The 114,481-nt window shown below is 59.9% G+C and carries 105 protein-coding genes and 2 tRNA genes (2 of these 107 only partly in view); 25 read left to right on the forward strand and 82 right to left on the reverse strand.

Going from position 1 to position 114,481, the window contains the following annotated elements:
• The 15 genes from ACJ8MK_RS10050 to ACJ8MK_RS10120 all read right to left on the reverse strand — a co-directional run.
• Positions 1-761 carry the 5' end (the start) of a host specificity protein J gene (locus tag ACJ8MK_RS10050; protein WP_442517717.1) on the reverse strand. The gene continues 2,356 nt to the left of window position 1, outside the view, so only the first 761 of its 3,117 coding nucleotides appear in the window; it begins with the start codon at positions 759-761; its stop codon lies beyond the left edge, outside the window.
• Positions 762-814: 53 nt separating this feature from the next.
• Positions 815-1,441 carry a tail assembly protein gene (locus ACJ8MK_RS10055; RefSeq protein WP_041036003.1) on the reverse strand — a complete coding sequence of 209 codons (627 nt, stop codon included), beginning with the start codon at positions 1,439-1,441 and terminating at the stop codon, positions 815-817.
• A gap of 42 nt (positions 1,442-1,483) precedes the next feature.
• On the reverse strand, positions 1,484-1,834 hold the full coding sequence (locus ACJ8MK_RS10060; RefSeq protein ID WP_442517718.1) for a hypothetical protein: 351 nt from the start codon (positions 1,832-1,834) through the stop codon (positions 1,484-1,486).
• A 37-nt stretch (positions 1,835-1,871) separates the two neighbouring features.
• Positions 1,872-2,576 (reverse strand): C40 family peptidase, encoded by a 705-nt coding sequence (locus ACJ8MK_RS10065; protein ID WP_442517719.1) that lies wholly within the window; start codon positions 2,574-2,576, stop codon positions 1,872-1,874.
• 9 nt (positions 2,577-2,585) lie between these two features.
• A complete protein-coding gene (locus ACJ8MK_RS10070) occupies positions 2,586-3,338 on the reverse strand; it encodes a phage minor tail protein L (protein WP_170929876.1) in 753 nt (250 codons plus the stop codon).
• A gap of 9 nt (positions 3,339-3,347) precedes the next feature.
• A complete protein-coding gene (locus tag ACJ8MK_RS10075; RefSeq protein WP_033639815.1) occupies positions 3,348-3,686 on the reverse strand; it encodes a phage tail protein in 339 nt (112 codons plus the stop codon).
• Positions 3,686-5,977: a phage tail tape measure protein gene (locus ACJ8MK_RS10080; RefSeq protein WP_442517720.1), complete on the reverse strand. Its 2,292-nt coding sequence runs from the start codon at positions 5,975-5,977 to the stop codon at positions 3,686-3,688. The genes ACJ8MK_RS10075 and ACJ8MK_RS10080 overlap by 1 nt, the downstream gene beginning before the upstream one ends.
• Complete coding sequence (locus ACJ8MK_RS10085) at positions 5,970-6,191, reverse strand: hypothetical protein (protein ID WP_004935830.1); 222 nt, start codon at positions 6,189-6,191, stop codon at positions 5,970-5,972. The genes ACJ8MK_RS10080 and ACJ8MK_RS10085 overlap by 8 nt, the downstream gene beginning before the upstream one ends.
• A 17-nt stretch (positions 6,192-6,208) precedes the next feature.
• A complete protein-coding gene (locus tag ACJ8MK_RS10090) occupies positions 6,209-6,574 on the reverse strand; it encodes a phage tail protein (protein ID WP_049195166.1) in 366 nt (121 codons plus the stop codon).
• A gap of 126 nt (positions 6,575-6,700) precedes the next feature.
• Positions 6,701-7,156, reverse strand: a complete 456-nt coding sequence (locus ACJ8MK_RS10095; RefSeq protein WP_033652513.1) for a major tail shaft subunit — start codon at positions 7,154-7,156, stop codon at positions 6,701-6,703.
• 40 nt (positions 7,157-7,196) lie between these two features.
• Positions 7,197-7,589 carry an HK97-gp10 family putative phage morphogenesis protein gene (locus tag ACJ8MK_RS10100; RefSeq protein WP_041036013.1) on the reverse strand — a complete coding sequence of 131 codons (393 nt, stop codon included), beginning with the start codon at positions 7,587-7,589 and terminating at the stop codon, positions 7,197-7,199.
• Entirely contained in the window at positions 7,586-7,975 is a 390-nt protein-coding gene (locus ACJ8MK_RS10105) for a hypothetical protein (RefSeq protein ID WP_049234585.1), read from the reverse strand. The genes ACJ8MK_RS10100 and ACJ8MK_RS10105 overlap by 4 nt, the downstream gene beginning before the upstream one ends.
• 57 nt (positions 7,976-8,032) lie before the next feature.
• A complete protein-coding gene (locus ACJ8MK_RS10110) occupies positions 8,033-8,473 on the reverse strand; it encodes a lysozyme (RefSeq protein WP_079656663.1) in 441 nt (146 codons plus the stop codon).
• Entirely contained in the window at positions 8,460-8,780 is a 321-nt protein-coding gene (locus ACJ8MK_RS10115) for a phage holin family protein (protein WP_041036019.1), read from the reverse strand. Before ACJ8MK_RS10115 ends, ACJ8MK_RS10110 begins: the two co-directional genes overlap by 14 nt.
• Positions 8,781-9,574: 794 nt before the next feature.
• Positions 9,575-9,937: an antiterminator Q family protein gene (locus ACJ8MK_RS10120; RefSeq protein WP_019453679.1), complete on the reverse strand. Its 363-nt coding sequence runs from the start codon at positions 9,935-9,937 to the stop codon at positions 9,575-9,577.
• A 209-nt stretch (positions 9,938-10,146) separates the two neighbouring features.
• Here ACJ8MK_RS10120 and ACJ8MK_RS10125 point away from each other — a divergent pair, with 209 nt between their 5' ends.
• Positions 10,147-10,824 (forward strand): LexA family protein, encoded by a 678-nt coding sequence (locus ACJ8MK_RS10125; protein ID WP_103829991.1) that lies wholly within the window; start codon positions 10,147-10,149, stop codon positions 10,822-10,824.
• 87 nt (positions 10,825-10,911) lie between these two features.
• On the opposite strand, the gene ACJ8MK_RS10130 is transcribed toward ACJ8MK_RS10125, so the two are convergent.
• From ACJ8MK_RS10130 to ACJ8MK_RS10145, 4 genes are all read right to left on the reverse strand, one after another.
• Positions 10,912-10,987 (reverse strand) — tRNA-Thr (locus tag ACJ8MK_RS10130).
• A gap of 6 nt (positions 10,988-10,993) precedes the next feature.
• A tRNA-Ser gene (locus ACJ8MK_RS10135) sits at positions 10,994-11,081 on the reverse strand.
• Positions 11,082-11,238: 157 nt separating this feature from the next.
• On the reverse strand, positions 11,239-11,568 hold the full coding sequence (osmE, locus tag ACJ8MK_RS10140; RefSeq protein ID WP_033635291.1) for an osmotically-inducible lipoprotein OsmE: 330 nt from the start codon (positions 11,566-11,568) through the stop codon (positions 11,239-11,241).
• A 127-nt stretch (positions 11,569-11,695) separates the two neighbouring features.
• Positions 11,696-12,163, reverse strand: coding sequence for a nuclear transport factor 2 family protein (locus ACJ8MK_RS10145; protein ID WP_025303631.1), 468 nt, complete (start codon positions 12,161-12,163; stop codon positions 11,696-11,698).
• Positions 12,164-12,270: 107 nt separating this feature from the next.
• Between ACJ8MK_RS10145 and ACJ8MK_RS10150 the strand changes: the two genes are divergently transcribed.
• The gene (locus ACJ8MK_RS10150) at positions 12,271-12,849 is read left to right on the forward strand and encodes a TetR/AcrR family transcriptional regulator (protein WP_060419148.1); all 579 of its coding nucleotides are present in this window, start codon (positions 12,271-12,273) and stop codon (positions 12,847-12,849) included.
• Here ACJ8MK_RS10150 and ACJ8MK_RS10155 read toward each other — a convergent pair.
• From ACJ8MK_RS10155 to ACJ8MK_RS10165, 3 genes are all read right to left on the reverse strand, one after another.
• Entirely contained in the window at positions 12,843-13,259 is a 417-nt protein-coding gene (locus tag ACJ8MK_RS10155) for a VOC family protein (protein WP_033635296.1), read from the reverse strand. The genes ACJ8MK_RS10150 and ACJ8MK_RS10155 overlap by 7 nt on opposite strands.
• Before the next feature lie 151 nt (positions 13,260-13,410).
• Positions 13,411-14,541: a porin OmpC gene (gene ompC, locus ACJ8MK_RS10160; protein ID WP_033635297.1), complete on the reverse strand. Its 1,131-nt coding sequence runs from the start codon at positions 14,539-14,541 to the stop codon at positions 13,411-13,413.
• A 272-nt stretch (positions 14,542-14,813) separates the two neighbouring features.
• Entirely contained in the window at positions 14,814-14,999 is a 186-nt protein-coding gene (locus tag ACJ8MK_RS10165; protein WP_140367559.1) for a hypothetical protein, read from the reverse strand.
• Between the two features lie 238 nt (positions 15,000-15,237).
• Between ACJ8MK_RS10165 and ACJ8MK_RS10170 the strand changes: the two genes are divergently transcribed.
• From ACJ8MK_RS10170 to rcsB, 4 genes are read left to right on the forward strand one after another with little or no spacing between them, the layout of a single operon-like run.
• The gene (locus tag ACJ8MK_RS10170) at positions 15,238-15,639 is read left to right on the forward strand and encodes a DUF4186 domain-containing protein (RefSeq protein WP_103772899.1); all 402 of its coding nucleotides are present in this window, start codon (positions 15,238-15,240) and stop codon (positions 15,637-15,639) included.
• A 60-nt stretch (positions 15,640-15,699) separates the two neighbouring features.
• Positions 15,700-16,854, forward strand: a complete 1,155-nt coding sequence (locus tag ACJ8MK_RS10175) for an MFS transporter (protein ID WP_442517721.1) — start codon at positions 15,700-15,702, stop codon at positions 16,852-16,854.
• A 20-nt stretch (positions 16,855-16,874) separates the two neighbouring features.
• The gene (gene rcsD / locus ACJ8MK_RS10180; protein WP_033653782.1) at positions 16,875-19,577 is read left to right on the forward strand and encodes a phosphotransferase RcsD; all 2,703 of its coding nucleotides are present in this window, start codon (positions 16,875-16,877) and stop codon (positions 19,575-19,577) included.
• Positions 19,570-20,220, forward strand: a complete 651-nt coding sequence (gene rcsB, locus ACJ8MK_RS10185; protein WP_004935900.1) for a response regulator transcription factor RcsB — start codon at positions 19,570-19,572, stop codon at positions 20,218-20,220. The genes rcsD and rcsB overlap by 8 nt, the downstream gene beginning before the upstream one ends.
• Before the next feature lie 61 nt (positions 20,221-20,281).
• On the opposite strand, the gene rcsC is transcribed toward rcsB, so the two are convergent.
• Together rcsC and gyrA are read right to left on the reverse strand one after the other, a co-directional pair.
• Complete coding sequence (rcsC, locus tag ACJ8MK_RS10190) at positions 20,282-23,143, reverse strand: two-component system sensor histidine kinase RcsC (protein ID WP_442517722.1); 2,862 nt, start codon at positions 23,141-23,143, stop codon at positions 20,282-20,284.
• 163 nt (positions 23,144-23,306) lie between these two features.
• Positions 23,307-25,949, reverse strand: coding sequence for a DNA topoisomerase (ATP-hydrolyzing) subunit A (gyrA, locus tag ACJ8MK_RS10195; protein WP_004935906.1), 2,643 nt, complete (start codon positions 25,947-25,949; stop codon positions 23,307-23,309).
• Between the two features lie 212 nt (positions 25,950-26,161).
• On the opposite strand from gyrA, the gene ubiG reads away from it, so the two are divergent.
• The 4 genes from ubiG to yfaE all read left to right on the forward strand — a co-directional run bounded on the left by ubiG (position 26,162) and on the right by yfaE (position 31,076).
• Positions 26,162-26,887 (forward strand): bifunctional 2-polyprenyl-6-hydroxyphenol methylase/3-demethylubiquinol 3-O-methyltransferase UbiG, encoded by a 726-nt coding sequence (gene ubiG, locus ACJ8MK_RS10200; protein ID WP_004935909.1) that lies wholly within the window; start codon positions 26,162-26,164, stop codon positions 26,885-26,887.
• Positions 26,888-27,325: 438 nt separating this feature from the next.
• On the forward strand, positions 27,326-29,614 hold the full coding sequence (gene nrdA, locus ACJ8MK_RS10205; protein ID WP_033635301.1) for a class 1a ribonucleoside-diphosphate reductase subunit alpha: 2,289 nt from the start codon (positions 27,326-27,328) through the stop codon (positions 29,612-29,614).
• A gap of 67 nt (positions 29,615-29,681) precedes the next feature.
• On the forward strand, positions 29,682-30,812 hold the full coding sequence (nrdB, locus tag ACJ8MK_RS10210; RefSeq protein ID WP_019453694.1) for a class Ia ribonucleoside-diphosphate reductase subunit beta: 1,131 nt from the start codon (positions 29,682-29,684) through the stop codon (positions 30,810-30,812).
• A gap of 3 nt (positions 30,813-30,815) precedes the next feature.
• Entirely contained in the window at positions 30,816-31,076 is a 261-nt protein-coding gene (gene yfaE / locus ACJ8MK_RS10215) for a class I ribonucleotide reductase maintenance protein YfaE (RefSeq protein WP_033635302.1), read from the forward strand.
• A 59-nt stretch (positions 31,077-31,135) separates the two neighbouring features.
• Here the strand turns inward: yfaE and ACJ8MK_RS10220 are convergent, their stop codons facing one another.
• Entirely contained in the window at positions 31,136-31,288 is a 153-nt protein-coding gene (locus ACJ8MK_RS10220; RefSeq protein WP_004935921.1) for a Hok/Gef family protein, read from the reverse strand.
• A gap of 490 nt (positions 31,289-31,778) precedes the next feature.
• Positions 31,779-32,975, reverse strand: coding sequence for a nicotinamide mononucleotide deamidase-related protein YfaY (locus ACJ8MK_RS10225; protein WP_060388058.1), 1,197 nt, complete (start codon positions 32,973-32,975; stop codon positions 31,779-31,781).
• A 245-nt stretch (positions 32,976-33,220) separates the two neighbouring features.
• Between ACJ8MK_RS10225 and tyrP the strand changes: the two genes are divergently transcribed.
• Positions 33,221-34,429: a tyrosine transporter TyrP gene (tyrP, locus tag ACJ8MK_RS10230; RefSeq protein ID WP_033653776.1), complete on the forward strand. Its 1,209-nt coding sequence runs from the start codon at positions 33,221-33,223 to the stop codon at positions 34,427-34,429.
• A gap of 47 nt (positions 34,430-34,476) precedes the next feature.
• Here the strand turns inward: tyrP and ACJ8MK_RS10235 are convergent, their stop codons facing one another.
• Positions 34,477-35,016, reverse strand: a complete 540-nt coding sequence (locus ACJ8MK_RS10235) for a YfaZ family outer membrane protein (RefSeq protein WP_004935943.1) — start codon at positions 35,014-35,016, stop codon at positions 34,477-34,479.
• A 338-nt stretch (positions 35,017-35,354) separates the two neighbouring features.
• Between ACJ8MK_RS10235 and katA the strand changes: the two genes are divergently transcribed.
• Positions 35,355-36,791 (forward strand): catalase KatA, encoded by a 1,437-nt coding sequence (gene katA / locus ACJ8MK_RS10240; RefSeq protein ID WP_033653775.1) that lies wholly within the window; start codon positions 35,355-35,357, stop codon positions 36,789-36,791.
• A gap of 43 nt (positions 36,792-36,834) precedes the next feature.
• On the opposite strand, the gene menE is transcribed toward katA, so the two are convergent.
• Genes menE through menD form a run of 5 tightly spaced genes read right to left on the reverse strand, consistent with a single transcriptional unit; the run spans position 36,835 to position 42,503 of the window.
• On the reverse strand, positions 36,835-38,220 hold the full coding sequence (gene menE / locus ACJ8MK_RS10245) for an o-succinylbenzoate--CoA ligase (RefSeq protein ID WP_172905209.1): 1,386 nt from the start codon (positions 38,218-38,220) through the stop codon (positions 36,835-36,837).
• Positions 38,208-39,191, reverse strand: coding sequence for an o-succinylbenzoate synthase (gene menC, locus ACJ8MK_RS10250; protein ID WP_172905210.1), 984 nt, complete (start codon positions 39,189-39,191; stop codon positions 38,208-38,210). The genes menE and menC overlap by 13 nt, the downstream gene beginning before the upstream one ends.
• Positions 39,191-40,048 (reverse strand): 1,4-dihydroxy-2-naphthoyl-CoA synthase, encoded by an 858-nt coding sequence (gene menB, locus ACJ8MK_RS10255; RefSeq protein ID WP_033635308.1) that lies wholly within the window; start codon positions 40,046-40,048, stop codon positions 39,191-39,193. The genes menC and menB overlap by 1 nt, the downstream gene beginning before the upstream one ends.
• Positions 40,049-40,059: 11 nt before the next feature.
• Positions 40,060-40,830, reverse strand: coding sequence for a 2-succinyl-6-hydroxy-2,4-cyclohexadiene-1-carboxylate synthase (gene menH, locus ACJ8MK_RS10260; RefSeq protein ID WP_033643848.1), 771 nt, complete (start codon positions 40,828-40,830; stop codon positions 40,060-40,062).
• Positions 40,827-42,503, reverse strand: coding sequence for a 2-succinyl-5-enolpyruvyl-6-hydroxy-3-cyclohexene-1-carboxylic-acid synthase (gene menD, locus ACJ8MK_RS10265; RefSeq protein ID WP_442517723.1), 1,677 nt, complete (start codon positions 42,501-42,503; stop codon positions 40,827-40,829). The genes menH and menD overlap by 4 nt, the downstream gene beginning before the upstream one ends.
• Positions 42,504-43,044: 541 nt before the next feature.
• Between menD and ACJ8MK_RS10270 the strand changes: the two genes are divergently transcribed.
• On the forward strand, positions 43,045-51,699 hold the full coding sequence (locus tag ACJ8MK_RS10270) for a GH36-type glycosyl hydrolase domain-containing protein (protein WP_442517724.1): 8,655 nt from the start codon (positions 43,045-43,047) through the stop codon (positions 51,697-51,699).
• 36 nt (positions 51,700-51,735) lie between these two features.
• Here ACJ8MK_RS10270 and elaB read toward each other — a convergent pair whose 3' ends face one another.
• The 3 genes from elaB to idnO form a co-directional block, all read right to left on the reverse strand.
• Positions 51,736-52,047 (reverse strand): stress response protein ElaB, encoded by a 312-nt coding sequence (gene elaB, locus ACJ8MK_RS10275; RefSeq protein WP_025303653.1) that lies wholly within the window; start codon positions 52,045-52,047, stop codon positions 51,736-51,738.
• An 81-nt stretch (positions 52,048-52,128) separates the two neighbouring features.
• On the reverse strand, positions 52,129-53,160 hold the full coding sequence (gene idnD, locus ACJ8MK_RS10280) for an L-idonate 5-dehydrogenase (RefSeq protein ID WP_442517725.1): 1,032 nt from the start codon (positions 53,158-53,160) through the stop codon (positions 52,129-52,131).
• 22 nt (positions 53,161-53,182) lie between these two features.
• On the reverse strand, positions 53,183-53,947 hold the full coding sequence (idnO, locus tag ACJ8MK_RS10285; RefSeq protein WP_103829981.1) for a gluconate 5-dehydrogenase: 765 nt from the start codon (positions 53,945-53,947) through the stop codon (positions 53,183-53,185).
• Positions 53,948-54,215: 268 nt separating this feature from the next.
• Between idnO and ACJ8MK_RS10290 the strand changes: the two genes are divergently transcribed.
• Complete coding sequence (locus tag ACJ8MK_RS10290; RefSeq protein WP_101427174.1) at positions 54,216-55,199, forward strand: LacI family DNA-binding transcriptional regulator; 984 nt, start codon at positions 54,216-54,218, stop codon at positions 55,197-55,199.
• Here ACJ8MK_RS10290 and ACJ8MK_RS10295 read toward each other — a convergent pair.
• Together ACJ8MK_RS10295 and ACJ8MK_RS10300 are read right to left on the reverse strand one after the other, a co-directional pair.
• On the reverse strand, positions 55,179-55,688 hold the full coding sequence (locus ACJ8MK_RS10295) for a DUF1097 domain-containing protein (protein ID WP_033648040.1): 510 nt from the start codon (positions 55,686-55,688) through the stop codon (positions 55,179-55,181). The two genes, ACJ8MK_RS10290 and ACJ8MK_RS10295, sit on opposite strands and share 21 nt — an antisense overlap.
• 130 nt (positions 55,689-55,818) lie before the next feature.
• Positions 55,819-57,054, reverse strand: a complete 1,236-nt coding sequence (locus ACJ8MK_RS10300) for an MFS transporter (protein ID WP_074026728.1) — start codon at positions 57,052-57,054, stop codon at positions 55,819-55,821.
• A gap of 288 nt (positions 57,055-57,342) precedes the next feature.
• Here ACJ8MK_RS10300 and ACJ8MK_RS10305 point away from each other — a divergent pair, with 288 nt between their 5' ends.
• Positions 57,343-58,218 (forward strand): LysR family transcriptional regulator, encoded by an 876-nt coding sequence (locus tag ACJ8MK_RS10305; RefSeq protein WP_342136143.1) that lies wholly within the window; start codon positions 57,343-57,345, stop codon positions 58,216-58,218.
• 59 nt (positions 58,219-58,277) lie between these two features.
• Here the strand turns inward: ACJ8MK_RS10305 and nuoN are convergent, their stop codons facing one another.
• The 14 genes from nuoN to lrhA all read right to left on the reverse strand — a co-directional run bounded on the left by nuoN (position 58,278) and on the right by lrhA (position 74,996).
• Positions 58,278-59,735: an NADH-quinone oxidoreductase subunit NuoN gene (nuoN, locus tag ACJ8MK_RS10310; RefSeq protein WP_033635324.1), complete on the reverse strand. Its 1,458-nt coding sequence runs from the start codon at positions 59,733-59,735 to the stop codon at positions 58,278-58,280.
• 6 nt (positions 59,736-59,741) lie between these two features.
• Entirely contained in the window at positions 59,742-61,271 is a 1,530-nt protein-coding gene (gene nuoM, locus ACJ8MK_RS10315; RefSeq protein WP_033648043.1) for an NADH-quinone oxidoreductase subunit M, read from the reverse strand.
• 95 nt (positions 61,272-61,366) lie between these two features.
• Positions 61,367-63,214, reverse strand: coding sequence for an NADH-quinone oxidoreductase subunit L (nuoL, locus tag ACJ8MK_RS10320; RefSeq protein ID WP_015378577.1), 1,848 nt, complete (start codon positions 63,212-63,214; stop codon positions 61,367-61,369).
• Positions 63,211-63,513, reverse strand: a complete 303-nt coding sequence (gene nuoK, locus ACJ8MK_RS10325) for an NADH-quinone oxidoreductase subunit NuoK (protein WP_004936014.1) — start codon at positions 63,511-63,513, stop codon at positions 63,211-63,213. The genes nuoL and nuoK overlap by 4 nt, the downstream gene beginning before the upstream one ends.
• Positions 63,510-64,067 carry an NADH-quinone oxidoreductase subunit J gene (gene nuoJ / locus ACJ8MK_RS10330; RefSeq protein ID WP_019453717.1) on the reverse strand — a complete coding sequence of 186 codons (558 nt, stop codon included), beginning with the start codon at positions 64,065-64,067 and terminating at the stop codon, positions 63,510-63,512. Before nuoJ ends, nuoK begins: the two co-directional genes overlap by 4 nt.
• 13 nt (positions 64,068-64,080) lie before the next feature.
• Positions 64,081-64,623: an NADH-quinone oxidoreductase subunit NuoI gene (gene nuoI / locus ACJ8MK_RS10335; protein WP_025160170.1), complete on the reverse strand. Its 543-nt coding sequence runs from the start codon at positions 64,621-64,623 to the stop codon at positions 64,081-64,083.
• 14 nt (positions 64,624-64,637) lie between these two features.
• Positions 64,638-65,615: an NADH-quinone oxidoreductase subunit NuoH gene (gene nuoH / locus ACJ8MK_RS10340; protein ID WP_004936022.1), complete on the reverse strand. Its 978-nt coding sequence runs from the start codon at positions 65,613-65,615 to the stop codon at positions 64,638-64,640.
• Positions 65,612-68,350, reverse strand: coding sequence for an NADH-quinone oxidoreductase subunit NuoG (gene nuoG, locus ACJ8MK_RS10345; protein WP_049234003.1), 2,739 nt, complete (start codon positions 68,348-68,350; stop codon positions 65,612-65,614). Before nuoG ends, nuoH begins: the two co-directional genes overlap by 4 nt.
• A 76-nt stretch (positions 68,351-68,426) precedes the next feature.
• Positions 68,427-69,773, reverse strand: coding sequence for an NADH-quinone oxidoreductase subunit NuoF (nuoF, locus tag ACJ8MK_RS10350; protein WP_033648045.1), 1,347 nt, complete (start codon positions 69,771-69,773; stop codon positions 68,427-68,429).
• On the reverse strand, positions 69,770-70,321 hold the full coding sequence (gene nuoE, locus ACJ8MK_RS10355) for an NADH-quinone oxidoreductase subunit NuoE (RefSeq protein ID WP_033635327.1): 552 nt from the start codon (positions 70,319-70,321) through the stop codon (positions 69,770-69,772). Before nuoE ends, nuoF begins: the two co-directional genes overlap by 4 nt.
• A 2-nt stretch (positions 70,322-70,323) precedes the next feature.
• Positions 70,324-72,120 (reverse strand): NADH-quinone oxidoreductase subunit C/D, encoded by a 1,797-nt coding sequence (nuoC, locus tag ACJ8MK_RS10360; protein ID WP_004936036.1) that lies wholly within the window; start codon positions 72,118-72,120, stop codon positions 70,324-70,326.
• A 96-nt stretch (positions 72,121-72,216) separates the two neighbouring features.
• Positions 72,217-72,891, reverse strand: a complete 675-nt coding sequence (locus tag ACJ8MK_RS10365) for a NuoB/complex I 20 kDa subunit family protein (RefSeq protein WP_004936039.1) — start codon at positions 72,889-72,891, stop codon at positions 72,217-72,219.
• A gap of 15 nt (positions 72,892-72,906) precedes the next feature.
• A complete protein-coding gene (gene nuoA, locus ACJ8MK_RS10370) occupies positions 72,907-73,344 on the reverse strand; it encodes an NADH-quinone oxidoreductase subunit NuoA (protein WP_025303663.1) in 438 nt (145 codons plus the stop codon).
• Positions 73,345-74,051: 707 nt separating this feature from the next.
• Positions 74,052-74,996: a transcriptional regulator LrhA gene (gene lrhA, locus ACJ8MK_RS10375; RefSeq protein WP_033653761.1), complete on the reverse strand. Its 945-nt coding sequence runs from the start codon at positions 74,994-74,996 to the stop codon at positions 74,052-74,054.
• Between the two features lie 855 nt (positions 74,997-75,851).
• On the opposite strand from lrhA, the gene ACJ8MK_RS10380 reads away from it, so the two are divergent.
• Complete coding sequence (locus tag ACJ8MK_RS10380; protein ID WP_004936047.1) at positions 75,852-77,066, forward strand: pyridoxal phosphate-dependent aminotransferase; 1,215 nt, start codon at positions 75,852-75,854, stop codon at positions 77,064-77,066.
• A 107-nt stretch (positions 77,067-77,173) separates the two neighbouring features.
• On the forward strand, positions 77,174-77,773 hold the full coding sequence (gene yfbR / locus ACJ8MK_RS10385; RefSeq protein WP_025303666.1) for a 5'-deoxynucleotidase: 600 nt from the start codon (positions 77,174-77,176) through the stop codon (positions 77,771-77,773).
• Between the two features lie 27 nt (positions 77,774-77,800).
• On the opposite strand, the gene ACJ8MK_RS10390 is transcribed toward yfbR, so the two are convergent.
• From ACJ8MK_RS10390 to yfbV, 4 genes are all read right to left on the reverse strand, one after another.
• Positions 77,801-79,651 carry an SLC13 family permease gene (locus ACJ8MK_RS10390; RefSeq protein ID WP_074026934.1) on the reverse strand — a complete coding sequence of 617 codons (1,851 nt, stop codon included), beginning with the start codon at positions 79,649-79,651 and terminating at the stop codon, positions 77,801-77,803.
• 79 nt (positions 79,652-79,730) lie between these two features.
• Positions 79,731-80,387, reverse strand: coding sequence for a sugar phosphatase (locus ACJ8MK_RS10395; protein ID WP_033653760.1), 657 nt, complete (start codon positions 80,385-80,387; stop codon positions 79,731-79,733).
• 17 nt (positions 80,388-80,404) lie between these two features.
• Positions 80,405-80,899 carry a YfbU family protein gene (locus ACJ8MK_RS10400; protein ID WP_016926898.1) on the reverse strand — a complete coding sequence of 165 codons (495 nt, stop codon included), beginning with the start codon at positions 80,897-80,899 and terminating at the stop codon, positions 80,405-80,407.
• A gap of 141 nt (positions 80,900-81,040) precedes the next feature.
• Positions 81,041-81,496: a terminus macrodomain insulation protein YfbV gene (gene yfbV, locus ACJ8MK_RS10405; RefSeq protein ID WP_004936061.1), complete on the reverse strand. Its 456-nt coding sequence runs from the start codon at positions 81,494-81,496 to the stop codon at positions 81,041-81,043.
• Between the two features lie 358 nt (positions 81,497-81,854).
• On the opposite strand from yfbV, the gene ackA reads away from it, so the two are divergent.
• Positions 81,855-83,057 carry an acetate kinase gene (gene ackA / locus ACJ8MK_RS10410; protein ID WP_025303669.1) on the forward strand — a complete coding sequence of 401 codons (1,203 nt, stop codon included), beginning with the start codon at positions 81,855-81,857 and terminating at the stop codon, positions 83,055-83,057.
• Between the two features lie 74 nt (positions 83,058-83,131).
• Positions 83,132-85,291, forward strand: coding sequence for a phosphate acetyltransferase (gene pta, locus ACJ8MK_RS10415; RefSeq protein ID WP_033653759.1), 2,160 nt, complete (start codon positions 83,132-83,134; stop codon positions 85,289-85,291).
• A 70-nt stretch (positions 85,292-85,361) separates the two neighbouring features.
• Here pta and ACJ8MK_RS10420 read toward each other — a convergent pair whose 3' ends face one another.
• From ACJ8MK_RS10420 to ACJ8MK_RS10450, 7 genes are all read right to left on the reverse strand, one after another.
• Complete coding sequence (locus tag ACJ8MK_RS10420) at positions 85,362-85,784, reverse strand: putative T6SS immunity periplasmic lipoprotein (RefSeq protein WP_041036067.1); 423 nt, start codon at positions 85,782-85,784, stop codon at positions 85,362-85,364.
• Positions 85,781-86,320 carry a hypothetical protein gene (locus tag ACJ8MK_RS10425; RefSeq protein ID WP_442517726.1) on the reverse strand — a complete coding sequence of 180 codons (540 nt, stop codon included), beginning with the start codon at positions 86,318-86,320 and terminating at the stop codon, positions 85,781-85,783. The genes ACJ8MK_RS10420 and ACJ8MK_RS10425 overlap by 4 nt, the downstream gene beginning before the upstream one ends.
• Before the next feature lie 223 nt (positions 86,321-86,543).
• Positions 86,544-87,503 carry a transketolase family protein gene (locus ACJ8MK_RS10430; protein WP_308333552.1) on the reverse strand — a complete coding sequence of 320 codons (960 nt, stop codon included), beginning with the start codon at positions 87,501-87,503 and terminating at the stop codon, positions 86,544-86,546.
• Positions 87,496-88,347 carry a transketolase gene (locus tag ACJ8MK_RS10435; protein ID WP_049233922.1) on the reverse strand — a complete coding sequence of 284 codons (852 nt, stop codon included), beginning with the start codon at positions 88,345-88,347 and terminating at the stop codon, positions 87,496-87,498. The genes ACJ8MK_RS10430 and ACJ8MK_RS10435 overlap by 8 nt, the downstream gene beginning before the upstream one ends.
• Before the next feature lie 13 nt (positions 88,348-88,360).
• Positions 88,361-89,740 carry a PTS ascorbate transporter subunit IIC gene (locus ACJ8MK_RS10440; RefSeq protein WP_440481705.1) on the reverse strand — a complete coding sequence of 460 codons (1,380 nt, stop codon included), beginning with the start codon at positions 89,738-89,740 and terminating at the stop codon, positions 88,361-88,363.
• Positions 89,741-89,763: 23 nt separating this feature from the next.
• Complete coding sequence (locus ACJ8MK_RS10445; RefSeq protein WP_025303676.1) at positions 89,764-90,045, reverse strand: PTS sugar transporter subunit IIB; 282 nt, start codon at positions 90,043-90,045, stop codon at positions 89,764-89,766.
• Positions 90,046-90,137: 92 nt separating this feature from the next.
• Positions 90,138-90,581 carry a PTS sugar transporter subunit IIA gene (locus ACJ8MK_RS10450; RefSeq protein WP_033653756.1) on the reverse strand — a complete coding sequence of 148 codons (444 nt, stop codon included), beginning with the start codon at positions 90,579-90,581 and terminating at the stop codon, positions 90,138-90,140.
• Between the two features lie 310 nt (positions 90,582-90,891).
• On the opposite strand from ACJ8MK_RS10450, the gene ACJ8MK_RS10455 reads away from it, so the two are divergent.
• Positions 90,892-91,911: a LacI family DNA-binding transcriptional regulator gene (locus ACJ8MK_RS10455; protein WP_004936083.1), complete on the forward strand. Its 1,020-nt coding sequence runs from the start codon at positions 90,892-90,894 to the stop codon at positions 91,909-91,911.
• 54 nt (positions 91,912-91,965) lie between these two features.
• On the opposite strand, the gene yfcD is transcribed toward ACJ8MK_RS10455, so the two are convergent.
• Both yfcD and yfcE read right to left on the reverse strand, forming a co-directional pair.
• Complete coding sequence (gene yfcD, locus ACJ8MK_RS10460; protein WP_004936086.1) at positions 91,966-92,511, reverse strand: NUDIX hydrolase YfcD; 546 nt, start codon at positions 92,509-92,511, stop codon at positions 91,966-91,968.
• Between the two features lie 101 nt (positions 92,512-92,612).
• Positions 92,613-93,164, reverse strand: a complete 552-nt coding sequence (gene yfcE / locus ACJ8MK_RS10465) for a phosphodiesterase (protein WP_043147754.1) — start codon at positions 93,162-93,164, stop codon at positions 92,613-92,615.
• Positions 93,165-93,397: 233 nt separating this feature from the next.
• Between yfcE and yfcG the strand changes: the two genes are divergently transcribed.
• From yfcG to ACJ8MK_RS10480, 3 genes are all read left to right on the forward strand, one after another.
• Entirely contained in the window at positions 93,398-94,027 is a 630-nt protein-coding gene (gene yfcG, locus ACJ8MK_RS10470) for a GSH-dependent disulfide bond oxidoreductase (protein ID WP_033653754.1), read from the forward strand.
• A 110-nt stretch (positions 94,028-94,137) separates the two neighbouring features.
• Entirely contained in the window at positions 94,138-94,509 is a 372-nt protein-coding gene (folX, locus tag ACJ8MK_RS10475; RefSeq protein WP_033635340.1) for a dihydroneopterin triphosphate 2'-epimerase, read from the forward strand.
• Positions 94,510-94,525: 16 nt separating this feature from the next.
• Positions 94,526-95,440, forward strand: a complete 915-nt coding sequence (locus ACJ8MK_RS10480; RefSeq protein WP_442517727.1) for a TIGR01777 family oxidoreductase — start codon at positions 94,526-94,528, stop codon at positions 95,438-95,440.
• Positions 95,441-95,447: 7 nt separating this feature from the next.
• Here ACJ8MK_RS10480 and hisP read toward each other — a convergent pair whose 3' ends face one another.
• From hisP to ACJ8MK_RS10555, 15 genes are all read right to left on the reverse strand, one after another.
• Positions 95,448-96,221: a histidine ABC transporter ATP-binding protein HisP gene (gene hisP / locus ACJ8MK_RS10485; RefSeq protein ID WP_004936098.1), complete on the reverse strand. Its 774-nt coding sequence runs from the start codon at positions 96,219-96,221 to the stop codon at positions 95,448-95,450.
• A 21-nt stretch (positions 96,222-96,242) separates the two neighbouring features.
• Positions 96,243-96,947, reverse strand: coding sequence for an ABC transporter permease (locus tag ACJ8MK_RS10490; protein WP_033635343.1), 705 nt, complete (start codon positions 96,945-96,947; stop codon positions 96,243-96,245).
• Positions 96,944-97,630 carry a histidine ABC transporter permease HisQ gene (locus ACJ8MK_RS10495; protein ID WP_033635345.1) on the reverse strand — a complete coding sequence of 229 codons (687 nt, stop codon included), beginning with the start codon at positions 97,628-97,630 and terminating at the stop codon, positions 96,944-96,946. The genes ACJ8MK_RS10490 and ACJ8MK_RS10495 overlap by 4 nt, the downstream gene beginning before the upstream one ends.
• Before the next feature lie 82 nt (positions 97,631-97,712).
• Positions 97,713-98,495: a histidine ABC transporter substrate-binding protein HisJ gene (gene hisJ / locus ACJ8MK_RS10500; protein WP_033635346.1), complete on the reverse strand. Its 783-nt coding sequence runs from the start codon at positions 98,493-98,495 to the stop codon at positions 97,713-97,715.
• Positions 98,496-98,799: 304 nt separating this feature from the next.
• On the reverse strand, positions 98,800-99,372 hold the full coding sequence (locus tag ACJ8MK_RS10505; RefSeq protein WP_033635347.1) for a UbiX family flavin prenyltransferase: 573 nt from the start codon (positions 99,370-99,372) through the stop codon (positions 98,800-98,802).
• Positions 99,373-99,503: 131 nt separating this feature from the next.
• Positions 99,504-101,021 (reverse strand): amidophosphoribosyltransferase, encoded by a 1,518-nt coding sequence (gene purF, locus ACJ8MK_RS10510; RefSeq protein WP_019453742.1) that lies wholly within the window; start codon positions 101,019-101,021, stop codon positions 99,504-99,506.
• 21 nt (positions 101,022-101,042) lie between these two features.
• Positions 101,043-101,543, reverse strand: coding sequence for a colicin V production protein (gene cvpA, locus ACJ8MK_RS10515; RefSeq protein ID WP_004936119.1), 501 nt, complete (start codon positions 101,541-101,543; stop codon positions 101,043-101,045).
• Between the two features lie 234 nt (positions 101,544-101,777).
• On the reverse strand, positions 101,778-102,515 hold the full coding sequence (gene dedD, locus ACJ8MK_RS10520; protein WP_033648058.1) for a cell division protein DedD: 738 nt from the start codon (positions 102,513-102,515) through the stop codon (positions 101,778-101,780).
• Positions 102,516-103,781 carry a bifunctional tetrahydrofolate synthase/dihydrofolate synthase gene (gene folC, locus ACJ8MK_RS10525; RefSeq protein ID WP_041036076.1) on the reverse strand — a complete coding sequence of 422 codons (1,266 nt, stop codon included), beginning with the start codon at positions 103,779-103,781 and terminating at the stop codon, positions 102,516-102,518.
• A gap of 191 nt (positions 103,782-103,972) precedes the next feature.
• Positions 103,973-104,881: an acetyl-CoA carboxylase, carboxyltransferase subunit beta gene (gene accD / locus ACJ8MK_RS10530; protein ID WP_025303691.1), complete on the reverse strand. Its 909-nt coding sequence runs from the start codon at positions 104,879-104,881 to the stop codon at positions 103,973-103,975.
• Between the two features lie 232 nt (positions 104,882-105,113).
• Positions 105,114-105,776 (reverse strand): DedA family protein, encoded by a 663-nt coding sequence (locus ACJ8MK_RS10535; RefSeq protein ID WP_442517728.1) that lies wholly within the window; start codon positions 105,774-105,776, stop codon positions 105,114-105,116.
• 78 nt (positions 105,777-105,854) lie between these two features.
• Positions 105,855-106,676: a tRNA pseudouridine(38-40) synthase TruA gene (gene truA / locus ACJ8MK_RS10540; protein WP_161726366.1), complete on the reverse strand. Its 822-nt coding sequence runs from the start codon at positions 106,674-106,676 to the stop codon at positions 105,855-105,857.
• On the reverse strand, positions 106,676-107,686 hold the full coding sequence (locus ACJ8MK_RS10545; RefSeq protein ID WP_033648060.1) for an aspartate-semialdehyde dehydrogenase: 1,011 nt from the start codon (positions 107,684-107,686) through the stop codon (positions 106,676-106,678). Before ACJ8MK_RS10545 ends, truA begins: the two co-directional genes overlap by 1 nt.
• Before the next feature lie 110 nt (positions 107,687-107,796).
• Positions 107,797-108,918, reverse strand: coding sequence for a 4-phosphoerythronate dehydrogenase PdxB (pdxB, locus tag ACJ8MK_RS10550; RefSeq protein WP_103772913.1), 1,122 nt, complete (start codon positions 108,916-108,918; stop codon positions 107,797-107,799).
• Between the two features lie 53 nt (positions 108,919-108,971).
• On the reverse strand, positions 108,972-109,745 hold the full coding sequence (locus tag ACJ8MK_RS10555) for an AraC family transcriptional regulator (RefSeq protein ID WP_033635354.1): 774 nt from the start codon (positions 109,743-109,745) through the stop codon (positions 108,972-108,974).
• Between the two features lie 117 nt (positions 109,746-109,862).
• On the opposite strand from ACJ8MK_RS10555, the gene ACJ8MK_RS10560 reads away from it, so the two are divergent.
• Complete coding sequence (locus ACJ8MK_RS10560; RefSeq protein WP_033648062.1) at positions 109,863-110,783, forward strand: DMT family transporter; 921 nt, start codon at positions 109,863-109,865, stop codon at positions 110,781-110,783.
• Here the strand turns inward: ACJ8MK_RS10560 and ACJ8MK_RS10565 are convergent.
• From ACJ8MK_RS10565 to ACJ8MK_RS10575, 3 genes are all read right to left on the reverse strand, one after another.
• On the reverse strand, positions 110,780-112,198 hold the full coding sequence (locus ACJ8MK_RS10565; RefSeq protein ID WP_033648063.1) for a sensor histidine kinase: 1,419 nt from the start codon (positions 112,196-112,198) through the stop codon (positions 110,780-110,782). The genes ACJ8MK_RS10560 and ACJ8MK_RS10565 overlap by 4 nt on opposite strands.
• Entirely contained in the window at positions 112,185-112,859 is a 675-nt protein-coding gene (gene tctD, locus ACJ8MK_RS10570; RefSeq protein WP_442517729.1) for a transcriptional regulator TctD, read from the reverse strand. The genes ACJ8MK_RS10565 and tctD overlap by 14 nt, the downstream gene beginning before the upstream one ends.
• Before the next feature lie 167 nt (positions 112,860-113,026).
• The gene (locus tag ACJ8MK_RS10575; RefSeq protein ID WP_223307145.1) at positions 113,027-113,272 is read right to left on the reverse strand and encodes a hypothetical protein; all 246 of its coding nucleotides are present in this window, start codon (positions 113,270-113,272) and stop codon (positions 113,027-113,029) included.
• Positions 113,273-113,632: 360 nt separating this feature from the next.
• Here ACJ8MK_RS10575 and ACJ8MK_RS10580 point away from each other — a divergent pair, with 360 nt between their 5' ends.
• Positions 113,633-114,481: the 5' portion of a Bug family tripartite tricarboxylate transporter substrate binding protein gene (locus ACJ8MK_RS10580; protein WP_033635359.1), read on the forward strand. Its footprint extends 132 nt past the window's final position; only the first 849 of its 981 coding nucleotides appear in the window; its start codon is at positions 113,633-113,635; its stop codon lies beyond the right edge, outside the window.

Genomic DNA, 114,481 nt, shown 5'->3' on the forward strand with positions numbered 1-114,481 from the left:
GGTACGCGGATCAGGCGGCCGCGCGGTTTGCAGCTGATCTTCGGGATGTTGGGAAACTGCTTCGAGTCGAACTCCACGTAAAGCAGCGCAGTGTTCGGATAGCGCAGCTTAGCATCGATGATTTCGGTCAGCGCCTCGATGTTCATGCGGTCGGCGATCCGGACGCTGTTGGCGTTAGGCGTCAACCGGCGCACGCGCAGCTGCCAGCCCGTGGTGGCCTTCGGCAAGTTGATGCGGTGCGAGCGTTCATACAGCGAGGTGGTTTTATCGTCGATCGCCGCCGTTAACACCTCCTGGTAACTGCCGCCGTCGGTCGCCACGTCGATGGCGTACTCGATGCGATAGCCGTTGACGTCGCCGTTGTCCGCCTGCTTTTGCAGCATGGGCCACCCCAGGCGCAGTCGAACGGCGGAAAGTTGCAGGTTAGAGACGGAGCGCACCCACGGCGCGCCGCTTTTCAGTTCGCTGCCGACCGAGATCTCATTCTCAACGGCGGGAATGCCCTGGATATATTCCTGCGCCTGCGAACCAGGGCGGAATTCCCAGCGGAAACCGGGAAAGTTTTCCGTTCCGTCGCTGCTCAGTACCGGCGTACCATCAACAAAAATGTTCGTGCCATCCAGCCCGCCGGCAAACTCCCCTTCGCCCAATGCGAATAGCATCTTCGCTCTGGCGATCGACTGAATGCTGTCCGGCGATTCTACCGGCGTGTGGCCGCCACCGCCGCCGCCTTTTCGCCCACGGATCATGTTCTGTGCCATATTTCGCCCATAAAAAAAGCCGCTATTGCGGCTGTCTGTTCAAACGGATGTCGTTATTGCTGGTCTTCGGTATAAATACCTGCGGAGATAATCGCCCCGCCAATTTCACGCGTGCCGTACAGCACGCCGACGGGATTGCCCTGCGCCGTGGTGTTGACCGGCCCGCCAAAGGCATAGCTCGGCTTATTTTCCGGGCCTTGCCGCATGCGCAGCCCGCCCATTTGCGGGGAGAGCATTTGGAGAATGCCGCCGAGGGCCATGGAAGCACCGGCCATCGCCGCCATGCCGGTTCCCCCACCCGCCGTAAATGCCCCCATGGCACCAGCCGCAGTCCCAGCAGAAACATACATAGCCACGGCGACCAGCGCCACGCCCAGCACGGTCTGGAATAAGCCCGCACGCTTACTGCCAATCACGACGGGAACAAGGTGAATATCTTCCGTTCCTTTAGTGAGCGCCAGCTCATCCTGCCCGACATTGCGTTTACCGACGAAAATAGAAAATGTCAGGCCGCGTTTGTGCGCCTCAAGCATGTAGCGTTCAAAGCCTGGAAGCAGATTTTTCATCGCATCGATCGCTTTTGGCACCGTTGGCGCCCGATATTTAAATTCGCGGCCGAAAACCTTAATCATGGAACCATGAAAACGAATGGTTCTGAGAGGAATATCAATAAAATCCATACAGCCTCCAATAAAAAGCCCCACTAAAATGGGGCTGTAAATTTACTTGCGGGCGCTATTTATTATTATTTTACATTCGCGCTTATTAAGTTCAATACCACCTAGTGCTGTGGTTCCATTTTTACAGTCTGTTGAAAGTTTTCTAATACTCAACGCACCATATCTATCACCTTTCGCATCAAGTAGTTCGTTAATTTTTTTTGAGTCTGACGTATTATATTTTTGCTGAGCATCCATTAATGCCATAAACCAAGCCCACTTCCTTACATACTCACCAAGAATTGGATCTTCGTCTATTTCTTTATGATTACTAAGATATGCATCCAGCGTAGTTGCATTAGCAAAAAAAGAAGTCATAAAACACAAAGCCAGCGCAGAGATTATTTTCTTCATTACCCTTTTCCTTAAGCTGAAAAGTGGAATGATAGCATCACATCAGGGCTTTGTGCCGCAACACCTTCACCGTTCGCTCTTTCCAATACCCGCCGTAAGGCACCCGCTGGCTGAGCATACCGTACATATGGTGCAGCAACAGACCATCTGCCAGCAAAATGCCGGCGTGGTTGGCCACCGGCGCCGCAACCTGCATGATCGCCATATCCCCCGGCTGCGGCGGGCCATCGAACTCGCGAAAGCCGCAGGCATGCCAGTTATCCAGATAGCGGTTTTCACCCCGCTCCCACCACGGATAATCAACGCGGTAATCCTGGAGCGTTATGCCGTGCTCCTGCCGGAAGTAGCTCATGACCAACCCCCAACAGTCGGTATGCCCCAGCACGAACTGGCGACCCACCAACGGCAGTTCGCCGCGCGGCAAGAGGATACGTAAATCCCCCTCCGGCCAGCTGGCTATCGCCCAGGGCAACTCCATCGCGTCGCACTGCGCCTTGTCCAGCTCACTCGGCTGCGTGGTGGCGTCTGGGTGGCTGTGCACAATGAGAGTGATGGTGCCCCATTCGGCGGCGGCCACGTAGTCTTCCGGCGCCAGATGAAACTGCTCGGTGGGGTTGTCCGCCAGGTTACGGCACGGGAAATAGCGCCCCACGCGGGATTTTTGCGCCACTACGCCACAGCATTCGCGCGGATACTCGGCCCTGGCGTGCGCCATAATGGCCGCCACGGTTTTTTCTTTCATGTTCGCCCCCTACTGCCGGATCAACGCCGCGCCGGGGAAGCCGCCGAACGGCAGCGGCTCGTGCTCGCCAAAGCGTTTTTGGCAGTCGCTCAGCAGCCCGCCGCAGCGATCCTGGCTCGGGTCATCCACCGGGTTGCCCTTGTCGTCAAAGTAACGGCTACCGGCGTAATCGCAGCCCTTGCCGGTGCGATAGCCACCGCGCGAGCACCAGGTACACAGGCTGTGGATTTGCCGGGTCGGAATGCGCAATCCCCGCAGGTCTGCCGGGCTGGAGAGCTCGAATTCCACCGCCTCGTCGCTTTCCGTCGCCTTGCGATCGATGTAGAACACCTGCAGCTTTTCCTGCAGCGGATCGGCCGCGGGATTCCCCTGCGGGAAGTTGCGGGCATCAAGGTAGTGCACCAGCGTGTCGTGGATCCGCACCTTGGCCTGCGCCATGTCCTCAAACTGCAGGCAGAGCGCGCTGATCAGGCCATTGATATTGGCGACCGACAGCTTCGGCGCGTTGCCTTGGCTGTCGGCGGAGATCTCCAGCCCTTCAACGCTAAACGGCCACGGGCCGTACTCCTGTCCCTGCCACCAAACCGATTTCGCCGGCAATTTGGTTTCATCACCGCCGGCGGCGGCCAGCTCTTGCGGCGTAAAAGGCAGGGTATCGCAATGAAAGCGCAGAATATCGGCGCCAAATCGGGTGCCGTCTACCTCAATCAGGCGGATGCGGTTGCCCGGCTCCAGCTTTTGCAAATCTGAATTCAGCATCATCTCCCCCGGTTAAACGTGGAAGGCCTCAGTAAACGTGGCCGTCAGTGAATAGTTGTCCCCGCCCATGGCGACCGGCTTATAACCCTCGCAGCGGTACAGGCCGGGAACCTGAGTTGGTGGCGTCCATTGGAAGGACTTCACCCCGTGATGGTTTTCCAGAAAGACGATGATCGGCGTGATGTAGTCATACTTGCCGACAAAGGTCAGATCCCAGGAGCGCACGATCGGGTTAATGCCGTCGCCGGAGACCTGCGCATAGCCGTCGCCGAACTGCGCCTTTCTGACGCGAAAGCGCGTATCGCCGGCGGCATTGACGCGCGCCGGAAATTCAAATGTCTGAATGCCCATTACATCCCCTTGATTGCTTTCCAAATCGGCTGGCCCGGCATCAGGTTGCGGTTGATCACCTTTTGGCTTTCCTGCGCGGCGATATTCCCCATCCGTTTACCGAACTCGCCCCATCCCGGATCGGCCTGCGAACTGACGTTGCCGCCGTTCTCGATGGTAATGTAGACATTCGGCGCCGCCGCAGACTGCTGGCCGCCGCCGATCGCCCGCACGCCGAGCGAACCGTCCGCGCCGCGCTTGAGCGGCATGATGGCCTCCGGCCCGGCTTCGCCCATCAAACCGGCGCCTCTGGCGAACGCGAATAACGTGGGATTGCTGACGATCTCACCGCTGAATGCGCTCAGCGAAGGCGAGGCGTATACGCCGCCCTTGGCGTTGGGGACATAGCCTTGCCAACCGGTCGGCATGCCCATCGCGCCTGAGCCGGCCGCGCCCGCGCCGGCGCTTGCAGCGCCGCCCAGCAAACCGCCGCCTATGCTCATAAAGGTAGAGAGAAAGGTTCTGGTCAACAGCGCCTGCATCGCCAGATCGATCAGTTGCTGAACGATGGACTGCGTCATGGAGGTCATCAAACCGAGCATGCTTTGCTTAAAGTTTTGCGTCCCGGTCAGCAGATCGAACATCATGCCGGAGGTCCGTTCCCGCGTCATGTCCACCAGCCCCAGCGCCATCTTGTGCACGCGGCTCTGCCCGCCGAACAGACTCAGCGCCTGCTGATACTGAGCGTCCGACGATTCTTGCGTCGCCGCCTGCATCAGCTGTTCATAGCGCTGTTTATCCAGCAAGCCTTGCTGGTAGTAGGCCTGGTATTGCGCCTGCTGCTGCACCAATTGGTTGTTAAGCCGAGCGGCAGGATCCACATCACCGGCAATGTTCATGCGCGGCGCAGCGAGCGCGTCGGTTTCGGCCTTCAGCCGTTGGCGCGCCGTTTCTTGCTGCTGCATCCGGCTGGCGGTCTGGTACTCGCGTTCGGTCAGCAGCCGCCCGTCATATAGCGCCTTCAGCTCCTTGCCGACCTCCTGCTCTTTACGCACCGCCGCCTGCCCCGGCGCGTATTGTTCAGCCAGCTGTTGCCGCTGCCGCTGGTACTTCTCGGCGTTCAGCGCCATCGTACGCTGCACATCGGCTTGCCCGGCACCGGCCGCCTTGGCCGCTGACGCCAGCTTGGCCTGTGAGCTTTGTTCATCCTGGGTGATTTTGTCGAGGCTGCTCAGATGCGCCTGCTCGATTTCCTGCCGCAGCAGTTGGTACTTATCAAGAGCCAGCTGCTTGCCGTTATCGTTGAAAATACGACCGAGAGGAAGGGCACTTGTTTGATGGCCCTTAGGCTTAACAGGTTTGGCCTCAACATGGCTGTCGTTGCCATTTTGTGCATTAACGGCATTGCTTCGCCGAAGCCGGATCGCTTTCTCGCCCTTAATGACATCTTCCAACTGTGCTTGCAAGGCGTTCCGCTCTTTCTTCACCTCTTTGGGATCAGAATAGAGGAATCCCAACAACCCTTTGCTTCGGCGCTCTAAGCCAGCAATTCGGATATCGCTCCTACGCGCCAGTTGGTTTTCGATCTTGGCTTTTTCCTCACTGAGCGTCCTTAACTGATCGTCGAAGGTATCAATTTTGACGGCGAGCTTTGCCCTGGAGAGTTTGCTGAGATCTTCGGCCGTCTCGACTGCCGCATCTTTCAATGCCAAAGCCGATTGACGAGCTAATTGGTTTTGCTCATGGAAGTACAACAGCGCCAATCCCGCCTGGATGGCGACACCGATCGGGCCGCCCAGCGCCCCCAGCGCAACGTTGGCGACACGAGACGCCGCGCCGACGCCCGATGTCGCCTGAGCCGCCCCGCGCGCCGCCGCAGCCTGATCGCGCCAGGCCGCCGCGCTGTCATTCAGGCCGCCGGCCAGTTTCAGCATCTCCTCCGCCCGACTGCCGCCTTCGCCGGAAGCGCTGCTCGCCTGGCGGGCCGCGTCGTCCAACTGCCTCATCTGCGCCGTCGCGGCAACGGTGATGGACGCAAGTTCGGTAAGTGCCTGCCCATACTGGCGCGAGGTGGCGGCGAGGCCCTGCAGCGACAGCTCAACGCCGGCCAGCCCCGCCAGTTTCCCCGCCAGGCCGCCAAGCGTGCCGCCGATGCGTTGATACGACTCGTCGGTCTTCTTCGCGTCCTGCTGAGCCTGGCGGTTAAATTTGGCGGATTGTTCCCCGGCAGTACGGTAAGCCGCCGTCAGTTTGTTTTTAAAGTTGGTGTCATTCAGTTGCAACCCGACGACCAACAGTGCGGTATCAGCCATTTCCCAGCACTCGCATAACGTCAGCACACTGCATATCAATACTGCTTTGCGCGGGCTGACCGGATTGATGAACGGGGGCACTCTCCGCCGCATCGGCCGTCATGCCTTGCAGTTTGAAGTATGCCCGCCAGTGATTCAGGATGTGCGCCGGCATCGCGGCGATCTTGCGTGGATCCGACTCACCCCAGCGATCGGCCAGTTGGAACACCAACATCAGCCAGGGCGAGTCAGTCAGTTTTTTTCCGCTTCCTCCAGGCTGCCGACCGCATGGCGCTTGACGGCACCGATGGCTTCGACCAGCGTTGGGTTATCGTGCGCCGCCAGCAGATCGTCAACGCTCGGCAAGGCGCCGGCCGGGATACGTTTGCCGTCCGGCGTCATCAGGCATGACAGCAGCAGTTGCACGTTAAGCTGCGCGGCTTTGTTCATGTCACCGCTGTCGATGGCGGCCTTCATGCCGTCTTCATTTTCCTGCAGTTCCGCCGCTTTCAGGCGTCGGATAAAGGCTTTGGTGCCAAAGATCTGCGTTTCAATCACGTGATCGTCGGATTTCAGCAGCGCCGCTTTCAGCGCTTTCAGATCGTATTTCTCTGTCATCAGTTTTTCCTTGTTCAATTCGGTTTACTCTGTACATAAGCGAGTTGCCGCAGGCCACATGGCCCGCGGCGGAAGCGTTCGCGCCGAACGCCCTCAGACGTTAAGCCAGCGCGAATCGTCGGTTTGTCACACTTTTGGGGTGACCGTGCCCCAGGTGTTGCTGTTTTGCTTGCCCTGGACGGTAATCTGAATGACTTCGCTCGCCGGGGCGGTGATCTCATTCATTTTCCAGCCGGACAGCGACAAGATGGAGGTGGAGGTGCGGCCGTTCGGCAGCTCGACGTAGAACTGCACCGTTTCGCGCTTGTCCGCCGCATTCAGCAGCGCCGCAAAATCGGCGTTGGACGGATCGTCGATGAAACCGATGGATTTCTCCGCACCTTCCGGCAGGTCGGAAATAAACTGCTTGGCGGTATCCAGCAGCGTGGTGCAATCGACAAAACCGCCGGTTTGCCCCATTTCACCTACCGCTTTACAGTTGGTCAGCGCCTTCATGGCCGTGGTTGCAGCTCCGACGGTGCCCCATTTGACGATAGTGCCGGCAGGCAGCATGGCGTATTCTGGCGAAGTTTTATCAGCCATAGTTTTTCTCTCTCTTTTTGATGAAGGATGGTAGCGGTCGCTACCGGTTTTCGATGCCATAGCGGACGTGAGCCGCCAGGATGCGTAACACTTGGTGCTTGTGGTGATCCAGCGCAGGGCGAATAAACGGGGCGGCGGCTTGCGTTGCCGTGCCGTACTCCTGCTCCAGGGCTCTGCGGTAATGCTGTTTACTGGGGCCGACGCGCAATGTCACCGCGTTCCATGCGGTAACGGCCGGGCGTATCGCGATGCCGGCGCTCAGCGAGGGTTCGCTGTTTGGCGCCCCTCGTTCGGCGCACTGCCGCATGGTGCCAAGAACCGGGGCCAACGCGGCGTGGCCGGCCTCCGGCAGAATGTGACTGGCGACCTCGCGCCGAATCGCTTCCAAACGGCGAGTCAATTCCGCCATGCCGGAAACGTTTATGGCGATCACGCCGCCACCTCGGAATGGGTGATGAGGTAATCGCGCGCCATCCGATACTGAACGCGGTTATCCGCCAGCGACGTAGCGCTCTGCAAAAGAGTGCTGCGCGTGACCGCCTGTACCGGCCATTGGCCGATATGGCCATGCCGAACCCCTTCCCAGGCATTCAAAACCGCCTTATCCAGAGCGATCAGCCGGGAGTAATCGTCGATCACGTACAGCACAATCTGAAAACGGCTCTGCACCAGCGAGCTGTCGACCAGACCGGTGTTCACTTTCAGATCGCTGATCTTCTGATAGGTCACGCCTTCTTGCTGCGGATCCGGCAAGATCAGCGGATGAACCGCCAGATGGGTTAGCGCGGCCAGCGAGCGTTGGATTTCATCTTCAATCATTTGGGCAAAGTCTCCGTCGTTTTGAGGGGGGAATCGTTCTGCAGACGATTTCGGGTATCAGGAAAGGAACAGCGCACGTTCCGCCGCGCGCCGGGCAACCAGCCCATCGAGCCGCACGCCGCCCGCATTCACCCATCGACCGAACTCGTCGGCCGCTCCCTGCCGATCGCCGGCGTTCAGGCGGCGCAGCAGCGTCGAGTTCTCCAGCGCGCGCAGGCCCAGGTTATAGGCAAAGCTCACCAGCGCATCGAACTGCCCCTGCGTGATCGGCACCGTCACCCGCCGTTCGACGCCCTGTTCGAATTGGCCGACGCCGCACACCAGCAAACGCTCGGCCGTTGTGGCATCGATCGCCATGCCGGCCCCTATTTTTCGTCCCGCTACCGGCTGGGTCCACCCGTAGCCGATGGTCCAAACGCCGACCGAATCCTGATAAGCCTGCAACCGCAGGCCTTCGAAACGCTTAATCAGCGCCATGCCATCGTCACTTATCTTCATGGTTTCCTCCTGACGCTTTATTGAGAAATCGACGTTCCAATGCCTTGATCAGAGATGCTCCCGACCACCCCGCCATGCCGCATACGCCGCCCATCACCTCCGAAGGCCAGTCGTAATGCAGGGCAATCATCACCATGGTCAAACCGGCGAAAATAGAGACGAACAGCTGCAAAAACAGCGTCCTCCAGCTAAAGGTTTCGCCGTTCAAAACCTTGAAGGAATAGCTGGCGACCGCCCCCAGCAGCGTCATACCGAAAGCAAGCAGCATTGAAAGGATGTTTGGTTCATTTTTCCAAGGCATAGTCATCACCCTCCCCTTACCGGGGCATAGCCCGATCGTCGGGAGTCATGGAAAAGAGCGGCGAAATGCGGCCCCTATCCGTCATTCCTGTTCCATTTAAAAAGCGGCCATTTACGCTGTCGAAAATGGCTTATCCGTTCTGCTCAACCTGAGCAGATAAATAAGGATTGCGCCGTTTTATAAAGGAGAAGGATTAGCCGCCCGTCGTGGCTATTCAACGACAGTCATTATTCAGTGAGTGATTGACCGTTTTGACAAAGAGGCTAAAAATGAAAAACCCCGCCGAAGCGAGGTTTATTTGTCATGCGGCGATGCCGGCAACGACTCAGTTTTATCAGATTACTCGCTTATTTGCGTACGCGTGAGTCTTTTATGATAAAAAAACAAAACCCCGCCGGAGCGGGGTTTATCTATCGTGCGGCGGCGCCGGCAACGACTCAGTTTTATCAGATTACTCGCTTATTTGCGTACGCGTGAGTCTTTTATGATAAAAAAACAAAACCCCGCCGGAGCGGGATTTATCTATCGTGCGGCGGCGCCGGCAACGATTCAGTTTTATCAGATTACTCGCTTATTTGCGTACGCGTGAGTCTTTTATGATAAAAAAAACAAAACCCCGCCGAAGCGGGGTTTATCTATCGTGCGGCGGCGCCGGCAACGACTCAGTTTTATCAGATTACTCGCTTATTTGCGTACGCGTGAGCTCTTTTTAAATTATTAAATATCCTACTCACCATGATTATTCCTGATGTCATTATGTTACAAGAAATAAACCATCTTCAATTTCAACGGCAGCCGTTTCAGCGATCCATGCTCAGCTTTATATCCAGCATCGCCAGGCATCCACCAATAAATCCCTCCGCCGTTTGCATCTCTTTACGTATCGTACCGTCTGAACACTTCCTTTTCAGGGCAATCTTGCGCAGGGATATGCCATAAACATGGTGGGCAATGATGAGATCGAACTCTTCGGGTTTGTATTTCTTCAATCTGCCCACGCAACCGTCGATCACCAGGCCGTCATCATCGCAGCAGGAAAGCTCGCCATTCGATTTATAGGACAACAGCCCTTTGAACCCGGCGGCAATGGGGGAATAATCAATGCCGCTGTTATCCCTGGCCCATACGCCCCATCGCTCCAACACTTCATTCATATCTCTCATGCTTCCACCTCCTTTGGGCGTTTGCCACATCGCCAGGGCTCCATGTCGCTTACCGACGTCGGTCGAGCCGTTGTGCTGCTCGGCGTGCTCGCCGGGGGATGTCGCACTAAGTACTGTATAAATAAACAGTATTAAGTATACCCAGAGGTATCTTTTTTTCAATAGCGAAAAGCCATTTACCTGCAGGTAAATTTAGGTACGATGGCCTGATGAAAAACGAGCAAAAAATGCACCTGCAGGAGATGCGGCGAGAGCGCCTGATCATCCTGATCGATAACCTCGGCATCGGGGGCCAAAAGCGCCTTGCCGAGGCGCTCGGCATTGCCGCAGACTATGTCTCTCGCCTGCTCTACCCGCCAGGCAAGAAAGGAAAAAAAGGCATCAGTGGCGATATGGCGCGAAGGATTGAACAGTACTTCGCCGTGCAAATCGGCTGGCTGGACGGCCTGGAGCAAACCGGACAGCGCCCCGTCAGGCAGAAAGCCGCTCAGGCCTTGGGTAAAACGCTGCCGCTGCTGGCGTGGACATTGCCGTTGTCTCACGAACAGATGAACAAAAGGACGACCGTCCACTACCCGGCGATGGTGCAGTGCAGCACGCAGGCCTACTGGCTACCCGTACGGGATGACACGATGAGCGGCTCTGCCGGCGCCAATTACCCGAAGGGCGCCTTGATACTTGTCGAACCCGTTACTGCCGGCATAACCGAGCTCGTGTCCGGCGACAAGGTGATAGCGAAACGCAGCGACAACGCCGAGCTCACCTTTAAAAGGTACGTCGAGGAGGCCGGGCATCGATGGCTTAAGGGGATTATGCCGGGTTGCCCGGCGCTGAATGCCGATGAGTACGCGATTATCGGGGTGGTGCTTGGCGCCTGGCTGCCTTAGCCGCGTTGCGAACCGCATAAAGCAAAAAACCGCCAACCTTGCGGCTGACGGTTTTTTGGCACTCAGGGTGCCGATACTGCTTTATCATGGTGCCGGCTACCGGAATCGAACTGGTGACCTACTGATTACAAGTCAGTTGCTCTACCTACTGAGCTAAGCCGGCTGAATTTGGCGGAAGGACAGAGATTCGAACTCTGGGAGCTGTTACACTCGACGGTTTTCAAGACCGTTGCCTTAAACCACTCGGCCATCCTTCCAATGGGCGCTGATATTAGCGATACCGTTATGAAATGTCTATCGTTTTGATGCAAAAAAATGGCATGGGCGGCGCAGTTGCCTAAACTTCAGGCCTTAAACGCCTAAAAAATGAAAAGCCCCGCGCAAGCGAGGCTTTTTTGGTCGGCCGAAACGCGATTATTTCGGCTGAGAATCGTAGTCTGAACAGGTTTGATAGCCCTTGTTCATGACATGGCCCGTGTCGTTGTAGCTGACAAAGTACGTCTGCACCTTGCCGTCGCGCGGCGCCACCGCATAGGTGTCGCAGGTGCCCTGCGCATGGATCAGCGTGGCGGACGTCGACGGCGGACCGGCGATAGCCCGCACCTGCTGCTTGGTCATCCCTACTTTGACATCGCTGACCACCGGCTCATTGACATAACTGGCTGCGCGATCATAGGTGGTGCAACCGGCAAGAATGGAAAATACCGCCGCGGTGCCGACGGCCAAAACCAACTTCTTCGTCATAGCTTGTCCTCTTGGAGTGCATTTGTTGTTCCCTAAGTCTAGAAGCGGGAAGGCTTTTCTACAAATTCCCCTTTGTCGATCGGTGCGCTTTTGCACTCAAGAGGCCATCGCCGGCGTGCCAGCAGATTCAAAAACCGAAATCGCTCAGCGCTGGAACATCGTCCGGGCGCCGGCCGAGCGGCCAATGAAAACGCCGATCCTGTTCGCGAATCGGCATGTCGTTGATGCAGGCATGACGGTTGATCATCAGCCCCTCCTGATTGAACTCCCAGTTTTCATTGCCGAAGCTGCGATACCAGTTGCCGGAATCGTCGCGCCATTCATAGGCGAAACGCACCGCGATGCGCGCGCCGTCAAACGCCCACAGCTCCTTAATCAGCCGATACTCCAGTTCTTTCGCCCATTTGCGTTGCAAAAAGCCGACCACCGCCGCGCGGCCGTCGACAAACTCCGCGCGGTTACGCCAGTGGGTATCGAGGGAATACACCTGCGATACGCGTTCGGGATCGCGACTGTTCCAGGCATCCTCCGCCAGCCGCACCTTCTCGATGGCGGATTCGCGGGTAAAAGGCGGCAATGGGGGTTTAATGCTCATGTTCATCTCCTGAGTGAAGGCATGTAGACAACTCTGTCTACACCTTTACGCTAGCGCAAGTAGACAGAGTTGTCTACAATCACTCGAAAATAGCCCCGGAGAAAATGATGACCGCCGATCTCAACGCCTTGCCCGCCCGCCAGCGCATCCTGCTGACGGCGCACGATCTGTTTTATCAAGAAGGGATCCGCGCCACCGGTATCGATCGCATCATCAAGGAATCGGGCGTGACCAAAGTGACCTTCTACCGCCACTTTCCCAGCAAGAACGATTTGATTACGGCGTTTTTGACCTATCGCCATCAGCAGTGGCTCAGCTGGTTCAGCACATCACTGGCCCGCCATGTGGCGCAGACCGGCGGGTTGCTGCCGGCGCTGGCGCCCTGCCTGGCGGAATGGTTCGACGATCCGCGCTTTCGCGGCTGCGCGTTTATCAATACTGCGGTGGAGATAGCCGATCTGCTGCCGGAAAGCCTGCACATCGCCGGCCGGCATAAGCGGCAGATGGCGGATGAACTGGCGCGCCACCTGCCCGCCGGGCCGCAGCGGGAACAGCGGGCGGCAATGCTGGCGATGCTGATCGACGGCGCCATCGTCAGAGTGCAGATAGAGCGGCAACCGCAGGCCGCGCTGCAGGTGCTGAATGCCGCGTTGAACATGTTGGCGCTAGGCGGGTTCGATCAGTAATTGGCCCAGATGCCCGGCGTCACCAGCTCCAGCAGGTGGGCGTCGGGGTCGCGAAAATAAATGCTCTCCCCGCCGTGTTCCCAACGCATTCGCCCCTCAATCTCCACGCCGTTGGCCACCAGATGCCGTTCCCAGTGCGGCAGTTGCTCTTTCGCCACCGCCAGCCCGATATGCGCCGGCCCCACGCCATCGTGCGCGGGAATAAACCCGGTCGGATACTGCGCCCCGCGCAGCGAATCGCCCTCGATAAACAGCAACAGTACGCTCCGATCGCCGACGTTATAGGCGCGAAACCGTTCATTGGCGACCATTGCCGGCAGCTTCAGCACCTGCCGGTAAAAAGCGTCCGCGCGTTCAATGTCGCTGACGTACAGCACCGTTTCGATCACCTTATCGATCTTGAGTTCCATATCACCTCCGTTCTGTTTGCTGTACTGACAGCGTAGGCCGAGCGGAGGCGATCCGAAGCGCTTCCCATGCCGACAACGGATCAATCCGTGCTTTTTACCGGCAAAAAAAACGCGGCCCGAAGGCCGCGCTGTGTCATTCACACGCTGGTGCTTAGAACTGGTAAACCAGGCCCACGGCAACCACGTTGTCGGTGTTGATGCCGGCAGCGTCGGTGAAATCGTTGTTGTCCACCAGGTTGATTTTGTAATCAACATAGGTAGACATGTTTTTGTTGAAGAAGTAGGTCGCACCCAGGTCGACGAATTTGACCAGATCTTGATCGCCGTAGTCCTTGCCGTTGCCGGCGCGGCCCAGGTCTTTACCTTTGGTCTGGTTATAGCCCACGAACGGACGCAGACCGAAGTCGAACTGGTAGTGCGCGTAGGCTTCGAAGCTCTGCGCCTTGTTGGCGTAGCCATAAACGCTGCTGTCGGAACTGCCGAAACGCGCCGCGTTGTAGGACTGGGTGAACATCACCGCCAGGTAAACGTCGTTGGCGTCATATTTCAGACCGCCGGAGTAACCTTCCGCCTTGTCGCCGCGACCCATAATATTGCGGTACGCGCCGGCGCCGTTCTGCTCGCTGGTGCGGCGAGAGTTGAAGAAGGCGCCCGCGGCGCTGATGCCGTAGCCCATGTCATAGCTCATGGACATACCGTAGCCTTCGCCGTTTTGGCCCAGGACGTCACGACCGTTGTTGGTCTCTTCGCCGTTGCCGTTTTTACCCTGGTACTGCAGGGCAAAGTTCAGGCCGTCAACCAGACCGAAGAAGTCGTTGTTACGGTAGGTCGCCAGGCCGCTGGAACGCTGGAACATGAACTGGTCGGCGCCGTAGGTCATACCGTCGAACTCAGGCTGCAAGTCGGTATACGCCGCGACGTCATACAGCACGCCGGTGTTACGGCCGTAGTCGAAGGAACCATAGTCGCCGAATTTCAGACCGGCGAAGCCGTAACGGGTGAAGTTCTTGTTGTCCTGGTTTTCAGCGTGGTTCAGGTTCGCCTGATATTCCCACTGGCCGTACCCGGTCAACTGATCGCTGATTTGCGTTTCGCCGCGCAGGCCAAAACGCATATAAGACTGATCGCCGTCCACGCCGTTGTTGCTGGAGAAATAGTGAAGACCGTCGACTTTACCGTACAAATCCAGTTTATTACCGTCTTTGTTGTAGATTTCCGCCGCGCCTGCTGTGCCTGCAACCAGCAGTGCGGGTACCATCAGAGAGAGTACTCGAAGTTTCATCGTTATTATCCTCGTTAATTATGTCGAGCTACGGCCACTGCCCTTTTCGAGCATTATTAGCACGACTGTGCATTACCATTCTGGTAACAAGGGTTATATTAATCCAGAAAGAAAATGATACCAAGTATCCGATAGTGTTTCAGTGTAATTAATAAAGGTTTCAAAATGTAAATACGCGCGAACTTTCACAAAACCTTACAGACAAACAAAATAAAGCACTTAAAGACAAAGAATAGATTAATTGATAAAAAATCATGTAGTTATACATATCTTTAAGAAAAAAAAGCCAACCATACAATTGAGACGGGCAATAAGCACATTGTGCCAAAACTCTCCCCACACGCAGCCGCTATAATCACTTCGCTATCATCATTATTTTCATTATTACCTTCATTATCGGAAGATAATTTCTGCATTCCTTTTAACCGGCTTCTGGCCGGTTTTTTATTTCCCTCCATACTCCCCTCACAATTTCGACTCGCACAAATAGCAAGCAAATAAATAACCCAATGATATAGTTTCACTAATTTACCGCCGCACTAATTGCTAATCTTTTTCCTTATTTTAGCCTGCAAATTGAGCTTGCTTTTCATTTCGTGCTTTATCTTGCCGATTATTTCCCGCCGCAGGCACAATTAGCCGCAGAGTTTCAGTTCTGGTAATCTGAAAAAAGCGCACCTTCAGCGAGTAAAATTCATGATGCCCTTTCAACCCGACGTGCTGTGGCGGCGGCTGCAAAGTTCCCCCTTCCGCGCTCGCTTCCGTTTAAATGCCAAAGACCAAGCTTATCTGGAGGGCAAGGGATTACCCCTTATCCTCAGCCATGCCCGCGATTTTATCGATCGCCGCCTGGCCGCCGCCCACCCTAAAAACGACGGCAAGCAAACGCCGATGCGTGGCCACCCGGTGTTCGTCGCCCAGCACGCCACCGCCACCTGCTGCCGCGGCTGCCTGGAAAAGTGGCACGGCATACCGCAGGGCGTCGCACTGGACGAGCGGCAAAAGGACTATATTGTCCAGGCTATCGCGCTGTGGCTGGTGCGCAGAGGCGGCGCCAGGGATATGTCAGGCACGAATATTTTCGACCCGGATCGCTGATTGTGATAAAAACTGTCGGTAACTTTCACCATTCTTTTGACCCAAGATCCTGACGCTTACATGACAGCCACCTTGTGCAATGAACAGCAAACGCCCGGCGTTCCTCAACAGATCGCCACCCGTCTGGCCTTTTTCGTCGCCGGTCTCGGCATGGCCGCCTGGGCGCCGTTGGTCCCCTTCGCCAAAGCGCGCATCGGCATCGACGACGGCTCGCTCGGCCTGTTGCTGCTCTGTATCGGCGCCGGCTCCATGCTGGCGATGCCGCTGACCGGTTTCCTGACCGGCAAATTGGGCTGCAGCTCGGTGATCTTGATGGCGGGGCTGGGATTGTGCATCGATCTGCCGCTGCTGGCGCTGATGGACTCTCTCGGCGGCATGGCCGTGGCGCTGCTGCTGTTCGGTGCGGCGATCGGCATGATCGACGTAGCGATGAACGTTCAGGCGGTGATCGTCGAACGCGCCAGCGGCAAGGCGATGATGTCCGGCTTTCACGGTTTCTTCAGCATCGGCGGCATTGCCGGCGCCGGCGGCGTCAGCGCGCTGTTGTGGCTGGGGCTGACGCCACTGCAATCCACCCTGCTTACCGTACTGGCGGTGATAGTGCTGCTGGCGCTCGCCAGCCGCCATCTGCTGCGTGAGAGCGGCGCCGACGACGACGGGCCGATGTTCGTCTTGCCGCGCGGCTGGGTGATGTTCATCGGCATTCTTTGCTTCATCATGTTCCTGGCGGAAGGATCGATGCTCGACTGGAGCGCGCTGTTCCTCACCACATTGCGCGGCGTCGAACACAGCCAGGCCGGTCTGGGTTATGCGCTGTTTTCCATCACCATGACGCTCGGCCGGCTCAATGGCGATCGGGTGGTGAACTCGCTGGGCCGCTACCGGGTGTTGCTGCTGGGCAGCCTGTGCGCCGCTCTCGGCCTGAGTCTGGCCATCGCCTTCAATCACGCCACCGTGTCGCTGGTCGGTTTCATGCTGGTCGGCCTGGGCGCCTCGAACGTGGTGCCGATCCTGTTCAGCGCTGCAGGCAACCAGCGCGACATGCCGGCCAATTTGGCGATCGCCTCCGTCACCACCGTCGGCTATGCCGGTATTCTGGCCGGCCCGGCTCTGATCGGCTTCATCGCTCAGTTTTCCAGCCTGACGGTGGCCTTCGCCTGCGTAGCCGCTCTGCTGTTGGCGGTGGCCGCCAGCGCCAGGGCCGTCACTCGCTGATTCAGGAATGCGCAGCCACTATGCAAAATAAACAATTGACCATCAGCTCCAGCAACATTACCCGCTGCTTCCTGCTGTTTATCGTGCTGCTGACGATCGGCATCGGCCTGTATGGCTACAACTACACCAACGCCTGGCTGGCGGAAAAAAAGTACGCGCTGAACAGCATTGCCGGTTCGCTGCAAAAGCGCATCGATACCTACCGCTATATGACCTATCAGGTCTATGACAAATTTGGCAATGCGCCGGCGCAGAATGTCGATCCCGGTTTGCAGGAAACCCGCCTGCGGCCCGACGTCTATTATATCGAGAAACCGCACAAGAAAACCGACGCGGTGATCTTCGGCAGCCATGACGAGAGCACGCTGGCGATGATCGCCAACATCTCGGACTACCTGGACACCCGCTGGGGCGCCAAGACCGAAAACTACGCCATGTATTACCTCAATGGTCAGGACAACAGCCTCAGCCTGATCACCACCCAGCCGCTCAAAGAGCTGGCTTCGCGCTTTCGGGAAAGCTACCTGACCACCTCGGCGGACGAACGCCGCGCCGAGATGCTGCAGCAGGCCAATATGCTCGACGAGCGCGAGAGCTTTTCCGATCTGCGCAAGCAGCGCTTCCAGAACGCCTATTCGTTCTCGATTCGCACCACTTTCAATCAGCCAGGGCATCTGGCGACGGTGATCGCCTTCGACTTGCCGATCAACGACATCATTCCGGCCAATCTGGCCCGCGCCAATTTCCTGCTGCAGCCGGACGATGTCGATCTCGACGACAGCACCATCCCGGCGGAAACCGTCCTCGGCACCCATGCGACGATGAGCGGCGGCTGGGTGGAGTTCAGCGCCGCCCTGCCCAATGCGCCGCTGAAGGTGGTGTATCGCGTTTCGGCCATCAATCTGGCCATCGACCTGCTGCGCAACAACATCTGGCTGATCGCGGTCAACTTGCTGCTGCTGGCGCTGTCGATGCTGAGCATCTACTTTATCCGCCGCCAGTACATTCGCCCGAGCGAAAACATGGCGGTGGAACTGGAGGCCGAGCGCGCGCTGAATCAGGAAATCGTCTCCAGCCTGCCTTCCGGCCTGCTGGTCTACAGCTTCGCCAACAATGCGGTGATCGCCAGCAATAAAATCGCCGAGCACCTGTTGCCGCACCTCAGTCTGCAAAAGATCGCCCATATGGCCGAACAGCATCACGGGGTGATCCAGGCGACGGTCAACAACGAGGTGTATGAAATCCGCATCTTCCGCAGCCAGCTGTCGCCGGACACCTACCTGTTCCTGATGCACGATCAGGATAAAGAGGTGATGGTGAACAAGCGGCTGCAGCAGGCACGGCGCGAATACGACAAAAACGTTCAGGCGCGCAAGCTGATGCTGCACAACCTGGGCATTGAGCTGAATCAGCCGGTACGCCAGATGCACGATCTGGTCGATCGTCTGCACGGCCGGCCGGATGAGGAACAGCAGCAGGCGCTGCTGGGCCAGCTGACGGCGGCGTCGGCTTCGGTGCTGGAATTGATCGATAACATCACCCTGCTGACCCGACTGGAAACCCAGGACTGGCAACCCTCGCGCGAGCCGTTTAGCCCGACGGCGATGATCGACGAGTTGCTGTTGGAGGCCCTGCCCGCCCTTAATCAGAAGGGGCTGGCGCTGTTCAAGCATTTCCAGCTGGACGTCGAGCAGAACTATATCGGCGACGCCAACGCGCTGCGCAAGGTGATCTCGCTGCTGGTGCATTACGCCATTATCACCACCGCCTGCGGCAAGATTTCCCTGGTTGTCGACCATGAGCCAGAGCACCCGGATCGCCTGATTTTCCAAATCAACGACACCGGCTCCGGCATCTCCAACGAAGAGATCAGCAACCTCAACTATCCGTTCCTCAGCCAGACGCTGGTGGACCGCTTCAACCACGGTTCCGGCCTCACCTTCTTCCTGTGCAATCAGCTGTGCAAGAAGCTTAACGGCCAGTTGGACATTCGCAGCAAGGTGGATATCGGCACTCGCTACACCATTCGCGTCGCCATGGAGATGGAGAAAAAAGAGCCGCAGGAGCAGGAAAAACTGCTCGACGGCGTCACCGCCCTGCTGGACGTCACGTCGGATGAAGTGCGCGGCATCGTGACCCGTCTGCTGCAGGCCTACGGCGCCGACTGCCTCGTCGCCGACGATCGCGCGGTCAATCGCGATTATGACGTGCTGCTGACCGATAACCCGCAGCGAGCCGATGATTACACCCTGCTGCTGGCGACCGATGAGCCGGGTTGGCAAGCGCTGGATAAACGCTACATTCGGGTGAACTACAACCTGAACGGCGCATTAATCGACGCCGTGCTGATACTGATCGAACAGCAAATGGCCGCGCTGGAACAGGAAGAAAGCCCGCTTTCATTGAGTTCAGAAGATATCCAACTCTATGAAAAACAATTGAAATCAAGTGATTACTATGGGCTGTTTGTCGATACAGTACCCGACGATGTCAAAAAACTGTATACTGAGGCGGGCAGCAGTGATTTCAATGCGCTGTCACAAACCGCACATCGCCTGAAAGGCGTGTTTGCCATGTTAAATCTGCTTCCCGGCAAGCAGCTGTGCGAATCGTTAGAACAGCGCATCGCAGAAGGTGATGCGCCCGAGATCGAGAATAACATCAGTCAGATTGATTTTTTCGTCAGCAGACTGCTGAAGCAAGGTAGCCAACAACATGAATAACCTGAACGTAATTATTGCTGATGACCATCCTATCGTACTGTTTGGCATCCGGAAGTCACTTGAGCAAATTGAATGGGTGAATGTCGTTGGGGAGTTCGAAGACTCAACCGCACTGATCAACAATCTGTCCAAGCTGGACGCCAACGTGCTGATCACCGATCTGTCGATGCCGGGTGACAAGTATGGCGACGGCATCACGCTGATTAAGTACATCAAGCGTCACTATCCGCAGTTGTCGATCATCGTGCTGACCATGAACAACAACCCGGCGATCCTGAGCGCGGTATTGGATCTGGATATCGAAGGCATCGTGCTGAAACAAGGCGCGCCTACCGATCTGCCGAAGGCGCTGGCCGCCCTGCAGAAAGGCAAGAAGTTCACGCCGGAAAGCGTCTCTAAACTGCTGGAGAAGATCAGCGCCAGCGGCTATGGCGACAAACGCCTGTCGCCGAAAGAGAGCGAAGTGCTGCGCCTGTTCGCCGAAGGTTTCCTGGTGACCGAGATCGCCAAGAAGCTCAACCGCAGTATCAAAACCATCAGCAGCCAGAAGAAATCGGCGATGATGAAGCTGGGCGTCGAGAACGACATCGCCCTGCTCAACTACCTCTCCTCCGTCAGCATGACGCCGTTGGACAAAGACTAACGCCTGACTCACGGCAGGTTAACGCCAAACAGGCACGGCATTCGCCGTGCCTGTTTGCTTTTCAAGCCTCGCTGCGGCTGTAGCGCACCTGCTGGCTGTAGTAAGCCAACGTCTGTTCCAGCGTCTCCAGCGTGACCGGTTTCGACAGGCAATTATCCATACCCGCCTCGAGGCAACGCTGCCTCTCTTCCGCCAGCGCGTTCGCCGTCACGCCGATCACCGGCGCGCTGAACTGCATCTGCCGCAGCGCCTGCGTCAGACGATAACCGTCCATATTCGGCATATTGACGTCGGTCAGTACAATATCGACGCGATGCTGTTTCAGCACGCCGAGCGCGTCGACGCCGTCGTTGGCGGTCACCACCTGATATCCCAGCGATCCCAGCTGATCGGACAACAGGCGACGGTTGATCGGATGATCGTCGACCACCAGCAGATGAATATCGCCGTTGTCCGCCGCGCTGGCCTTGGCGGGCACCGGCAGCTGCACCAGCGCCTCTGCCGCGCCGCTGCCGACGCCGAACAACCGGTTGAGCAAGGTCAGCATTTCACGCGGCGTGGAGGTGCTGTGCATCCAATAGCCCGGCCGGGTTTCCTGTGATGGGCCAATATGCTCGGTGGAGAATTGGATCTGAGCCAGCAGCGGCGCATCCAGCATCCGCGGATGATCGCTGAGCAGCACCTCTCCCGCGGCGGTCTCCTGCCCGTCATAGCGCTGGATATCGGCGCCGTAGCCGCCCAGGATCGCCATCAGGTAGCTTTCCAGCCGCTGATTGCGGATATCCAGCCACAGCCGACGCCCCTGCCAGGTATCGCTGGCCTGCGGGATAGGGAACTGGGCGTTAAACAATGGAATGCGAATGCTGAACAAGCTGCCCAGGCCCGGCTCGGACTCGACGGAGACGTCGCCGTCCATCAGATTGACCAATTTCTCGCAGATCGCCAATCCCAGGCCGGTGCCCTGGAAATGACGCTGCACGCCGGTCCCCACTTGGAAGAACGGATCGAACAGGCGCGAAATCTCCTTCTCCGGGATGCCGACGCCGGTATCGCGCACGCTGAACTCCAGGTAGCTGCCGCGGGTGCAGACCTGCAGCACGATACAGCCGGTATCGGTGAACTTGATGGCGTTGTTCACCAGGTTGGAGAGCACCTGCTGCAGCCGCACCGGATCGCCGAAGATGCGCTCCGGCACGTTCTGTTCGATAAAGCAGTACAGCCCCAGACGTTTCTTGACCACCAGCGGCAAATAGTTGCCGGCGATATGGGTGATCACCTCCAGACAGGAGAACTCGCGCGGTTCAATCTTCAACTGCTCGGACTCGATTTTGGAGAAATCGAGGATGTCGCTGATGATTTTCAGCAGCAGGCCGGAAGAGTTGTTCATCGCATTGACCAGCCGATCGACCCCTTGCGGCAACGCCTTGGTTTGCAGCAGATCAAGGTTGCCGATAATGCCGTACAGCGGCGTGCGCAGCTCATGGCTGACGGTGGCCAGGAACATCGATTTCGACTGGCTGGCCTGCTCCGCCGCCGCCGCCATCTCCTGCAGCGACTCTTCCATCTTCACGCGCGCGCTGACGTCCACCAACACGCAAATCGCCACCTCTTCGTTACGGTAGCGCGAATGGACAAAGCTGATCTGCAGGTTGTTGTTGTTGCTGGTCATCACATCGACGAAATTCGCCTGCTGTTCGCAAATGATGCGCGTTATGCGATCGCGGTCTTCGTGGGTCAACAGGTTGATGTAGTTATGCGCCAGCTCGTTACTCAAAATATTGGTGCCGTCGCTGATGCGCAGGATACAGATGCCCACCGGCGCCGAAGCGACGATCTTGCGGTTGAACTGCTCGTGCTCTTCCAGGCGAAACGCGTTGTCCTCCGCCGGCAGGAACATCTTGCGCTCAAACAGCCACGCCAGCGTGAACAGCACGATGGCCGACAACAGGTTCAGCAACAGCGCGTTGAGGATCAGCATTTTGAAGCGTTCCACCACGCTTTTCACCGGCAGCGCATAGACGATGCTCAGCGAAGAAGGCGGCAGCGCTTTCTTCAGGATCAGGTCGCGGTAATTGTCGACATAACCGAAGTAGGCATGCTCTTCGGGGTAGCTGTTGAGCGCAGCGGCATAGCGTTCGCCATCCGCCAGGCGCAGCACCGGCTCGTTGTTCTCATCCAGCAGCGTGACACCGATCGGCAGGTTGCCGGCGGTAACGAAATCTTCCAGCCGAACGGTTTGCTCGATGCCCAGCAACGCTTCCAGCTTGTTGCCGATATAGAGAGGCGTCAGCACGTACAGATAACCGACGTCCGGCCGCTGCGCGCTGGGGCTGATCCAATACAGGTTGTTGTCTTTGTCGAGATTCTTGGCGTTGCGGTATTTCAGAATGCGCTCGTGCAGCAACTTCAGCATGTTTTCCCGATTGGCGCTCGCGTTGCCGCCGCCGAACTCCGCCATACACAGGCTGTCGCCGCCGATGAAGAACACCCGGTTGAGATCGTAGGCCGCCACGAAGTTCTCTTTCCAATACTGGATCAGGCCGCTCAGCGAATCGAGTGAACTGCGATAAGTGGTGCTCAGCGCGCAGTTGGACTCCGGGTACAGCGGAAAGAATTGCGGCGGGCTGCCCTTGCCGGGGATCACGCCGCTGAACATGTCCAGGCCGCTGACCGAACCGTTGAGGCGGTTTTCCGCCATATACTTGATGTCGCGAATGATGTCAGCGGAGTGGCGGATGTAGCCCTGCGCCTGGTCGAAGTTGAGGTTGTACTCCTGCCGGATGTCCGATTCTTTCTGATGCAGGATATTCAGAATATAAAAGGTGGTGAGCAGCGCACCCAACGACCACAGCAAAATCGCCAGTACCCGGAACAGATAGCGGGATATCTTCAGCGTAGTTCGGAAAGAGGCTAAGTATTTCAATCGGATACCATACGAAAGTCAGTGGCGGCGCACGCTGTCGCCGGCGCGGCGGCCGGCGGCTCGGTGCGCCAATTAAACCATATAACTGAAAAAGGGCCTAGCATCGCTGCCAGACCCTTTTGTCTCAGTGCATCATGGTGCCGGCATGCCGACGCCCTTTGCTTTAAACGTTGTCGTCATCCATCGGCTCAGCCGCGTCGTCGCCATCGTCCAGCGGCGTGGTGTCTTCTTCCACCGCTTCCGCGCCCGGCTCCAGGCTGTCCAGCTCTTCGTCTTCCACCGGCTCGGCCACGCGCTGCAGACCGACGACGTTTTCGTCTTCCGCCGTACGGATCAGCGTCACGCCCTGGGTGTTACGGCCCACCACGCTGACTTCCGAAACGCGGGTACGCACCAGCGTGCCGGCATCGGTGATCATCATGATCTGGTCGCTGGTTTCCACCTGCACGGCGCCGACCACCTGGCCATTACGCTCGCTCACCTTGATGGAGATAACCCCCTGGGTGGCGCGCGACTTGGTCGGATACTCGGTCACCGCGGTACGTTTACCGAAGCCGTTTTGCGTGACGGTCAGGATGTCGCCTTCGCCGCGCGGCACAATCAGCGAGATCACGCTGTCGCCTTCGCCGAGGTTGATGCCGCGCACGCCGGTCGCGGTACGGCCCATCGAACGCACCTGCGTTTCCGGGAAGCGCACCACTTTACCGTTGGCGGAGAACAGCATCACTTCGTTGCTGCCGTCGGTCAGATCGACACCGATCAGCTCGTCGCCCTCGTTGAGGTTGACGGCGATGATGCCGGCGCTGCGTGGGCGGCTGAACTCGGTCAGCGCGGTTTTCTTCACGGTACCGCTGGCGGTGGCCATGAACACGTGGCGCCCTTCTTCATACTCGCGCACCGGCAGAATGGCGGTGATACGCTCATCGGCTTCCAGCGGCAGCAGGTTGACGATTGGGCGACCGCGCGCGCCGCGGCTGGCTTCAGGCAGTTGGTACACCTTCATCCAGTACAGGCGGCCACGGCTGGAGAAGCACAGGATCGTATCGTGGGTGTTGGCCACCAGCAGACGATCGATAAAGTCTTCTTCTTTGATACGCGCCGCAGACTTGCCTTTGCCACCGCGGCGCTGCGCTTCATAGTCGGACAGCGGCTGATACTTCACGTAGCCCTGGTGAGACAGGGTCACCACCACGTCTTCCTGGTTGATCAGGTCTTCGATGTTGATGTCGGAAGTATTGGCGGTGATCTCGGTGCGGCGGCCGTCGTTGTACAGCTCTTTGACTGCCACCAGCTCTTCGCGGATCACTTCCATCAGGCGCTCTGGGCTTTCCAGGATAAAGATCAGCTCGGCGATAAAGTTGAGCAGCTCTTTATATTCGTCCAGCAGCTTCTCGTGCTCCAGGCCGGTCAGTTTCTGCAGGCGCAGATCCAGAATCGCCTGAGCCTGCTGCTCGGTCAGGTAGTACTTGCCGTCGCGGATGCCGAACTCCGGCTCCAGCCACTCAGGGCGGGCGGCGTCGTCACCGGCGCGTTCCAGCATGGCGCTGACGTTGCCCAGATCCCACGGCTGCGCCACCAGCGCGACTTTCGCTTCGGCCGGGGTCGGCGCACGGCGAATCAGCTCGATGATCGGATCGATGTTGGCCAGCGCGATAGCCAGCGCTTCCAGGATATGGGCGCGGTCGCGGGCCTTGCGCAGTTCGAAGATGGTGCGGCGCGTAACCACTTCGCGGCGGTGACGCACGAAGGCTTCGAGGATGTCTTTCAGGTTCAGCAGCTTAGGCTGGCCCTGATGCAGCGCGACCATGTTGATGCCGAAAGTGACCTGCAGTTGCGTCAGCGCATACAGGTTGTTCAGCACCACTTCGCCGACCGCGTCGCGTTTGACTTCGATCACGATGCGCATGCCGTCTTTATCGGACTCGTCGCGCAGCGCGCTGATGCCTTCCACGCGCTTTTCTTTCACCAGCTCGGCGATCTTCTCGATCAGACGCGCCTTGTTCACCTGATACGGGATCTCGTGAACGATGATGGTTTCGCGCCCGGTCTTGGCGTCGGCTTCCACTTCCGCGCGCGCGCGCAGGTAGACTTTGCCGCGCCCGGTGCGGTAGGCCTCTTCAATGCCGCGACGGCCGTTGATGATCGCCGCCGTCGGGAAGTCCGGCCCCGGGATGTGTTCCATCAGCCCTTCGATGCTGATGTTTTCATCGTCGATATAGGCCAGGCAGCCGTTGACGACTTCCGCCAGGTTGTGCGGCGGGATATTGGTGGCCATGCCCACGGCGATGCCCGACGAGCCGTTGACCAGCAGGTTCGGGATCTTGGTCGGCATGACGGCCGGGATCTGCTCGGTGCCATCATAGTTAGGCACGAAGTCGACGGTTTCTTTTTCCAGATCCGCCAACAGTTCGTGAGCAATCTTGGACATGCGCACTTCGGTATAACGCATCGCCGCAGCGGAGTCGCCGTCGACGGAGCCGAAGTTACCCTGACCGTCCACCAGCATGTAGCGCAGTGAAAACGGCTGAGCCATACGCACGATAGTGTCGTAAACCGCGCTGTCACCGTGCGGGTGATATTTACCGATCACGTCCCCGACGACACGGGCCGATTTCTTGTATGGTTTATTCCAGTCGTTACCCAATACGCTCATCGCGTACAGAACGCGGCGGTGAACCGGCTTCAGTCCATCACGAACATCTGGCAGCGCACGTCCGACAATAACGGACATCGCATAGTCCAGATACGAGTTTTTCAACTCGTCTTCGATGTTTACCGGTGTGATTTCTCTGGCAAGGTCGCTCATGGAGCTGCTATCCCTCTACTAATGATTCATCTGCCCGCTGCCATAGTGGCAAAGGTGTAAAACTATATCACAAAGCACGCTTTACGGGAAAATAACCGCCGCTGTTTCACGGAAATTGTGCAGATAAGTGCGCTAAAAACGCATCGGCACAGACGATGCCGCGCCGGAACATGTATAATCCGCGCAACGAGAACAAGGAGCCAGACAAGCCCATGAACGCAGAATCATCCAGCCGAGTGCAAAACGTTGACCACCAGGAAATCGCCAAGTTCGAGGCCGTCGCCTCCCGCTGGTGGGATCTGGAAGGCGAGTTCAAACCGCTGCACCGCATCAACCCGCTGCGCCTGAACTACATCATGCAACGCGCCGGCGGCATTTTTGACAAGCAGGTGCTCGACGTGGGCTGCGGCGGCGGCATTCTGGCGGAAAGCATGGCGCGCGAAGGCGCCAAGGTGACCGGGCTGGACATGGGCGCGGAGCCGCTGCAGGTCGCGCGGCTGCACGCGCTGGAAAGCGGCATGGACGTCACCTATGTGCAGGAGACGGTGGAAAGCCACGCTCAGGCCAACCCGCAACGCTACGACGTGGTCACCTGCATGGAGATGCTGGAGCACGTGCCGGATCCGGCCTCGGTGGTGCGCGCCTGCGCCCAGCTGGTGAAACCGGGCGGCCACGTGTTCTTCTCCACCATCAACCGCAACACCAAAGCCTGGCTGATGGCGGTGATCGGCGCGGAGTACGTGCTGAAGATGGTGCCGCAGGGCACCCACGATCATAAGAAGTTCATTCGCCCTTCCGAACTGATCGGCTGGGTCGACGGCACGCCACTGCGCGAAAAGCACATGATCGGCCTGCATTACAACCCGATCACCGATCATTTCAAGCTTGGGCGCAACGTTGACGTGAACTACATGGTGCACACCCAGCACGAAGGTTAAGCGCTGTAAACCGCGCCGGCCCTGCATTACCGGGGGGCGGCGCCGTTGGCGTATTCGGAAAAATACCTAATTTCCGCGATTTCGCTCAAAATACCCGTTGTAAACAGTTTTTTAGAATATTAAATCAGATCAATATGCCGTTTTTTTCTAACGTTTAATAAAGCGCCAAACGATCGATTTTTTCAGTTTTTCAGTAAAATCTGATCGCGCTTATTGACAAGCTTGTCGCGCCAGTCACGGCGCGCACTGCGAACGGCAAGTTACATTTCACCCCCAAGTTATCCACAAATTAGGCCGGTTTTGTTCACTTGCAAACGCCGTTTTTTCTCACTATCTTGTTACCTCACCGACATACAACCCCTATATATAGTGTTTACATACTGAGCAGAGCGACTACACTTCTGCTTAGGGGCACCATACGGACAGGTAAAACACCACATGAACCAAAGTCTGCTTGTAACTAAACGCGATGGCCGTAAAGAGCGCATCAATCTCGACAAAATCCACCGGGTCATCGATTGGGCCGCAGAGGGATTACACAACGTCTCGGTTTCTCAAGTAGAGTTGCGTTCACACATTCAGTTTTATGACGGCATCAAAACCGCCGACATTCACGAAACCATCATCAAAGCCGCAGCCGATCTGATCTCCCGCGATGCGCCGGACTATCAGTACCTGGCCGCTCGCCTGGCGATCTTCCACCTGCGTAAAAAGGCTTATGGCCAGTTCGAGCCGCCGAAGCTGCACGCTCACGTGACGCGCATGGTCGAGATGGGCAAATACGATAAGCATCTGCTGGAAGACTACAGCGCTGAAGAGTTCGAGCAGATGGATTCCTTTATCGATCACTGGCGCGACATGAACTTCTCTTATGCCGCCGTCAAGCAGCTGGAAGGCAAGTATCTGGTGCAGAACCGCGTCAGCGGCGAGATCTACGAAAGCGCCCAGTTCCTGTACATGCTGGTGTCCGCCTGCCTGTTCTCCAACTACCCGCGTGAAACCCGTCTGGACTACGTCAAACGTTTCTACGACGCGATTTCCACCTTCAAGATTTCGCTGCCTACGCCGATCATGTCCGGCGTGCGCACCCCAACCCGCCAGTTCAGCTCCTGCGTGCTGATCGAGTGCGGCGACAGCCTGGATTCCATCAACGCCACCTCCAGCGCCATTGTGAAATACGTTTCGCAGCGCGCCGGCATCGGCATCAACGCCGGCCGCATCCGCGCGCTGGGCAGCCCGATCCGCGGCGGTGAAGCCTTCCATACCGGCTGTATTCCGTTCTACAAACACTTCCAGACCGCCGTCAAATCCTGCTCGCAGGGCGGCGTGCGCGGTGGCGCAGCAACGCTGTTCTACCCGATGTGGCACCTGGAAGTGGAAAGCCTGCTGGTGTTGAAAAACAACCGCGGCGTTGAAGGCAACCGCGTGCGTCACATGGACTACGGCGTGCAGCTGAACCGCCTGATGTACCAGCGTCTGATCAAGGGCGAAGACATCACCCTGTTCAGCCCGTCCGACGTGCCGGGGCTGTACGACGCGTTCTTCGCCGATCAGGACGAATTCGAACGCCTGTACACCCAGTACGAGAAAGACGACAGCATTCGCCAGAAGCGCGTGAAAGCGGTTGAGCTGTTCTCGCTGATGATGCAAGAGCGCGCCTCTACCGGCCGCATCTACATCCAGAACGTCGACCACTGCAACACCCACAGCCCGTTCGATCCGCAGATCGCGCCGGTGCGTCAGTCCAACCTGTGCCTGGAAATCGCCCTGCCGACCAAGCCGCTGGAAGACGTCAACGACGAAAACGGCGAGATCGCGCTGTGCACCCTGTCGGCCTTCAACCTGGGCGCGATCGACAGCCTGGACGATCTGGAAGAGCTGGCGACCCTGGCGGTGCGCTCACTCGACGCCCTGCTGGATTACCAGGATTATCCGATCAAGGCCGCGCACCGTGGTGCGATGGGCCGCCGCACCCTGGGCATCGGTGTCATCAACTTCGCCTATTACCTGGCGAAGAACGGCGTGCGCTACTCCGACGGCAGCGCCAACAACCTGACGCACAAAACGTTCGAAGCCATTCAGTACTACCTGCTGAAAGCCTCCAACCGCCTGGCTCAGGAACAAGGCGCTTGCCCGTGGTTCAAAGAGACCACTTATTCGCAGGGTATCCTGCCGATCGACACTTACAAGAAAGACCTGGATGCGGTCTGCAGCGAGCCGCTGCACTACGACTGGGAAACCCTGCGTAAAGAGATCCAGGAAACCGGCCTGCGCAACTCGACCCTGTCTGCGCTGATGCCATCGGAAACCTCTTCGCAGATTTCCAACGCCACCAACGGCATCGAGCCGCCGCGCGGCCACATCAGCATCAAGGCGTCGAAAGACGGCATCCTGCGCCAGGTGGTGCCGGAGTATGAGCGTCTGAAAGACAACTACGAGCTGCTGTGGGAAATGCCGAGCAACGACGGCTATCTGCAGCTGGTGGGGCTGATGCAGAAATTCATCGACCAGTCGATTTCGGCCAACACCAACTACGATCCGACCCGCTTCCCGGGCGGCAAGGTGCCGATGAAGCAGCTGTTGAAAGACCTGCTCACCACCTACAAGTTCGGCGTGAAAACGCTGTACTACCAAAACACCCGCGACGGTGCGGAAGACGCCCAGGAAGATTTGCAGCCTGCCAAGGCCGGCGATGACGACTGCGAAAGCGGCGCCTGCAAGATCTAAAGTTTGACCTAGCGGGCCGGAATTTTCCGGCCCCTTCATTTAGCCACGTTACGATGGATTCAGGCTTATGGCTTACACCACTTTTTCTCAGACCAAAAACGACCAGCTGCAAGAGCCGATGTTCTTCGGCCAGTCGGTAAACGTTGCGCGTTTCGACCAGCAAAAGCATGAAATCTTCGAAAAGCTGATCGAAAAACAGCTCTCCTTCTTCTGGCGCCCGGAAGAAGTTGACGTCTCCCGCGATCGCATCGATTACCAGGCGCTGCCGGAGCACGAGAAGCATATCTTCATCAGCAACCTGAAGTATCAGACGCTGCTGGATTCCATCCAGGGCCGCAGCCCGAACGTCGCTCTGCTGCCGCTGATCTCGATCCCTGAGCTGGAAACCTGGGTGGAAACCTGGTCGTTCTCCGAGACCATCCACTCCCGTTCCTACACTCACATTATCCGCAACATCGTCAACGATCCGGCGCTGGTGTTCGACGACATCGTCACCAACGAAGAGATCAAGAAGCGCGCGAAAGACATCTCCGGCTACTACGACGATCTGATCGAGATGACCAGCTACTATCACCTGCTGGGTGAAGGCACCCACCAGGTGAACGGTAAAACCGTCACCGTCAATCTGCGCGCGCTGAAGAAACAGCTGTACCTGTGCCTGATGAGCGTGAACGCGCTGGAAGCGATCCGCTTCTACGTCAGCTTCGCCTGCTCCTTCGCGTTCGCCGAGCGCGAACTGATGGAAGGCAACGCCAAAATCATCAAGCTGATCGCCCGCGACGAAGCGCTGCACCTGACCGGCACCCAGCACATGCTGAACCTGATGCGTTCCGGCGCCGACGATCCGGAAATGGCGGAGATCGCCGAGGAATGCCAACAGCAGTGCTACGATCTGTTCGTGCTGGCTGCCCAGCAGGAAAAAGAGTGGGCGGAATACCTGTTCCGCGACGGCTCGATGATCGGCCTGAACAAAGACATCCTGTGCCAGTATGTGGAGTACATCACCAATATCCGCATGCAGGCGGTCGGCCTCGGTCTGCCGTTCGAAACCCGCTCCAACCCGATCCCGTGGATCAACGCCTGGCTGGTGTCCGACAACGTGCAGGTGGCGCCGCAGGAAGTGGAAGTGAGCTCCTACCTGGTTGGCCAGATCGACTCGGAGATCAACGCCGACGACCTGAGCGACTTCGAACTGTAAGCGATGGCGACGCCAATCGTAACGCTGCGCGCCGCCGGCACGCAGCTCTCCTGCCCCAACAGTGAAAGCTGCCTGCTCGACGTGCTGGAGTTGCACGACGTGCAGGTGGAGTACCAATGCCGCTCCGGCTATTGCGGCGCCTGCCGCCTGAAGCTGGTGAAAGGCGAAGTGGCCTACCGCCAACAGCCGCTGGCGTTTATCAACGCCGGCGAAATCCTGCCCTGCTGCTGTATGCCGCTGACGGATATCGAGCTGGAAATGTAAGGTTGGGTGCCGGAAACCGCGCCTGGAGACCAGAAGGCGGGGTTGCCCCCGCCCTATGATTACCGCTTCACCTCACACGCCAACCTGATCAGGATAGTGATATTTTCCTGGTAGATTTTCAGCTCGCACAGCGAGTCTCTTATCATCCAGATAAATAACAAAACCGTAATACATACAACGGTTAGCGAATGAAACACATGCCTTAAGCGCATGCTTGCCTCCTTGCTGTGAAGGGGCTACCATACCGGTGTCTAGGCGGTATGTGCAGCCCCATTCTGATTGAGAGTCAGTCTGGGGCTTTCATCTATCCGCCTTGTCACACAATGCCCAAGACGAACAGTCTCAAGCACCCGCCAAAAGAGTAACAGCATTCCCTCGCCGCGAATATCCCCTATAAGATTATGATTAATCAGGGATATATAACTATCCTCAAAGTATTTCGCTTAACACCCCTTTCCTGCCGACGCGGAAAAATAACGCGCCAGGGGATCGCCAAAGGCTTTGCGAAACATGGCGATAAAATTACTCGGCGAGGCATATACCAGCGTTTCCGCGATCTGCAGCGCGGTTTCGCCGCGCAGGCGCTCAAGGACTATGGTGCAAGATCTGCAAAAGCGGGGCGCGGCGGCGATACACCTTTCACGTCTGGCGTCCGAACGGCTGCAGCAAAGCCGTGACGCCGGCAACTCGGCGCCATGACCGTCACTCGATAATTTCCACCACCTCCAGCCAGGCGTTTTTACCGCACGCCTGGCCCCCATTCAGCCAGCGGCGCAGCATATCCAGCGCCAGCATCGCCACCGACTCCTGCCGCAGCCGCAGGCCGTGGCGCGACGCACGATAACGAACGGTCTGGCCAATGCCGCCGCGCGGCGTATGCAGCGCAATGCTCACCTGATCGTCGCACATGGCGCTGACCGCCAACGCCAACGGCGCGCCGGTCAATTCCGCCAGCGAGCGGGCGCGCGCCAGCGTGGTTTCCAGCGTTTCGATACAGTGCGCCGGCAGCAGCTCTCCCCCCGCCAGCGGCGCCCCTTCGCTCTGCAGCTGCAGATTGATCAACCCGGCGCTGAACTGCTCGCTCAACGCCAGCTTCAGCCCTTGCTGATTCAGGCGCTGTGTCAGCGTCGCCGGCAACCCGATAGTGCCTTCAAAGATGCAGTTGTCCCCCGCCACCTCGCGCACGCGCCGCCAGGCCAGTTCCATTTCCGCACGCCGGCTTTCCGGCCCGGTCAGCTTCAGCTCGATGATCGGGCTGGAGGAACGGTAACCCAGCACCACATCCGGCGGCAGCGGCATACCGTCCAGCTCGGCGGCCAGATCGCTCTCTGAGGTGCCGAAGGTGGTCAGGCGCAGGCAGAGCGGCGGCGTCGGCAAAGTGAAGCGCTGGCGCAGACGCGGCACGATCTGCTGTTCGACCATCACTTTGAATTCCGACGGCACGCCGGGGGTGAAGAACATCTGACATCGGTTCAGCTGCAGCGCGAACCCGCAGGCGGTGCCCACCGGGTTATCCAGCATTTCCGCGTTGGCCGGGATCTGCGCCTGCTTGCGGTTGGAAGGGGCCATCGGCCGCCCGCGCTCGGCGAAATAGGCTTCCATGCGCGCCAGCCAGTCGGCCCGTTCGACCAGCTCTACGCCACAGGCTTTGGCGGCGGCCAGCGCGCTGAGATCGTCGCTGGTCGGCCCCAGGCCGCCGTTGACGATCAGCACATCGGCGATATGGCTTCTTTCCTGCAGGATCTCGATCAACGCAGAGAGGCTGTCCCCGACCGTTTCCCGCCCGCTCATCGGCACTCCCTGCTGGAACAGGTAGTCCGCCAGCCAGGCGGCGTTGGTATCAATAATTTGCCCGTGCAGCACCTCATCGCCGGTGCTGAGCATCTCCACCCTTAACATTGATCTCTCCCACATTTTTTGGTCATTCCACTATAGAAGCCCGTAAATAACTTTTCACTAGCCGCCTGCGGATAATTTCAGCCATGGGCCCGTTCCTCATGTGCCATGCAGTTCGCCGCAATGTAAACATTACTGTACATCATGCGTAACGTCGGTTTGACACAAATTAGGGCTTCCACTATCCTGCCATCCTCATAAATCGTTACCTATAATTTTCAAAATCTTTCGGCTGGTAGAGAAAAAACGTGAAGAATCGCACTCTTGGCAGTGTTTTTATCGTGGCGGGCACCACCATTGGCGCCGGGATGCTGGCGATGCCGCTGGCGGCGGCCGGCGTCGGCTTCGGCGTCACGCTGGCCTTACTGGTCGGGCTGTGGCTGTTGATGTGTTACACCGCGCTGCTGCTGGTAGAGGTTTACCAGCATGAGCAGGCGGATACCGGTCTGGGCACCCTCGCCAAACGTTATCTCGGCGGCGGCGGCCAGTGGCTGACCAGCTTTAGCATGATGTTCCTGATGTACGCCCTCACCGCCGCCTACATCAGCGGCGCCGGCGAACTGCTCGCCACCAGCATCAGCCAGTGGACATCGCAGGACTTCCCGGTGTCGCTCGGCGTTCTGCTGTTCACCCTGGTGGCCGGCGGCGTGGTATGCATCGGCACCCACTCGGTCGATTTGTTCAACCGCATCCTGTTCAGCGCCAAAGTGGTATTTCTGGTGGTGATGCTAGGCCTGATGTTGCCGAATATCCACCAAACCAACCTGATGACGCTGCCGCTGGAGCAAGGCCTGGCGCTGTCGGCTATTCCGGTGATCTTCACCTCTTTCGGCTTCCACGGCAGCGTGCCGAGCATCGTCAACTATATGGGCGGCAACATTCGCAAACTGCGCTGGGTGTTTATCATCGGCAGCGCTATCCCGCTGATGGCCTACATCTTCTGGCAGTTGGCAACGCTGGGCAGCATCAGCTCCGACACCTTCGTCGGCATTCTGGCGCAGCAGGCCGGGCTGAACGGTTTGTTGCAGGCGGTGCGCGACGCGGTGGCTTCGCCGCACGTTGAACTGGCGGTGCACCTGTTCGCCGATCTGGCGCTGGCGACCTCGTTCCTCGGCGTCGCGCTCGGGCTGTTCGATTTCCTGGCCGACCTGTTCAAGCGGCAAGACAACGTGCGTGGCCGCCTGCAAACCGGCGCCATCACCTTCTTGCCGCCGCTGGCCTTTGCGCTGTTCTATCCGCGCGGCTTCGTGCTGGCGCTAGGATTCGCCGCCATTGCCTTGTCGGTGTTGGCGCTGCTGTTGCCTTCACTGCTGGTGTGGAAAACGCGCAAAAAACATCAGGCGCAGTATCGCGTCTGGGGCGGTACGCCGGCGCTGGCGTTGGTGTTTGTCTGCGGGGTGACGGTGATCGCCATTCAACTGGGCATCGCCAGCGGCATGCTGCCGGCGGTGGGGTAAACCAGGCAGAAAAGATAAAGGGGCCTGAAGGCCCCTTTTTCACAGCGTCAGAAGCTCAGACCCACGCCGACGTAAGGGCCATCGGCCAGCGTGTTGTCGCGACGCCCGTCTTTGCCTTCCATTTGCATGTAACGGTAGCCCACGTCCACGCTCAGCGGACGGAACTTCCAGCGCAGGCCGCCGCTGGCTTCGTTATAGGCTTTCACGCCGCTGGTGAAGGATTCAGGGGCAAAGTACCCTTCGCCGTGCAGGCTGAAGTAACGGTTGATCTCCCACTCCAGGCCGCCGCCCAGCGCCACCGCCCCGCCGCTCTTCCCGTCTTTCGGGCTGAGGTACAGCGCTTTGGCACCCACGGTCGCCGTCAACGGCCCCAGCGGCACGCCGAAGTTCAGCCCCACGCTGCCGACGTTACCGTCGTGGTCGCTGCGCGCCCAGTTGCCGGTCAGGCCCAGACCAGAAGAGCCGGTGCTCATGCCAACGCCCAGGTTGGTGTAGTGCTGCCCGGCTTCGCCCGACACGCTGATGGCGTTCGCCGCGCCGGTCACCAACAGCAATCCTGCCGCGCACGCGACCCAAGTCTTTTTCATCATCTTTCCCTCTGGTTTGTCATCCGTACCGAATGATCGAATCAACGCATAATAATAACGTCACGAGTCTATACCAAAGCGCAATGAGTATTTAAGGGATAAAAGCGAAAAAATTCTTCAATAATCAAATAAATGTAAATATTTGCAAACAAGATTCTATATTCGTCAAGGCAATGCCAACGATAACCGAGACCTATTTGCCGTCGCTCGGCAATAGGGCTACAACTAGTAGTGGCTTTGACCAAGGTCAGGGGAAGAAGCCCCGCCAAAGGACTATGCTGATGAACGCTTAAACCGCCCGAGTCTTTACTTAACTGCACTACGATAAGGAGCAAGTGATGAGCAAGAAAGGACTGACCACCGCAGCCGGCGCCCCGGTTGTCGATAACAATAACGTGATCACCGCAGGCAAACGCGGCCCGATGCTGTTGCAGGACGTGTGGTTCCTGGAAAAACTGGCCCACTTCGACCGTGAAGTCATTCCCGAGCGCCGCATGCACGCCAAGGGATCCGGCGCTTACGGTACCTTTACCGTCACCCACGACATCACCCGCTACACCCGCGCCAAGATCTTCTCCGAGGTCGGCAAACAGACCGACATGTTCATCCGCTTCTCCACCGTCGCCGGTGAACGCGGCGCCGCCGACGCCGAACGCGACATTCGCGGCTTCGCCATGAAGTTCTATACCGAAGAAGGCAACTGGGATTTGGTGGGTAACGATACGCCGGTGTTCTACCTGCGCGATCCGCTGAAATTCCCCGATCTCAACCACGTGGTGAAACGCGATCCGCATACCAACCTGCGCAACCCGGTCTACAAATGGGACTTTTTCTCCCACCTGCCTGAATCGCTGCACCAGCTGACCATTGACTTCAGCGATCGCGGCATTCCGAAGTCCTATCGCCACATGCACGGCTTCGGCAGCCACACCTTCAGCTTTATCAATGCCGCCAACGAGCGTTTCTGGGTGAAATTCCACTTCCGCTGCCAGCAAGGCATTGAAAACCTGATGGATGAAGAAGCGGAAGCGATCATCGCCAAGGATCGCGAAAGCTCACAGCGCGATCTGTTCGACGCGATCAAACGCGGCGACTTCCCGCGCTGGAAGCTGCAAATTCAGATCATGCCGGAACACGAAGCCTCGCAGACGCCATACAACCCGTTCGATCTGACCAAGGTGTGGCCGCACGGCGACTATCCGCTGATCGACGTCGGCTATTTCGAGCTGAACCGCAACCCCGACAACTACTTCTCCGAGGTTGAGCAGGTGGCGATGAACCCCGCCAACGTGGTGCCGGGCATCAGTTTCTCGCCGGATAAAATGCTGCAGGGCCGTCTGTTCTCCTATGGCGATGCGCACCGCTATCGCCTGGGCGTCAACCACCACCAGATCCCGGTGAACGGCGCCAAATGCCCGTTCCACAACTACCATCGCGACGGCGCGATGCGCGTGGACGGCAACAGCGGCAACGGCGCCACCTACGAACCAAACAGCTTCGGCCTGTTCCAGGAGCAGCCGGACTTCAGCGAGCCGCCGCTGAGCATTGAGGGCGCGGCCGACCACTGGAATCATCGTGAAGACGACGATTACTACAGCCAGCCGCGCGCGCTGTTCAACCTGCTGAGCGCCGAAGAGCACCAGCGCATGTTCACCCGCATCGCCGGCGAACTGTCGCAGGTGCCGGAGCAAATCCAGCGCCGTCAGGTCGAGCTGTTCACCAAGGTGCACCCGGACTACGGCGCCGGCGTCGCCAAGGCGCTGGGGCTGCAATAACCCCCTGCCGTCATCCACTCAGCCGCCCTTTCGGGCGGCTTTTTTATGCCTGAGAGAGGCGCTGCGCCACCCATTGCTGCAACTGGCGGCGCGAAATCTTGATGCCGCCGTTTTTCAGTTCCTCAGGCAGCGGGAGCAGCGCCGCCGGGCGTTGGAAATTAGCCAGCTTGTCCTGCGACCAGGCGAGCAACGCCGCCAGCGACAGCGACGGATCGCCGTCGATTACCGCCACCGGCCGCTGGCCGAACTCGGCGTCCGCCACCGGCACCACAAACGCCTGCGAGATCTGCGGGTGCGCCGCCAACACGCGTTCGATATCCTCCGGCTGCACCCCTTCGCCGCCGCTGAAAAACAGGTTGTCCAGCCGGCCCAAAATGCGCAGTTCCCCCTCGGCCATCGCGCCGCGATCGCGGGTCGCGAACCAGCCCTGTGCATCCGCCAGCGGCTGCAGCTGGCCATGACGCCAGTAGCCGAGCGCCAGGCTGTCGGCGCGGATCCAGACCTCTTCGTCCACCAGTTTTACCTCGCGGCCGCTGAGCGGCAGGCCGACGCCCGGCCGCGCATCGGCGCGCTTGGCGCACACCGTGGAAGCCAGTTCGGTCAGCCCATAGCCGCACCAGCAGCGGATCCCCGCCGCTTCCGCCCGTTCGGTCAGCGCCACCGGGATCATGGCGCCACCGAGCAGCACCTCTTTCAGCGTCATGCCCGTCAGCGGTTGCGCCAGCAGCCGCCAGAGCTGTGTCGGCACCAGCGAGGCGTGCGTGCATCCCGCCAACGCCTCGGCCAGCGGATGCATCTCGCGCACTGCCAGCCGCGCCCCCGCCGCCAGCCAGCGCCAGACGATGCCCTGGCCGGAGACGTGAAACAGCGGCAATGACAGCAGCCAGCAATCCTCGCGCTGAAAATCCATCAGCCGCAACACCCCGGCGGCGCTGGCCAGATGATTGGCGTAGCTGTGCGCCGCCGCTTTCGGCAGGCCGCTGGAGCCCGAGGTCAGCGTCAGCGTCGCCAGACGTTGCGCATCCCACGCCGGCAGGTTCGGCCAGCGCGGCTCGGTCGAGGGCGGCGTCAATCGAATCACCTCTTCCGGCAGCGCCGGCAACGGATCCGGGCCGAAGGCAAAGGTGATGTCCAATTCGGGTAGCAGCTGCGCCAACAGCGGCGTCGGCAAGGCAGGATTGAGCGGCAACAGGCGCGCGCCGCATTGCAGCAGCGCCAGATAGGCCAGCAGCAGCGGGTAGCTGTTTTTACCGCACAGCGCCACGCCACAGCCCGGCTCCACGCCCTGGTGCTGGAAGTCCGCCGCCAGCTCATCCACCTGGCCTTGCAACGCCAGCCAACTCAGCGGCCGCTCGCCAAGCAGCAGCGCCGTCGCCTGCGGTTGAAGGCTCGCCCAGTGCCGCCACGGCCAATCGCTTAACGGCGCCATAGGCATTCCAGCGCCGAAATATCCAGCAGCGGCAATGCGCTGCCCGGCCAAGGCCGCAGCACCTGCGCCTGCATCAACCCCAGCGTGTCCAGCCCCGGCACGGTGTCCGGCGTCAGCCAGCGGGCGATGCGCGCCAGCTGGGTTAATCCCAGGCTGGACTCGATGCTGGAACTGATCACCGCCGTCAGCCCCGCCGCGTGTGCCTGCGCCACCAGCGCCTGGCAGCGCGCCAGGCTGCCGACCAGCGTCGGCTTGATCACGATGGCCGCCACGCCCGGCTCGGCCTGCACCACAAAGTCCGCCTCGCGCACGCTCTCATCCCAGGCGATGGCGATGCCGGTCGCCCGGGCGAAATCGCGCGATTCATCACGGGTCTTGCAGGGCTCTTCCAAAAAGGCGATGCGATCGCGCCACGCCGGGTTGACGTATTTGGCGAAGCCGTCGGCTTTGGCGCGGGTCCAGCTGCGGTTGGCGTCCAGCCGCAGCCGCAGATCCGGCAGCGCCTCCAGCAGCACGTTGACGATCATGCCGTCGCGCACCGCCTCATACAGCCCCACCTTCACCTTAGCGACTTTCTCGCCCGGCAAGGCGCTCAATATCTCGAACAGCTCGTCCGGATCGCCGGTACACAGCGGCGCCTTGCGGAAATCCGCCTGCGTCGGCAAGCGCTGCTCCAGCTCGGCCTGCGCGCAGCTGAGCCCAAAGGCCACCGAAGGCAGCGCGCTGTCATCCGGTTCGTTGCCCGCCAACCAGGCCTGCAGCCAGTCCAACGCGGCCTGTTCGGCCTGCGCCAGCGTTTCCCGGCTGAATTCCGGCAGCGGCGCGATCTCGCCCCAGCCTTCACGCTCGCCCTGACGCAGCTGCACCACCCATCCGTCACGCGTTTTCAACCGCTGATTGCGCAGCACCACGCCCGCCTCCATCGGCAGGCTGTAACGGTAAAGCGCCGCGCTGCGGTTTACCCCGTTCATTACGGGTTACGCTTGAATTTGCTGAAGTCCGGCTGACGCTTCTCGTTGAACGCGTTGCGCCCTTCCTGCCCTTCGTCGGTCATGTAGAACAGCATGGTGGCGTTGCCCGCCAGCTCCTGCAAACCGGCCTGGCCGTCGCAGTCGGCGTTCAGCGCCGCCTTCAGGCAGCGCAGCGCCATCGGGCTGTTCTGCAGCATTTCGCGGCACCAGCGCACCGTCTCTTTTTCCAGATCGGCCAGCGGCACCACGGTATTGACCAGCCCCATGTCCAGCGCGGCGGCGGCATCGTACTGGCGGCACAGGAACCAGATTTCGCGCGCCTTCTTCTGGCCGACGATGCGTGCCATGTAAGACGCGCCCCAACCGCCGTCGAACGAGCCCACTTTCGGGCCGGTCTGGCCGAAGATGGCGTTATCCGCCGCGATGGTCAGATCGCACATCATGTGCAGCACGTGGCCGCCGCCGATCGAATAACCGGCCACCATCGCCACCACCGGTTTCGGGCAGGTGCGGATCTGGCGCTGGAAGTCCAGCACGTTGAGGTGATGCACGCCGCTGTCGTCGCGATAGCCGCCGTAATCGCCGCGCACTTTCTGATCGCCGCCGGAGCAGAAGGCCTTATCGCCGGCGCCGGTCAGAATAATGACGCCGATGCCGTCGTCGTAACGGGCGTTGGCCAGCGCGTCGATCATCTCTTTAACCGTTTGCGGGCGAAACGCGTTGCGCACCTGCGGCCGGTTAATGGTGATTTTGGCGATGCCGTCGGCGGACTTGTGATACAGAATGTCTTCGAAATCGCCGGTGCAATCCTGCCAGGCGATAGCGGCATACAGCTGTTCTTCATTCGGATAAAGCATGTTCGGTTCCTTTAACCAGGGTTAACGAGAAAGGTCTGCAGCTCGGCGACGAAATCCTGCGGATTGGCCAGATGCGCGTTGTGGCCGGCCTGCGGCACGATGCGCAACGGCAACCCGGCGTCGCGCGCCAGCCGTTGAAATTTGGGGTCGTTCTCACCGCACAGCACCCGCAGCGGCACGGTCAGTTGGCGCAGCTGCGGCGCCAGATAAGGCTGTCTGCCGAGCGATGTGGCTTCGAGCATGTCGGCAATCGCCGGGCCGCTGTTGACCGAACGCGCGGCGATCAGCGCCTGGCGGTGCACATGGCTAAGCTCTTTGAACACCGGCTGCTGATACCAGTCCGCCAGGACTTCGGCAATCGGCTCACTGCGAAAACGCGCCGCCCATCGCGCATCCTGCTCGCAACGATCGCGGCGCTGTTGTTCGTCCTCAAGCCCCGGATTGCCGCCCTCGACGATCACGCCTTGCAGGCCGTCATGGCGACCGTGGCAAGCGTGATACATGGCGATGCGCCCGCCGAGCGAGTAGCCCACCAGCCAATAACGTTCAATATTGCGCAGTTGCAGGGTCGCGGCGATTTGCGCGCTGATGTCGTCAAAGCCGCGGCAGCTCACCGCCACGGAATCGCCGTGGCCGGGCAGATCGATGGCCAGCGACGGCCATTCCGGGCAACGCGCGGCGATTACCCGCCATTCATTGTTGTTGCCCAGCAGGCCGTGCAGCCATACCAGCCACGGGCGGCCCGCCTCGCCCTGTTGCAAAATTCGCGTCGCCAGCATCATTGCACCGCCATCTGTTGCACCAGGTATTGCAGGCTTTCGGCCCCCGCGCTCGGTGGCACCTGCAGTTCGACAAGCGTGGCGCCGCCGCGCCGCCAGCCTTGCTCAACCGCCTGTTGCAGCTGGCCCCAGTTCGCCGGCCGCGCGTAACCCAGCTGGAACATCGCCGCCGCGTGGCTGAACTCGACGTTCTGCGGCATGCAGTAAAAGCGCTGACGATCCTCTTCCGGCGTCGGCAGCAGCGAGAAAATTTGGCCGCCGTTGTTGTTGACGACGATCAGCACCGTCGGCGCCGAGCTCTGGCGCAGCAGCGCCAGCGCATTGAGGTCATACAGAGCGGAAAGATCGCCCACCACCGCCAACGTCGGTCTGGCGGTGGCGCGCTGCACGCCAGCGGCGGTGGAGATCAGGCCGTCGATGCCGCTGGCACCACGATTGCTGAATACCGGGTAGGCGACGGGCAATGGCGTTAGCGCGTCGATGAGCCGCACCACCAGGCTGTTGCCGAGAAACAGCTGGCCGTTCTCCGGCAGCAGCTCCGGCAGGCGGTGCGCCAGCTGCGCTTCGCCAAAGTTATCGTGCAGATGCGTGGATGCCGCCGTCAGCGCTTTATCCGCCAGCACGGCCAGCCCGGCGGCCCAAGGCTGGCGCGGCTGCGCCGGGTGCTGCGCCAACCACTGAGCCACGCCGGCGCGCAGGCGCCGCCCCCGGTGCTGGGCCGGATCGAGCCGCCCCGGCAGCTCGTCGATGATCCAATACTCTTCAGGCCGGCACTGCGCCTGCCACTGCAGCAGGCGTTTGCCGGTCAGGCTGCCGCCGAACTGCACCACCAGCTGCGCATCTTGCAGTACGCGCTGCGCCTGCGGGTGAGCGAGCCACAAATCGGCGCAGGGCAGCGGTTGCCCGGTCTGCGACAGCACGTCGCCGATCAGCGGCCAGCCCAGCGTTGCGGCCCATTCGGCCACCTGCGCGCCCTCTTGCGCGCTCATGCGCCCGGCCAACACCACGCCGCGCTTTTGCCGCCAGAAGAACCAGTCCGGCTGCGGCAATGGCGCCGTACGCGTCTCGCTTTCCTGCAGCCACGGGCGATCGCTCTGCCACCAGTCGCCCAGCGCGGCGGACCAATCGGCATAGTGACGTTCGTCGCCGCCGTACAGCGGCTCGGCGAACGGGCAGTTGATGTGCAAAGCGCCGTGTTGCAGGCGCGCCATCGCGCTGTCGACGCTGGAGGCCAGCCACGCGGCCGGAATATCCGGCGTAGGACGCGGCAGATCGATCGCCAGCGTCGGGTGGCTGCTGTAGAGGCCGTTTTGACGGATCGCCTGATTGGCGCCGCAGTCGATCAACTCCGGCGGCCGATCGGCGGTGAGAAACACCAGCCGCTCACCGGTCAGGCCGGCTTCAATCAACGCGGGATAAAGGTTGGCCGCCGCGGTGCCGGACGTGACGATCACCGCCACCGGCTCACGCGCCGCCTTCGCCAACCCAAGCGCCAGATGGCCGAGCCCGCGCTCATCAAAATGGGTATGACAGATAAACGATCGGTTAGCCGCGGCGGCCAGCGTCAGCGGCGTGGAGCGCGATCCCGGAGCGATACAAACATGCCGCACCCCATGGCGGGCCAGCGCCTCGAGCAGCACAGCCGCCCACCGGCGATTAAAAACACTTGTCGACATAGTTCGCTCACAAGTCAGTTAGCAGAGATCGTCTCCGGCGCAGCCGACGGACGCCGCGCCTGTAGTTACGCTCTGTATTATATGAGGTGTTATTTTCACGGCTTTTGCGCCAGCGCAAGAACGCCGTATATCCCTGGGCGTTTACACCAGATAATTATTTGATTTAGAACAAAAAACAAACAATAAAAACACAAATACTTTACACCTGCGACATTCTGAGCTCAATCCGCCCATACAAAAATCAGGGAAATACCCAGTGAGTTTATCCTGACGGATCTTCCCGCCACAGCAAGTCAACCTCCATGACATACCGTTGCTGATCGGGCATAGGTCAGAACGCCCCGCCTCGACAAATGTTTATTAAAATTAAACAATACGATTAAAAAACAGACACATCTCATTCTGAACAGCTATACTGGAAAGGTCTGTTCCTTCCTGCAACAAATCCACGCCATATGTTCCCGGCGCCAGATACAGGATGTTCACGCACTCCCAGCGGGTTTACCGGCTGCCCTTTTGGTCAGAAGTGAGGAGCTTTTGTGTGAAAGAAAAACTTATCAATTGGTTAAGAAGTCAACGCAAAAACAGCAAAATAAAGCCGCTCGCCGCCAGAAGCGCTAAAGGCGAACCGGAACCGCTCGGCGGCACCATCAAGGCCGAGCTGTTTTCCGTCGATCAGATGGAACGCTACGGCCAGCGTCTGGCACGCTCTCACAAACTGGCGACGCGTAAGACCCCCTACTATTTGCTGAAGCGGCTGGATCACAACGAACGGGTGCTGGCTGAGAGCTGCCGCCAGCTCAGCAACGGCAAAAAAAGCAGCATGACGCCCGCCGGGGAGTGGTTGCTCGATAATTACTATTTGATCGAAGAGCAAATCCGCGTGGTGCGACATCACTTGCCTAAGACCTTTGGCCGCGGCTTGCCGCAGCTGACTGCACCGCACAACTGCCCGCGCATTTACGACATCGCCGCCGAAGCCATCACCCACGGCGACGGGCGCTGGGACGCAGAGAGCCTGACGCGCTATATCGCCGCCTATCAAAAGGAAACCAATCTGACGCTGGGTGAACTGTGGGCGCTGCCGGGCATGCTGCGTCTGGCGCTGATAGACAACCTGCGCCGCGTCAGCGTCGAGGTAGCGCAGGCTCAGCGTGAACGCAACCTGGCCGATGACTGGGTCAATAAAATGCTCGAATCGGCGGAAAACGATCCGGCCAATTTGATCATCGTTATCGCCGACATGGCGCGATCCAATCCGCCGCGCACCAGCGCCTTCGTCGCCGAGCTGGTGCGCCGTCTGCAGGGCCACGGCACCATGCTGGCGCTGCCGCTCACCTGGGTGGAACAGCGTCTGGCGGAGGTCAGCATGACCTCCGATGAACTGATCCACCGCTTCAACCAACAGTTGGCGGTCAGCCAACTGTCGGTCAGCAACAGCATCGCCGGCCTGCGCCAACTGAGCGAAATGGATTGGGCGGAATTTGTGGAAACCATGAGCCTGGTAGATCAAACGCTGCGTCAGGATCCGGCTGGGGTGTATCCGATGATGCACTTCGACACCCGCGATCACTATCGCCACGTGATCGAAATGCTGGCCCGCCACAGCCCGCACGACGAGGTACAGGTTGCGCGACACGTGCTCAACATGGCGCGAGTGGCGGCGGAAGATCCCGTCGGCGATGCGCGCAACCATCACATCGGCTACTACCTGATCGACGACGGCAGACCGGCGCTGGAACAGCAGTTGGCGGTACGCCTCAGCCGCATTACCCGGGTGCGCCACGCGCTGAACCAGGCGCCGCTGCTGTCCTGGCTCGGCAGCCTCAGCCTGCTCACCACCGCCAGCTGTGCGGAACTGTTGCGCCACGCGGCGGGCAGCGGCATCAGCTGGTGGGGATTGGCGCTGCTGTTTTTCCCGTTGGCGATCGTCGTCAGCCAATTCGTGCTTAACCTGCTCAGCGAAGTTACGACCCGCAGCCGGGAACCCCGACCTTTGCCGAGGCTCGATTTCTCCTGCGGCATTCCGGCCGAGTTCCGCACATTGGTGGTGATCCCCACCCTGCTCGACGAGAAAACCGGCATCGACCGGCTGCTCAACGCGCTGGAGGTCTGTTATCTGGGTAATGCGATGAAGCACCTGCATTTCGCGCTGCTCACCGACTTTAACGACGCCCCGCATCAGCGGCAGGCTGACGACGCCGCGTTGCTGGCTTACGTCAGTGAAAAAATCGGCGCGCTGAATGCACGCTATCCCTGTGAAGGGCCGGGCCACTTTTTCCTGTTCCACCGCGATCGGCAGTGGAATGACAAACAGGGCGTGTGGATGGGGCTGGAGCGCAAACGCGGCAAGCTGAATGCGCTTAACGACTGGCTACGCAACCGCGACAACGCCTTCTCCAGCCTGGTTGGCGCCGGCCTTGAGGCTCTGAAAAACGTCAAATACGTCATCACCCTCGACAGCGATACCGTATTGCCGCGCGACACCGCTCACCAGCTGATCGCCGCCATGGCGCATCCGCTCAACCAGCCGCAGTATGACGAAAACAGACAGCGCGTGGTGGAAGGCTACGCCATTTTGCAGCCGCGCATGGCCGAAGAGATCCCGCGTTTTGGTCAGGGACGTTACGCCGCCTTATGCAGCAGCACGCCGGGCAACGATCCCTATACGCGCATGGCGTCGGACATTTATCAGGATCTGTTTGGCGAAGGCTCATTCATCGGCAAAGGCATTTACGACGTGGACGTGTTTGCGCGCAGCCTGCAAGGCACCTGCCCGGAGAATTTAGTGCTGAGCCACGATCTGCTGGAAGGTTGCTATGCCCGCTCGGGGCTGTTGAGCGATGTGCTGTTGTATGAGCAATATCCCAGCAACTATCTGGTCGACGTGGCGCGCCGTTCGCGCTGGATCCGCGGCGACTGGCAGTTGCTTAACTGGCTGCTGCCGCGGGTGAAAAAAGCGGACGGCTCACGCTGCGCCAACCCGCTGAGCGCGCTGTCGCAGTGGAAGCTGTTCGACAACCTGCGCCGCAGCCTGGTGGCCCCCAGCCTGTTGCTGCTTTTATTCTGCTGCCTGACAGGGTTGCCCAACACCGGTTACTGGCTGGCGGTGGTCTTTATCCTTCTGCTGCTGCCTTCCGCGCTGGCGCTGCTGCAGGACATCGCGCGCAAACCGCCACGCCGCCCGTTTCTCCAGCATGTGCGGCTGGCGCTGAAGGGCACGCTGCACCGGTTGGCACAAATCGGCCTGCGCCTCGCGGCACTCCCGCACGAAGCGCTGTACAGCCTGAAAGCGATCGCCGTTACCCTATGGCGCCTGCTGTTCAGCCAACGCAATCTGCAAGAGTGGACCAGCTACGCCCAGAGCAAAACGCGCCTGCGGGTGACGCCGACCAATTTCTATCGCGCCATGTGGGTCAATCCGCTGGCCGGGGCGGGGTTGCTGCTGCTCACCGCGTGGCATAACCCGATGGCGCTCGTCGTCGCCTTGCCGCTTTCCGCGCTGTGGGTATTCGCGCCGTTCTTGCTCTACTACCTGAGCCGCGAGCCGCAGCGCAGCAAAACGGCGATCGATGAGGAGCAACGGCGTTTCCTGCGCCATACCAGCCGCCAGACCTGGGACTTTTTCAACACCTTCGTCAATGCTCAGGAGAACTGGCTGCCGCCGGACAACTATCAGGAAATACCGGAACCGGTGATAGCGCACCGCACCTCGCCGACCAATATCGGTTTGTCGCTATTGGCCAACCTCACCGCCTGCGATTTCGGCTACCTGACGCTGTGCGAGGCGCTGCGCCGCATTGAACTGACGCTCGATACGCTGGATCGCATGGAGCACTATCGCGGCCATCTGTACAACTGGTACGACACGCGCACCTTAGAGCCGTTAAACCCGCGCTATATTTCCAGCGTCGACAGCGGCAACCTGGCCGGGCATCTGCTGACGCTCTGCGCCGGGCTGCCGGCGCTGGCCCAACAGCCGGTCATCGATCCGCAGCGGATAGTGGCCGGTCTGGGAGACAGCCTGGAACTGCTGGAACAGCAGTGGGGAAACGCAGCGCCGAAAAACCTGGCCAAACTGCGCCAACATTGGCAACAGGCGCAAAACAGCCCGTACGCCGCGCTGCTGCTTGAATTGGACGCCATGCGCAACTACAGCAACGGGTTGCAGGAGCCGGCGTTAAACCACGGCGAAGAAACTAAACGCTGGGCCGGCGCGCTCCATCAGCAGCTTAATGAACTCTGTGCGGAATGGGCGCAATGGTATGGCTGGCTGAGCGATGCGCCGCCGGATCTGGCGCAGCCGCCCAGCCTGCGCTGGTTGGCCGACGCCCCGGCGAACCTGGGGCTTTCGGCCGAGCAACAAAGCCGGCTCGATGCCGCCGCCGCGCTGGCGCAACAGCGCCTGGCGCAACTCGGCAGCCTGCGGCAGCGGCTGGAAAAAATGGCGCAGATGGACTTCCACTTCCTGTATGACGAATCGACCCACCTGCTGAGCGTCGGCTTCAACTGCGACCATAACCGCATGGACAGCAGCAAATACGATCTGCTGGCGTCGGAAATCCGTCTGACCAACTACGTGGCCATCGCGACCAATCAGGTGCCGCAGCGCAGCTGGTTCGCCCTTGGCCGGCTGTTCACCGTCATCGACAAGGAGCCTGCGCTGATGTCGTGGAGCGGGTCGATGTTCGAATACCTGATGCCGCAGTTGGTCATGCCCGCCTATCCCGATTCGCTGCTGGTGCAGATGTGCCGCGCGGCGGTGGCGCGCCAAATCGCCTGGGGTAAGGAGCGCGGCGTCCCCTGGGGCGTTTCCGAATCCGGCTATTTCGGCTTCGACGCGCAGCAAAATTATCAATATCACGCCTTTGGGGTGCCCGGTTTGGGGCTGCGGCGCGGCCTGGCCGACGATATGGTGATCGCCCCTTACGCGACGCTGATGGCACTGATCGTTGAGCCCGTCGCCGCTTGCAATAACCTGCTGACGCTGGAACACAACGGCGCCAAAGGGCGATACGGTTTTTACGAAGCGCTCGATTACACCACCGCACGCCTGAGCCGCGGGCAACTGTACACGATCGTCCGCTCCTACATGGCACACCACCAGGGCATGGGGTTCCTGGCGCTGTCGCACCTGCTGCTGGATGCGCCGATGGTGGCGCGTTTCGCCCGCTATCCCGCCTTCCAGTCAGCGCGCCTGCTGCTGCAGGAACGCGTGCCGGACGCAGTCGAGCTCTATAGCCCGCGTCGTCATTTCGAAACCCACGAAGGCACCATCCAGCCGGCCAGCTTCAGCGCGCGTGAATTCACCCGCGTCGATACGCCGATACCCGAAGTGCAACTGTTGTCCAACGCCAACTATCATCTGATGCTGTCGCAGGCCGGCGGCAGTTACAGCCGGTGGCAAAACCTGGCGCTGACCCGTTGGCGCGAGGACGCCACCCGTGATAACTGGGGCGCTTTCTGCTACCTGCGCGATCCGCAAACCGGCGAAGTGTGGAGCAATACCTGGCAACCGATCGGCGGCGGCGCCAAAGACTATCGCGCGGTGTTCAACGACGCCGGCGCCGAATTCCAGCGCCATCTGGGCACGCTTTCGGTCAAAACGCAGGTGGTGGTTTCGCCGGAAGATGATATCGAACTGCGCCGCCTGACGCTCATCAACCGCGGTAAACAGCCGCGCATCCTTGAGATCACCAGCTATGCCGAAGTGGTGCTGGCACCGGCCGGGAACGATCTGGCGCACCCGGCCTTTAGCAATCTGTTCGTGCAAACCGAGCTACTGCCAGACCAGGAAGCTATCCTGTGTCATCGCAGACCGCGCGAGCCCAAAGAGACGTGCCCGTGGCTGCTGCACATGATGACGGTACAGGGAAACAGCGCGCAAACCTCGTTCGAAACCGATCGCGGCATATTTATCGGCCGGGGCCGCACGCCGGCCAATCCGCAGGCGTTGTACCACAATGCGCCGCTGACCAACAGCGCCGGGCCGGTTATCGATCCGATCATCGCCATCCGCCAGCGCGTGGTGCTGGAACCCAACGTTCCGCTGACGCTGGATGTGTTTTACGGCGTTTGCGAGGATCGCGCCTCCTGTCTGGCGATGCTGGAAAAGTATCGCGATCGCCACTTGGCGGATCGCGTCTTCGAACTGGCCTGGTCACACAGCCAGGTGGTGTTGCGCCAACTGAACGCCAATGAGGAAGACGCCAATCTGTTCAACCGTCTGGCCGGCGCCGTGGTGTTCCCGGCGCAGGAAATGCGCGCTGGCGGCGGTGAAATCATCAGCAACCGCCGCGGCCAGTCCGGGTTATGGGGGCATTCGATCTCAGGCGATCTGCCGATCGTGCTGCTGACGGTCAGCGACGCGGAGAATATCGCGTTGGTGCAGCAGCTGATCCAGGCACACAACTATTGGCGCCTTAAGGGGCTGCAGGTGGATCTGGTGATCCTCAACGAAGACGTCGGCGGCTACCGCCAGGATCTGCAAAATCAGATCATGGGCTTGATCGCCGCCGGCATGGAATCCACCCTGACCGACAAGCCGGGGGGCATTTTCGTGCGGACCAGCGAACATATGTCGCCGGAAGACCATCGTCTGCTGCTCAGCGTGGCGCGCATCTATCTCGACGACCGACGCGGCGGTTTGGCGGAGCAGCTCAACCAACGCCTGCAGCTGCCGCAAACCCTGCAACAGCCGCTGTCTCCGGTCACCGCGTCGTCGAAGCTGGCGACGGTAGACAACCTGCCGCGCAACCTGCATTCGCCGCAGTTGCCCGCCATCGAAGACCTGCAATTCTTTAACGGGCTGGGCGGATTCTCCAGCGACGGACGCGAATATGTCATTGCGATGAACGAGAACAAGATCACTCCGGCACCCTGGTCAAACGTTATCGCCAACCCGCTGTTTGGCACGGTTATCTCAGAAAGCGGTCAGGCCTATAGCTGGTACGAAAACGCTCACGAGTACCGGCTGACGCCGTGGGATAACGATCCCATCAGCGATCGCGGTGGCGAAGCGTTTTATCTGCGCGACGAGGAAAGCGGCCACGTCTGGTCCCCCACGCCGCTGCCGGCCCGCGGTCGCGGCCACTATTTGACACGCCACGGCTTTGGCTACAGCGTGTTCGAGCACCGCGAAGGCGGCATCGACAGCCAGCTGACGATGCTGGTGGCGCAGGACGCGCCGGTGAAGCTGTTTTTGCTGACGCTGACCAACGGTTCAGGCCGCACGCGCAAACTCTCCGCCACCGGCTACATGGAATTCATCCTCGGCGATTTGCGCAGTAAAACCGCCATGCACGTCGTGACACAGGCCGCGACGACGACGGGCGGCTGCGGCATTCTGGCCACCAACCATTACGGCGGCAACGGTTCCGAGCGCACCGCCTTTTTCGGCGTTACCGGCGCCCACTGTTCCATCAGCGGCGATCGGCGTGAATTCCTCGGCCGCAACGGCACGCTGGCCAATCCGGCGGTGCTGAAACTGCGCCGGCTTTCCGGCAGGGTCGGCGCCGGGCTGGATCCGTGCGGCGCGGTACAGTCGGCGCTCAGCCTGATCGACGGCGATCAGCGCAGCCTGGTGTTCGTCCTGGGACTGGGACAAAACGCCGACGAGGCCGACATGCTGCTGCAGCGCTACCTGGATGAAGATCGCCTGCAAGACGAACGGCAACAGGTCGCCGCCTATTGGGACGGCATCCTGAATAAGGTGCAGATCGGCACGCCGCATCCGGCGGTCGATCTGCTGGCTAACGGCTGGCTGCTGTACCAAACTCTCTCCTGCCGCATTCAGGCACGCAGCGGCTACTACCAATCCGGCGGCGCCTTTGGCTTCCGCGATCAGCTGCAGGACACGCTGGCACTGACCCACGCCGCGCCGCAACGGCTGCGCGAACAGATCCTGCTGTGCGCCTCACGCCAGTTTATCGAGGGCGATGTGCAGCACTGGTGGCATCCGCCGCAGGGCAACGGCGTGCGCACCCGCTGTTCCGACGACTATCTGTGGCTGCCGCTGGCGATGTGTCATTATTTGGACGCCACCGGCGACGAGAGCATTTTGACCGAACAGGTGGGCTATCTGGAGGCGCGCCAGCTGGCGCCCGGCGAAGAGTCCGCCTATGAACAGCCGGCGCAGAGCGCAGTGCGGGAAAGCCTGTACCAGCACGGCGCGCGCGCGCTGAAACACGGCCTGACCTTCGGCGAGCACGGGTTGCCGCTGATGGGGGCCGGCGACTGGAACGACGGCATGAACAGGGTCGGGCTGGAAGGCCGCGGCGAAAGCGTCTGGCTCGGCTTCTTCCTGTTTTCCATCCTGCAGCGCTACGGCGATCTGGCGGAACGCCACCACGATGACGACCTGGCCGCACAGTGCCGCCGCCAGGCCGCCGCCCTGAAGGACAACCTGCACAACCATGCCTGGGATGGCGAATGGTACCGCCGCGGCTATTTCGACAACGGCGAACCGCTCGGCTCACACCTGGCCGCGGAGTGCCGCATCGACGCCATTGCGCAAAGCTGGTCGGTGCTGTCCGGCGCCGGCGATCCGCAGCGCAGTCGGCAGGCGATGCAGTCATTGGATACACATCTGGTCGACCCGCAGGCCAGGCTGATCAGACTGTTGACGCCGCCGTTCGACGGCAACGGTCCCGATCCCGGCTATATCCGCGGCTATCTGCCCGGCGTGCGGGAAAACGGCGGCCAATACACCCACGGCGCGGTATGGGCGGTGATGGCCTTCGCCGAAATGGGTGACATCGAACGCGCCTGGCAGCTGATGGCGCTGATCAACCCCATCAACCACAGCCTGGACAGCGCCGCCGCCGAACGTTACAAAGTCGAACCTTACGTGGCGACCGCTGATGTCTACGCAGTTGAGCCGCATATCGGCCGGGGTGGCTGGAGTTGGTATACCGGCTCGGCAGGCTGGATGTATCGCTTGATTCTCGAGTCGTTGCTGGGCCTGAAACGCCGCGGCGATCGGCTGACGATCGATACGCGTCTGCCGGCCGACTGGCCGCAATTCACGATCAACTACCGCGAAGGCGCCAGCGAATATCAGCTGGTCGTGCGCCAGGGAGAAGGCGAAACGCAGATCATCGTTGACGGCATCCCTCAGTCGGAGCCGACGATCGCGCTGCGGGACGACGGCAGGATCCATCAGGTGGAAGTGATTTTGGGGAAAGAAGATACGTAGCTGTCGGGCGGCGGCGCAGGCCGCCGCCCGACGTCGTTATTTTCTGGCCAGCAGCAGCCCCAGCACCAGCCCGACGGTGGCGCCGATGCCTACGCTGTGCCAGGGTTTATCCCGCACGTAGTCGTCGGTGCGGTGTACCGCTTCTTTGGCGCGCGCATAGTAGGATTCGCCGGTGTTCGCCCAGCGCGCCTTAACCTCACTCAGCGCCTGCTCGGCGTGCGACTTGATGTCGATGTAGGCCTGATCCGCGCGATCGCCGGTATATTGCAGCACTTCTTCCAGCGTCTCGGTCAGCATTCTCAGATCGTCATCCAGCGTAGTTTGCTCAGCATCCGTATGTCTTGCCATAGTGAGATCTCCGTGGTTGAAAAATTAAGCGTTCCTACACTATAGACAAGGATCGCCGCCTGCGGCCATCGGACTTTTACCCTAAAACACCAATTGCACCTTGGCGGCCTGGCGCTTATCGCCGGCAAACTCCAGCGCCTGCGCCAGTTGCCCGCTGGCGAATTCCGCCGACAGCAACGGCAGCGGATCGACCACGTCGTCGGCCAGCCACGCCACCGCCAGCGCAAACTCCGCCACGAAGCGGAAGGATCCGAGCAGGTTCAACTCCTTGGCGATCAACAACATCAGCGGAAAATCGGGGAAGCTGGCGCCCATCCCCACCTGCACCACGGTGCCTTTGGCGCGGGTGATCTCCAGGCAGCGCTGCAGCGACTGCGGATGCCCCGCCACTTCGAAGGCGACGTCGAAATATCCTTTGTCCTGCTGATAACCGCTAACATCGTCGTCCGCGGCATGCAGGCACCGATCGGCCCCCATTTGCCTGGCGATCGCCAGGCAGCGCGGGCTGAGATCGGCACAGACAATTTCGGCGGCGCCCAGCGCTTTCAGCGCCGCCACCAGCAGGCAGCCGATCGGGCCGACGCCGGACACGAAGATCTTTTTCCCCGTCACGTCGCCGGGCTGCTTCGCCGCGTGGATCGCCACCGCCAGCGGTTCAGCGAACACCATCACCCTGTCGTCGCGATCGGCGCCGTAAGGAATGCACTGCGCGCTGTCCACCACTTTGTATTGGGTAAAAGCACCGTCGACGTGCGGAAAATACATCGCGCTGCCGAAAAAACGCATCTCGACGCATTGATTGCTTTGCTGCGCCAGACAGTATTTGCACTGCCCGCAGGGTTTGCTGGGATTGAGCGTCACCTTCTGCCCGACCGGCAGCTGCGGCGAATCGCTGGCGACCACCTCGCCGATCACCTCATGGCCCAGCACCATCGGCTGGCGCACCTGAAAATTGCCGACCCTGCCTTCCTGAAAGTAATGCAGATCCGAGCCGCAGATGCCGCCGCGGCTGATTTTCACCAGCGTTCCCTGCCCCCGGTAATCCACTTCTTGCGCAATCACCGCCACGTCGCGTTTGCCATTGACCACGCAGGACTGGGTTTGAATTTTCATCTCAACACTCCACGAAAAAAGGTTACACCGCCGCCGACATGCCGCCATCGACAAACAGCAGTTGCCCGTTGACGAAGGCGGAGGCGTCGGCGGCCAGGAACACCGCCGCGCCGATCAACTCATGCGGATCGCCCCAGCGTGCGGCGGGCGTGCGTTGGGTCAGCCAGGCGGTGAAGGCCGGATCGTCGGCCAGCGCCTGCGTCATCTCGGTTTTGAAGTAGCCGGGGGCGATGCCGTTGACCTGAATGTTGTAGCGCGCCAGCTCCACGCACATGCCGCGCGTCAGCATTTTCACCGCGCCCTTGGAGGCCGCATAAGGGGTGATGGTGTCCCGCCCCAGCTCGCTTTGCATCGAGCCGATGTTGACTATCTTGCCGCGCCGGCGCGGCACCATATAACGCGCCACGGTTTGCGACACGATGAAAACCGCCTTCTGGTTGACGGCGATGATGTCGTCCCAGTCTTGCTCCGGAAACTCGGTGAACGGGTGGCGGCGCTGGATGCCGGCGTTGTTGATCAAGACGTCTATCGCGCCGATATCCGCTTCGATACGATCGATGGCGGCATGCACCGCCTGGGAATCGGTGACGTCGAACGCCGCCGCATCGGCGCGCAAGCCCTCTTCGCGCAGGCGATCGGCGGCGTGTCGGGCATGTTCGTCGGTGGTGGCGTTGACCAGAATATGCGCGCCTTGCTGCGCCAGGCCGCGCGCCAGCAGAAAACCGATGCCGCGCGAGGCGCCGGTGATCAAGACAATTTTGTTATCCAGTGAAAACAGGTTGTTCATGGTGATTCCCGGCCATCAGGCCTCCAATCAGACAGGCCTCTATCTCAGCCGATTGTTACCGGTAAAAACGTGATGGAAATCACTGAACATCATGTTACGAAACCCTGTTACCCTTAACGTGATCTCACGCAGGCAGCAAGCGGGTAACACGCAGTTATCCAATTGAAAAATAGCTATTTTCAATAGGAGCGCATTCATTGTTATCGCCAAATCGATTTGTTAACATACCGCTATCCGCCCTTGCCGCGCCGCCCGTGAAGGCCACCGAATGAAACACCCCCGCGTTACGCTACAGGACATTGCGCAATTGGCCGGCGTGACCAAAATGACCGTCAGCCGCTTCCTGCGCACGCCGGAAAAAGTGGCGGCCAACACCGCCGAACGCATTGCGCAGGTCATGCGGGAGCTGAACGTCACAGATGCCGATACCGCACAGGCCGGCAGAAGACCGCGCATCGGCGTACTGATCCCCTCCTTCAACAACCAGATCTTCGCCGACCTGCTGGCCGGCATCGAATCCGTTACCCAAGCGCGGGGTTACCAAACGCTGGTGGTGAACTACGATTACAGCCCGCAGCGGGAAGAAGAGCAGATCGCACAGCTGTTGAGCTACCCGATCGCCGGGCTGATCCTCACCGACTCTGCGCATACCTTGCGCGCAGAGACCTACCTCGGCGCAGCCAAAATCCCCCTCGCGCAGGTAATGGATCTCGACGCGCCGCCGGGGCGGATTGCGGTGGGGTTTGATAATGAACAGGCGGGGTATGACATGACCGAAGCGCTGCTCGCCAGCGGCAAACGGCATATCGTTTACTTTGGCGCCATGTCAGACGCCCGCGACAATAAACGCTATCGGGGGTACTGCCGCGCCATGGCGGCTCAGGGGCAAACGCCGCGCCAGATCACACCGCATCGGGTCTCTTCGGTTTCGATCGGCGCCGACATGCTGGCGATGGCGCGCGAACGCTACCCGCAGTTGGACGGTATCCTGTGCACCAACGACGATCTGGCGGTGGGCGTGTTGCAGGCCTGCCTGCGTCTCGGCGTGCGCGTGCCGCAGGAGATTGCGCTATCGGGTTTTCACGGCCTGGATATTGGCCAGGCGACCACGCCGGGCATCGCCAGCGTGATCACGCCGCGCTTTGACATGGGGAAAACCGCCGCTGAAATGCTGCTGCTGCGGATCGCGGGCGAACCCTGCGCCGAGCGCCACGATCTGCACTACCGCCTCTCACTCGGCGGCACCGTTTGAGCCGGCATTCGGGCTGACCGGCTGTGCGGCACGGGCTTTTTCGCTGCGCGCCGCCCACCACAGACCGCTGTTTTTCATCGCATAGCCAAACAGCAAGCCCACCAACAGAGAAAGCGTCACCAGCGGCCAATCTCCGCCGCCGGCGAAGGTCGCACAGGCGCCGATAAAGGTGCCGGGCACAAACCCCAGCCACTGCTGTTTGGCCTGAATGCACATCAGGAACGCAACGACGCCGGTCAGCAGATACCCCAGCAGTTCCCACTGCGGCGCCAGTTCGCTGCCGTGGATGATCGCCATTGCCCAGAAGACGCCGCTGCAGCAGGTTAACGCGCCGATCAACAGCCCTTTCAGCCCACCCTGCGGGCAGGCGAAATACGCCGTGCAGCCTAGAAAACCGGCCCAACCGATCAGCCCCAGGCTGACGGCAACCCAGCCCCACACGCCGGAGAGGATCCCGGTAGTAACGGCAATGGCGAAAAGAACGTTCATAAAGTGACCCGCGGCAAAAAGAAAGCGCGCAGTTTACCCGAAATCCGGTCATTTCATGTGATTAAAATCACAATATAAATGCAATTAAAGAATGATTAATTAAATAAAAGAGACTTAAATCACAAAATTATTAACGTGGGAACCCTACACGTACCGTCATCCATGCCAACAACAGGCATACCGTGGTGCTGCTCAGGAACAGCAGATGGGTTGCCTGCTGCAGATCGACACGGTCGACCACGATCCCCAGCAAGATCGGCACCCAGTTGGCGATATAAGCGATAACGTAAAACAGTGAAAGCAAACGCGCATGGCTGGCCGGCGGCGAAATCAGGTTTACCAGGGTCGCGCTGCCGACGAAAATGGCGCCGTAAGCATAGCCGGCCACCACCAGGCCCGCAGCCGCCAGCCACAGTGAATGCCATTGGATCGCCGCAGCGAATACCACCGCCGCCAGCACCTGCGCCAGGCAACCGAACAACAGAGAATGACGGGCGTTAAGGCGGCGGCTCAGGATCTGGCTAATACCGGCGATCAACAGATACACCGCAATCGCATAGCCAAAGACGCCCCGCTGGTGCATGCCTAACAGCGTTTCCGCCACGCTGGGGCCAATAGCCAAAATGCTGGCGGCCAGGGCCCAACAGACAAACAGCGCCCCGGCACAGACAAAGAATTTACCGCCGGTGATACGCAGGCCATCGAGCAGCGTGCTTTTTTCTGTCGCCGTCGGCGCAGCGCGGGTCGGCGCCGCGACCACGCCACGCGGCCACGAGAACATCACGCCCAACGCCGCCACGGCGGCAATGATCATGATGAAAATGAACGGCAGCATCGTGGGATGAAAACCGGTCTGCAAAGCGATGCCGCTGAAGATCGGGCCCAGCGCCAACCCTGTGGTAAAGGACAACGTGGCGATCAGCGCGGCGTTTTTACCGCCGTCTTGTGGCCCAAAACGCACCAGGGCGATGTTTGCCGCCCCGGTCAATGCCCCGGTGCCCACCCCGGCCAGCAGTCGCGCCATGAGCATCATGACAAAGGTATCCGCCAGCGCAAACAGCAGCGCACCGCTCAACACCACCAGCAATGCCGGCACGATCACGCTGCGTAAATCCTTCACTTTGCCGGCCAGATTGCCGACGCCGAACAAAGAGATCAGTACGCCGGCGGCGTAGGCACCGTAAACGACGGTCAGGCTGACGGAACTCAGCGCAAACTGCTGCTGATACAGCGGATAAAGCGGCGTCGGCGCACTGCTGTTCAGCAATGCCGACATCAAAGCCAGCGCCAGGAACAATAAAATGGTCCTGCGCGACGCCTGAGCATTTTGCGGCGCCGCGATCTGGCTGGCGGTATTTTCTGACATGTTTCAACTCCCAAAGTCGGCAGACGGCGGCCTGCCATCGACATCTTTCTCACCCGGCGGGCCGGGAACGGGGCTTATCATAGCGTTACGGCGACGGGCGAAGTATCGTCAAGAATGAATCACCCTGATGCATTCTTGCATCACCGGAGAAATAACCGCCGATGTGCAGGCCGCTAGCCGCCTTTCTCTCCCCCAGGGCAGAGCAACGCTTTATGATATAACCCGTTATCATTCGTCCGGCCCGGCCTGTTTCCTACGGCGCCGACAAATCTGCAGAGAGGAAATGGCATGATAAATTGGGACGACGCGCGCTTCTTTTTGGCCGTCGCGCGTTGCGGCACGCTACGCAAAGCCGCCAACCAGCTGCATGTCGATCAGGCGACCGTCGGTCGACGGCTGTCCGCTTTCGAGGATGCGCTCGGCTCCAAGCTGTTTATCCGCACGCCGAAATCCTTCGCCCTCAGCCCGTTGGGGGAAGAAATGCTGGCGGACGTGATGAAGATGGAAAATGCGGTGCAGGCGATCAACCGCAAAGCCGCCAGCGGTGACGAAAGCCTGAGCGGCAACGTGCGCATCGCCACCACCGATACCCTGGCCGAAGCCTTCGTGATGCCGGCGCTGCAAGATCTGCGGGAACGCTACCCCGCCATCACCGTCACGCTGTTGACGGCGGTCAACATCGCCGATATTTCTTACCACGGCGCGGATCTGGCGATCCGTGGCGCCCGCCCCGATGACGATGAGCTGATCATCAAACGCTTAGCCACCATCGAAATGGGTCTGTACGCCAGCCCACACTATCTGGCACGGCGCGGCATGCCGCTCAGGGGCGAGCAGCTGCGCGGCCACGATCTGCTGATGTTCCCGCGCGAGCTGGTGCCGCGCCACTGGAACAATTTCTGCGGCGAGGCCCTGCACGAGCCCAACGTGGTGCTGCAATGCAATTCGCAGCTGCTGCTGCGTTCCGCCACCCGCAGCGGGCTGGGCATCGGCCTGCTCTCCGCGTTTTTGGCGGACAAAGACCCGGAGCTGGTGCGCCTGTTGCCGGAGAACAAAGACTGGGTGGATATCTGGCTGGTGTTGCATCCCGATTTGCAACGCGCCGCCCGCGTGCGCGCGGTAGTGCAGGCGCTGGAAACCTCGTTTAGCGCCCATTACGGCTGAGTGCCGTTTCCCCATAAAAAAAGGCCGCCGAAGCGACCTTTTTATCGTTTGAAGCGTTATCAGAACGTCGGCTGCGCCATCTGCACCAGCGAAATCAGCGGCTGCGGATAGACGCCCAGCAGCAGCACCAGCGCGGCGGAGATCAGCACCACAACGCCACCGGCGGTCAATGCCCAGTTGTTCGGGGTATCGCGCTGCAGCGATTCCGGCGCGCTGAGGAACAGGCTGACGGTCACGCGCAGGTAGTAGTACAGGCCGATGGCGCTGCCTACCACGACTGCGCCGGTCAGCCACCACAGGTGTGCGCTGACGCCCATCGCGATCACGAAGAACTTACCGATAAAGCCCAGCGTCATCGGGATACCGGCCAGCGACAGCATCATCACCGTCATCACCGCGGACAAGATTGGCTTATGCCAGAACAGACCACGGTAAGAGAACAGCGAATCCGCATCCGGGCCGCGGTACGGGCTGGACATCAGGCTGACCACGCCGAAGGCGCCCAGGCTGCTGAACAGGTAACCGGCCAGGTAAACGCCGGCGGTTTCCAGCGACAGCTGATGGGTTTGCACCGCAATCAGCGCCACCAGCAGGTAGCCCAGGTGAGCGATCGACGAGTAGCCCAGCAGACGCTTGATGTTGGTCTGGCTGATGGCCATCAGGTTACCGAACAAGATAGAGCAGAACGCGATGATCGACAGCACCATGCGCAGCGCTTCGTTGTCGGCGGCCGGGGCATACAGGAACAGACGCATCACGACCGCGAAGATCGCAATCTTGCTGGCGGTCGCCAGGAAGGTCGAGACCGGCGCAGGCGCGCCCTGATACACGTCCGGCGTCCACAGTTGGAACGGCACCAGCGACAGCTTGAAGCCCAGACCGACGATCATCATGCCCATACCGGCCAGGATCAGCGGCTGGTGCATCATGTTTTCCTGCAGGCTCTTGCCGAGGCCGGCCAGCGACAGATCGCCGGATTCGGCATACAGCAGCGCCATGCCGAACAGCAGGAACGACGACGCGGCGGCGGACAGCAGCATGTACTTGATGGCGGCTTCCAGCGGGCGCTTCTGGCGGTAGGCGTAGCCCACCAGGCCGAACAGCGGCAGCGAGATCAACTCGATACCGATGAACAGCGAAGCCAGATGGTTGGCGCTCGCCAGCAGGATGCCGCCCATGGCGGCGATCAGCACCAGCAGGTAGAACTCTTCGCGGTTATCCGGATAGCCGACCAGCCACGGATAGGCGAAGGTGCAGGTCGCCAGACTCGCCAGCAGCACCAGCCCGGTGTAGAACATCGAGTAACCGTCAACCCGCAGCAGCGGGGTGACGTCCATTGGGCCTGCCTGGCCGACAAAGTACAGCGAAAGCAGCGCCAGGTTGAGACCGATCACGGTCAGGGTGGCGTTGATAAAGTGGTCGCGTCGCCACGCAATGCCTAGCATCACAACCACCACCGTCAATCCGACGATCAACAGCGGCAGCAGTGCGATCAGTTGTTGAGGAGTTATTGTCATGGCGAATTACGGCCTTGTTGTTGAAATTGCTGAAACTGACGAACCAAACCAGTGTTGCACGTTGCTCATCGCCGCGTTGGAAGTATCCAGAATCGGCTGCGGGTAAACCCCCAGCAGAACCAGCAACACCACCAGCAGCAGAATGATGAACAATTCGCGCGCGGTCATGCCCTGCAGCGGCTGGTCGGATTTAGGCGCACCGTAGTAAGCGCGCTGCATCATGATCAGCGAGTAAACCGAAGCGAACACCAGACCGAAGGTGGAGATCACGGTGATCACCGGCACCACCTGGTAGCTGCCGAACAGAATCATGAATTCGCCGACGAAGTTACCGGTACCCGGCATCCCCAGCGTAGCCACGGCGAAGAACAGCGACAGCGCAGGGATGAACTTGATACGCCCCCACAGGCCGCCCATCTGACGCATGTCGCGGGTATGCAGGCGCTCATACAGCTGGCCGCAGATGATAAACATACCGGCGGCGGACAGGCCGTGCGCGATCATCTGGATCACCGCGCCCTGATAAGCCAACTGGCTGCCGGTGTAGATGGCGATCAGCACGAAGCCCATGTGCGAGACCGAGGTGTAGGCGATCAGACGCTTGATGTCGGTCTGCGCGAACGCCATCCAGGCGCCGTAGAAGATGCCGATCACGCCCAGCCACATGGCGATTGGCGCAAACTCGTGCGAAGCCTCAGGGAACAGCGGCAGGCTGAAACGCAGCAGGCCGTAGGCCGCGGTTTTCAGCAAGATGCCCGCCAGGTCGACGGAACCTGCGGTCGGCGCCTGGCTGTGCGCGTCCGGCAACCAGCCGTGCAGCGGCACCACCGGCATTTTCACCGCGAAGGCGATGAAGAAGCCCAGCATCAACAGATATTGCACGTTGTGGGACATCGGCGTTTGCAGCAGGTCTTCGTAATCGAAGGTCCACACGCCGGTGGCGTTGTAGTGCACGAACACCAGGCCCAGGATCGCAATCAGCATCACCAGACCGCTGGCCTGGGTGTAGATGAAGAACTTGGTCGCCGCGGTGATGCGGGTTTTACCGTCCGACGCCTTGTGGCCCCACAACGCGATCAGGAAGTACATCGGCACCAACATCATTTCCCAGAAGAAGAAGAACAGGAACATGTCGATGGCGAGGAACACGCCGATAACGCCGCCCAGGATCCACAGCAGGTTGAGGTGGAAGAAGCCCTGATACTTCTGGATTTCACGCCAGGAACAGAGGATCGCCAGCACGCCCAGCAGACCGGTCAACACCACCATCAGCAGCGACAGGCCGTCCAGCGCCAGGTGGATGGAGATGCCGAAGCGCGGGATCCACGGCAGCAGGAATTCGCTCTGCCACTGCGGAATGCCTTTCGGCGTGGTCAAGGTATAGCCGCCCTGCAGCCACAGCTGCAGAGAGAGCGCCAACGTCAGCCCCATTGCGATCAGCGCTATCCAGCGCGGCACCTTAGTACCGAAGCGCTCAAGCTGCCAGCACAGCAGACCGCCGATAAAGGGGATAAGAATTAGCCAAGGTAATAGCATGGCGTTTTGTGTCCCTTATACGAATAATTTCAAACTTTGTACGTAGCGCCTGCCCGGCGCTACGCCCGAAAAATGCGTCTGTTTAAATTATTCAATTAAACCAAAATCAACAGAGCCAATACGACCACTGCACCCACACCCATAGACGCTATATACCAACGCACCTGACCATTCTCGCTCACCGTCAGACCGCGGTTCCCCCAGCGGGAGAAGACGGCCGGCAGGTTCATCAGCGAGTTCAGCGGATCGCGCTGCAGCAGCTTCGCAATGCCCAGGTACGGCTTGACGAACACTTTGTCATACAGCCAGTCGAAGCCCCAGGCATGGAACCACCAGGTCGAGAAGAAACGCCCCGGCGCGCTGTTGGCGATGCTGTTGACCAGGCTGCGTTTGCCCAGCCACAGCGCGGCCGCCAGCAGAATGCCGACGATAGCCACCACGCCGGAGGTGATTTCCAGCGTCAGCACACTGCCGTGCGCCAGCTCGGTCGTCTCCGGCAGCACGCCCTGCAACGGCGGCACGATCATCGCACCAACGAAGGTGGACAGCACCAGCAGAACCAGCAGCGGCAGGTGGTGAGTGATGCCTTTACCGGCATGCGCTTTGATTTTCTCTTCGCCGTGGAACACGATGAAAATCATACGGAAGGTGTACAGCGAGGTCATGAATGCGCCGACCAGGCCGGCCACCATCAGGTTGATGTGGCCGTTGGCCATCGCGCCCGCCAGGATCTCGTCCTTACTGAAGAAGCCGGCCGTGACCAGCGGCAACGCAGACAGCGCCGCGCCACCCACCAGGAAGCAGACGTACACCAGCGGGATGCTCTTGCGCAGGCCGCCCATCTTGAAGATGTTTTGCTCGTGGTGGCAAGCCAGGATCACCGAACCGGACGACAGGAACAGCAGCGCCTTGAAGAACGCGTGGGTCATCAGGTGGAAGATCGCCGCGTCCCATGCCTGCACGCCCAGCGCCAGGAACATGTAACCGATCTGGCTCATGGTGGAGTAAGCGAGCACGCGCTTGATGTCGGTCTGCACCAACGCGGCGAAGCCGGCCAGCAGCAGAGTGACCGCACCGACGATGCCCACCAGGTGCAGCACTTCCGGCGCCATCAGGAACAGGCCGTGCGTACGAGCGATCAGATAGACGCCCGCGGTCACCATGGTCGCCGCGTGGATCAGTGCGGAAACCGGGGTTGGGCCCGCCATCGCGTCCGCCAACCAGGTTTGCAACGGCAGCTGCGCCGATTTACCGACCGCGCCGCCCAGCAGCATCAGGGTTGCCCAGGTGATGGCCGTATCGCCCACCGCCAGTTTCTGCGGCGCCAGGATCATCAGCTCGCGGATGTTCAGCGTGCCCAGCTCGTTGTAGAGGATGAACAGCGCGAACGCCAGGAACACGTCGCCCACGCGGGTCACGATGAAGGCTTTCATCGCCGCCGCGCCGTTGGCCGGATCTTTGTAGTAGAAGCCGATCAACAGGTAGCTGCACAGGCCCACGCCTTCCCAACCCAGATACATCAGCAGCAGGTTGTCCGCCAGCACCAAGACCACCATGCTGGCGATAAACAGGTTGGTGTAAGCGAAGAAGCGCGAATAGCCCTCTTCACCGCGCATGTACCAGGAGGCGAACATGTGGATGAAGAAGCCGACGCCGGTGACCACCGACAGCATGGTCAGCGACAGGCCGTCCAGCACCAGGGTCACGCCGATATTGAAGTTGCCGACGGCCATCCAGGTCCACAGGCTTTGCTCGAACAGCTGCACGCCGGCGGCTTTCTGGGCGAAGAAATCCATCGCCACATACACCGTGACCAGCGCAGCCAGGCCGATAGAGCCCACGCCGACGGTAGCCGCCGTGTTCTCAGACCAACGACCGCGGGAAAATGCCAACAGCAGGAACCCGATCAGCGGTAGCAGAATTGTTAAATATAATAGGTTCATCCGCGCATCTCACTGACAGTATCAATATTCAGGGTATGACGACGACGGTAGAGCTGCAGCAGCAGCGCCAGGCCGATACTGGCCTCGGCTGCCGCCAGACTGATCGCCAGGATGTACATCACCTGCCCGTCCGCCTGGCCCCAGTAGCTTCCCGCCACGATAAACGCCAACGCCGCAGCGTTGATCATCACTTCCAGGCTGATCAGCATAAACAGCAGGTTGCGGCGCACCAGCAGCCCGGTCAGCCCGAGCACAAACAGGATAGCCGCCAGGATCAGGCCGTGTTGAAGAGGGATCATGCTTGCTCCTCCGATTTTCTTCTCGCCATTTCGCCACTCGCCGGCGCGTTGCTCAGCACCTCGCCAGGCTTGTGCTCGCGGCCGATATGGAAGGCGACAACCAGACCCGCCAACAGCAGCATTGAAGCCAGCTCAACCGCCAATACGTAAGGCCCGAACAGGCTGATGCCCACCGCCTTCGCGTCGACCATCTCGCCGCTGATACCCTGGTCGGATACGCTGCGGATCGCGACGATCAATACCACCAGCAGCGCCAGCGACAGCAGGCCAGGCCCGATCCACACCGTCGGCTTCATCCAGTCGCGCTCTTGCTGCTGCACGTTGCCGAGGTTCAGCATCATCACCACGAACACGAACAGCACCATGATGGCGCCCGCATAGACGATGATTTCCAACGCGGCGGCAAAGTAGGCGCCGAGCGAGAAGAAGACTGCCGAGATCGCCAATAACGAGACGATCAGATACAGCAGCGCATGCACAGGGTTGGTATGGGTGATCACGCGAATCGTCGCGGCCACCGCAATCAAACCTGCCAGGTAAAATGCAATTTCCATGCTTGCTGGCTCCTTAGGGCAACAGACCTTTGACGTCGATCGGTTTGGCTTCGTTTTCGGCTTCGCCTTTGGCTTTGCCGTCAATCGCCATACCGGCCATCCGGTAGAAGTTATATTCCGGATATTTACCCGGCCCCGAGATCAACAGATCTTCTTTTTCGTACACCAGATCCTGACGCTTGTACTCACCCAGTTCGAAATCCGGCGTCAGCTGGATAGCGGTGGTCGGGCAAGCCTCTTCGCACAGGCCACAGAAAATGCAGCGCGAGAAGTTGATGCGGAAGAACTCCGGATACCAACGGCCGTCTTTCTGCTCCGCTTTTTGCAGCGAGATACAGCCGACCGGGCAGGCAACCGCACACAGGTTACAGGCGACGCAGCGCTCTTCGCCGTCCGGATCGCGCGTCAGCACGATGCGGCCGCGGTAGCGCGGCGGCAGGTAAACCGGTTCTTCCGGATACATCTGGGTTTCGCGCTTGGCGAAGGCATGCATGCCAATCATCCAAATGCTGCGCACCTGGGTGCCGAAACCAACCACTAACTCTTTCAATGTCATGGTTTATTCACCCCTTATTGAGCGTTGTACAAAATGACCGCGGCGGTTGCCAGCAGGTTCAGCAGCGTCAGCGGCAGGCACACTTTCCAGCCGAAGGACATCACCTGGTCATAACGCGGACGCGGCAGCGCGGCACGGATCAGGATGAACATCATCATGAAGAAGGCCGTTTTCAACGCGAACCAGATGAATGGCGGCAGGAACGGACCCTGCCAGCCGCCGAAGAACAACGTCACAATCAGGGCGGACACGGTGACGATACCGATGTATTCCCCCACGAAGAACAGACCGAACTTCATGCCGGAATATTCGATGTGGTAACCGTCGGCCAGTTCCTGCTCGGCTTCCGGCTGGTCAAACGGGTGACGGTGGCACACCGCCACGCCGGCGATCGCGAAGGTCACGAAGCCGAAGAACTGCGGAATGACGTTCCAGACGTGCGCCTGGGATTCAACGATGGCCTGCATGTTGAACGAATCCGCCTGCATCACCACGCCCATCAGCGACAGACCGATGAACACTTCGTAGCTCAGGGTTTGCGCGGAGGCGCGCATCGCGCCCAACAGCGAGTATTTGTTGTTGCTCGACCATCCGGCGAACAGCACGGCGTACACCGCCAGGCCGGCCATCATCAGGAAGAACAGAATACCGATGTTGAGATCGGACACCGCCCAGGTCGGGCTGACCGGAACGATGGCAAATGCCAGCAACAGGGAAGTAAAGGCGATCATCGGCGCCAGGGTGAAGATCACCCGGTCGGAGAATCTCGGTACCCAGTCTTCCTTGAAGAACATTTTGATCATGTCGGCGACCAGCTGCAGCGAGCCGCCCCAGCCTACGCGGTTCGGTCCGTAGCGGTTCTGGAACAGGCCGAGCAGGCGGCGTTCGCCGAAGCTCATGAATGCCCCGCACGCCACGACCACCAACAGGATCACGACCGCTTTAAGAATGGCGATCAGAATGTCGATCACCTCAGGGGTAAACCAGCTCATCGTGCCGCCTCCCGCAGATTGTCTACCTTAGCACCCACCAAGATCGGCGGGATCCCTGGCAAGCCGAGCGGCAAACCAACCTGGCCCTGGGTCAGGGTTTCACTCAGACGCACCGGCAGACGCAGGGTCTGGCCCGCACAGCTGAACTCCACCAGGCTGCCCGCGTTGACGCCAAGCGTCGCCGCGTCGGCCGGGTTGACCATCACGTAGGCTTCCGGCATGCGCTGCTGGATCACGTGAGAGCGCTGCGACATTTCGTCGCTGCCGAACAGGTGGTAGTACGGCGCGACACGCCAGCCGTCGTTCGGATTGAACGCGGCAGGCACGCGGTCGAAGTAACCGAGGCTGCCCTCCCCCGCTTCGATCAGGCGCACGCCCGGATCGCCGTGGCGCAGTTTGCCGCCCACTTCGGCCTGGAACTTGTTCCATGCCTGCGGTGAGTTCCAGCCTGGCGCCCAGGCGAACGGGATCTGCTGACGATCGGCCAGCGGGCTGTTGTTCCCTTCCATCGAGAAGGCGAACATGGTGTCTTTATCCTGCGGCTGACGCGGCTCGTGCACACTGATGTTGGCGCGCATGGCGGTACGGCCGCTGGAGCGGTGCGGCGAACGCGCCAGCTTCTGACCGCGAATGCGGAAAGTCGCGTCCGGCGCGGCGTCGACGATGCCCTGCAGCTGCGGCAACGCGGCGACGCAAGCGGCGATCACGTCATCGAGCTGGGTCCAGTCCACGTGGCGGCTGGTGTAGGTGGAGTGCAGCGAGTGCATCCAGCGCCAGCTTTCCAGCATCACGGTGAACTGATTCTTCTTGGCGTCGTCGTAGTAGGCCGGATCGTATACCTGGAAGAAGCGCTGCGCGCGGCCTTCCTGGTTGATCAGCGTACCGTCGCTCTCGGCGAAGCTGGCCGAGGAGAGGATCAGGTTGGCTTTGTCCATGATCGCGGTGCGCTGGTGGTCGGCGACGATCAGGTTATTAACCTTGGCCAGCGCCGCGTCCACCTGCGCCGCCGGCGCATGACGATAGAGATCGTTTTCCATCACGATGGCGGTATCGGCTGCGCCGCTCGCCAGCTGTTCCAGCGCCTGATCGAGCGAACCGCCGCCGATCATCGCCAGGCCCATACTGTTGGCTGCGCCCGCCACGAAGGTGATGCCGACATCGGAACCGCGGCCCTTCAACGCTTTGGCGATGTTGGCCGCCGCTTCGATGATGGCTTCGCTGCCGGCGTTGCTGCCGGTAATAATCAGCGGTTTGCGTGCGCCGGTCAGCGCCTGCACGATGATATCGACTTTCTTGTTCAGGCCTTCAGCCAGATCGTTCACCGCCGGCGCCGCGCTGTCCAGCGCGTGAGCGATGGCGAAGCCGAAGCGCGCCTGCTCGTCTACCGGCGCGCGGTAGTTCCAGGCGGCGATGTCGTCCAGGCGGGTGTTGTCGACGTTGGTGGTGAACAGCGGGTACTTGGCGTGCTGGCCGATGTTCTGCACCGCCGCGATCTGCCAGTCGGCCACGCGTTGCGCCGCCGCCATCGCTCGGGCTTTGCCCTTGACGGCCTGGCGCACGGACAGCGCGATGCGCGCGCCGGTTTGCGTCAGGTCTTCGCCCAGCACCAGCACCGCGTCGTAATCTTCGATCTCACGCAGCGCCGGCGTATGGACACCGCCGTTTTTCAGCACGTTCAGCATCAGCGCCAGGCGTGATTGCTCCGCCTGAGCGATACCGGTGTAGTAGTTCTCGGCGCCGACCAGCTCGCGCAGTGCGAAGTTGCTTTCCAGACTGGCGCGCGGGGAGCCGATGCCGATGGTTTTCTTCGCCTGACGCAGGATGTCCGCCGCGCCCTGCATCGCCTGCTCGGCGTTCAGGGTGATCCAGTCATCGCCGCGCAGCTGCTGCGGTTGACGCGGACGATCTTTCTGGTTGACGTAGCCGTAACCGAAGCGGCCGCGGTCGCACAGGAAGTAGTGGTTCACGCTGCCGTTGTAACGGTTTTCGATACGGCGCAGCTCGCCATAGCGCTCACCCGGGCTGGTGTTACAGCCGATGCTGCACTGCTGGCAAATGCTCGGCGCGAACTGCATGTCCCATTTACGGTTGTAGCGCTCGGAGTGCGTTTTGTCGGTGAATACGCCGGTCGGGCACACTTCCACCAGGTTGCCGGAGAACTCGCTTTCCAGCGTGCCGCTTTCCGGGCGACCGAAGTAGACGTTATCGTGCGCGCCGTACACGCCGAAGTCGGTGCCGTCCGCATAGTCTTTGTAGTAACGCACGCAGCGGTAGCAGGCGATGCAGCGGTTCATCTCGTGCGAGATAAACGGCCCCAGCTCCTGGTTGTTGTGGGTGCGCTTGGTGAAGCGGTAGCGGCGGAAGCTGTGGCCGGTCATTACCGTCATATCCTGCAGGTGACAGTTACCGCCTTCCTCACAGACCGGGCAATCGTGCGGGTGGTTGGTCATCAACCACTCGACCACGCTTTCACGGAACTGCTTCGCTTCGCCGTCATCGATGGAGATGAAGGTGCCATCGGATGCCGGGGTCATACAGGACATCACCAAACGGCCGCGCGTATCTTCCGCGTTTTGGTATTGCTTTACCGCACATTGGCGGCAAGCGCCGACGCTTCCCAGCGCCGGATGCCAGCAAAAGTAAGGAATATCAAGGCCGAGGGAAAGACAAGCCTGCAGCAGGTTGTCCGCTCCGTCTACCTCATACTCTTTGCCGTCTACATGAATCGTAGCCATAGTCAGCATGCTTCCAAGTGGCCTGCCTTGCGGCAGGCGTTAATCAAAAATTCTGGCCGTGTTCGGGCGAGTCGGCTTACCAGCGCTGCTTCAGCAGATTGTTCGGCTGAATGCCGCCAATCGCATGGGCGTTGCTGAAGTGCTGCACGGCGATACCCGCCTCGAACTCTTCACGGAAATATTTAATCGCGCTTTGCAGTGGCTCTACGGCACCTGGCGCGTGGGCGCAGAAGGTTTTGCCCGGGCCGAGGGAACGGCACAGCTGTTCGAGGGTTTCGATATCCCCCGGTTGCCCTTCGCCGTTTTCCAACGCACGCAGGATCTTCACGCTCCACGGCAGGCCGTCGCGGCATGGTGTACACCAGCCGCAGGACTCGCGGGCGAAGAACTCTTCCAGGTTACGCACCAGCGGCACCATGCCGATCTCGTGGTCTACCGCCATCGCCAGCGCGGTGCCGAGACGGCTGCCGGCTTTGCCGATTGCGCCGTATTCCATCGGCAGATCGAGGTGATCGGCGGTCAGGAAGTCGGTCCCCGCACCGCCCGGCTGCCAGGCTTTGAAGCGCAGACCGTCGCGCATGCCGCCGGCGTAGTCTTCCAGGATCTCGCGCGCGGTGGTGCCGAACGGCAGCTCCCAGACGCCCGGATTTTTCACCCGGCCGGAGAAGCCCATCAGCTTGGTGCCTTTGTCCTCACTGCCGGAGATGCCGGTGTACCACTCCACGCCGTTCGCCAAAATGGCCGGTACGTTGCACAGCGTTTCGACGTTGTTGACGCAGGTCGGCTTGCCCCACACGCCGGCGCTGGCCGGGAATGGCGGCTTGGAGCGCGGGTTGGCGCGGCGGCCTTCCAGCGAGTTGATCAGCGCGGTTTCTTCGCCGCAGATGTAACGGCCGGCGCCGGTGTGCACGATCAGCTCGAAATCGAACCCGGTGCCGAGAATGTTCTTGCCCAGATAGCCGGCTTCGGTGGCTTCCGCGATGGCGCGACGCAGGTGCGCCGCCGCTTCAATGTACTCGCCGCGCAGGAAGATATAGCCGCGGTAGGCTTTCAGCGCGAAGGCGGAGATCAGCATGCCTTCCACCAGCAGGTGCGGCAGCTGCTCCATCAGCAGGCGGTCTTTATAGGTGCCCGGCTCCATTTCATCGGCGTTACACAGCAGGTAACGGATGTTCATGGATTCGTCCTTCGGCATCAGGCTCCACTTCAAACCGGTGGAGAAGCCCGCGCCGCCGCGGCCCTTCAGCCCGGAGTCTTTCACCAGGCCGACGATCTCGTCCGGGGCCAGGCCTTTGAGGGCCTTTTCCGCGCCGGCATAGCCGTTTTTGCTGCGGTATTCGTCCAGCCACAGCGGCTGCTTGTCATCACGCAGCCGCCAGGTCAGCGGATGCGTTTCGGGAGTGCGTACAATGTGCTTGGTCATTGATACTGCTCCAGTAGCGTCTCGATATCTTCAGGCTTCAGCTGACTGTGAGTGTCGTCATCAATCATCATGGTCGGCCCTTTATCGCAGTTGCCCAGACAGCAGGTCGGCAGCAGCGTGAAGCGGCCATCAAAGGTGGTTTGACCCGGCTTGATGTTCAGCTTCTTCTCGATAGCGGCCTGAATGCCCTGGTAACCGGTGATGTGACAAACAACGCTGTCACAATAACGGATCACGTGACGTCCTACCGGCTGACGGAAAATCTGGCTGTAGAACGTGGCCACGCCTTCTACGTCGCTGGCGGGGATGCCCAGCACTTCCGCGATGGCGTAAATCGCACCGTCCGGAACCCAGCCGCGCTGCTTCTGCACAATTTTCAGTGCTTCGATGGAAGCGGCGCGCGGATCCTCGTAATGATGCTTTTCGTGCTCGATCGCATCACGTTCTTCCGCACTCAGTACAAATGCATCAACGCCGCTCTGAGGAGCGGCTGCGTTGATGGGCTCGAGCGCATCATTGACTGCGTGATTGTCTTTTTGAGAGTGCATAATTAGCGGTCCACATCTGACATAACAAAATCGATACTACCCAGATAGACGATCAGGTCGGAAACCAGGCTGCCACGGATGACCGATGGGATCTGCTGCAGGTGCGCAAAGCTCGGCGTACGTACCCGGGTGCGGTAGCTCATGGTGCTGCCGTCGCTGGTCAGGTAGTAGCTGTTGATCCCTTTGGTGGCTTCAATCATCTGGAATGATTCGTTGGCTGGCATCACCGGGCCCCAGGAAACCTGCAGGAAGTGGGTGATCAGCGTTTCAATGTGCTGCAGCGTGCGCTCTTTCGGCGGCGGCGTAGTCAGCGGGTGATCGGCCTTGAACGGGCCTTCCGGCATGTTGTTCAGGCACTGTTCGAGGATGCGCAGGCTCTGGCGCAGCTCTTCCACCTTCAGCATCACGCGGGTGTAGCAGTCGCTGGTGCCGTCGCCGACCGGCACTTCGAAGTCGAAGTTCTCGTAGCCGGAGTACGGACGCCATTTACGCACGTCGAACTCGACGCCGGTGGCGCGCAGGCCGGCGCCGGTCACGCCCCACTCCAGCGCTTCTTTGGCGTTGTAAGACGCTACGCCGATGGAACGGCCTTTCAGGATGCTGTTCTTCAGCGCCGCTTTCACGTAGGAGTCCAGACGCTTCGGCATCCAGTCGAGGAATTCACGCAGCAGGCGATCCCAGCCGCGCGGCAGATCGTGCGCGACGCCGCCGATGCGGAACCAGGCCGGGTGCATACGGAAACCGGTGATCGCTTCCACCAGATCGTAGATTTTCTGACGATCGGTAAAGGCGAAGAACACCGGGGTCATCGCGCCGACGTCCTGAATGAAGGTGGAGATGTACAGCAGGTGGCTGTTGATGCGGAACAGCTCGGACAGCATCACGCGGATGGTGTCGACGCGCTCCGGCACCTTGATGCCGGCCAGCTTCTCGACCGCCAGCACGTAAGGCATTTCGTTCACGCAGCCGCCGAGGTACTCGATACGGTCGGTGTACGGAATGTAGCTGTGCCAGGATTGGCGCTCGCCCATCTTCTCGGCGCCGCGGTGGTGATAGCCGATATCCGGCACGCAGTCGACGATCTCTTCGCCGTCCAGCTGCAGAATGATGCGGAACGCACCGTGCGCGGAGGGGTGGTTCGGACCGAGGTTGAGGAACATGAAATCTTCGTTCTCGGTGCCGCGCTTCATGCCCCAGTCTTCCGGCTTGAAGGTCAGCGCTTCCATCTCCAGATCTTCTTTCTGCTTGGTCAGCACGAAAGGATCGAATTCGGTGGCGCGCGCCGGGTAGTCCTTGCGCAGCGGGTGCCCTTCCCAGGTCTGCGGCATCATGATGCGCGACAGGTGCGGGTGGCCGTCGAAGGTGATGCCGAACATTTCCCAGGTTTCGCGCTCATACCAGTTGGCGTTCGGGAACACCTTGGTCGCCGTCGGCACGTGCAGGTCTTTTTCAGACAGCGCCACCTTCAGCATGATGTCGCGGTTGCGTTCGATGGAAATCAGATGGTAGAAAACGGAGAAATCCGCAGCGGGCAGGCCATCGCGGTGGGTGCGAAGACGTTCGTCCACGCCATGCAGATCGAACAGCATGACATACGGCTTCGGCTGTTTTCTCAGGAACGTCATTACTTCCAGCAACTGGTCAGGTTTAACCCATACCACGGGCATGCCGGTACGGGTGGCCTGAACAGTAAAGGCTTCCGGCCCAAAACGGTTGCGCAGTTCGCCGATCACCGGGTCGTCAAGGTGATCTCGGGTCTGCCAGGCAGGCAAGGCGTCGTGCGTCGTCAAATCTGTCATAATTTTTTTTCACCACACTAAAGGGTTATTCGCCGCAAGTTTCACTTTTCGCTGTGTTAACCAATAGCGCACTAAGATGGACGTTAAATGAACGTCTTAAATCTCGTCAGGCGTCCGGAGGTTGGTCACCGCGATGCGCTCGCCGTGTTTACGCTCTCTTTCAGACTGCATATTGGCGCGGTAAACGCCCTGATCGCCGACAACCCACGACAGCGGGCGACGTTCTTTGCCGATGGACTCCTGCAGCAGCATCAGCGCTTGCATATAGGCTTCCGGACGCGGCGGGCAGCCGGGAATGTACACGTCGACCGGCAGGAACTTGTCCACGCCCTGCACCACGGAATAGATGTCGTACATGCCGCCGGAATTGGCGCAGGCGCCCATCGAGATCACCCACTTAGGCTCCAGCATCTGCTCGTACAGGCGCTGGATGACCGGGGCCATCTTGGTGAAACAGGTACCGGCCACCACCATCAGGTCAGCCTGACGCGGGGAGGCGCGCAGTACTTCCGCACCGAAACGCGCCACGTCGTGAACGGCGGTAAACGACGTCACCATCTCCACGTAACAGCACGAAAGGCCGAAGTTATACGGCCAAATAGAGTTTTTACGCCCCCAGTTCACCATGTCATGCAGCGCATGTTCGAGTTTACCCATGTAAACCGTGCGGTGGACCTGTTGTTCCAGGGGATCGGCGACGATCTCCTGTTTTTGCAGGGGATAACGGTCGTTCTCACCGTTCGGGTCTATGCGGGTGAGCGTATAGTCCATCTTAATGCCTCGCTGTTACTGCGGATGACTGTTGGTGTTAGTGATCGTGCTCGGTTTGCTGCGGCGTTGGGAACGCGCCGGAGTCCAATCCAACGCGCCGATGCGCACCAGATAAACCAGACCGGCCAATAGCACCAAAATGAAAATGGCGGCTTCGATAAAGCCTACCCAGCCGCTCTCGCGAACCGAGACCGACCAGGCGTACAGGTATAAGGCTTCAACGTCGAAAATAACGAAGAACATGGCCACCAGGTAGAACTTGGCGGACAAGCGCATGCGCGCCGTACCGACCGAGTCGATGCCTGATTCAAACGGGGTGTGTTTGGCGCGCGCCCGGGCTCTCCCGCCCAAGAAGAACGCACCCAGCAGCATTAAGCCGCAGAGCCCGATAGCCACGACGAGAAATACGGCGAGCGCCCAGTGATGAGCGATAACTTCAGTGGTTGTTGACATACTCTATGCTTACTCATCAAAAGTGGCGTCGATCGCGCTGCTCTTGTCACCGGCAGTTAGTGCGCCACATCGATTTAAGGGAAGGATAAATAACCACACAAACAAACTGCTTTTACAGCGAGTTAGGCAGCGTTTTTCTGTGGGCTTTTTACTCCTTTCTATAACCTTTTGTCAACTTTGACAAAAGTATCTACACACTAGTTTACATACGTATCATTTGATTAACATTTGATGCGCCAGGGGCTGGCTAAATCGTGTCAGTTAATTTTTGTGTAGAAACAGATAGATATAAACCAACGTGCACATTTCAGTTTTACTATACCATTGTCTCAGGAATTCCCTGTTCTTCCACTCACTACCTAGGGGTATTTTTTTGATCCAGGACACGTTTTCAGCATAAATCCTCAAAAAAAATGTGGCCCTTTAACAATTTTCCTCAAATTAAGCCGCAAAAACGGCCGCTATAAGCTAACAAAATAACCCTTCTATTACCATGCCTTTAACCCATTCAATCTTATTGCTCAAAAAACACACTCAACGTCTTAAACCCGGCCAAACTCTCTTTTCAGTAACGCTTAAAAGTTAATAAAATAGCCAACTCATAACAAAATCGTTATTAAACCCCTATAACAGTAAAAACCCCCAAAAAAAGGGCAAAAAAAACCTCCGCCGAAGCGGAGGTTTTCATCAGATATAACGCCGCGGCGTTATTCTTCCTCGTCCACCAGGCTGGCGTCATCCTGATCGCCCTGGAGACCGGCCTCTGCGCCGTTGAAGCCATAGCCGTCATTGCCGCCCTGCATGGCGCTGAAGATGGCCATCGCCAGCTCATTGCTGCACTGCGCGTTTTTGCACAGCGCATACTGGGTATCCGGCAGCGGCGGCAAACCTTCCACCGCCCCCAGCACCCGCAGGTCGGGGCTCATCATCTCGATCGGCCGCGCGGTCACGCCCAGGCCGGCCTTACAGGCCGCCCGCACCGCGGACAGCGTCGAGGCGACGTAGGCGATGCGCCACGGGATACCGGCTTCGTCCAGCTGCTTGATCGCCAGCGCGCGGAACGGGCTTGGCTCATCCATCACCACCAGCGGGATCGGTTCGCCGGCCTGATAGTGGTAATCGGCGGCGCAGTACCACAGCGTCGGCGATGTGCGCAGCACGATGTGCGGGTGCCCGGCCGGATCGGCCGTGGTCACCGCCAGATCGATCTCGCCCTCTTCCAGCAGATCGACCATCGTCGTGCTGCGCTTTACGCGCACATCAATGGACAGCTTCGGATAGATGGCGGTCACGCGGTTCAGCAGGAAAGGCAGAATGGTATCGGCGGTGTCGTCGGAAGCGCCGATGGTCAGAACACCTTTAATATTGTTGTACATCAGCGAGGTACAGGCTTCGTCGTTAAAGCGCAGGATCTTCCTGGCATAACCGAGAAGCTGAATACCATGCTCAGTCAGGAGTTTGTTGCGCCCATGGCGGGCAAACAGTTCTTTGCCGACCAGTTGCTCTAATCGCTGCATTTGTTGACTGACGGCTGATTGAGTACGGCATACGGCGACGGCCGCCGCCGCGAAGGTATTCAAATCAGCAACCGCAACAAAGGTTCTTAGCAGATCGAGGTCGAGATTAAGTATCGGACGATTTGCAGTTGTCATAGTGTATTCTTCACTTTTTTAAATTCTAATTTACGAACTACTACCCTGGTGTGTTTCTCAGACGCCGTTGAAAAGGACGGAGCCTGTTATGACAGTACCCCACTCATAAGTGGAGGGCAAAAAAATTACTTATGATTCGTTACCTCTATCGCTTTTTAAAATGCGATCTATCGATGGTGCTTATAGAACGCGGGGGGCTGAATATCGGTGGAAAGGGAAAACCCCCACCGAACCTGAGATTTTACTCATTCATACTGCCTAATTTCCACTCCATTCGTGCTACTGAGAACCCTTATCAACCGGCGACCAGACTGCATTACAGAGCAAAAAAGATAAATAATTAACGATATCGACTTCGTGTTACTACTCAATGAATTTAATAAATTCAATCAGTAAGATTTTTACTTTAAATAATAATCCTATAACCACATAAACAATGCTTAAGCTAAAATATAAAGTAAAGCTAATGTAAATATGCCATTTTCTTAGTGTGGTGCGCTAACCGACAACCCGCTATCAGACAACTCCGGTATTATCGTTCCTTTACAGTTTATTGAAGCCCATTCTCACTTTCGGCTTATCAGTTCACTGCTGCCGGCCGCGATCGCCGGCACGTCGCGTTTATCGATGCGGGATTTTACAGAACAAAACCCTAGTAAAATTATAGTTCATGAAATTATGAACCACAAAATAACTTTACCTTTGCTTATCATAACTAAAATCTCCCGTTACGACATGCATTTGCACCAAAGGCGTGCAAAACCCTTCAAAAGCAACTACGCCAGGAGTACATTGGGCGGGTTGCGGCGTCCCACGGTAGGAGCGCCCCTATCCCAGCAAAAGGCTCAACTTTTTATGTCCCCCATTGAGAAATCCAGCAAACTGGACAACGTCTGCTATGACATTCGCGGCCCGGTGCTTAAAGAAGCCAAACGTCTTGAAGAAGAAGGCAACAAAGTCCTGAAACTGAACATCGGCAACCCTGCCCCGTTCGGTTTCGACGCCCCTGACGAAATCCTGGTCGACGTGATCCGCAATCTGCCCACGGCGCAAGGCTATTCCGACTCCAAGGGCCTCTTCTCGGCGCGTAAAGCGATCATGCAGCACTATCAGGCGCGCAACATGCGTGACGTGACCGTTGAGGATATCTACATTGGCAACGGCGTCTCGGAACTGATCGTCCAATCCATGCAGGCGCTGCTCAACAGCGGCGACGAAATGCTGGTGCCGGCGCCGGACTACCCGCTGTGGACCGCCGCGGTATCGCTGTCCGGCGGCAAGGCCGTGCACTACCTGTGCGATGAGCAGGCCGGCTGGTTCCCGGATCTGGACGACATCATCAGCAAGATCACCCCGCGCACCCGCGGCATCGTGATCATCAACCCGAACAACCCGACCGGCGCGGTTTACAGCAAAGCGCTGCTGGAACAGATCGTCGAGATCGCCCGTCAACACAACCTGATCATCTTCGCCGACGAGATCTACGACAAGATCCTGTATGACGAAGCCGAGCACCACTCGATCGCCGCGCTGGCGCCGGATTTGCTGACCGTCACCTTCAACGGCCTGTCGAAAACCTACCGCGTGGCGGGCTTCCGCCAGGGCTGGATGGTGCTGAACGGGCCGAAGAAGCACGCCAAAGGCTATATCGAAGGGCTGGAGATGCTGGCTTCGATGCGCCTGTGCGCCAACGTGCCGATGCAGCACGCCATTCAGACCGCGCTGGGCGGTTATCAGAGCATCAGCGAGTTCATTCAGCCCGGCGGCCGCCTGTACGAACAGCGCAACCGCACCTGGGAGCTGCTCAACGACATCCCGGGCGTCTCTTGCGTGAAGCCGCAGGGCGCGCTGTACATGTTCCCACGCATCGACGCCAAGCGCTTCAACATCCACGACGACCAGAAACTGGTGCTGGATCTGCTGCTGCAGGAAAAAGTGCTGCTGGTGCAGGGCACCGCGTTCAACTGGCCTTATCCGGATCACGTGCGCATCGTCACCCTGCCGCGCGTAGACGAGCTGGAAATGGCGGTCGGCAAGCTGGGCCGCTTCCTGGAAGGCTACCACCAGTAATCGCCTGGGGCGCAGCGCCTTGTTGCGCCCTTCTCTCACTGCCCGGTTGCAAAATTCGCCGTCACTGCTTCACAATGGGGCCCTCACTTGCCGTTAAAGAGAGCACCATGAGCCAGAGCCATTTCTTCGCCCATCTGTCCCGCCTGAAACTGATCAACCGCTGGCCGCTGATGCGCAACGTGCGTACCGAGAACGTTTCCGAACACAGTCTGCAGGTGGCTTTTGTCGCCCACGCGTTGGCGGTGATCAAAAACCGCAAATTCAACGGCAACCTCAACGCCGACCGCGTTGCGCTGCTGGCGATGTACCACGACGCCAGCGAAGTGATCACCGGCGACATGCCAACGCCGATCAAGTACTACAATCCGCAGATCGCCCACGAATACAAGAAGATCGAAAAGATCGCCCAGCAAAAGCTGCTGGACATGATCCCCGCGGAGCTGCGCAACGATTTCCGCACCATACTCGATGAGCACTACTACAGCGAAGATGAAAAGCAGGTAGTGAAGCAGGCAGACGCACTGTGCGCCTACCTGAAATGCCTGGAGGAACTCTCTGCCGGCAACAACGAATTCACCCTGGCCAAGGCGCGGCTGGATAAAACCCTGGAACAGCGCCGCAGCCCGGAAATGGACTACTTCATGGACGTGTTCATCCCCAGCTTCAGCCTGTCATTGGACGAAATCAGCCTCGACAGCTCGCTGTAACCCCGCCGGCGCAGCCTCGCTGCGCCGTTAAAAGCCGTAGAGCCACGGCACCACAATCACGCTGACCGCCATCACCAGCAGGGTGAACGGCACGCCGAGACGCACGAAATCGCCGAACTTGTAATTGCCCGGCCCCAGCACCAGCGTGTTGACCGGTGAAGAAACCGGCGTCATAAAGGCGGCGGACGCGGCGATGGCGATAATCATCGCGAACGGGTATGGCGAAACGCCCATTTCGCGCGCGGCGGCGATGGCGATCGGCGCCATCAGCACCGCCGTCGCGGTGTTGGAAATAAACAGGCCGATGGTGGCGCACAAGACGAACAGGCACAGCAGCATCACGCGCGGCCCCGCGCCGCCGGCGACGTCCATCAGCCCGCTGACGATCAGATCCACCCCGCCGGTCTTTTGCAGCGCCTGCGCGAACGGCATCATGCCGACGATCAAAATGATGCTCGGCCAATGGATCGATTTATAGGCGCTCTCCATATCGATACAGCGGAACTTGCCCATCAGCAGACAGGCGATCAGCGCCGCGATCGGGTTGGGGATTTCGTCGGTCAGCATCATCGCCACCATCAGCGCCAGGCAAAACAGCGCGTGCGGCGCCTGCGTGATGGCCGGCGCCACTTCGTCCACCTCGGCCGGCAGATTGAGCACGATAAAGTCGTGGGTTTTGGCCTGCAGCTGACGGATCGCCTTCCAGTCGCCGATCACCAGCAAGATGTCGCCCAGCTCCAGCAGCTCGTCCACCAGCTTGCCGCCCAGCGTCTCGCCGTGGCGGCGGATGCCCACCACGTTCAGATCGTAGCGGCTGCGGAACGCCGCTTCGCGCAGGCTTTTGCCCAGCAGCGCCGAGTCCGGGATCAGCGACACTTCGGCCATGCCGACGTTGCGCGACTGTTCCGAGAAGTAATCGCCGCGCAGCACCATCGGCTCCAGCCGCTGCTCGCCGCAGAATTCGCGCAGATCGACCTGGCTGTCCGACATGTCGATCAAGAGGACGTCGCCCTCGCGCAGCTCGGTGCTGCCGGAAGCGCTGACCATCACCCGCCGGAAGCGTTTCCAGCGCTCAATGCCCACCACGTTGGCGCCATAGCGCGCACGCAGGTGCAGCTCATCCAGCGAACGCCCGATCAGCGGCGAAGCGCTGCGGACAGCCAGCCGCCGCGCGCGGCCGGTCAGCTTGTAGTCGCGGATCAAATCGCGGAAGGTTCGGCGCTGCCAGTCATCGCCGGCTTTGCCCGTGTCACCGCTGCCCAGCCAACGCCGAGCGATCAGCATGTAACCGACGCCCAGCGCCAGCACCGCCAGACCGATGGGCGTCACGCTGAAGAAACCGAAACCATGGATGCCTTCACGCACCAGTTCGCTGTTGACCACCATGTTGGGCGGCGTGGCCACCAGCGTCATCATGCCGCTGATGAGCCCGGCGAAGCTGAGCGGCATCATCAGCCGCCCCGGCGCAATCTTCATTCTCGCCGTCACGCTGAGCACCACCGGGATAAAGATCGCCACCACGCCGGTCGAGCTCATGAACGCGCCCAGCCCGGCGACCGTCACCATCAGCAGCATCAACATTTTGGTTTCGCTGCTGCCGGCCACTTTCACCAGCCAGTCCCCCACCTGATAGGCCACGCCGGTGCGCACCAGCCCTTCACCGATCACGAACAGCGCCGCGATCAAAATCACGTTGGGATCGCTGAAACCGACCGTCGCCTCCTGCAGACTGAGCGTGCCGCTCAGCACGAAGGCGATGATCACCAACAGCGCCACCACGTCCATACGCAGCTTGTTGGTGGTAAACAGCACGATGGCAATCAGCAGTAAACTCAGCACCCACAGTAATTCGCTGTTCAAAACGGCCTCATCCGGCAAATGTCCAAGGGTCTAAAAAATAGCATAAAAAAACCCCGCCGAAGCGGGGTCTAATCAATTAGGGTGAAGATAATGCCGCTCAGGCCAGCCGGCGAACGATCGCGCCCTGCGCCGTTTTATCGACGGCGATCTGCGCCAGCGAATCCAGCCGCAGGTCGACCTGATCCAGCTTCGGCGCATCCGCCGGCGCGTTGACCGCGATCACCTGGCAGCCCGCGGCCAGGCCGGAGAGAATACCGGCCGGCGCGTCTTCAACCACCACGCACTCGTGCGGTGCCAGCCCCAGGCGCTCGGCGCCCAGCAGATAGGCGTCGGGCTGCGGCTTGCCGTGTTTAACCTGCTCGGCGGTGATGAACACCTCCGGCTGCGGCAAACCGCCGGCCTGGCGGCGAGCGCCCGCCACCGGCACCGAACCGGAGGTGACGATCGCCCAAGGGATGCCGAGCACGTTCAGGCGCTCCAGCAGCGCGATGGCGCCCGGCAGCGCGCGAACGCCGTCGGTATCCTGCGCTTCCACCTGCTCCAGCAACTCGAACTCGCGCTGAATTTCTGCTTCGCTTTCGCCCGGCATAAAGTGGCGCAGAGAAGTAATGGCCTGTTTACCGTGAATGAAGTCCAGCACCGCTTGCGGGTTGACGCCGCGGCGTTCGGCCCAGTGCGTCCAGGCGCGCTCTACCGCCGGCAGCGAATCCACCAGGGTGCCATCAAGATCGAACAGAAAACCCTTACACTCCACAGAAAACCTCTTCTTAATCAAGCATTGATGATTTGCGCTATCTCAACGGCGCTCAAGTGATACTGGCGCGGACAGGCCAACCAGATCGCCAGCATGCGCTGGTATTTTTCCCACATTTTGGTCTGGGCGTTGAAACCGTGGCTGCCGGAATCGAAGTGAGTATAGCGCCCCTCGGTGCTGACCAGGAAACGCACGTAGCTCAGGTAGCGCGCCTCGGTGGCGGCGTCGAAGCCGAGAAACGCCAGGCGGCGCTCGTCCAGATCCTGCTTTTCTTTCAGGTTGCCCCAGGAAACCTGCAGCGCATGGTGCATCTCCATCACGTTGATGATGGTGCGGCACACCTCTTCACTCAGTTCGCCGAAGTCGCGATCCAGTTCGCGCATTTGCAAACCGAAGCCGCGTTCGACGATGGTTTGCAACCGGCGATAACGGTCGCCGTTGTCCGGATCGAGCAGGGTCATCATCTTGTACTGGTTCGACAGGATCAGCCGCTGGGCGTTGGTCATTTCCATCAGGATTTCCTCATTTCTGTGTGATGGCGGGAGCATCGCACAGCGCAAGAACGCAGGAAATCACAACTCGACCGTTCTTTGATTTAAACCGGGGTTATTGACGCTTTGACGAGAAAGGCCGCACAACGCGGCCTTTTTCATTTACAGATCGTCGAGGAAAGTTTTGTCCAGCTGCTTGAAAGCGCGCTTGAGCAGATCGGCCAACGTCTGATAGGTCGGCGTGCCTTCGAGCGGCGCCACCGCCTGCCCGGCTTCCGTCAGCTTGTTGCGCACCTCATGGAACCATTGCAGCAGCGTCGGCGGCAGCGGCGTGACCGAACGACGCCCCAGCCACCACAGCCCCTGCATCGGCAGGCTGCAGGCGAACAGCGCGGTGGCGATCGCCGGGCCGAGCTGGCCGCCGAGCGCAATCTGCCAGGTCAGCGTGAAAATCGCCAACGGCGGCATGAAACGGATAGCGAAACGGGTGGCACGCGCAACGCGGTTCTCCGGAAAGACCGGTGCCAGACGTTTGTCCGACGGCCAGGTTTTCATATAATGCTGCCCGCGCTGGAAGACCTGAAACCAGCTTACGGAACCGGACGGTTTGCTCGTCATTGCGTACCTCAACGTCACGTAAAGAAACTAAAAGCGTGCTGCCAGAGACCATACTAAAAAATTTGAAGCTTTAAATTTATTTTGTGTTTACACCGGGCTATCGGTATCCTAAGCCGGCCTTGTGGCCGGTAGAAGATGACGCAAACTTTGTCAACTTTTAGCCCTATAAAAATCAAGATTATTTAAACCGCAGAGAAATCATCGGTTTTTCCATCATCCTGTGATTTGTGCACGTCACATGATGTTAATCATAAATGTCATCGGCACTATGCGCTACGCTTGTTGTCTGATTGACGATTAATTCACCACGTGTTTTCGATTTTCTTTTAACAACACGACTATTTAAGTAGGTACTTCCATGTCGAGTAAGCTAGTACTGGTTCTTAACTGCGGCAGTTCTTCTCTGAAATTCGCCATCATCGATGCCGTTAACGGCGACGAATTCCTCTCCGGTTTGGCCGAGTGTTTCCACCTGCCTGAAGCTCGCATCAAGTGGAAAATGGACGGCGCCAAACACGAAGCTGCCCTGGGGGCCGGCGCTGCACACAGCGAAGCGCTGAACTTCATCGTTAATACTATTCTGGCACAAAAACCAGAGCTTTCCGCGCAGCTGACCGCCATCGGCCACCGCATCGTGCACGGCGGCGAGAAGTTCACCGCTTCCGCCGTGATCAACGACGAAGTTCTGCAGGGTATCAAAGATTCCGTGCCGTTTGCACCACTGCACAACCCGGCTCACCTGATCGGCATCGCGGAAGCGCTGAAATCCTTCCCTAACCTGGCCGACAAGAACGTTGCCGTGTTCGACACCGCGTTCCACCAGACCATGCCGGAAGAATCTTACCTGTACGCCCTGCCGTACAGCCTGTACCGCGACCACGGCGTTCGCCGCTACGGCGCGCACGGCACCAGCCACTTCTACGTGACTCAGGAAGCCGCGAAGATGCTGAACAAGCCGGTGGAAGAAGTGAACGTGATCACTTGCCACCTGGGCAACGGCGGTTCCGTTACCGCAGTGCGCAACGGCCAGTGCGTTGACACCTCGATGGGCCTGACCCCGCTGGAAGGCCTGGTGATGGGCACCCGCAGCGGTGACATCGATCCGGCTATCATCTTCCACCTGCACGATTCTCTGGGCATGAGCGTTGACCAGATCAACAAGATGCTGACCAAAGAATCCGGCCTGCTGGGCCTGACCGAAGTCACCAGCGACTGCCGTTACGTTGAAGACAACTACGACAGCAAAGCCGACGCCAAACGCGCCATGGACGTGTTCTGCCACCGTCTGGCCAAATACGTCGGCGCATACAGCGCGCTGATGGAAGGCCGTCTGGACGCGGTGATCTTCACCGGCGGCATCGGCGAGAACGCCGGCATGGTGCGTGAGCTGACCCTGAACAAACTGGGCCTGCTGGGCTTCGAAATCGACCACGACCGCAACATGGCCGCTCGCTTCGGCAAATCCGGCGCCATCACCAAAGACGGCAGCCGCCTGGCGCTGGTGATCCCGACCAACGAAGAGTTGGTCATCGCGCAGGACGCATCCCGCCTGACCGCGTAATGCTCTCAAAACACCGTCAGCCCAGGCTGACGGTGTTGTTTTAGCCTCATGTTAATCGTGAAGAGGACTATTCTGTGTCACGTACTATTATGTTGATCCCCACCGGCACCAGCGTCGGCCTGACCAGCGTCAGCCTGGGTGTCATCCGCTCCATGGAGCAAAAAGGCGTTCGTCTGAGCGTGTTCAAGCCTATCGCTCAACCGCGCACCGGCGACAACGCGCTCGACCAGACCACCACCATCATCCGCAGCAACTCCACCATCCCGGCGGCCGAACCGCTGCGCATGGACTACGTTGAGGGCCTGCTGAGCTCCAACCAGCAAGACGTGCTGATGGAAGAGATCGTGGCGCGTTACCACGAGAACACCAAAGACGCGGAAGTGGTGCTGATCGAAGGCCTGGTGCCGACCCGCAAGCATCAGTTCGCCAACGCGCTGAACTACGAGATCGCCAAAACCCTGAACGCCGAGATCGTCTTCGTGCTGGCGCTGGGCAACGACTCCCCGGCGCAGCTGAAAGAGCGCATCGAACTGGCGCGCACCAGCTTCGGCGGCAGCAAGAACAAAAACATCACCGGCGTGATCATCAACAAGCTGAACGCACCGGTCGACGATCAGGGCCGCACCCGTCCTGACCTGTCCGAAATCTTCGACGACTCCACCAAAGCCAGCATCGCCCACGTCGATCCTGCGCAGCTGTTCGCCAACAGCCCGCTGCCAGTTCTGGGCTGCGTGCCGTGGAGCTTCGATCTGATCGCCACCCGCGCCATCGACATGGCTCGCCACCTGAAGGCCCGCGTGGTCAACGAAGGCGACATCATGACCCGCCGCGTGAAGTCCGTGACCTTCTGTGCGCGCAGCATCCCGCACATGCTGGAACACTTCCGCCCAGGCTCTCTGCTGGTGACCTCCGCAGACCGTCCTGACGTGCTGGTCTCCGCCTGCCTGGCGGCGATGAACGGCGTGGAAATCGGCGCCATCCTGCTGACCGGCGGCTACGCCATCGACGAGCCGATCAAAAAGCTGTGCGAACGCGCCTTCCAGACCGGCCTGCCGGTGTTCATGGTCGACACCAACACCTGGCAGACCTCGCTGAGCCTGCAGAGCTTCAACCTCGAAGTGCCGGCGGACGACCACCAGCGCATCGAGAAAGTGCAGAACTACGTGGCCAGCCACATCAACACCGAATGGATCGACTCGCTGACCGCCACCTCCGAGCGTTCACGCCGTCTGTCTCCACCGGCGTTCCGTTACGAGCTGACCGAGCTGGCGCGTAAAGCCGGCAAGCGCATCGTGCTGCCGGAAGGCGACGAGCCGCGCACCGTGAAAGCGGCGGCCATCTGCGCCGAACGCGGCATCGCGGAATGCGTGCTGCTCGGCAACCCGGAAGAGATCCAGCGCGTCGCGGCAGCGCAAGGCGTTGAGCTGGGCAAAGGCATCGAAATCGTCGATCCGGTCGCCGTGCGTGAAAACTACGTGCCGCGTCTGGTTGAGCTGCGCAAGAGCAAGGGCATGACCGAAGTGGTCGCGCGCGAGCAGCTGGAAGACAACGTGGTGCTCGGCACCCTGATGCTGGAACAAGGCGAAGTCGACGGTCTGGTCTCCGGCGCGGTTCACACCACCGCCAACACCATCCGTCCGCCGTTGCAGCTGATCAAAACCGCGCCGGGCAGCTCGCTGGTGTCCTCCGTGTTCTTCATGCTGCTGCCTGACCAGGTACTGGTCTACGGCGACTGCGCGATCAACCCGGATCCGACCGCCGAGCAGCTGTCTGAAATCGCCATCCAGTCTGCGGATTCCGCCGCGGCCTTCGGCATCGAGCCGCGCGTAGCGATGATCTCCTACTCCACCGGCAACTCCGGCGCGGGTAGCGACGTCGAGAAAGTGCGCGAAGCGACCCGTCTGGCACAGGAAAAACGCCCGGACCTGATCATCGACGGCCCGCTGCAGTACGACGCCGCCATCATGGCCGACGTTGCCAAGTCCAAGGCGCCGAACTCACCGGTAGCCGGCCAGGCGACCGTGTTCATCTTCCCGGATCTGAACACCGGCAACACCACCTACAAAGCGGTACAGCGTTCCGCTGACCTGGTCTCCATCGGGCCGATGCTGCAAGGCATGCGCAAGCCGGTGAACGACCTGTCGCGCGGCGCACTGGTTGACGATATCGTCTACACCGTTGCGCTGACGGCGATCCAGTCTTCCCAGGCTGACGCTGCCGCCGCCAAGGCGTAATTCATCGCCAAACGAACAAGGGCCGGCATTGCCGGCCCTTGTTATTTCATTCATCCCTTATCTGGCTTTATTACTCCGCACTGGCAATAACCTGCAAAATCTGTCCGTCGCTGATTTTCAGCGAGAAACTGCGCTGCCAGAAACGTTTGGAATCTGCATCCTGAGGATCTACGGTACTGATTGCCACGGTGTATGGCACATTGCTCTCAAATGCCTTGAACGAGTATGGGATACATTGGCCGGGCGTAATCGTCTCAACGGGCTTCGGTGGTAGAGTGGTCCTACGCCAGAGCTCATGCGTTTGGCTATCCAACCGTTGTTCAATAGCGATGCTGACCAGACTGACCCTGCCACTCTGTGTTGGGTAGGCTTGCGGTAAAGAGAAACAGAGATCATTTCCCCGCAGCGTAATATCCGCAGCGTAAAAACGTTGCTTTTCAAGCATACAGCCACTGAGCAACATCATCATGATGAGGGTATAGATTCTTCTCATTTCAGGTTTTTCCTGTCGGCAGGAGCATTAAGAAATCCTTTCAAAACATGCTCATAACGGCTTTTCAAATCTGGACCTATAATACCTTGCATCAGTTTCACCTCAAACCACCGTTCTTTGCCATAACGAGAAAGGATGAAGTAATCTGCAAGAAGGCTGGCTTGTGCCTCCATACCATAATCAGCTAAGGAGTAGTAATCAGGCAGCGAGTATTTATAAGTTACCGCCCAGCTCATTATTCCCCGCAGCCGGACGTTCATCCCCCTCTGATACTGCCATACGTGGGCCATTTCATGCATGAACCACCATAGGTAGCGCGTTGTTTCTGTGGAAAAATCTTCCCTGAAGTGTTTTTCAGGCCAATAAAGTTCACCATTAGGCGTAACGGCCGTTTCCTCATTCTGCAAACCAAACGGGAAATAGCTCGCGTTATGCACTTTAACAAGACTGTAGTCGATGGCATTTTTATAGAGAAAACGGGATAGCGTGATCTCGCCTAGCGTCAGCCTTCTGAACGAGCCTCTTGCTGTTATCATTATTCACTCCATGAATATAACTTATTGTATTTATTAGACTGTTTTTATTATCTCTTTTTACCCAAGCATTGGCCATCCATTATCCATTAAAAACAAAAAGCCCCCTAAGGGGCTTCTCAGTTGATAACGCGTGAGTCATAACTCAGATACTGGGCAGGAAGGTATGTGCTTTATACATAGCACCAGACCTCATTCGTTACAGCAGTTGTGATTGACTCGAGAACTATTTTTGCAGCAGCTGCCCGGCGGCCTCCAGAATATGCTCGGCGGTCAGGCCATACTCCTGTTGCAAGAACGCTTGGGTGCCCACCTGGCCGTAACGCTCCTTCACCCCCACGCGCCGCATCGGCGTCGGGCACTCTTCCGCCAGCACCTCCGCCACCGCCGATCCCAGCCCGTTATGAATGCTGTGGTTTTCACAGGTGACGATGCGCCCGGTCTTGGCCGCGTAGGTTTTGATCAGTTCACGGTCGATAGGCTTGAGGGTGAACATATCGATCACCGCCGCGCTGACGCCCTGCTGCGCCAGCCTCTGCGCCGCCTTCAGCGCCTCCGCCACCATGATGCCGTTGGCGATCAGCGTAATGTCGTCGCCGTCGCGCAGCAGGTTGCCCTTGCCGATGGTAAAGCGCGAGCCCTCCTGATAGATGCGCGTCGCCTGCTTGCGAATGGTGCGCACCCAGTAGAAGCCGCGCAGATCCATCAGCTGGCGCAGAATGTCGGCGAACATGGTGGCGTCGGTCACTTCCAGCACCACCGAATGCGCCAGCCCGCGCACGATGCCCATGTCCTCGAACGACATGTGGGTGCCGCCGTTGTGGCAGGCGCTCACCCCGGCGTCAGAGGCGATCACCTTGACGTTGTTGCGCTGATAATCCAGCGACATGAACAGCTGATCGAAACAGCGGCGGCTGGCGAAGGCGGTAAAGGTATGCACGAACGGCACCCGGCCGGTGAGCGACAGCCCGGCGGCGACGCCGATCACGTTGGCCTCCATGATGCCGCAGTTGATCACGTGCTGCGGGTGATCCTTGTGTACGCCGTCCATCGCCATCGAGCTCATCAGATCCGCCTCCAGCGCGATGATCGGCGCGCCCACCTCAATCTGCCGACGCACCTCGCCGGCGTAGACTTTGCGCATTTCGACGGCGTCGTTTTCCAACTGCGTCACTACGTTAAACATGGGCGGCCTCCAGTTCGGCGATGGCTTTTTCGATTTCCTGCTGCACGTCCGGCGTCAGGCGCAGGTGGTGAGAGTTCGACAGGTTTTCCAGATAGGCAACGCCCTGCCCTTTGATGCTGTCGAGCACGATCGCCAGCGGCCGCTGTTCGCCGCCGCGCGCCGGCGCCACCGCCGCCAACAGCGCCGCGATATCGTCGCCCTTGATGGTCTGCACCTCAAAGCCGAAGGCGCGGAACTTGGCGGCCAGATCAAACGGTTGGATCACCTCGTCCAGCGCGCCGTCCAGCTGTTGCTTGTTGTAATCGATGAACAGCGTCAGGTTGTTCAGATTGTGGTGGGCGATAAACTGGAACGCCTCCCAGCACTGCCCTTCATTCAGTTCCCCATCGCCGAGGATGCTGAACACCCGATTGCGGCGCCCCGCCAGCCGATGGGACAACGCCATGCCGGCGGCGATCGACACGCCCTGCCCCAGCGAGCCGGTGGTGGCGTCCACGCCGCGCGTGCGCAGCCGGTCCGGATGGCTCGGCAGACGCGTGCCGTTCTGGTTGAGGGTCTTCAACTCCGCCAGCGGGAAGTAGCCCTTGATCGCCAGTGTGCTGTACAGCGCCGGGCCGGCGTGCCCTTTCGACAGCACGAAATCATCGCGCTCCGGCCAGTCCGGATCCGCCGGATCGATGCGCATCACGCTGCCGTACAGCACCGCCAGCGTCTCCACCACCGACATGCAGCCGCCGTAGTGGCCGAAGCCCAGCCCGGTCAGCGCTTTCAGCGTTTCCAGGCGGATCGCCCGCGCCAGGATATGCAGCTCTTCAATTTCCGTTTCGCTCGTTGTGTAGTTCATCAGTCTGCCCTCGTTATTTCTCGACGCGGTCAGCGGCCGGCGCGCCTTTGCGTTTTCCCAGGAAGTTATGCGCCACCAGCAGCGCGAACACGGCGACGATCGCCAGCATGATCATCTCTTTCGACATAAAGCGCGCCATGTTGCCCAGCAGGATGCCGATCGCGCCGAAGTCGGCGTCGGAGAAGGTGGTGTTGGCAAAGCCCAACGCCCCCAGCACCGGCAGCAGTAATACCGGCAGGAAGGTGATCAGCAGCCCGTTGGCGAAGGCGCCCAGCATCGCGCCGCGCCGCCCGCCGGTGGCGTTGCCGAACACCCCGGCGGTAGCGCCGGTGAAGAAGTGCGGCACCACGCCGGGCAGGATCAGCACCATCTTCAGCTGCCCCAGCAGGAACAGCCCGGCCAATCCGCCAAGGAAGCTGAACAAGAAGCCGATCAGCACCGCGTTGGGGGCATAGGGATAGACCACCGGGCAATCCAGCGCCGGCCGCGCGTTAGGCACCAGCTTTTCCGAGAAGCCGGTGAACGCCGGCACGATTTCCGCCAGAATCAGGCGCACGCCCTGCAGGATGATGAACACCCCGGCGGCGAAGGTGATGGCCTGAATGATCGAATACACCAGGTAGTTCTGGCCGCCGCTGAGATCGCTTTCCACATAGGCCCGCCCGGCGCAGATCGCCAGGATCAGGTAGATGACGATCATGGTCATCGAGATCGAAATGGAGCTGTCGCGCAGGAAGCTGAGGTTTTTCGGCAGGTTCATCTCTTCGGTCGAGCGCGAGTTTTTACCCACCTTCGAGCCGATCCAGCCGGACAGCACGTAGCCCAGGGTGCCGAAGTGGCCGAAGGCAATATCGTCGTTGCCGGTGATGCGGCGCATATAGCGCTGGGCGATCGCCGGGAAGAACGCCATCACCAGCCCCAGGGTCAGCGCGCCGGTAAACACCAGCTGCACGCCCTCGAAGCCCGCCACCGTCAGGATGATGCCGATCATGCAGGCCATGTAGAAGGTGTGGTGGCCGGTCAGGAAGATGTATTTCAGCCGGGTGAAGCGCGCTACTACGATATTCGCCACCATGCCGAACGCCATGATCAGCGCGGTGGAGGCACCGTATTTCTCCAGCGCGATGGAGACGATCGCTTCGTTATTCGGAATGATGCCCTGAATATTGAACGCATGTTCGAACATGCCGCCCAGCGGATTGAGCGACCCGACCAATACCGTGGCGCCGCCGCCTAAAACGATAAAGCCGAGAATGGTTTTTACCGTGCCTTTCACCACGTCGGAAAACGATTTCTTTTGCGCCAGCAAACCGATCAGCGCAATAAGCCCGACCAGCACCGAAGGCACCTTTAATATATCCACCACAAACTTAAGCGTTTCCTGGATAAACATATCCACCTCGCCAATCGTTTTATTCAGATGATTGAGTGGGCTTCGAAGTAAGCGCGCAGCTTGGCTTCCAGCTCATTAATGTCGATGATGTTGCTGATCACCACCAGCTGCTCGGCCGGTACGCTGGCGCTGTCGGCGATGTCTTTCGCCATCACGAACACGTCGGCGGCGCCGGGGGTGGCGGACGACAGATCGGAGTGTTCGACCTCGGCCTCCACGCCCATCTTTTTCAGCACCTTTTTAATGTTCATTTCCACCATAAAACTGCTGCCGAGACCGGAACCGCAAATCGCCATGATTTTCATAATATCCACCTGTTGAATTTAGCGTGTAGGGTAGCGCCGCCGGTCATATTCCCGGCGTTGTTAGCATTAATCGTGTTCCTGGTGATTAAACGTTAATAGCGGGCGATAATATCCTCGATTTGCCGTTTATCTTTGGCGTGAAATAACGCCGCCATGGCCTGATTGTCTGAAAATAATTCCGCCAGTTGCGAAATCAATTCGATGTGGCTGTCGCCGTCGGGCGCCGAAAGCATCACCACCACCTGAACCGGATCGTTATCTGCGGAATGAAAGTTCACCCCCTGATGGATCTTCAACAGCGATAATCCCAACGCGTTGGCGCCCTCTTCGGGCCGGGCGTGCGGCATGGCGATGCCCGGTGCCAGGACGAAGTAAGGGCCGAGCTTCTCCTGCTGATGAAAGATGGCCGTCAGGTAATTCGGCGTGATCACGCCGTCTTGCAGCAGCGGCTGCGCGCTCAGCGTGACCGCCTGGCGCCAGTCCTCCACCCGTTCGCACAGCTGTATATGATCGGCGGTCAGCCACTCTTTCAGCACGTTACCCTCCTAAAGGTTGATGGTTTCGGCCGGTGATTAATTCACCGACGACGGTAAAACTTTAATCAACCCCTCCCGGCCACACAGTGATGGATATCACAAAGATAGCGCTACCAAAGCGCTATCATGCAGATCTGTGATAGCGCTATCAAAACGCCGCGCCGCGGCATGGCGTTAACCACAATTTTTTCTCGCTCTTTCGGGTAACGGGGTAGAATGTGCCGCATACGGGGATCGTCGAAGCCGCGCCGTCGGCTTCCCGCCCTCACCATTTTTATGCGCCGCGCGCGCATTTCAGTCGGGATTAGGCATGTCGATCGGTAAAAAACGACGCAGCACGGGCAGGGTGACGTTGGCTGACGTAGCGCAGCTGGCGGGCGTCGGCACCATGACGGTGTCGCGCGCGCTGCGCACGCCGGAGCAGGTTTCAGACAAACTGCGCGAGAAGATTGAAGCCGCGGTAAGCGAACTGGGGTATCTGCCCAACCTGGCCGCCAGCTCGCTGGCGTCGGCCTCGTCCTACACCATCGCCATGGTGGTGCCCAGCCTGTCCGAATCCGGCTGCGCCGAGATGTTCGCCGGCCTGCAGAAAGTGCTGCAGCCGGCCGGTTATCACATCATGCTGGCGGAATCGCAGCACCATCTGGAGCGCGAAGAGAAGCTGCTGGAGACCCTGCTTTCCTACAACCTGGCGGCGGCGGTGCTGCTCAGCGTCGAGCATTCGCAAAACGCCCGCAACGCGCTGATCGCCGCCAACATTCCGGTGGTGGAGATCGGCGCCGTACGCGCCGATCCGATCGACATGAGCATCGGCATCGACTACGTGGCGGCGATGTATCAACTGACGCAAACGGTGATCGCCAGCGGCTATCAGAACATCGGGCTGCTGTGCGCCAACCAGGAACAGTGGATCTTCCAGCAGCACCTGCAGGGCTGGCACAAGGCGCTGCTGCGCAACCATATGTCGCCGCATCGGGTGATCAACGCCGCGCAGCCCGCCAGCTTCAGCACCGGCGCGCAGCAGCTGCCGGAATTCTTGCTGGCCTGGCCGGAGCTGGACGCGCTGGTGTGCGCCTCGGACGAACTGGCCGGCGGCGCGCTGTATGAATGCCAGCGGCGGCGCATCAAGGTGCCGGACAATCTGGCGGTGGTGGGGTTCGGCAACAGCGAGTTCAGCCGGGTGTGCCAGCCGCCGCTGACCACCATGACCATTCCGCATCGCGACATCGGCATTCAAGCCGGCCAGGCGCTGCTGGCGCGGCTGAACGAGCAGCCCTGGCAGCCGGCAGGCTCCCTGCCCGCCACGCTGTGCCGCCGCGACAGCTGCTGAATCCCCACCATAAAAAAAGCCGGTCGATGACCGGCTTTCTTACGCGTTGGCGTCTCAGTGGTTGTCGAGCGGCTTGCCGTAATCCTGTTCGTTGTTGCGCGTCAGCCACAGCGACAGCGCCTTCAGCGAATCCGGAGTAAACTCGTCGCAGCGCGCGGTGATCTCTTCCGGCGTCAGCCAGCACACCTCGGCCACTTCTTCTTCCTGCAGCGCGAACGGGCCGTGCGATACGCAGCTGAACAGCGCGCCCCACACCCGGCACTGCTCTTCTTCGAAGTAGAACAGACCGTGTTCGGCGAAAGGCACGCCGGCGATGCCCAGCTCTTCTTCCGCCTCGCGGCGCGCCGAGTCCAGCACGTTTTCACCGCTTTGCACCACGCCGCCCGCCGTCGCGTCCAGCCAGCCCGGGTAGAAGTCTTTGATCTCGGTGCGACGCTGCACCAGAATTTTTCCCATCCCATCATGCACCACAATATAGGTAGCACGATGACGCAGCCGCTCCGCCCGCATCTGTTGACGACTGGATTGCGCAATCACCTCGTTTTGCTCGTCGACGATATCAACCCATTCGGTATCTGCAGCCTGACCCTGTTCCGCCATCCTCTAAAACCTTCTATTTTGGCGCGATGCATCCCGCGCGCTGGTTAATCAATGAGTGCTTTTCAAAGATTTTTATTGTGTGTGTGTATAAATTAGTGCGTTTAGCGTGTTAACGCCACCTCCGCGACGACCTTGCCGCCGTCGAGCGTCAGCACGCGCAAAGTGCCCCGATCCAACATGCCGTAGCTGGCCGGAAAGCCCCCTTTGGGGATGCTGACCGAGCCCGGATTGAAGCAATAGATCTCACCCTGCCGCTCCGCCTGCGGCAGATGCGTATGGCCGTAGGCCAGGACGTCACCGCGGGATAACGGCGGCAGTGCCGAGGGATGATAAAGGTGACCGTGGGTCAAAAACAATCGTCTTTTTTGCAGTAAAACCTGTTGCCAGGGCGCCTCGATGGGAAACGTCAGCAGCATCTGATCGACCTCGCTGTCGCAATTGCCGCGAACGGCGATGATCTTGTCGCTATAGCGATTCAATCGTTCGGCAACCTGAGCAGGCTGATACCCGGCCGGCAGCGCGTTGCGCGGGCCGTGATTCAGCAAATCACCCAGAAGAATCAGCCAGTCGGCGCCGTTTTGTTCAAACAATTCCAGCACGCGTTCGGTGGCCGGCAGCGAGCCGTGGATATCCGAGGCGAACATCAGCTTCATAACCTTGTCCTATAGAGGGAAATAAGCGCCATTTTACCGCGCCGGCGCCGTGCGGCAAACCGCCGCCCGCCCCGATGGAGAATTGTGATCCAGCCGCGCAGATAGCATCGGACGAATCCCACATAGCCTGCTATCCTTAGCTGCTATTGTTGGATCTCTGATATACCTTTGTGCGCGGCGAAGACCGCAGCAACGTGTAATGAATTACAGATCACCTTACCGCAGGAGGCAACATGATTGACCTGTATTACGCGCCTACTCCCAATGGTCACAAGATCACCTTGTTTTTGGAAGAGGTCGGCTTACCCTACCGTATCCATCGCGTAAACATCAGCGCCGGCGAGCAGTTCAAACCGGACTTTCTGAGCATTTCTCCCAACAACAAAATCCCGGCGATCGTCGATCAGCAACCGGTGGACGGCGGCGAGCCGATCAGCCTGTTCGAGTCCGGTGAAATCCTGCTGTATCTGGCGGAGAAGACCGGCAAACTGCTGAGCAAGGGCCTGCGCGAACGCGCCGCCACCCTGCAGTGGCTGTTCTGGCAGGTGGCCGGGTTCGGGCCGATGCTCGGGCAGAATCATCACTTCAACCACTACGCGCCGCAGCCGGTGCCTTACGCCATTGAGCGCTACCAGCTGGAAACCAAACGGCTGTATGGCGTGTTGGAAGCCGAACTGCAAAAACATCCGTACCTGGGCGGCGACAACTACAGCATCGCCGATATCGCCACCTACCCGTGGGTGGTGTCGCATCCGCGCCAGCGCATCGATCTGGCGGATTACCCGGCGGTGCGCAACTGGTTCGAACGCATCAGCAACCGCCCGGCGACCGAGCGCGCCTATAAGCTGGCCGAACAGGGCTAATCCCGCTCCCCGACTCCCCGCCACCGGGGAGTCACATCGTCCCTGCGTTATCATTTCCCTACTTTCCGTGTATTCTGAACGCCAATAATCAGACCTATGGAGAATCTCTGATGTCTTTCAGTCAACCCGACGCCGTTATTCGCATTAAAAATCTGCGGCTGCGCACGTTCATCGGTATCAAGGAAGAGGAAATCAACAACCGACAGGACATCCTGATCAACGTGGTGATCCACTACCCGGCGGACAAGGCGCGCAACAGCGAAGACATCGCCGATGCGCTCAACTACCGCACCATCACCAAAGCGATCATCCGCCATGTGGAAGATAACCGTTTCGCGTTGCTGGAAAAATTAACGCAGGATGTGCTCGATATCGTAAAAGAACACGCCTGGGTGACCTATGCTGAAGTGGAGATAGATAAACTTCTGGCTCTGCGCTACGCCGATTCTGTCTCCATGACCATGAGCTATCGCAGGGACTAACTCAGGGAGGTCGACCATGCGGATCCTGATCACCGGCGCAACGGGATTGATCGGCAGCAGCCTGACGGCCAGGCTGCTGGCGCTTTCTCACCATATTACGGTACTGACGCGAGACGAACGGCGGGCCCGGGCCCGGCTCGGCGACCAGCCGAGCTATTGGCACACGCTGGACGACCGGCAGTCGCTGGATGACTTCGATGCGGTGATCAATCTGGCGGGCGAACCTATCGCCGACAAGCGCTGGAGCGCACAGCAGAAGCAGCGGCTGTGTCATAGCCGCTGGGATCTGACCGAACGCTTGGCGCAGCTGATCAAGGCCGGCAGCACGCCGCCCGGCGTGCTGATTTCCGGTTCCGCCGTTGGCTACTACGGCGATCAAGGGCAGGCGGTGGTCACCGAAGAGGAGCCGCCGCACGACGAATTCACCCACCAGCTGTGCCAACGCTGGGAAGCGCTGGCGCTGCAGGCGCAGAGCGACGCCACCCGCGTCTGCCTGCTGCGCACCGGCGTAGTGCTGGCGCCGCAGGGCGGCACGCTGGCCAAAATGCTGCCGCCGTTCCGCTTCGGGCTGGGCGGCCCGATCGGCGACGGCCGCCAATACCTGCCGTGGATCCATCTCGACGACATGGTCAACGGCATTATTTATCTGCTGGATCACGCCACGCTCACTGGCCCGTTCAACATGGTCGCCCCCTACCCGGTGCATAACGAGCAGTTCGCCGCCCAATTGGCCAACGTGCTCGATCGCCCGGCGTTTCTGCGGGTGCCGGCGTTCGTCATGCGTTTGTTGATGGGGGAAGCGGCGGTGCTGGTGCTCGGCGGCCAGCGGGCGGTGCCGAAGCGGCTGGAGGAGGCCGGCTTCCACTTCCGCTATCTGGAGCTGGAGCAGGCGCTGGATGACGTGATTAATCAGCGGGCCGAAGCCCGCTGATCTGAAGTTACTTCAACGCGCCGGACAGGAACTGCTGCAGGCGCGGGCTTTTGGGGTTGCCGAACAGCTCGGCCGGCGGCCCCTGTTCTTCAATCAACCCTTTATGCAGGAAGATCACGTGGTTGGAAACGTGGCGCGCAAACTCCATTTCGTGCGTCACCACCACCATGGTTTTCCCCTCCTCCGCCAGCTTCTGCATGATGCGCAGCACCTCGCCCACCAGCTCGGGATCCAGCGCCGACGTCGGTTCGTCAAACAGCAGCACTTCCGGCTCCATCGCCAACGCGCGGGCGATAGAAACGCGCTGCTGCTGGCCGCCCGACAGGTGCACCGGGTATTTGCCGCGCGCCCGCTCATCGATGCCCACCTTATCCAGATAGCGCACCGCGCGCTCGTGCGCGTCGGCCTTGCTCAGCCCCAGCACCTGCACCGGCGCCTCCATCACGTTCTCCAACACCGTCATGTGGCTCCACAGGTTGAAATGCTGGAACACCATGGTCAGGCGGGTGCGCAGCAGCTGCAGCTGCTTCTTGTCGAACACCTTCAGCTGGCCGTCTTTGTCGCGCACCATGCGGATGTCTTCGTTGTTCAGGCTGATCGAGCCTTCGCTCGGCTTCTCGAGGAAGTTGATGCAGCGCAGAAAGGTGCTTTTGCCGGAGCCGGAGGAGCCGATGATGCTGATCACATCCCCGGCGTTGGCCGCCAGCGAGACGCCCTTCAGCACTTCGTGGTCGCCATAGCGTTTGTGCAGTTCCGTGACGGCTAATTTATTCTCAGACATGGTTTTTCTTCCCGTCATTTATCAGTGACTAACGTGTGCCATCCAGCGTTTTTCAGCCTTGCGGAACAGGCTGATTAACACGTAGGAGATGATCAGGTACAGCACCGCCGCGATGCCGAAAGCGTAAAACGGCTGATAGGTCGCGGCGTTGATGTCGCGCGCAATCTTCAGCAGATCCGGCACGGTGGCGGTAAACGCCAGCGCGGTGGAGTGCAGCATCAGGATCACTTCGTTGCTGTAGGCCGGCAGCGCGGTGCGCAGCGCCGAAGGCAAAATGATGCAGCGATACATCTTGAAGCGCGAGAAACCGTAGGCGTTGGCGGCCTCGATCTCACCGTGCGGCACCGAGCGGATCGCCCCGGCGAAGATCTCGGTGGTATAGGCGCAGGTGTTGAGCGTCAGCGCCAGGATGGTGCAGTTGAGCCCGCTGCGGAAAAACGCGTTGAGAAACTCGCTGCCGCGCACGATCTCAAGGCTGTACATGCCGGAGTAGAACACCAGCAGCTGCACGTACAGCGGCGTGCCGCGAAACACGTAGGTATAGAGCCACACCGGGAAACGCACCCAGCGGATGGAAGAGACGCGCGCCACCGCCATCGGGATCGCCAGCAGCCCGCCCATCACCACCGAAGCGATCAGCAGCCACAGCGTTACCGCCACGCCGGTGAAACGGTAGCCGTCGCTCCACAGCAGCGACTGCCAATACTGTTGCAAAATCTCGATCATAGCTCGGCCCTCTTGACGCCCAGTGAGTAACGCCGTTCAAGCCACAGCAGCACGCCGTTGGAAACGGTCGTGAAGATCAGGTACACCACGCCGGCCACGATGGCGAAGAAGAACGGCTGATAGGTGCCTTTCCCCGCCAGCTGCGTGGCTTTCACCACGTCGTTCAGGCCGAGGATCGACACCAGCGCCGTCGCCTTCAGGATCACCTGCCAGTTGTTGCCGATGCCCGGCAAGGCGAAACGCATCATCGCCGGGAACAGAATGCGCCGGAAGATCTGCGCGCCGCTGAAGCCGTAGGCCGTCGCCGCTTCGATCTGCCCTTTCGGCACCGCCAGATAGGCGCCGCGGAAGGTCTCGGTAAAATAAGCGCCGTAGATAAAGCCGAGGGTAATGATGCCGGCGCCGAGCGGATCGATATCGATCTGCGAGAAGCCCAGCAGCGTAGTGATATTGTTCAGCGCGATTTGCAGACCGTAAAAGATCAGCAGCATCAGCACCAGATCGGGCACGCCGCGGATCAGCGTGGTGTAAGCGCCGAACAGGCCGGAAATAAGGGGGTTGTGGGAGAGTTTGCCGCCGGCGCCGATCAACCCGATCACCACCGCCAACAATACGGAACTGAGGGCCAACTCCAGCGTCACCAGAGCCCCCTCGAAAATCAGTTGGGAATAGCCTTGCAGCATCTACTTCACCCTGTGGTCTAGGATCCGAACCATCGGGGCCGGCACACCGGCCCCGCAGTCACAGCATGGAACGGTTAGCGGATTACCCGCCGTAGACGTCAAAGTCGAAGTACTTTTTCGCGTATTTATCGTAGGTGCCATCTTTGCGCATTTCGGCGAAGGCTTTGTCCAGCGCCGCTTTCAGCTCGGTATCGGCTTTGCGCAGCCCCATGCCGGTGCCGACGCCGAAGAATTTGTCATCCTTCACCGATTCGCCGGCGAACGCGTAGTCTTTGCCCGGCGGCTGTTTCAGGAAGCCGTCGCTGCCCGCCACTTCATCCTGGAAGGCGGCGTCGATGCGCCCGGACGCCAGATCGGCGTAGACCAGATCCTGGTTCTGGTAAGGCACCACCGTGACGCCCTTCGGTTGCCACATGGCGTTGGCGTAGGCTTCCTGGGTAGTGCCCTGCAGCACGCCCACGCTCTTGCCTTTCAGGGCGTCCACGGTAGGCAACAGCTTGGAGCCCTTCGGCGCGATCAGACGCGCGTTGGCGGCATACAGCTTGTCGGTAAAGGCGATTTCCTGCTGGCGTTTTTCAGTGATGGACAGCGAAGAGATGATGGCGTCGATTTTCTTCGCCTTGAGTGATGGGATCAGCGCGTCAAAGTCGCTCTCCACGAAGGTACATTGGGTATTTATGCGTTTGCACAGCTCTTTGGCCAAATCGATATCGAAGCCGACCAGCTCGCCTTTGGCGTTTTTGGATTCAAACGGCGCATAAGTCGGATCGGTGCCGATCTTCAATGTCGATGGGATAGCGGCGAATGCGCTGTTTGCGGCCGCCAAAGCCAAGACTAAAGGAAGAACCTTAACCAGCTTTTTCATAAATTACCCTCAAATTGATTTTTTTGATGCCACTACGGGCATTACTTTTCCCCACCAAATCAATTTGCAGTAATCGTGCCACATTAGGTGCTACGGGCGGAGGGAACGGCTCCGGCCTTCACAATACTGTTTCCTGGGACGATAACCGCAAAATTAAATCGGCCGCTCGGGGCCGCGCCACTGGCAGCCGCGACAAGGCGGCACCATGAAACAGTGAACGTGATGAAGTAGGATCATTATGGTGCATGCGCCGCCCTAATTCAGTGCGGTGTTGCACAAATGTGCCAATTTGGGGATGAAAATGTTAACTAACGCCCTGCCAACGGGTGAACAGATCGGCAGGCAGTTCGATATCAAACTGATCGATCACCCGATTGACGGTCTGATCGATGATGTCTTCCACGCTTTTCGGCTGGTGATAAAACGCCGGCACCGGCGGCATGATCACCGCCCCCATCTCCGCCGCCTGGGTCATCAACCGCAGGTGACCCAAATGCAGCGGCGTTTCCCGCACGCACAGCACCAAACGGCGGCGCTCTTTGAGCACCACGTCGGCGGCGCGGGTCAGCAGCCCGTCGCTGTAGCTGTTGACGATGCCGGACAGCGTTTTGACTGAGCATGGCAGTATCGCCATGCCCAGGGTTTTGAAGGAGCCGGAGGAGATGCCGGCGGCGATGTCGCGCGCATCGTGCACCACGTCGGCCAGCGCCTGCACTTCCCGCAGGCTGTACGGCGTTTCCAGCGCCAGCGTCTGTCTTGCCGCGTTGCTCATCACCAGATGGGTTTCCACCTCTGCGACGTCGCGCAAAACCTGTAACAGGCGCACGCCGTAGATGGCGCCGCTGGCGCCGGAAATGCCGATGATGAGTCGTTTCATGGAAAATGGCCTCTGCCGTAAAAAGTAAGATCAGGCAGACTTTGCCGCAATGGCGAGGGATAAGCAAGTCAGAGGAGCAAGGCGCACCGCCGCAGACGCGGCGATGCACCCTGATGGATCAACGCAGGCGGTTAGCCTTCGTTATGCAGTTCCAGATTTTCCGCTTCGGTTTGCACCCGCAGCGCCTTGGCGTCGTCGCTGCGCAGCGACTCCAGGTATTCCAGATAGCTTTGATCGACGTCTTTGGTCACGTAGATGCCGTTGAACACCGAGCATTCGAACTGGGTGATGTCCGGGTTCTCTTCGCGCACCGCTTCGATCAAATCGTCCAGATCCTGGAAGATCAGCCCGTCGGCGCCGATAATCTGGCGGATTTCATCCACTTCGCGCCCGTGGGCGATCAGTTCGTTGGCGCTCGGCATGTCGATGCCGTAAACGTTCGGGAAACGCACTTCCGGCGCGGCGGAAGCCAGGTACACCCGCTTGGCGCCCGCTTCGCGCGCCATCTCGACGATCTGTTCCGAGGTCGTGCCGCGCACGATGGAGTCATCCACCAACAGCACGTTCTTGTCGCGGAACTCGGCGCGATTGGCGTTCAGCTTGCGGCGCACCGACTGACGACGCGCCTGCTGGCCCGGCATGATGAAGGTGCGGCCGACGTAGCGGTTCTTCACAAAGCCCTGGCGGTAGGGCTTCTCGAGAATGCGCGCGATCTCCAGCGCGATGTCGCAGGAGGTTTCCGGAATCGGGATCACCACGTCGATATCCAGATCTTCCCACTCGCGGGCAATCTTCTCGCCCAGCTTCTGGCCCATGCGCACGCGGGCGCTGTAGACCGAGATCTTGTCCATAAAGGAGTCCGGGCGCGCGAAATAAACGTATTCGAACAGGCACGGGTTGGTTTTCGGATTCTCTGCGCACTGGCGGGTGAACAGCTGGCCCTTGGTGGTGATATACACCGCTTCGCCCGGCGCCACGTCGCGCAGGAACTCAAAGCCCAGGGTATCCAGCGCCACGCTTTCGGAAGCCACCATGTACTCGCTGCGGCCATCCTCCAGCGTGCGCTTGCCGATCACCAACGGGCGAATGCCGTTCGGATCGCGGAACGCCAGCAGACCGTGGCCGATGATCATCGCCACGCAGGCGTAAGCGCCGCGCAGTTGCTGATGCATGGCGGCGACCGCGGTAAAGATGTTGTCGGCCTCCAGCGGGTAGTGCGGGAAACGATCCAGCTCGCTGGCCAGCACGTTCAGCAGGATTTCCGAGTCGGAGGTGGTGTTGACATGGCGGCGGCCACTTTCGAACAGCTTTTGGCGCAGCTCATGGGCGTTGGTCAGGTTGCCATTGTGGGCCAGCGTAATGCCGAATGGCGAGTTGACGTAGAAAGGCTGGGCCTCAGAGGCGCTCGAGCTGCCGGCCGTCGGGTAACGCACATGGCCAATGCCCATGTTGCCCTGCAAGCGTTGCATATGGCGCGCCTCAAACACATCCTTCACCAGGCCGTTGGCTTTACGCAAACGGAACCCGTTGTGGGCGTCAATGGTGACGATGCCTGCGGCATCCTGGCCACGGTGCTGAAGCACCGTCAGCGCATCATAAATCGACTGGTTTACCGGCATGAAACCGGCGATACCGACAATACCGCACATGTTGTCTTTTCCTCATCAGCGCTACCGCCCCGGCAATTGGGTCGGCAAGAAACTCGACGTGCTCTGCAGGTAGTCAAAGAACCACCTGATGACGTAACTGAACTGGGGAATGAGCTGCGACTGTTTCCAGTCGGCACTCTGTGAAAAGCCGGTAAAGGTATCCAGGAAGAACAGGATCGCCGCGACGATCAATACTCCGCGCAGCGCGCCGAAGCAGATGCCCAGCACCCGATCGGTGCCCGACAACCCGGTTTTCTCTACCAGTGAGCTAATCACATAGTTAACAATAGCCCCTACGATCAAGGTCGCGATGAACAAAATCGCGATCGCGATGCCGTTTCGCACCAGTTCATCTTCAAAACGAGTGAAATAGACCGCAAGGTAAGAGTAGAAATGGCTGGCAACAAAAAACGCACATCCCCATGTCACAAGTGACAATGCTTCGCGAACAAACCCTCGGATCAGGCTCACCAGAGCCGAAAATCCAATTACCGCTATAATGACGTAATCAATCCAGACCATGAACTATTCCAATGATGAATCGCCCCTGCATCCAATTCGCGGCGAATTCTAACAGAAAAAGAAAACGTTTGCGTAGGGGATTTCCTACCACGTTACAAATAAAAAGCGGCGATCAAAAAATTCTCAATCGCCGCGCCTACATAGGTGATTTCGCCTGTAAAAGGCGCGGTTTTTCTCGCTTTCTCTCCACCACTCCTTCATTCAGGGGCGCATCGTGCTGCGCCCCTGCGGGGTTTAACGGCCGTACGGCTTCACCTGCCCGCTCAGCCCGCTGATCGAGTTCAGCGACGGCAGCGCCGCCTGCAGCTTCTGCCTGGAGGCGTCCGGGCCGACGTAGATACGGGTTATCTGCCCCTGCACCGGCGTTGACGGCACGGTAAAGGCGCGGTAGCCCGAGAGGCGCAGCGAGGCGACAATCTCGTTCGCCTTGGCGGCGTTCTTCAGCGCCCCGAGCTGCACGACATAGGCTTGCCCTGCCGGCGCTTTTTCTTCCGCCGGTTTCGGCTGCGGCGCCGGCTCAGGTTTCGGCGTCGGCTCCGGCTTCGGCACCGGCTTCACTTCCACCGGCTTCGGTTGCGGTGCCGGTTTCGGTTTCACTTCCACCGGTTTGGTTTCCACCGGTTTCGGCTTGGGCTGCGGCACCGGCTGAGGACGCGTCTCGACCGGCGGCGGCGCCACCTGCGTCGGCTGCTGAGCGCTCTGCCGTACCGCCTGTTGCGCCGCCGCTTCATTGGCCGCCTGCTGCTCGACCAGCGCGCCCGCCCCTTCCGGCGGCTGCGCCGGCAGCGGTTGCGTCACCGGCGGCAGCACGTCGTTCTCTTCGACATCGCCCGGTTTCGGCACCAACGGAATGGCAGCAAATTCATCCTCGTAATGCTTCTTTTTGCCGTCCAGCAGCCCTGGCAGGATGATCACCCCCAGCGCCACCAGAATCACGGTTCCGACCAGTCGGTTCTGAAATTTACTCGCCACTCACACTCCCCGCATCTCGTCTAACGCCGCCATCACCTGCGCCACGGTGTGGAACGATCCACAGACGATCACAATATCCTGTTTATCAGCATCCTGCATAGCCTGCCGCCAGGCAGTTTCGACATCATTAAAGCGGCGCGGTTCCGTCAGATGTTGCGCCAGCTGTTCGACGCTGGCGCCGCGCGGCCCGTCGAGCGGCGCGCAGTACCATTCATCCACCTGCTCGCTCAGGCAGGCCAGCGTGCCGGCGATATCCTTGTCCGACAGCATGCCCACCACCGCGCGCACCTTGCCGCCTTCGCGCGGCAGTTTGGCCAGACGCCCGGCCAGATAGCCGGCGGCGTGCGGGTTGTGCGCCACGTCGAGGATCAGCGTCGGCTCCCGCCGCACGATCTGGAAACGCCCCGGCAGCGTCGCCTGCTGCAGCCCGGTGAAGATCGCGCGTTCGTCGATTTCCAGCGGGGAGCAGTTCAGCGCCGCCAGCGCGGTAGCGGCGTTGGCCAGCGGCACGTTCGGCGTCGGCAGATCGGTCAGCAGCGTGTCGCCGCCCTGCCACTGCCAGCGATCGCCCTGCTCGCTGAAGCTCCAGGCTTCGCCGCGGCGATACAGCGGCGCGCCCAGCGTTTCGGCAACCTGACGAATGCTCTCCGGCATGTCGGGTTCGCCCACCACCGCCGGCTTGCCGCTGCGGAAAATGCCGGCCTTCTCGCGGCCGATGCTTTCGCGATCGTTGCCCAGCCAGTCGGTGTGATCGAGCGCGATGCTGGTAATCACCGCCACGCTCGGATCGACGATGTTGGTGGCGTCGAGACGCCCGCCCAGGCCCACTTCCAGGATCACCACGTCGAGCCGCGCCTGTTTGAACAGCTGCAGCGCCGACAGGGTGCCGAATTCGAAATAGGTCAGCGACGTTTCGCCGCGGCCGGCCTCAATGGCGGCGAACGAGCGGCTGTGCTCCGCTTCGCTCAGCTCTTCCCCCTGAATGCGCACGCGTTCGGTATAGCGCACCAGATGCGGCGAACTGTAGACGCCGACGCGCAGGCCGGCGGCCAGCAGAATGGCTTCGAGGGTGCGACAGGTGGTGCCTTTGCCGTTGGTGCCGGCAACGGTGAACACCGTGGGGGCGGGGGTCAGTAAATCCAGATGCGCCGCGACGCGCTGTACGCGCTCAAGGCCGAGTTCGATCGCCTGGCTGTGCAGACGTTCCAGATAATAAAGCCACGAGCTCAATGGCGACGTGGCTTGGGGAATTTGGTGGTTTTGCATGAGTCCCATCACTGAACTTGGGTTCATTAATCCATCAGGGCACCACCCTCACCGCGGTAAAGGCGATGCGCTTCGTGACTGCCGCCAGCCTGCAAACCGCAGCGAGATAGGCCACGGCCGGCAGGGAACGGGCATCAGCCGTCACTTAGCCACAAAGTGGCGGCTGAACCCGGGCGGGATCTGTCTTTGCCTCAGGCGTCGGCCTGCGGCTCCGGCTCAATGACCGGCGCGGCCTCATCGAAATGCGGCTGCGGCTGGTTGGTCAGCTTGGACAGAATGCTCGCCAACGTTTGGCGCATTTCCGGACGGCGAACGATCATGTCGATCGCGCCTTTTTCGATCAAGAACTCGCTGCGCTGGAAGCCCGGTGGCAGTTTCTCGCGCACGGTCTGCTCGATGACGCGCGGGCCGGCAAAGCCGATCAGCGCTTTCGGCTCGGCGATGTTGATGTCGCCCAGCATCGCCAGGCTGGCGGAAACGCCGCCCATGGTCGGGTCGGTCAGCACGGAGATGTACGGCAAGCCGCGCTCCTGCATCTTGGCCAACGCCGCGCTGGTTTTCGCCATCTGCATCAGCGACATCAGCGCTTCCTGCATGCGCGCGCCGCCGCTGGCGGAGAAGCACACCAGCGGACAGTTGTCCTCCAGCGCCTGCTCAACCGCACGCACGAAACGCGCGCCGACCACGGAAGACATCGAGCCGCCGATGAAGGCGAATTCGAAGGAGGCGGCGACGATCGGCATGCCGTACAGCGTGCCCTTCATCACCACCAGCGCGTCTTTCTCGCCGGTCGCTTTCTGTGCGGCGACCAGACGATCTTTATAGCGCTTGGAATCCTTGAATTTCAGAACGTCCTTCGGCTCCAGATCGCTGCCCAGCTCCACTTCGCTGCCTTCGTCCAGCAGGGTATGCAGACGCGCGCGCGCGCCCATGCGCATGTGGTGGTCGCACTTCGGACACACTTCCAGATTACGCTCCAGCTCGGCGCGGTAGAGAACCTGGCCGCAGCTGTCGCATTTGGTCCAGACCCCTTCAGGAATGCTCGCCTTACGGGTTTGTGTGATATTGCTCTTGTTAAGAATTCGTTCAATCCAGCTCATCGATGACCTTTCTGTTTGAACCTGGCACACGCCAGTCCGCTGTTCATGCTTTAACAATCCCCCTGAAAACACCCCAATGAAAAAATGCCCGTTCGCGGCGCGGCAAGCGCGGCGACTGAGGCATCGGCTTCAGGGTTGTTCGCAGGAACAGACCATAATGTCGCTCATTAAACCATATCGGCCCGACGCTGTGGACAAAAAACTGGTCGAACCGACAGGTTAAGCGATGTTTTTACTGTTTTTGCTGGCGGGCGGCCGCGCGCTTGTGGCGCCAAATTTCAATCACGCCCGGCAGAATCGAAACGATGATGATCCCGACGATCAACAGTTTCAGGTTCTCCTGCACCACCGGCAGATCGCCGAACAGGTAGCCAGCATAAGTGAAGAGCAGCACCCAAACCAGTGCGCCAATCACGTTGTAGGCGGCGAAGTGGCGATAGGACATATACCCCATACCGGCGACGAACGGCGCAAAAGTACGCACGATCGGCACAAATCGCGCCAGAATAATCGTTTTTCCACCGTGCTTCTCATAGAACTGGTGCGTCTTGTCCAGGTAGCTGCGGCGGAAAATTTTCGAGTTCGGGTTGCTGAACAACTTCTCGCCGAACAACCGCCCGATAGTGTAGTTCACCGCATCGCCGAGGATCGCCGCCACCACCATCAACGCCACCATGGTGTGCACGTTCAGATCGTTGGTCGGCAACGCCGCCAGCGCGCCGGCGACAAACAGCAAAGAATCCCCCGGCAGGAACGGCGTTACCACCAGACCGGTTTCGCAAAACAGGATCAGGAACAGAATAGCGTAGACCCACATGCCGTATTGTGCGACCAGTTCGGCCAGGTGCACATCAATATGCAGAATGAAATCAATAATAAACTTGATGATGTCCATAAATTCTCTCATTGATACCGGGTGTTTCAATCACCCGGCAGAAGCACAAGGGAGCGACGCGTTCAGGCGTGCCGGCGTTTAATCGTCGGGCAAAAACAGCGGCCCCATCGGCGGCCGCGGTAGACCAAAGTGGTCGGGATAATCCACGGCAACCAGATACAGCCCCTCGGCTCGCGCCGTCGCCGCCGCCAGATTGCGATCCTTCAACGCCAACAATTCGGCCATCCAGTTCTCATCCTGATTGCCGCAGCCGATCTCCATCAGGCTGCCGACGATGTTGCGAACCATGTGATGCACAAAGGCATTCGCCTTGATATCTACCACAATATATTCGCCGTAGCGCGTAACCTTAACGTGTTTTACGCAGCGCCACGGGGTGCGCGACTGGCACTGCACCGCGCGGAACGAAGTGAAGTCGTTCTCGCCCAGCAGCGCCTGCGCCGCCCGGTGCATGCGATCGGCGTCCAGCGGGTGATAAAAGTGCGTCACCCCCTGTTGCAGCACCGCCGGCCGGTAGCGATGGTTGAAAATAATATAGCGGTAGCGGCGCGCGGTGGCGCTGAAGCGCGCATGGAAATCGTCGGCGACGGGGCTCACCCAGCGCACCGCGATGTCCGGCGGCAGATGGGTGTTCACCCCCATCGTCCAGGCGGCATCCTTGCGGCGCGCGGTGGTTTCGAAATGCACCACCTGCCCGGTGGCGTGCACTCCGGCGTCGGTGCGCCCGGCGCACAGCACGGCAATCGGCGCATCCGCCACCTTGCTCAACGCCTGCTCCAGGCGTTGCTGCACGCTGGCCACTTCTTGCTGCCGCTGCCAGCCGTAGTACCGGCTGCCGTCATATTCGATGCCCAGCGCGATCTTCAGCGTCGGCTGAGCGGGCGAGACCACCTCAGACATCAGTACATCTGCTCCTGCACCAGACGCTCGGCGGTTTCGACAGCCATCAACGCGCCGCCGAAGCGCACGTTGTCCGCCACCGTCCAGAACTGCAGCAGCTCGGGGATGCCGTAATCGTTACGCAGACAACCGATGCTGAGCGCATCGCTGCCGGAGGCGTCGGTGACCTGAGTCGGGTAATCGTCCTCTTCGCTCAGCTGAATGTCCTCGACCTCTTCCAGCTCGCTGCGCGCCTCTTCGGCGGACAGCGGGCGCAGCGCTTCCAGGTGCACCACCTGCGCGTGGCCGTAAAACACCGGCGACTGAACGCAGCTCACCGAAATCGGCAGCCCTTCATCCTGCAACACCTTGCGCACCTGATCGACGATCAGGCGTTCTTCGCGCACGCTGCCCTGCTCGTCGGCAATCAGCGGCAACAGGTTGAACGCCAGCTGCTTACCGAAAACGCCTTCCTCGGCCGGGATGCCGTTCAGCAGGCGCGCGCTCTGGCCGGCCAAGTCGTCCACCGCCGCCTTGCCGCGCGACGATACCGACATCAGCGTGGTGACGTGCAAACGCGACAGCCCCGCCTGTTCGGTCAGCGGTTTGATCGCCGTCAGCAGCTGGCTGACCATGCTGTCGGCCACCGCCACAATATTGCGGTTGCGGTAATCCGCCAGCACCTGCGGGTTGACGCCCGGCACCACCAGCGGCACATCCGGCTCCATGGCGAACAGGCCGCTGGTGTCGATCACCAGGCAGCCCATGTTGCCGGCTTCTTCGGCATAGCGCGCGGAAGCTTCGCTGCCGGCGACGAAGAAGGCCAGCTGCGCCTGCGACCAGTCGAACTCTTCGGCGTTTTGCACCAAAAGAGACTTGCCGTTGAAGCGCACATTGGCGCCCGCGCTGCGTTCGCTTGCCAGAGGATAGAGCTCACCCACCGGGAACTGGCGATCCTGCAACAATTCCAGCAACGCTTCACCTACCGCGCCAGTGGCGCCGAGCAGCGCGATATTCCAGCCGTCAGACATCGGGTTTTCTCCAGAGTATTTCATTCATAAAAGCAGACGGGCAGTGCAGCCACCGCCCGATAATCTTTGCCGCTCACTGTAGCGGCGTTGGCTTAAGACAACCTTACGCGCTATGCCACGCTGAAGCCCAGCTTGCCGAGCAGCTCGGCGCTGGCGCTGTCATCGCATTGCACGGCCAGCGAAGACCACTCGCGGCGCTCCTGGTAGTGCTTGCGCAGGCGATCGAATTCGCCCGGTTGCCCGGCGACTTTGCGCAGCGGCGCATCATCGCGGCGCACATCATACACCAAGTGCATCAATCGTTTTAACCGCGCTTCATCCAGCGGCCCGTTGAGGCGGATCTGGCTGAACTCCGGCACCGGCAGCAGCGAGGCCAGCGCCACCTGCTGCGGCTGCCCCAAATGGCGGCTGAACGCCTCGAACACCTGGGTGGTGCCGCGCGCCTTGCCTTCCAGCGTATACCCGGCGATGTGCGCAGTGCCGATATCCACCCGCGCCAGCAGCGGCAAGGAGAGATCCGGCTCCGGTTCCCACACGTCCAGCACCGTGCTCAGCTTTTTGCCTTTTTCCAGCGCCTGCAGCAGCGCGGCGTTATCCACCACCGGCCCGCGGCAGGCGTTGATCAGAATGCGGTTGTCCGGCAGCGCCGCCAACAGATCGGCATCCGCCAGATGCAGCGAATGGTATGGGCCGGATTTATTCAGCGGCGTATGGAAGGTCAGCACGTCGGCCTCGGCCACCAGCTTCTCCAACGGCCAGAATTCCCCGGCATCGCCGCGATCGGCACGCGGCGGATCGCACAGCAGCGTGCGCACGCCCAGCGCCTTTAGGCGCGCGTCCAGGCGCGAACCGACGTTGCCCACGCCGACGATGCCGACGGTTTTATCCCGCAGCTGGAAGCCGTCGCGCTCGGCCAGCAGCATCAAGGCTGAGAACACATACTCGACCACCGCGATGGCGTTGCAGCCCGGCGCGGCGGAAAAGCCGATGCCCTGCCGTTGCAGCCAGGCGTCATCGACGTGATCGGTGCCGGCGGTGGCGGTGCCGACAAAGCCGATGCGGCTGCCGGCCAGCAAGGCTTCATTGACCTTGGTGACCGAACGCACCATCAGCGCATCGGCATCCGCCAGCGCCTCGCGCGGGATCGGGCGGCCCGGCACCGCCTGCACGTCGCCCAGGCGGCTGAACAGCTCGGCCGCGTACGGCATATTTTCATCAACCAGAATTTTCACTGCGTTCTCCGACGGTTTACGGCTATTTGTCTGCGAAATAGTGTGCCACTGAATCATGCACGGCGAAAGCGCTCAGGGGTGGTGCCGGCGATCTGCTGGAACATGACGATAAAGGCCGACGCGGAGCTGTAGCCGACGTCCAGCGCCACGTCCTGCACCGTCTTGCCCTGCTCGAGCAGCGACACGGCGTGCAGGAAACGCAGACGCTGGCGCCATTCGCTGAACGACATGCCCAGATCCTGCTGGCAGCGGCGCGACAGCGTACGCTCGGTGGTGTAGACCCGAGCCGCCCACGCCGCCAGCGAGGTGTTGTCCGCCGGGCAATGTTCCAACGCTTCCAGCACCGGCGCCAAAAACTTGTCGTCCGACGACGGCAGATAGGTTTGCTGGCGCGGCGACAGACGCAGCTGGTCGATCAGCACCTGGCACAGGCGCAAATCCTCCTCCGCCTGCGGAATGTACTGTTTGCGCGCATAGAAATCCTCGGCGATGGCGCGGAAGATTGGCGTCACGCTCACCAGGCAGGGATCGGCGGGCATGCCGGCGCACAGTGCCGGCGTGATGTCCACCATGCGGCACTGCGCCAGCCGCTGGTTATAGCAGGAGTGTTCGATGCCCGCCGGCGCCCACAGCACGAACTCCGGCGGCGCCAGAAAGCGCTGCCCGCCGATGCGCAGCACCATCACCCCGGCTTTAACCCACATCAACTGGCCCCAGGTGTGGCTGTGCGGCTGGAATTCGGTGCGCGCATTGAACTCCTCGCAGCGGAACTGCACCGGGTTGGGTGCCGGGATCAGCGACTCGGGGAAATGGCGGATTTCTGGCATGGTTTCGTCCCGTGATTTGTCTTGTTTACGCCAATTTTTGTCTGGATATCGCTATATATGATAAACCGGACACGCGTAGACTAGCCAGCATGTTGGACGTTATTGAGAATAATTATCATGAATATGCTCTTCCCGCTGTTGGCCGTGCTGATTTGGTCGATTAACGCCGTCGTCAGCAAACTCTCCGCCACCGCCATCGATCCGGCGGCCATTTCGCTCTACCGTTGGCTGCTGGCGCTGATTGCCCTGACGCCGTTCGTGCTGCCGGGCGTGCTGCGCAACTGGGCGCAGGTGCGCGCCAACTGGTGGAAGCTGATGATCCTCGGCCTGCTGGGCATGGTGCTGTATCAAAGCCTGGCCTATTACGCGGCGCACAGCGTCAGCGCGCTGTTTATGGGCATCATCGTGTCGCTGATCCCGCTGCTGACCATCCTGATCAGCATCGTGCTGCTGCGCATTGCCCCGACCGTCGGCGTACTGCTCGGCAGCATACTCTCCTTCGGTGGTTTGATCTGGCTGGTCAGCGGCGGCCAGCCCGGCGTGCTGCTGCAACACGGTATCGGCAAGGGGGAATTGATGATGCTGCTCGCCACCGCCTCTTACGCGCTGTATGGCGTGTTGACCAAACGCTGGGCCATCGCGCTGCCGAACTGGCAATCGCTGTACGTGCAGATCCTGTTCGGCGTGCTGCTGCTGCTGCCTAATTTCCTGATGGCGCAGGATGTCGGCTTGAATGGCCATAACCTGCCGCTGGTGCTGTTCGCCGGCATTCCAGCTTCGATCATCGCCCCGTTCCTGTGGATCCAGGGCGTGATGCGCCTGGGCGCCAACACCGCCTCGATCTTCATGAACCTGGCGCCGGTGTTTACCGCCGCTATCGCCGTGCTGTTCCTGCATGAGCAGCTGCACGGTTACCACCTGATCGGCGGCGGCATCACCCTGCTGGGCGTTATCCTGTCGCAGCGGCTGCGCACGCCGCTGACGCGTAAAGCCAAAGCCCCGGCGGCCAACGTCGAGTCCTGCAAAGAACAGGCTTAAGGCAGCAGCCTGAAGCGCACCCGCACCAACAGGCCGCCCAGCGCGGCGGAGCTCAGCAGCTCCGGGCGGGTGCCGTGATAGGCGGTGATGTCCTTCACCAGTGCCAGCCCCAGGCCGGCGCCCGGCTGATCGCCCACGTTGTCCAGCCGGTGAAACGGCTGCAACGCCAGCGCCTTATCCTGCAAGGCGATGCCGGGGCCGCTGTCTTCAATCTCCAGCACGCCTTCCCCCGCCGCCTTATCCTGAGTGAGGCGGGCGGTCACTATCCCCTGACGCGGCGTGTATTTCAGCGCATTGTCCAGCAGATTGGCACACAGTTCGGCCAACAGCAGCGGCTCCCCCGCCACCTGACACGCCGCCTCGCCTTCGAAACCCAGATCGATCTGTTTGCTGCGCGCCTGCGGCAAGCGGGAAAAGCAGGCGTCGCGCAGCACCTGCGCCAGATTGACCGGCTGCAGCTGGCGCTCGGCCTGGTGCTCGCTGGCCTTCAGACGTGAGAGGTGCAGCAGGCGATCGGTCAGCGCCACGGTATTATCCAGCGTCGCGCTCATCGCCTGCAGGCTTTCACGCCACTGCTGCGGCCGATCGCTGGCCAGCGCCACCCCGACCTGAGTCTTCAACACCGCCAGCGGCGTGCGCAGCTGGTGGGAGGCGTCGGCGCTGAAACGTTCCTGACGCGCCACCATCAGCCGCAGCCGTTCGATGTAACGATTGAACGCCACCAGCAGCGGCTGCATCTCCGACCACGGCAACACCCGCGGCAAGGGCGTCAGCTCGCCCGGATCGCGCCGCAGCATGATGCCGGAGAGTTTACGCATCGGTTTCAACACCCGCTTGAGCAGCGCGAACGCCAGGATCAGGGTCAACACCACCACCGTACCCTGGCTCAACAGCGCCGCGATCATCATCTGCCGCGCCAGGTAACGGCGCGACTCCAGGGTTTCCGCCACCAAAATGGTCGCCATGCCGCTCACCCCCGACTCGTTGACCGGTTGAAACAGCGCCGCCACGCGGATCGGCCGGCCGAGGTATTCCGCATCGTAAAAATGCACCAGCGCCGGGTAGAGCGTGGAGCGCGGGATATGGGGCGGCAGCGACGGCAAATCGTCATAGCCCGAAATGCTTTTCCCCTGCGGCGAAATCACCTCGTAATACAGCTGATCGTTCATGTTGCGCTCGAAGCTGTCGAGCACCACATAGGGCACATCGACCGCCAGCTTGCCTTCGCGCACCACCAGCCGCTCCGCCACGGTGCGCGCCGACGCCAGCAGCGTGCGATCGTAAGCCAGGGTGGCGGCGCTCATGGCGCTGAAATAGTGGGTGTAGATAGAGATGCCGCCCAACGCCAGCAACGGCAGACCAAAAAACAGCAGCAGTTGATAGAACAGCGAACGCGGCGCGTTAAACCACCGCATTGCACAGCTCCAGGCTGTAGCCCAGGCCGCGCAGCGTGACGATCGCCACGTCGCTGCCCTGCAGCTTTTTCCGCAGGCGGTGTACGTAAAGCTCGATGCTCTCCGGGTTGGCTTCGTCGGACAGTGTAAACACCTGTTCGAACAGCTGTTGCTTGGCCACCGGGCGGCCGCGCCGGTGCATCAGCGCGGTCAGCACCGCCAGTTCGCGCGGCGTCAGCGCCAGCGGCTTGCCCTCCAGCAGAAAATAGCCTTCGTCGTGATAGGTCAACACGCCGTACTGCAACGCCGGCTGCGGGGCGCCGACGCTGCGGCGCAGCAGCGCCCGGATGCGCGCTTCCAGCTCGTCCAGTTCGAACGGCTTGGTGAGGTAATCGTCCGCCCCCAGATTCAGGCCTTTCACCCGGTCGGCCACGTCGGTGCGTGCCGTCAGCAGCAGCACCGGCAGATCCTGCCCGCGCTTGCGCAGGCGCGCCAGCAAATCCAGGCCGTTCATACGCGGCAGCGCCACATCCAGCACCGCGAGCGCATAGCGTTCGTTGAGCAGCAGGTGATCCGCCGCCACGCCGTCCGGGGCGACGTCAACGGCAAAGCCGGCGCCGGTCAGCGCCTTTTGCAACCAGTGAGACAGCTCGGGGTGATCTTCAACCAATAACAGTCGCATGTTCCCATTCCATTGATTTACCTGAACAACCTGGCGCCGACACGGCACCTGTTAACAGGCCGATAACAGAGAATGGCATGGAAAATAAGGGGATAAAAGAGCGCCGCGCCGCCAGTTTTGGGAGCTGGCACACAATTATGCGTATGGGGCGCGATCGCAGGGCGGTGTCAGATCAGCGGAATGGGACTATCGGCAACGGCGATGTCCAGCACCGGGCGCAGTTTGTCGGCGGTAAACGGTGAAGAAACCAGCACGGAGCGGTTGTTGACGGCAAACACCAGATCGATGCCGGTCACGCAGGCGGTCATCTGGCAAGCATATTTTTCACCGTCGGCGTTGACGAAATGCAGCTCAAAAACGCCAACGTCGGCACGCAGTCGCTTTAAACGGCACTGCCCGGTTTTTCCCGTCATTTCAGCGTAAACCTCAGGCAACCGTTTAATCGCACCTACTTTGGCGCTGTCCCTGCCACCAAACAATTTCCCTAACGAAAACATATCACTGCGTCTCTATTCATTTCACCGATCGTGATTTTATCGCGAAAGCAGAACGGCAAACCTGATATTACGCAGGATTTTGCCCGGTTTTGCGCCCTGTTCTTGCCCGCTTTTCTATGGTAGCGCATCCGTTATTCGCCGGCGACAAGAGACCCTAATCACAGACTGGAAACTTTTCCGGCCACTGAAAGGTAAATGAAAGGTTGTTGTTTTAACAATCCTGCAACCGCACCCGGCGGGATTTCACAATCAGAACAATACCGAGGGCAAGTCACAATGAAAAAAATAATGACCCGTACCTTTACCGCCGCCGCCCTGCTGCTGGCAGCCAATCAGGCCTTTGCCGTGGAAGCGCCCAAACGCACCGAATGCATCGCGCCGGCCAAGCCCGGCGGCGGCTTCGATCTGACCTGCAAGCTGATTCAGGTGTCGCTGCAGGACACCAAGGCCATCGATAAACCGATGCGCGTCACCTATATGCCCGGCGGCGTCGGCGCGGTGGCCTACAACGCCATCGTCGCGCAGCGCCCGGCGGAGTTCGGCACCGTGGTGGCCTTCTCCGGCGGTTCGCTGCTCAATCTGGCCCAGGGCAAGTTCGGCCGCTACAACGTGGACGACGTGAAATGGCTGGCGGCGGTCGGTACCGACTACGGCATGATCGCGGTGCGCGCCGACTCGCCTTACAAAACCCTGAAAGACCTGATGGACGCCTTCCAAAAAGATCCCAACAGCGTGGTATTCGGCGCCGGCGCCTCCATCGGCAGCCAGGACTGGATGAAAACCGCGCTGCTGGCGCGCGAAGTCGGCGTGGATCCGCGCAAGATGCGCTACGTGGCGTTCGAAGGCGGCGGCGAGCCGGTCACCGCGCTGCTCGGCAACCATATCCAGGCGGTCTCCGGTGATCTGAGCGAGATGGTGCCTTACCTGCAGGGCGACAAGATCCGCGTCCTGGCGGTGTATGCCGAGCAACGTTTGCCGGGCCAGCTGGCCGACATTCCGACCGCCAAAGAACAGGGATACAGCCTGGTGTGGCCGATTATTCGCGGCTTCTACGTCGGGCCGAAAGTCAGCGATGAAGAGTATCAGTGGTGGATCGACACCTTCCAGAAAATGATGGCGACCGAC

It is taken from the genome of Serratia sp. CY38905 (genome assembly GCF_052168875.1).
Taxonomy (GTDB): Bacteria; Pseudomonadota; Gammaproteobacteria; order Enterobacterales; family Enterobacteriaceae; genus Serratia; species Serratia sarumanii.

Coding starts and splice junctions, on each gene's coding strand:
- ACJ8MK_RS10095 (WP_033652513.1), bottom strand. CDS start 7,156: ATGGCTGATAAAACTTCGCCAGAATACGCCATGCTGCCTGCCGGCACT.
- katA (WP_033653775.1), top strand. CDS start 35,355: ATGAGCAAGAAAGGACTGACCACCGCAGCCGGCGCCCCGGTTGTCGAT.
- ACJ8MK_RS10110 (WP_079656663.1), bottom strand. CDS start 8,473: ATGAAGATAAGTGACGATGGCATGGCGCTGATTAAGCGTTTCGAAGGC.
- ACJ8MK_RS10565 (WP_033648063.1), bottom strand. CDS start 112,198: ATGCGGTGGTTTAACGCGCCGCGTTCGCTGTTCTATCAACTGCTGCTG.
- nuoN (WP_033635324.1), bottom strand. CDS start 59,735: ATGACAATAACTCCTCAACAACTGATCGCACTGCTGCCGCTGTTGATC.
- ackA (WP_025303669.1), top strand. CDS start 81,855: ATGTCGAGTAAGCTAGTACTGGTTCTTAACTGCGGCAGTTCTTCTCTG.
- yfcD (WP_004936086.1), bottom strand. CDS start 92,511: ATGGCGGAACAGGGTCAGGCTGCAGATACCGAATGGGTTGATATCGTC.
- nuoA (WP_025303663.1), bottom strand. CDS start 73,344: ATGTCAACAACCACTGAAGTTATCGCTCATCACTGGGCGCTCGCCGTA.
- ACJ8MK_RS10455 (WP_004936083.1), top strand. CDS start 90,892: ATGTCGATCGGTAAAAAACGACGCAGCACGGGCAGGGTGACGTTGGCT.
- idnO (WP_103829981.1), bottom strand. CDS start 53,947: ATGAACAACCTGTTTTCACTGGATAACAAAATTGTCTTGATCACCGGC.
- ACJ8MK_RS10175 (WP_442517721.1), top strand. CDS start 15,700: ATGACAGCCACCTTGTGCAATGAACAGCAAACGCCCGGCGTTCCTCAA.
- ACJ8MK_RS10150 (WP_060419148.1), top strand. CDS start 12,271: ATGACCGCCGATCTCAACGCCTTGCCCGCCCGCCAGCGCATCCTGCTG.
- ACJ8MK_RS10120 (WP_019453679.1), bottom strand. CDS start 9,937: ATGAGAGATATGAATGAAGTGTTGGAGCGATGGGGCGTATGGGCCAGG.
- nuoL (WP_015378577.1), bottom strand. CDS start 63,214: ATGAACCTATTATATTTAACAATTCTGCTACCGCTGATCGGGTTCCTG.
- nuoI (WP_025160170.1), bottom strand. CDS start 64,623: ATGACATTGAAAGAGTTAGTGGTTGGTTTCGGCACCCAGGTGCGCAGC.
- nuoH (WP_004936022.1), bottom strand. CDS start 65,615: ATGAGCTGGTTTACCCCTGAGGTGATCGACATTCTGATCGCCATTCTT.
- ACJ8MK_RS10055 (WP_041036003.1), bottom strand. CDS start 1,441: ATGGATTTTATTGATATTCCTCTCAGAACCATTCGTTTTCATGGTTCC.
- hisP (WP_004936098.1), bottom strand. CDS start 96,221: ATGTCTGAGAATAAATTAGCCGTCACGGAACTGCACAAACGCTATGGC.
- ACJ8MK_RS10425 (WP_442517726.1), bottom strand. CDS start 86,320: ATGATAACAGCAAGAGGCTCGTTCAGAAGGCTGACGCTAGGCGAGATC.
- ACJ8MK_RS10220 (WP_004935921.1), bottom strand. CDS start 31,288: ATGCGCTTAAGGCATGTGTTTCATTCGCTAACCGTTGTATGTATTACG.
- yfcG (WP_033653754.1), top strand. CDS start 93,398: ATGATTGACCTGTATTACGCGCCTACTCCCAATGGTCACAAGATCACC.
- ACJ8MK_RS10545 (WP_033648060.1), bottom strand. CDS start 107,686: ATGTCTGACGGCTGGAATATCGCGCTGCTCGGCGCCACTGGCGCGGTA.
- ACJ8MK_RS10075 (WP_033639815.1), bottom strand. CDS start 3,686: ATGGGCATTCAGACATTTGAATTTCCGGCGCGCGTCAATGCCGCCGGC.
- ACJ8MK_RS10295 (WP_033648040.1), bottom strand. CDS start 55,688: ATGAACGTTCTTTTCGCCATTGCCGTTACTACCGGGATCCTCTCCGGC.
- yfcE (WP_043147754.1), bottom strand. CDS start 93,164: ATGAAGCTGATGTTCGCCTCGGATATCCACGGCTCGCTGCCGGCCACC.
- osmE (WP_033635291.1), bottom strand. CDS start 11,568: ATGACGAAGAAGTTGGTTTTGGCCGTCGGCACCGCGGCGGTATTTTCC.
- ACJ8MK_RS10305 (WP_342136143.1), top strand. CDS start 57,343: ATGATAAATTGGGACGACGCGCGCTTCTTTTTGGCCGTCGCGCGTTGC.
- nuoE (WP_033635327.1), bottom strand. CDS start 70,321: ATGCACTCTCAAAAAGACAATCACGCAGTCAATGATGCGCTCGAGCCC.
- tctD (WP_442517729.1), bottom strand. CDS start 112,859: ATGCGACTGTTATTGGTTGAAGATCACCCCGAGCTGTCTCACTGGTTG.
- ACJ8MK_RS10445 (WP_025303676.1), bottom strand. CDS start 90,045: ATGAAAATCATGGCGATTTGCGGTTCCGGTCTCGGCAGCAGTTTTATG.
- accD (WP_025303691.1), bottom strand. CDS start 104,881: ATGAGCTGGATTGAACGAATTCTTAACAAGAGCAATATCACACAAACC.
- ACJ8MK_RS10535 (WP_442517728.1), bottom strand. CDS start 105,776: ATGGACATCATCAAGTTTATTATTGATTTCATTCTGCATATTGATGTG.
- ACJ8MK_RS10125 (WP_103829991.1), top strand. CDS start 10,147: ATGAAAAACGAGCAAAAAATGCACCTGCAGGAGATGCGGCGAGAGCGC.
- ACJ8MK_RS10435 (WP_049233922.1), bottom strand. CDS start 88,347: ATGAACTACACAACGAGCGAAACGGAAATTGAAGAGCTGCATATCCTG.
- menD (WP_442517723.1), bottom strand. CDS start 42,503: ATGTCGACAAGTGTTTTTAATCGCCGGTGGGCGGCTGTGCTGCTCGAG.
- ACJ8MK_RS10420 (WP_041036067.1), bottom strand. CDS start 85,784: ATGAGAAGAATCTATACCCTCATCATGATGATGTTGCTCAGTGGCTGT.
- menH (WP_033643848.1), bottom strand. CDS start 40,830: ATGATGCTGGCGACGCGAATTTTGCAACAGGGCGAGGCGGGCCGCCCG.
- ACJ8MK_RS10225 (WP_060388058.1), bottom strand. CDS start 32,975: ATGTTAAGGGTGGAGATGCTCAGCACCGGCGATGAGGTGCTGCACGGG.
- hisJ (WP_033635346.1), bottom strand. CDS start 98,495: ATGAAAAAGCTGGTTAAGGTTCTTCCTTTAGTCTTGGCTTTGGCGGCC.
- ACJ8MK_RS10170 (WP_103772899.1), top strand. CDS start 15,238: ATGATGCCCTTTCAACCCGACGTGCTGTGGCGGCGGCTGCAAAGTTCC.
- folX (WP_033635340.1), top strand. CDS start 94,138: ATGTCTTTCAGTCAACCCGACGCCGTTATTCGCATTAAAAATCTGCGG.
- cvpA (WP_004936119.1), bottom strand. CDS start 101,543: ATGGTCTGGATTGATTACGTCATTATAGCGGTAATTGGATTTTCGGCT.
- ACJ8MK_RS10365 (WP_004936039.1), bottom strand. CDS start 72,891: ATGGACTATACGCTCACCCGCATAGACCCGAACGGTGAGAACGACCGT.
- menC (WP_172905210.1), bottom strand. CDS start 39,191: ATGAACGGGGTAAACCGCAGCGCGGCGCTTTACCGTTACAGCCTGCCG.
- nrdB (WP_019453694.1), top strand. CDS start 29,682: ATGGCTTACACCACTTTTTCTCAGACCAAAAACGACCAGCTGCAAGAG.
- lrhA (WP_033653761.1), bottom strand. CDS start 74,996: ATGACAACTGCAAATCGTCCGATACTTAATCTCGACCTCGATCTGCTA.
- yfaE (WP_033635302.1), top strand. CDS start 30,816: ATGGCGACGCCAATCGTAACGCTGCGCGCCGCCGGCACGCAGCTCTCC.
- rcsD (WP_033653782.1), top strand. CDS start 16,875: ATGCAAAATAAACAATTGACCATCAGCTCCAGCAACATTACCCGCTGC.
- ACJ8MK_RS10505 (WP_033635347.1), bottom strand. CDS start 99,372: ATGAAACGACTCATCATCGGCATTTCCGGCGCCAGCGGCGCCATCTAC.
- ACJ8MK_RS10490 (WP_033635343.1), bottom strand. CDS start 96,947: ATGATCGAGATTTTGCAACAGTATTGGCAGTCGCTGCTGTGGAGCGAC.
- nuoK (WP_004936014.1), bottom strand. CDS start 63,513: ATGATCCCTCTTCAACACGGCCTGATCCTGGCGGCTATCCTGTTTGTG.
- elaB (WP_025303653.1), bottom strand. CDS start 52,047: ATGGCAAGACATACGGATGCTGAGCAAACTACGCTGGATGACGATCTG.
- nrdA (WP_033635301.1), top strand. CDS start 27,326: ATGAACCAAAGTCTGCTTGTAACTAAACGCGATGGCCGTAAAGAGCGC.
- ACJ8MK_RS10235 (WP_004935943.1), bottom strand. CDS start 35,016: ATGAAAAAGACTTGGGTCGCGTGCGCGGCAGGATTGCTGTTGGTGACC.
- ACJ8MK_RS10090 (WP_049195166.1), bottom strand. CDS start 6,574: ATGACAGAGAAATACGATCTGAAAGCGCTGAAAGCGGCGCTGCTGAAA.
- ACJ8MK_RS10105 (WP_049234585.1), bottom strand. CDS start 7,975: ATGATTGAAGATGAAATCCAACGCTCGCTGGCCGCGCTAACCCATCTG.
- ACJ8MK_RS10145 (WP_025303631.1), bottom strand. CDS start 12,163: ATGAGCATTAAACCCCCATTGCCGCCTTTTACCCGCGAATCCGCCATC.
- menE (WP_172905209.1), bottom strand. CDS start 38,220: ATGGCGCCGTTAAGCGATTGGCCGTGGCGGCACTGGGCGAGCCTTCAA.
- ACJ8MK_RS10165 (WP_140367559.1), bottom strand. CDS start 14,999: ATGGAGGGAAATAAAAAACCGGCCAGAAGCCGGTTAAAAGGAATGCAG.
- purF (WP_019453742.1), bottom strand. CDS start 101,021: ATGTGCGGTATTGTCGGTATCGCCGGTTTCATGCCGGTAAACCAGTCG.
- ubiG (WP_004935909.1), top strand. CDS start 26,162: ATGAACGCAGAATCATCCAGCCGAGTGCAAAACGTTGACCACCAGGAA.
- ACJ8MK_RS10290 (WP_101427174.1), top strand. CDS start 54,216: ATGAAACACCCCCGCGTTACGCTACAGGACATTGCGCAATTGGCCGGC.
- ompC (WP_033635297.1), bottom strand. CDS start 14,541: ATGAAACTTCGAGTACTCTCTCTGATGGTACCCGCACTGCTGGTTGCA.
- yfbR (WP_025303666.1), top strand. CDS start 77,174: ATGAGCCAGAGCCATTTCTTCGCCCATCTGTCCCGCCTGAAACTGATC.
- truA (WP_161726366.1), bottom strand. CDS start 106,676: ATGTCTGAGGTGGTCTCGCCCGCTCAGCCGACGCTGAAGATCGCGCTG.
- ACJ8MK_RS10480 (WP_442517727.1), top strand. CDS start 94,526: ATGCGGATCCTGATCACCGGCGCAACGGGATTGATCGGCAGCAGCCTG.
- ACJ8MK_RS10300 (WP_074026728.1), bottom strand. CDS start 57,054: ATGTCAGAAAATACCGCCAGCCAGATCGCGGCGCCGCAAAATGCTCAG.
- ACJ8MK_RS10560 (WP_033648062.1), top strand. CDS start 109,863: ATGAATATGCTCTTCCCGCTGTTGGCCGTGCTGATTTGGTCGATTAAC.
- ACJ8MK_RS10495 (WP_033635345.1), bottom strand. CDS start 97,630: ATGCTGCAAGGCTATTCCCAACTGATTTTCGAGGGGGCTCTGGTGACG.
- nuoF (WP_033648045.1), bottom strand. CDS start 69,773: ATGACCAAGCACATTGTACGCACTCCCGAAACGCATCCGCTGACCTGG.
- gyrA (WP_004935906.1), bottom strand. CDS start 25,949: ATGAGCGACCTTGCCAGAGAAATCACACCGGTAAACATCGAAGACGAG.
- ACJ8MK_RS10575 (WP_223307145.1), bottom strand. CDS start 113,272: ATGACGGGAAAAACCGGGCAGTGCCGTTTAAAGCGACTGCGTGCCGAC.
- yfbV (WP_004936061.1), bottom strand. CDS start 81,496: ATGACGAGCAAACCGTCCGGTTCCGTAAGCTGGTTTCAGGTCTTCCAG.
- menB (WP_033635308.1), bottom strand. CDS start 40,048: ATGCTTTATCCGAATGAAGAACAGCTGTATGCCGCTATCGCCTGGCAG.
- idnD (WP_442517725.1), bottom strand. CDS start 53,160: ATGAAAATTCAAACCCAGTCCTGCGTGGTCAATGGCAAACGCGACGTG.
- ACJ8MK_RS10380 (WP_004936047.1), top strand. CDS start 75,852: ATGTCCCCCATTGAGAAATCCAGCAAACTGGACAACGTCTGCTATGAC.
- ACJ8MK_RS10555 (WP_033635354.1), bottom strand. CDS start 109,745: ATGCCAGAAATCCGCCATTTCCCCGAGTCGCTGATCCCGGCACCCAAC.
- ACJ8MK_RS10065 (WP_442517719.1), bottom strand. CDS start 2,576: ATGAAAGAAAAAACCGTGGCGGCCATTATGGCGCACGCCAGGGCCGAG.
- nuoM (WP_033648043.1), bottom strand. CDS start 61,271: ATGCTATTACCTTGGCTAATTCTTATCCCCTTTATCGGCGGTCTGCTG.
- ACJ8MK_RS10080 (WP_442517720.1), bottom strand. CDS start 5,977: ATGGCTGATACCGCACTGTTGGTCGTCGGGTTGCAACTGAATGACACC.
- nuoJ (WP_019453717.1), bottom strand. CDS start 64,067: ATGGAAATTGCATTTTACCTGGCAGGTTTGATTGCGGTGGCCGCGACG.
- ACJ8MK_RS10155 (WP_033635296.1), bottom strand. CDS start 13,259: ATGGAACTCAAGATCGATAAGGTGATCGAAACGGTGCTGTACGTCAGC.
- ACJ8MK_RS10430 (WP_308333552.1), bottom strand. CDS start 87,503: ATGTTTAACGTAGTGACGCAGTTGGAAAACGACGCCGTCGAAATGCGC.
- ACJ8MK_RS10070 (WP_170929876.1), bottom strand. CDS start 3,338: ATGATGCTGAATTCAGATTTGCAAAAGCTGGAGCCGGGCAACCGCATC.
- folC (WP_041036076.1), bottom strand. CDS start 103,781: ATGCAAAACCACCAAATTCCCCAAGCCACGTCGCCATTGAGCTCGTGG.
- nuoC (WP_004936036.1), bottom strand. CDS start 72,120: ATGACAGATTTGACGACGCACGACGCCTTGCCTGCCTGGCAGACCCGA.
- ACJ8MK_RS10400 (WP_016926898.1), bottom strand. CDS start 80,899: ATGGAAATGACCAACGCCCAGCGGCTGATCCTGTCGAACCAGTACAAG.
- ACJ8MK_RS10115 (WP_041036019.1), bottom strand. CDS start 8,780: ATGACTATGCCTTGGAAAAATGAACCAAACATCCTTTCAATGCTGCTT.
- ACJ8MK_RS10060 (WP_442517718.1), bottom strand. CDS start 1,834: ATGAAGAAAATAATCTCTGCGCTGGCTTTGTGTTTTATGACTTCTTTT.
- ACJ8MK_RS10085 (WP_004935830.1), bottom strand. CDS start 6,191: ATGTTGGTGTTCCAACTGGCCGATCGCTGGGGTGAGTCGGATCCACGC.
- nuoG (WP_049234003.1), bottom strand. CDS start 68,350: ATGGCTACGATTCATGTAGACGGCAAAGAGTATGAGGTAGACGGAGCG.
- ACJ8MK_RS10440 (WP_440481705.1), bottom strand. CDS start 89,740: ATGTTTATCCAGGAAACGCTTAAGTTTGTGGTGGATATATTAAAGGTG.
- rcsB (WP_004935900.1), top strand. CDS start 19,570: ATGAATAACCTGAACGTAATTATTGCTGATGACCATCCTATCGTACTG.